The 115,343-nt window shown below is 73.3% G+C and carries 104 protein-coding genes (1 of these 104 running past the window's edge); 80 read left to right on the top strand and 24 right to left on the bottom strand.

The genetic code is table 11. The features are described from left to right. Together NHG27_RS00520 and NHG27_RS00515 are read left to right on the top strand one after the other, a co-directional pair. Nucleotides 1-495, top strand: the 3' portion of a protein-coding gene (locus tag NHG27_RS00520; RefSeq protein WP_497014398.1) for a hypothetical protein. The gene continues 18 nt to the left of window position 1, outside the view; only the last 495 of its 513 coding nucleotides appear in the window; its start codon lies beyond the left edge, outside the window; the stop codon is at nt 493-495. 206 nt (nt 496-701) lie between these two features. Beyond that, nucleotides 702-1,091, top strand: coding sequence for a hypothetical protein (locus tag NHG27_RS00515; protein WP_497014397.1), 390 nt, complete (start codon nt 702-704; stop codon nt 1,089-1,091). 121 nt (nt 1,092-1,212) lie between these two features. Here NHG27_RS00515 and NHG27_RS00510 read toward each other — a convergent pair whose 3' ends face one another. From NHG27_RS00510 to NHG27_RS00500, 3 genes are all read right to left on the bottom strand, one after another. Continuing rightward, entirely contained in the window at nt 1,213-1,368 is a 156-nt protein-coding gene (locus tag NHG27_RS00510; protein WP_193720979.1) for a hypothetical protein, read from the bottom strand. Between the two features lie 212 nt (nt 1,369-1,580). After that, nucleotides 1,581-1,946: a VOC family protein gene (locus NHG27_RS00505; protein ID WP_497014396.1), complete on the bottom strand. Its 366-nt coding sequence runs from the start codon at nt 1,944-1,946 to the stop codon at nt 1,581-1,583. A gap of 143 nt (nt 1,947-2,089) precedes the next feature. After that, nucleotides 2,090-2,695: an HhH-GPD-type base excision DNA repair protein gene (locus tag NHG27_RS00500; protein ID WP_193720977.1), complete on the bottom strand. Its 606-nt coding sequence runs from the start codon at nt 2,693-2,695 to the stop codon at nt 2,090-2,092. A gap of 116 nt (nt 2,696-2,811) precedes the next feature. Here NHG27_RS00500 and NHG27_RS00495 point away from each other — a divergent pair, with 116 nt between their 5' ends. Further along, the gene (locus tag NHG27_RS00495; protein WP_497014395.1) at nt 2,812-3,447 is read left to right on the top strand and encodes a TetR/AcrR family transcriptional regulator; all 636 of its coding nucleotides are present in this window, start codon (nt 2,812-2,814) and stop codon (nt 3,445-3,447) included. Beyond that, complete coding sequence (locus NHG27_RS00490; protein WP_497014394.1) at nt 3,444-4,097, top strand: NAD(P)-dependent oxidoreductase; 654 nt, start codon at nt 3,444-3,446, stop codon at nt 4,095-4,097. The genes NHG27_RS00495 and NHG27_RS00490 overlap by 4 nt, the downstream gene beginning before the upstream one ends. A gap of 57 nt (nt 4,098-4,154) precedes the next feature. Here the strand turns inward: NHG27_RS00490 and NHG27_RS00485 are convergent, their stop codons facing one another. Continuing rightward, a complete protein-coding gene (locus NHG27_RS00485; RefSeq protein WP_497014393.1) occupies nt 4,155-4,568 on the bottom strand; it encodes a PNPOx family protein in 414 nt (137 codons plus the stop codon). Between the two features lie 189 nt (nt 4,569-4,757). Further along, complete coding sequence (locus NHG27_RS00480; RefSeq protein WP_497014392.1) at nt 4,758-5,711, bottom strand: AraC family transcriptional regulator; 954 nt, start codon at nt 5,709-5,711, stop codon at nt 4,758-4,760. 136 nt (nt 5,712-5,847) lie between these two features. Between NHG27_RS00480 and NHG27_RS00475 the strand changes: the two genes are divergently transcribed. From NHG27_RS00475 to NHG27_RS00465, 3 genes are all read left to right on the top strand, one after another. Next, nucleotides 5,848-6,774 carry an NAD(P)H-binding protein gene (locus tag NHG27_RS00475; RefSeq protein WP_497014391.1) on the top strand — a complete coding sequence of 309 codons (927 nt, stop codon included), beginning with the start codon at nt 5,848-5,850 and terminating at the stop codon, nt 6,772-6,774. After that, complete coding sequence (locus tag NHG27_RS00470; RefSeq protein WP_497014390.1) at nt 6,774-7,349, top strand: anthrone oxygenase family protein; 576 nt, start codon at nt 6,774-6,776, stop codon at nt 7,347-7,349. Before NHG27_RS00475 ends, NHG27_RS00470 begins: the two co-directional genes overlap by 1 nt. A gap of 81 nt (nt 7,350-7,430) precedes the next feature. Then, nucleotides 7,431-7,856, top strand: coding sequence for a CoA-binding protein (locus NHG27_RS00465; RefSeq protein WP_193720973.1), 426 nt, complete (start codon nt 7,431-7,433; stop codon nt 7,854-7,856). Between the two features lie 100 nt (nt 7,857-7,956). On the opposite strand, the gene NHG27_RS00460 is transcribed toward NHG27_RS00465, so the two are convergent. Genes NHG27_RS00460 through NHG27_RS00450 form a run of 3 tightly spaced genes read right to left on the bottom strand, consistent with a single transcriptional unit; the run spans nt 7,957 to nt 10,951 of the window. Then, nucleotides 7,957-8,769, bottom strand: coding sequence for a putative F420-0 ABC transporter ATP-binding protein (locus NHG27_RS00460; protein ID WP_497014389.1), 813 nt, complete (start codon nt 8,767-8,769; stop codon nt 7,957-7,959). Continuing rightward, entirely contained in the window at nt 8,766-9,845 is a 1,080-nt protein-coding gene (locus tag NHG27_RS00455; RefSeq protein ID WP_497014388.1) for a putative F420-0 ABC transporter permease subunit, read from the bottom strand. The genes NHG27_RS00460 and NHG27_RS00455 overlap by 4 nt, the downstream gene beginning before the upstream one ends. Nucleotides 9,846-9,871: 26 nt before the next feature. Then, the gene (locus NHG27_RS00450; protein WP_497014387.1) at nt 9,872-10,951 is read right to left on the bottom strand and encodes a putative F420-0 ABC transporter substrate-binding protein; all 1,080 of its coding nucleotides are present in this window, start codon (nt 10,949-10,951) and stop codon (nt 9,872-9,874) included. 235 nt (nt 10,952-11,186) lie between these two features. On the opposite strand from NHG27_RS00450, the gene NHG27_RS00445 reads away from it, so the two are divergent. From NHG27_RS00445 to NHG27_RS00435, 3 genes are all read left to right on the top strand, one after another. Next, entirely contained in the window at nt 11,187-12,860 is a 1,674-nt protein-coding gene (locus NHG27_RS00445) for a molybdopterin-dependent oxidoreductase (RefSeq protein ID WP_497014386.1), read from the top strand. Between the two features lie 70 nt (nt 12,861-12,930). Further along, a complete protein-coding gene (locus NHG27_RS00440) occupies nt 12,931-13,752 on the top strand; it encodes an SDR family oxidoreductase (RefSeq protein ID WP_497014385.1) in 822 nt (273 codons plus the stop codon). A 314-nt stretch (nt 13,753-14,066) separates the two neighbouring features. Further along, a complete protein-coding gene (locus tag NHG27_RS00435) occupies nt 14,067-14,303 on the top strand; it encodes a hypothetical protein (protein ID WP_193720969.1) in 237 nt (78 codons plus the stop codon). Between the two features lie 6 nt (nt 14,304-14,309). Here NHG27_RS00435 and NHG27_RS00430 read toward each other — a convergent pair whose 3' ends face one another. Continuing rightward, complete coding sequence (locus NHG27_RS00430) at nt 14,310-15,095, bottom strand: DUF2306 domain-containing protein (protein ID WP_497014384.1); 786 nt, start codon at nt 15,093-15,095, stop codon at nt 14,310-14,312. Between the two features lie 469 nt (nt 15,096-15,564). Between NHG27_RS00430 and ileS the strand changes: the two genes are divergently transcribed. The 29 genes from ileS to NHG27_RS00285 all read left to right on the top strand — a co-directional run bounded on the left by ileS (nt 15,565) and on the right by NHG27_RS00285 (nt 48,584). Continuing rightward, on the top strand, nt 15,565-18,945 hold the full coding sequence (gene ileS / locus NHG27_RS00425) for an isoleucine--tRNA ligase (RefSeq protein WP_497014383.1): 3,381 nt from the start codon (nt 15,565-15,567) through the stop codon (nt 18,943-18,945). Next, entirely contained in the window at nt 18,942-20,390 is a 1,449-nt protein-coding gene (locus NHG27_RS00420; RefSeq protein WP_193720966.1) for a bifunctional folylpolyglutamate synthase/dihydrofolate synthase, read from the top strand. The genes ileS and NHG27_RS00420 overlap by 4 nt, the downstream gene beginning before the upstream one ends. Nucleotides 20,391-20,603: 213 nt before the next feature. Beyond that, the gene (gene dhaK, locus NHG27_RS00415) at nt 20,604-21,599 is read left to right on the top strand and encodes a dihydroxyacetone kinase subunit DhaK (RefSeq protein WP_497014382.1); all 996 of its coding nucleotides are present in this window, start codon (nt 20,604-20,606) and stop codon (nt 21,597-21,599) included. Between the two features lie 85 nt (nt 21,600-21,684). Continuing rightward, the gene (gene dhaL / locus NHG27_RS00410; protein WP_193720964.1) at nt 21,685-22,329 is read left to right on the top strand and encodes a dihydroxyacetone kinase subunit DhaL; all 645 of its coding nucleotides are present in this window, start codon (nt 21,685-21,687) and stop codon (nt 22,327-22,329) included. Nucleotides 22,330-22,336: 7 nt separating this feature from the next. Beyond that, nucleotides 22,337-23,104 (top strand): dihydroxyacetone kinase phosphoryl donor subunit DhaM, encoded by a 768-nt coding sequence (gene dhaM, locus NHG27_RS00405; RefSeq protein WP_193720963.1) that lies wholly within the window; start codon nt 22,337-22,339, stop codon nt 23,102-23,104. A gap of 149 nt (nt 23,105-23,253) precedes the next feature. Next, nucleotides 23,254-23,886, top strand: coding sequence for a TetR/AcrR family transcriptional regulator (locus NHG27_RS00400; protein WP_497014381.1), 633 nt, complete (start codon nt 23,254-23,256; stop codon nt 23,884-23,886). A 79-nt stretch (nt 23,887-23,965) separates the two neighbouring features. After that, nucleotides 23,966-25,735 (top strand): MDR family MFS transporter, encoded by a 1,770-nt coding sequence (locus NHG27_RS00395; protein ID WP_497014380.1) that lies wholly within the window; start codon nt 23,966-23,968, stop codon nt 25,733-25,735. A gap of 5 nt (nt 25,736-25,740) precedes the next feature. Next, complete coding sequence (locus tag NHG27_RS00390; protein WP_321575482.1) at nt 25,741-26,247, top strand: DUF4233 domain-containing protein; 507 nt, start codon at nt 25,741-25,743, stop codon at nt 26,245-26,247. 23 nt (nt 26,248-26,270) lie between these two features. Continuing rightward, on the top strand, nt 26,271-26,735 hold the full coding sequence (gene ndk, locus NHG27_RS00385) for a nucleoside-diphosphate kinase (RefSeq protein ID WP_193720960.1): 465 nt from the start codon (nt 26,271-26,273) through the stop codon (nt 26,733-26,735). A 152-nt stretch (nt 26,736-26,887) separates the two neighbouring features. Beyond that, on the top strand, nt 26,888-30,478 hold the full coding sequence (smc, locus tag NHG27_RS00380) for a chromosome segregation protein SMC (RefSeq protein ID WP_193720959.1): 3,591 nt from the start codon (nt 26,888-26,890) through the stop codon (nt 30,476-30,478). 170 nt (nt 30,479-30,648) lie between these two features. Next, complete coding sequence (locus tag NHG27_RS00375) at nt 30,649-31,071, top strand: hypothetical protein (RefSeq protein WP_193720958.1); 423 nt, start codon at nt 30,649-30,651, stop codon at nt 31,069-31,071. 91 nt (nt 31,072-31,162) lie between these two features. Next, nucleotides 31,163-32,332, top strand: a complete 1,170-nt coding sequence (gene ftsY, locus NHG27_RS00370; RefSeq protein ID WP_193720957.1) for a signal recognition particle-docking protein FtsY — start codon at nt 31,163-31,165, stop codon at nt 32,330-32,332. Nucleotides 32,333-32,558: 226 nt separating this feature from the next. Beyond that, the gene (locus NHG27_RS00365) at nt 32,559-33,866 is read left to right on the top strand and encodes an ammonium transporter (RefSeq protein WP_497014379.1); all 1,308 of its coding nucleotides are present in this window, start codon (nt 32,559-32,561) and stop codon (nt 33,864-33,866) included. Next, nucleotides 33,863-34,201 carry a P-II family nitrogen regulator gene (locus NHG27_RS00360; RefSeq protein ID WP_193720955.1) on the top strand — a complete coding sequence of 113 codons (339 nt, stop codon included), beginning with the start codon at nt 33,863-33,865 and terminating at the stop codon, nt 34,199-34,201. Before NHG27_RS00365 ends, NHG27_RS00360 begins: the two co-directional genes overlap by 4 nt. Before the next feature lie 72 nt (nt 34,202-34,273). After that, on the top strand, nt 34,274-36,106 hold the full coding sequence (locus NHG27_RS00355; RefSeq protein ID WP_497014378.1) for a [protein-PII] uridylyltransferase: 1,833 nt from the start codon (nt 34,274-34,276) through the stop codon (nt 36,104-36,106). A 10-nt stretch (nt 36,107-36,116) separates the two neighbouring features. Then, nucleotides 36,117-37,748 (top strand): signal recognition particle protein, encoded by a 1,632-nt coding sequence (gene ffh / locus NHG27_RS00350; protein WP_497014377.1) that lies wholly within the window; start codon nt 36,117-36,119, stop codon nt 37,746-37,748. A gap of 126 nt (nt 37,749-37,874) precedes the next feature. Next, the gene (locus NHG27_RS00345) at nt 37,875-38,993 is read left to right on the top strand and encodes an amidohydrolase family protein (RefSeq protein ID WP_497014376.1); all 1,119 of its coding nucleotides are present in this window, start codon (nt 37,875-37,877) and stop codon (nt 38,991-38,993) included. Nucleotides 38,994-39,169: 176 nt separating this feature from the next. Next, nucleotides 39,170-39,604: a 30S ribosomal protein S16 gene (gene rpsP, locus NHG27_RS00340; protein WP_193720951.1), complete on the top strand. Its 435-nt coding sequence runs from the start codon at nt 39,170-39,172 to the stop codon at nt 39,602-39,604. Next, on the top strand, nt 39,604-39,843 hold the full coding sequence (locus NHG27_RS00335; RefSeq protein ID WP_030150613.1) for an RNA-binding protein: 240 nt from the start codon (nt 39,604-39,606) through the stop codon (nt 39,841-39,843). Before rpsP ends, NHG27_RS00335 begins: the two co-directional genes overlap by 1 nt. A 240-nt stretch (nt 39,844-40,083) precedes the next feature. Further along, nucleotides 40,084-40,710, top strand: a complete 627-nt coding sequence (gene rimM, locus NHG27_RS00330; protein WP_497014375.1) for a ribosome maturation factor RimM — start codon at nt 40,084-40,086, stop codon at nt 40,708-40,710. Nucleotide 40,711: 1 nt separating this feature from the next. Next, a complete protein-coding gene (trmD, locus tag NHG27_RS00325) occupies nt 40,712-41,539 on the top strand; it encodes a tRNA (guanosine(37)-N1)-methyltransferase TrmD (RefSeq protein ID WP_497014374.1) in 828 nt (275 codons plus the stop codon). Nucleotides 41,540-41,701: 162 nt separating this feature from the next. After that, complete coding sequence (rplS, locus tag NHG27_RS00320; protein ID WP_193720948.1) at nt 41,702-42,061, top strand: 50S ribosomal protein L19; 360 nt, start codon at nt 41,702-41,704, stop codon at nt 42,059-42,061. Nucleotides 42,062-42,312: 251 nt separating this feature from the next. Beyond that, entirely contained in the window at nt 42,313-43,005 is a 693-nt protein-coding gene (lepB, locus tag NHG27_RS00315; protein WP_497014373.1) for a signal peptidase I, read from the top strand. Then, the gene (gene rnhB / locus NHG27_RS00310; protein ID WP_407671942.1) at nt 43,002-43,790 is read left to right on the top strand and encodes a ribonuclease HII; all 789 of its coding nucleotides are present in this window, start codon (nt 43,002-43,004) and stop codon (nt 43,788-43,790) included. The genes lepB and rnhB overlap by 4 nt, the downstream gene beginning before the upstream one ends. Before the next feature lie 118 nt (nt 43,791-43,908). Then, the gene (locus NHG27_RS00305) at nt 43,909-44,208 is read left to right on the top strand and encodes a DUF2469 domain-containing protein (protein ID WP_024840525.1); all 300 of its coding nucleotides are present in this window, start codon (nt 43,909-43,911) and stop codon (nt 44,206-44,208) included. 163 nt (nt 44,209-44,371) lie between these two features. Next, a complete protein-coding gene (locus tag NHG27_RS00300) occupies nt 44,372-44,728 on the top strand; it encodes a YraN family protein (protein ID WP_497014372.1) in 357 nt (118 codons plus the stop codon). Next, nucleotides 44,728-46,266: a YifB family Mg chelatase-like AAA ATPase gene (locus NHG27_RS00295; protein WP_497014371.1), complete on the top strand. Its 1,539-nt coding sequence runs from the start codon at nt 44,728-44,730 to the stop codon at nt 46,264-46,266. Before NHG27_RS00300 ends, NHG27_RS00295 begins: the two co-directional genes overlap by 1 nt. After that, entirely contained in the window at nt 46,259-47,497 is a 1,239-nt protein-coding gene (gene dprA / locus NHG27_RS00290; RefSeq protein WP_497014370.1) for a DNA-processing protein DprA, read from the top strand. Before NHG27_RS00295 ends, dprA begins: the two co-directional genes overlap by 8 nt. Nucleotides 47,498-47,531: 34 nt before the next feature. After that, nucleotides 47,532-48,584: a tyrosine recombinase XerC gene (locus tag NHG27_RS00285; RefSeq protein ID WP_497014369.1), complete on the top strand. Its 1,053-nt coding sequence runs from the start codon at nt 47,532-47,534 to the stop codon at nt 48,582-48,584. A gap of 85 nt (nt 48,585-48,669) precedes the next feature. On the opposite strand, the gene NHG27_RS00280 is transcribed toward NHG27_RS00285, so the two are convergent. After that, entirely contained in the window at nt 48,670-49,218 is a 549-nt protein-coding gene (locus tag NHG27_RS00280) for a M23 family metallopeptidase (RefSeq protein ID WP_497014368.1), read from the bottom strand. A 696-nt stretch (nt 49,219-49,914) separates the two neighbouring features. On the opposite strand from NHG27_RS00280, the gene rpsB reads away from it, so the two are divergent. From rpsB to NHG27_RS00230, 10 genes are all read left to right on the top strand, one after another. Beyond that, nucleotides 49,915-51,618 (top strand): 30S ribosomal protein S2, encoded by a 1,704-nt coding sequence (gene rpsB / locus NHG27_RS00275; RefSeq protein ID WP_497014367.1) that lies wholly within the window; start codon nt 49,915-49,917, stop codon nt 51,616-51,618. A gap of 174 nt (nt 51,619-51,792) precedes the next feature. After that, nucleotides 51,793-52,527, top strand: coding sequence for a UMP kinase (pyrH, locus tag NHG27_RS00270; protein ID WP_193718191.1), 735 nt, complete (start codon nt 51,793-51,795; stop codon nt 52,525-52,527). A gap of 100 nt (nt 52,528-52,627) precedes the next feature. After that, on the top strand, nt 52,628-53,185 hold the full coding sequence (gene frr / locus NHG27_RS00265; protein WP_193718192.1) for a ribosome recycling factor: 558 nt from the start codon (nt 52,628-52,630) through the stop codon (nt 53,183-53,185). 21 nt (nt 53,186-53,206) lie between these two features. Further along, nucleotides 53,207-54,052, top strand: a complete 846-nt coding sequence (locus tag NHG27_RS00260; protein WP_497014366.1) for a phosphatidate cytidylyltransferase — start codon at nt 53,207-53,209, stop codon at nt 54,050-54,052. 147 nt (nt 54,053-54,199) lie between these two features. Then, nucleotides 54,200-55,336 (top strand): dual-specificity RNA methyltransferase RlmN, encoded by a 1,137-nt coding sequence (gene rlmN / locus NHG27_RS00255; RefSeq protein ID WP_193718194.1) that lies wholly within the window; start codon nt 54,200-54,202, stop codon nt 55,334-55,336. Continuing rightward, on the top strand, nt 55,333-55,884 hold the full coding sequence (locus tag NHG27_RS00250; RefSeq protein WP_193718195.1) for a DivIVA domain-containing protein: 552 nt from the start codon (nt 55,333-55,335) through the stop codon (nt 55,882-55,884). Before rlmN ends, NHG27_RS00250 begins: the two co-directional genes overlap by 4 nt. A gap of 69 nt (nt 55,885-55,953) precedes the next feature. Then, on the top strand, nt 55,954-57,135 hold the full coding sequence (dxr, locus tag NHG27_RS00245; protein WP_497014365.1) for a 1-deoxy-D-xylulose-5-phosphate reductoisomerase: 1,182 nt from the start codon (nt 55,954-55,956) through the stop codon (nt 57,133-57,135). Between the two features lie 145 nt (nt 57,136-57,280). After that, entirely contained in the window at nt 57,281-58,591 is a 1,311-nt protein-coding gene (locus NHG27_RS00240; protein WP_497014364.1) for a M50 family metallopeptidase, read from the top strand. 203 nt (nt 58,592-58,794) lie between these two features. Next, nucleotides 58,795-59,934 carry a flavodoxin-dependent (E)-4-hydroxy-3-methylbut-2-enyl-diphosphate synthase gene (gene ispG / locus NHG27_RS00235; protein ID WP_193718332.1) on the top strand — a complete coding sequence of 380 codons (1,140 nt, stop codon included), beginning with the start codon at nt 58,795-58,797 and terminating at the stop codon, nt 59,932-59,934. A 10-nt stretch (nt 59,935-59,944) separates the two neighbouring features. Next, nucleotides 59,945-60,883, top strand: coding sequence for a GNAT family N-acetyltransferase (locus NHG27_RS00230; RefSeq protein ID WP_497014363.1), 939 nt, complete (start codon nt 59,945-59,947; stop codon nt 60,881-60,883). Between the two features lie 3 nt (nt 60,884-60,886). Here NHG27_RS00230 and NHG27_RS00225 read toward each other — a convergent pair whose 3' ends face one another. After that, the gene (locus NHG27_RS00225; RefSeq protein ID WP_497014362.1) at nt 60,887-61,840 is read right to left on the bottom strand and encodes an Fpg/Nei family DNA glycosylase; all 954 of its coding nucleotides are present in this window, start codon (nt 61,838-61,840) and stop codon (nt 60,887-60,889) included. 112 nt (nt 61,841-61,952) lie between these two features. Between NHG27_RS00225 and NHG27_RS00220 the strand changes: the two genes are divergently transcribed. Then, entirely contained in the window at nt 61,953-63,806 is a 1,854-nt protein-coding gene (locus NHG27_RS00220; RefSeq protein ID WP_497014361.1) for a proline--tRNA ligase, read from the top strand. Between the two features lie 97 nt (nt 63,807-63,903). Here NHG27_RS00220 and NHG27_RS00215 read toward each other — a convergent pair whose 3' ends face one another. After that, entirely contained in the window at nt 63,904-64,887 is a 984-nt protein-coding gene (locus tag NHG27_RS00215; protein WP_497014360.1) for a DUF4439 domain-containing protein, read from the bottom strand. A gap of 237 nt (nt 64,888-65,124) precedes the next feature. On the opposite strand from NHG27_RS00215, the gene rimP reads away from it, so the two are divergent. The 10 genes from rimP (at nt 65,125) to NHG27_RS00165 (ending at nt 77,640) form a co-directional block, all read left to right on the top strand. Then, nucleotides 65,125-65,673, top strand: a complete 549-nt coding sequence (gene rimP / locus NHG27_RS00210) for a ribosome maturation factor RimP (RefSeq protein ID WP_497014359.1) — start codon at nt 65,125-65,127, stop codon at nt 65,671-65,673. Nucleotides 65,674-65,676: 3 nt separating this feature from the next. Next, nucleotides 65,677-66,783, top strand: coding sequence for a transcription termination factor NusA (gene nusA, locus NHG27_RS00205; RefSeq protein WP_497014358.1), 1,107 nt, complete (start codon nt 65,677-65,679; stop codon nt 66,781-66,783). 6 nt (nt 66,784-66,789) lie between these two features. Continuing rightward, nucleotides 66,790-67,128 (top strand): YlxR family protein, encoded by a 339-nt coding sequence (locus NHG27_RS00200; protein WP_193718202.1) that lies wholly within the window; start codon nt 66,790-66,792, stop codon nt 67,126-67,128. Nucleotides 67,129-67,349: 221 nt separating this feature from the next. Next, on the top strand, nt 67,350-70,292 hold the full coding sequence (gene infB, locus NHG27_RS00195) for a translation initiation factor IF-2 (protein ID WP_193718203.1): 2,943 nt from the start codon (nt 67,350-67,352) through the stop codon (nt 70,290-70,292). Between the two features lie 193 nt (nt 70,293-70,485). Continuing rightward, nucleotides 70,486-70,941, top strand: a complete 456-nt coding sequence (gene rbfA / locus NHG27_RS00190; protein ID WP_497014357.1) for a 30S ribosome-binding factor RbfA — start codon at nt 70,486-70,488, stop codon at nt 70,939-70,941. Nucleotides 70,942-71,118: 177 nt separating this feature from the next. Beyond that, nucleotides 71,119-72,081: a tRNA pseudouridine(55) synthase TruB gene (gene truB, locus NHG27_RS00185; RefSeq protein WP_497014356.1), complete on the top strand. Its 963-nt coding sequence runs from the start codon at nt 71,119-71,121 to the stop codon at nt 72,079-72,081. 149 nt (nt 72,082-72,230) lie between these two features. Beyond that, nucleotides 72,231-73,283 carry a bifunctional riboflavin kinase/FAD synthetase gene (locus tag NHG27_RS00180; RefSeq protein ID WP_497014355.1) on the top strand — a complete coding sequence of 351 codons (1,053 nt, stop codon included), beginning with the start codon at nt 72,231-72,233 and terminating at the stop codon, nt 73,281-73,283. Nucleotides 73,284-73,285: 2 nt separating this feature from the next. Beyond that, complete coding sequence (locus NHG27_RS00175) at nt 73,286-73,981, top strand: ABC transporter ATP-binding protein (RefSeq protein WP_193718207.1); 696 nt, start codon at nt 73,286-73,288, stop codon at nt 73,979-73,981. 10 nt (nt 73,982-73,991) lie between these two features. Further along, a complete protein-coding gene (locus tag NHG27_RS00170) occupies nt 73,992-75,710 on the top strand; it encodes a DUF6297 family protein (protein ID WP_497014354.1) in 1,719 nt (572 codons plus the stop codon). A gap of 1,507 nt (nt 75,711-77,217) precedes the next feature. After that, nucleotides 77,218-77,640 (top strand): hypothetical protein, encoded by a 423-nt coding sequence (locus NHG27_RS00165; protein ID WP_497014353.1) that lies wholly within the window; start codon nt 77,218-77,220, stop codon nt 77,638-77,640. 110 nt (nt 77,641-77,750) lie between these two features. Here the strand turns inward: NHG27_RS00165 and NHG27_RS00160 are convergent, their stop codons facing one another. Further along, on the bottom strand, nt 77,751-78,476 hold the full coding sequence (locus tag NHG27_RS00160) for an ABC transporter ATP-binding protein (protein ID WP_497014352.1): 726 nt from the start codon (nt 78,474-78,476) through the stop codon (nt 77,751-77,753). Nucleotides 78,477-78,559: 83 nt separating this feature from the next. Then, complete coding sequence (locus NHG27_RS00155) at nt 78,560-79,669, bottom strand: ABC transporter permease (protein ID WP_497014351.1); 1,110 nt, start codon at nt 79,667-79,669, stop codon at nt 78,560-78,562. A gap of 174 nt (nt 79,670-79,843) precedes the next feature. On the opposite strand from NHG27_RS00155, the gene NHG27_RS00150 reads away from it, so the two are divergent. From NHG27_RS00150 to NHG27_RS00120, 7 genes are all read left to right on the top strand, one after another. Beyond that, on the top strand, nt 79,844-81,199 hold the full coding sequence (locus tag NHG27_RS00150; RefSeq protein ID WP_497014350.1) for a sensor histidine kinase: 1,356 nt from the start codon (nt 79,844-79,846) through the stop codon (nt 81,197-81,199). Next, entirely contained in the window at nt 81,196-81,825 is a 630-nt protein-coding gene (locus NHG27_RS00145) for a response regulator transcription factor (RefSeq protein ID WP_497014349.1), read from the top strand. The genes NHG27_RS00150 and NHG27_RS00145 overlap by 4 nt, the downstream gene beginning before the upstream one ends. Before the next feature lie 198 nt (nt 81,826-82,023). Next, nucleotides 82,024-82,293, top strand: a complete 270-nt coding sequence (gene rpsO, locus NHG27_RS00140; RefSeq protein WP_030150575.1) for a 30S ribosomal protein S15 — start codon at nt 82,024-82,026, stop codon at nt 82,291-82,293. A 223-nt stretch (nt 82,294-82,516) separates the two neighbouring features. After that, nucleotides 82,517-84,748 (top strand): polyribonucleotide nucleotidyltransferase, encoded by a 2,232-nt coding sequence (locus NHG27_RS00135; protein ID WP_193718214.1) that lies wholly within the window; start codon nt 82,517-82,519, stop codon nt 84,746-84,748. Nucleotide 84,749: 1 nt separating this feature from the next. Further along, nucleotides 84,750-86,075: a M16 family metallopeptidase gene (locus NHG27_RS00130; RefSeq protein WP_193718215.1), complete on the top strand. Its 1,326-nt coding sequence runs from the start codon at nt 84,750-84,752 to the stop codon at nt 86,073-86,075. Nucleotides 86,076-86,257: 182 nt separating this feature from the next. Continuing rightward, a complete protein-coding gene (gene dapB / locus NHG27_RS00125; RefSeq protein WP_497014476.1) occupies nt 86,258-86,977 on the top strand; it encodes a 4-hydroxy-tetrahydrodipicolinate reductase in 720 nt (239 codons plus the stop codon). Beyond that, entirely contained in the window at nt 86,974-87,438 is a 465-nt protein-coding gene (locus NHG27_RS00120; RefSeq protein ID WP_497014348.1) for a hypothetical protein, read from the top strand. The genes dapB and NHG27_RS00120 overlap by 4 nt, the downstream gene beginning before the upstream one ends. 349 nt (nt 87,439-87,787) lie before the next feature. On the opposite strand, the gene NHG27_RS00115 is transcribed toward NHG27_RS00120, so the two are convergent. From NHG27_RS00115 to NHG27_RS00090, 6 genes are all read right to left on the bottom strand, one after another. Then, complete coding sequence (locus NHG27_RS00115; RefSeq protein WP_497014347.1) at nt 87,788-88,132, bottom strand: Imm10 family immunity protein; 345 nt, start codon at nt 88,130-88,132, stop codon at nt 87,788-87,790. Nucleotides 88,133-88,211: 79 nt separating this feature from the next. Further along, on the bottom strand, nt 88,212-88,721 hold the full coding sequence (locus NHG27_RS00110) for a GNAT family N-acetyltransferase (RefSeq protein WP_191803901.1): 510 nt from the start codon (nt 88,719-88,721) through the stop codon (nt 88,212-88,214). A gap of 95 nt (nt 88,722-88,816) precedes the next feature. Next, nucleotides 88,817-89,137 (bottom strand): AzlD domain-containing protein, encoded by a 321-nt coding sequence (locus NHG27_RS00105; RefSeq protein WP_056648748.1) that lies wholly within the window; start codon nt 89,135-89,137, stop codon nt 88,817-88,819. Beyond that, the gene (locus NHG27_RS00100; RefSeq protein WP_497014346.1) at nt 89,137-90,057 is read right to left on the bottom strand and encodes an AzlC family ABC transporter permease; all 921 of its coding nucleotides are present in this window, start codon (nt 90,055-90,057) and stop codon (nt 89,137-89,139) included. The genes NHG27_RS00105 and NHG27_RS00100 overlap by 1 nt, the downstream gene beginning before the upstream one ends. Nucleotides 90,058-90,088: 31 nt before the next feature. Further along, a complete protein-coding gene (locus NHG27_RS00095) occupies nt 90,089-90,709 on the bottom strand; it encodes a TIGR00645 family protein (protein WP_497014345.1) in 621 nt (206 codons plus the stop codon). Between the two features lie 110 nt (nt 90,710-90,819). After that, complete coding sequence (locus tag NHG27_RS00090) at nt 90,820-92,298, bottom strand: NAD-dependent succinate-semialdehyde dehydrogenase (RefSeq protein ID WP_497014344.1); 1,479 nt, start codon at nt 92,296-92,298, stop codon at nt 90,820-90,822. 198 nt (nt 92,299-92,496) lie between these two features. Between NHG27_RS00090 and dapA the strand changes: the two genes are divergently transcribed. The 4 genes from dapA (at nt 92,497) to NHG27_RS00070 (ending at nt 96,429) form a co-directional block, all read left to right on the top strand. Further along, entirely contained in the window at nt 92,497-93,423 is a 927-nt protein-coding gene (gene dapA / locus NHG27_RS00085; RefSeq protein ID WP_193718223.1) for a 4-hydroxy-tetrahydrodipicolinate synthase, read from the top strand. A gap of 37 nt (nt 93,424-93,460) precedes the next feature. After that, nucleotides 93,461-95,146: a ribonuclease J gene (locus NHG27_RS00080; protein WP_193718224.1), complete on the top strand. Its 1,686-nt coding sequence runs from the start codon at nt 93,461-93,463 to the stop codon at nt 95,144-95,146. A 109-nt stretch (nt 95,147-95,255) separates the two neighbouring features. Then, on the top strand, nt 95,256-95,999 hold the full coding sequence (locus tag NHG27_RS00075; protein ID WP_497014343.1) for a DUF4328 domain-containing protein: 744 nt from the start codon (nt 95,256-95,258) through the stop codon (nt 95,997-95,999). 64 nt (nt 96,000-96,063) lie between these two features. Continuing rightward, entirely contained in the window at nt 96,064-96,429 is a 366-nt protein-coding gene (locus tag NHG27_RS00070; protein WP_497014342.1) for an Imm51 family immunity protein, read from the top strand. Here the strand turns inward: NHG27_RS00070 and NHG27_RS00065 are convergent. Next, nucleotides 96,426-97,361, bottom strand: a complete 936-nt coding sequence (locus NHG27_RS00065) for an MBL fold metallo-hydrolase (protein ID WP_497014341.1) — start codon at nt 97,359-97,361, stop codon at nt 96,426-96,428. The two genes, NHG27_RS00070 and NHG27_RS00065, sit on opposite strands and share 4 nt — an antisense overlap. 140 nt (nt 97,362-97,501) lie before the next feature. On the opposite strand from NHG27_RS00065, the gene NHG27_RS00060 reads away from it, so the two are divergent. After that, nucleotides 97,502-100,297 carry an FtsK/SpoIIIE family DNA translocase gene (locus tag NHG27_RS00060; protein ID WP_497014340.1) on the top strand — a complete coding sequence of 932 codons (2,796 nt, stop codon included), beginning with the start codon at nt 97,502-97,504 and terminating at the stop codon, nt 100,295-100,297. 30 nt (nt 100,298-100,327) lie between these two features. On the opposite strand, the gene NHG27_RS00055 is transcribed toward NHG27_RS00060, so the two are convergent. Continuing rightward, nucleotides 100,328-101,614 carry a CapA family protein gene (locus NHG27_RS00055; RefSeq protein WP_497014339.1) on the bottom strand — a complete coding sequence of 429 codons (1,287 nt, stop codon included), beginning with the start codon at nt 101,612-101,614 and terminating at the stop codon, nt 100,328-100,330. A gap of 145 nt (nt 101,615-101,759) precedes the next feature. Between NHG27_RS00055 and pgsA the strand changes: the two genes are divergently transcribed. The 3 genes from pgsA (at nt 101,760) to NHG27_RS00040 (ending at nt 103,518) form a co-directional block, all read left to right on the top strand. Beyond that, nucleotides 101,760-102,359 (top strand): CDP-diacylglycerol--glycerol-3-phosphate 3-phosphatidyltransferase, encoded by a 600-nt coding sequence (gene pgsA / locus NHG27_RS00050; protein WP_193718229.1) that lies wholly within the window; start codon nt 101,760-101,762, stop codon nt 102,357-102,359. A gap of 7 nt (nt 102,360-102,366) precedes the next feature. Beyond that, nucleotides 102,367-102,849, top strand: a complete 483-nt coding sequence (locus NHG27_RS00045; RefSeq protein ID WP_497014338.1) for a CinA family protein — start codon at nt 102,367-102,369, stop codon at nt 102,847-102,849. Between the two features lie 321 nt (nt 102,850-103,170). Continuing rightward, nucleotides 103,171-103,518: a helix-turn-helix domain-containing protein gene (locus NHG27_RS00040; protein WP_030150559.1), complete on the top strand. Its 348-nt coding sequence runs from the start codon at nt 103,171-103,173 to the stop codon at nt 103,516-103,518. Between the two features lie 23 nt (nt 103,519-103,541). Here NHG27_RS00040 and NHG27_RS00035 read toward each other — a convergent pair whose 3' ends face one another. Together NHG27_RS00035 and NHG27_RS00030 are read right to left on the bottom strand one after the other, a co-directional pair. Then, nucleotides 103,542-104,393: a DNA-formamidopyrimidine glycosylase family protein gene (locus NHG27_RS00035; RefSeq protein ID WP_193718231.1), complete on the bottom strand. Its 852-nt coding sequence runs from the start codon at nt 104,391-104,393 to the stop codon at nt 103,542-103,544. A 42-nt stretch (nt 104,394-104,435) separates the two neighbouring features. After that, nucleotides 104,436-109,490 (bottom strand): Lhr family helicase, encoded by a 5,055-nt coding sequence (locus NHG27_RS00030; RefSeq protein WP_497014337.1) that lies wholly within the window; start codon nt 109,488-109,490, stop codon nt 104,436-104,438. Nucleotides 109,491-109,581: 91 nt separating this feature from the next. On the opposite strand from NHG27_RS00030, the gene NHG27_RS00025 reads away from it, so the two are divergent. The 5 genes from NHG27_RS00025 to NHG27_RS00005 all read left to right on the top strand — a co-directional run bounded on the left by NHG27_RS00025 (nt 109,582) and on the right by NHG27_RS00005 (nt 115,211). Continuing rightward, nucleotides 109,582-109,815: a DUF3046 domain-containing protein gene (locus tag NHG27_RS00025; RefSeq protein WP_193718233.1), complete on the top strand. Its 234-nt coding sequence runs from the start codon at nt 109,582-109,584 to the stop codon at nt 109,813-109,815. Nucleotides 109,816-109,891: 76 nt separating this feature from the next. Then, nucleotides 109,892-112,024 (top strand): phage holin family protein, encoded by a 2,133-nt coding sequence (locus tag NHG27_RS00020; protein ID WP_497014336.1) that lies wholly within the window; start codon nt 109,892-109,894, stop codon nt 112,022-112,024. Further along, entirely contained in the window at nt 112,021-112,884 is an 864-nt protein-coding gene (locus NHG27_RS00015; protein WP_497014335.1) for an MBL fold metallo-hydrolase, read from the top strand. Before NHG27_RS00020 ends, NHG27_RS00015 begins: the two co-directional genes overlap by 4 nt. A 282-nt stretch (nt 112,885-113,166) precedes the next feature. Continuing rightward, on the top strand, nt 113,167-114,255 hold the full coding sequence (gene recA, locus NHG27_RS00010) for a recombinase RecA (RefSeq protein WP_193718235.1): 1,089 nt from the start codon (nt 113,167-113,169) through the stop codon (nt 114,253-114,255). Between the two features lie 23 nt (nt 114,256-114,278). Then, on the top strand, nt 114,279-115,211 hold the full coding sequence (locus NHG27_RS00005) for a regulatory protein RecX (protein ID WP_497014334.1): 933 nt from the start codon (nt 114,279-114,281) through the stop codon (nt 115,209-115,211). Nucleotides 115,212-115,343 lie beyond the last annotated feature (132 nt).

Raw genomic sequence — 115,343 nt, 5'->3', positions numbered from 1 at the left:
GCGGAGCTCCGTCGGCTCGCGCGGGACCTTGCGTTCTCCGGCGACCTGGCCGACGAGCACGCACGATGGGCGCTGTACCAGAAGGCGCTGCAGCATGGCGCGCTCGAGCCTCTCTTCCGGGCGGTGGCCGACGACAGCGACCACGTGATGGCGGGCGGAGCCGTCGTCGTGGCCCTCGAGCTCGTCCCGCCCGCCGAGCGGGCGCGTTGGGTGGGGCTCACGAGCGACTGGACAGTGGCCAACTTCGTCGCCCGGCGGGCCGCGGAGCTGGCGATCCTCGAGTCCGTGTCGGGCGCCGTCGCCGCATCGGGCGGCGAGCTCCGATCGCTGGGCGACGGGCTCGACGTCGAGTGCTGGTCCGACTGGCTCCAGCTGCGCGCGGCGAGCTCCGCGACCCGTGCCGACGGCCCGGACGCCCTCGCCGGGGGCGGTCGGACCCGCCGGATCCGGCATGCTGCGGCGGCGAACCGCGGTCGTTCGGGCGGTGCTGGCTGAGCTTGTTCCGCCCTTCCGGTCCGACGGCCCGCGATCGCTCAGGGAACGAGGTGCCGAGAACGAGGTTGTGGTCGTTCTGAGGTGTCTGGCGACCGCAAGGTCGTGTTCGACTGAACGGAAGGTCGTGCTCGGCAGGGGCACCGGAGCCGAACGCCCAGCACAGAATCTGCTGGGCGGATCGGCCGGCCGCTCGGTATCGTTCCCTGATGCTTCCCGCCGACTGGATCCCGCACCGCCGTCCCGACGACCGTGAGCACATCGGCTGGATCCGTCCCGACGGTGACGGGTGGGTCGCCGTCTCCCTGCTGGGGCACGCGCTCACCGACCCGGTCGACTGGCTCGACGCCGAGGAAGCCCTCGACGCCACCGGACTCTCGTGGCTCGGCGACGTGTGGATGCTCGAAGGGGACGACGTCGAGCCGATCCGCGTCCGGCTCGTCGAGGTCACACCCGAGCGCGTCGTCGTCCAGACCGACGACTTCGGGGCGATCGACGCGCCCGTCGTCCGGTTCGAGCTGCCGTGGCCGGCCCCCGCCCGGCTCAGGCCCCGGCGCAGCGACGACCCGGACGGAGGGGTCGTGTTCGGACCGGCGTGAGGCGCGTTCCGAACCGCAGGTGTCGCGAACGGCGCACGAGGCGAGGGTGTCGCACGGCCCGCCTCCTCGGGACGAGTGGCTGTGCGCCCACCGGGGGTCGGCGCACAGCCCTCCTCAGGGACTACTCGTCGTCGACGTCGTGACGGTTCCAGCGACGGACGCGTCCGATCTTGCGCAGGTCGCGGAAGGGCAGGCGCGCGGCGTCGCCGATCCCGCGGATCTTGTGCGGGCTGCACAACCGGCAGCCCTTCCACCGGCGGTGGGGTGAATGTGCCACGAGGCACCTCGTCTCAGGACAACACCCGCCTGAGAGGGCGGGGTTGGTTCCCGCGCGGACGCACCCGTGGAGTCATGCGAGCACCGTACAGCGCGCCGCCGACGTGCCTCCCGGGCACGGCGGCCGAACGGCCCCTGACGGACCGCCGGCCACGGCACCCGCCGCGCCCCGAGACCACCCCCGGTTCCGCCGTGCGTCCACGAAGACCCTCGTCATTCGGTCGACGTGACGCCCTCGTAGAGGCCGAGCTGGTTCCCGTCGAGGTCCTCGAAGATCGCCCACCAGCTCGTCGGGCTGATCTGCGACTTGCCCATGAGCACCTTCCCGCCGAGGGAGGACACCTGCGCGAGGGTGTCGTCGATCGAGTCGACCTCGACGTAGCTGCGCGGGGTCGTGAAGCTCGCGTCCCGTGGTGCGAGCCCGCCGCCGCTGATCTGGTTGGGTGCCCGCCACATGGGGTACCCCTCGAAGCCGGGGACCTCCGCGATGTCCCAGCCGAACAGCCCGCTGTAGAACGTGCGGGCGGCCTGGGTGTCGCCGACCGGGATGTCGATGTGCGTGATGTCGCCGTGAGCCATGGGGTCCTCCTCGACCGGGGTGCTGGGCGGTGCGGCCGGGCGCCGGGCGGCGTCCCCGCTTCTCCACGCTACGTCCGTCGAGCGCGACGGGCACCCGTCCGCCGGGGTGAGCGACGTCGTCGGGCAGGAGCGCTCCCGGGCGGTCAGCCCTTCGCCGCGCGCTCCGCCTTCGCCGCGGCCTTGGCCGCCTTCTTGGTCTCGCGGACCTGGTCGAGCGAGTGCTGGTCGACGACGTCGGCGATCGAGCGGCGCGCACCCTCCTCGCCGTACGCCCCCGCTGCCTCGCGCCACCCCTCGGGCTGGACGCCGTACTGCTTGCCGAGGAGCGCGAGGAAGATCTTCGCCTTCTGCTCGCCGAAACCCGGCAGGGCCTTGAGCCGCTTGAGGACGAGCGGGCCGTCGGGGGCGCTGCCGTCGGGTCCGGGGTCGGTCCACAGGCGCGTGACGTCGCCGTCGTACTGCTCGTCGACGACCTGGGCGACGGCCTGCACGCGACCCGCCATGGAGCCGGGGTAGCGGTGGATCGCCGGGGGAGTGGCGGCCATCGCGGCGAACGACTCGGGCTCGGCCGCGGCGATGCGGTGCACGTCGAACCCGCCCATGCGCTGGGAGATCTTGAGCGGCCCGGCGAACGCCGACTCCATGGTGACCTGCTGGTCGAGGAGCATCCCGACGAGCAGCGCGAACGGGTCGGTGGACAGCAGCGTGTCGGCTTCCGGGTCGCCGGTGAACCACAGGTCGTTGGCCATGCCCCCATCATGGCAGCCGCGCTCGGCGGGCGCCTCGCCCGGACCCGGCCGGGTCGTGCCGGGCAAGGCCCCAGAGCCTGTTGGACCAATGTCAAACAGAGGCTACAGTTTGACATGTGTCAAACAACAGCGAGGCGAGCCGCCTCAGCCCCGACGAGCGCCGCGAGCAGATCCTGCGCGTCGCGTCCGAGCGCTTCGCGGACCAGGGGTTCGACGCGGTCTCGGTGCGCGACATCGCGCAGGAGGCCGGGGTGACCCGGGCGCTCGTCTACCACTACTTCCCGGGCAAGGACTCGCTGCTCGACGCCGTCCTGCGTCGTGAGGCCGAGGCCATCCTGGCGGCCACCGCGCCGCTTCCCGGTCTCAGCGCCCGCGAGAACCTCGAACGTGCGCTGGGCGCGTACCTCGACCACTTCTCGGCGAGCAGCGGCCAGCTGCGCGACCTGTACGCCCCGCACGCCTCCGCACCCGCGCTGGTGCACGAGCTCGCTGCTGCCAACCACGTCGTCCAGGTGGACCGGATCCTGGAGTACCTCGACCTGACGGACACCACCCTGTCGCGCCTCGCGGTCGGCGGATGGCTGGGGTTCGTCGAGGAGGTCGCGCGAGAGAGCGGCGGTGGGGCGTCGGTCCCGCGCGAGCAGGTCCTCCGGCTGTGCCTGCGCGCGCTGGGCGTCGTGACCGGCTCGCCGCTCGCCCGCGGGGACCAGGAAGACACCACCGAACCATCGACCAGGGAGAACAACTCATGAAGATCGTCGTGCTGGGTGCCACCGGGAACATCGGGTCGCAGGTCGTCGAGCACGCCCTCGCGGCGGGCCACGAGGTGGTCGCGTACGCGCGTCGCCCGGAGGCCGTGCCGCCGCGTCCGGGCGTGAGCGTCGTCGCGGGCTCCCTCGACGACGCGTCCACGCTGGCCGACGCCGTGCGCGGCGCGGACGTCGTCGTGTCGGCGGTGGGTGGGCCTGCCAAGGACAAGACCTTCATGCAGCGCACGCTGCCCACGATCGTCGCAGGGCTCGAGCAGGCCGGCGTCGACCGGTTCGTGCTCGTCTCGGCGTTCGGCGTGGGGGACACCGCCGCCAAGGCCTCCTGGTTCGCGCGCCTGATCTACCGCACGGTCATCTCGTCGATGTTCGCGGACAAGGCCGCGTCCGAGGCGATCCTGCCTGGGTCGGCCCTCCGGTGGACGATCGCCTACCCGGTGAACCTCAAGAACGCGCCCGCGCTGGCGTCCGAGACCGTCGAGCCGCTCGACGAGGTGGGCTCGGTCCCCGGCCTGCCCACCCTGCCGTTCGCGAACGCGGGCAGGGCGCTCGTGGAGATCGCCACGAACCCCGAGTACGTGGGCAAGCGGGTCCTGGTCACCACGCCGACCGGCTGGCGTCCGGCGTCGCGCTGAGCCGCCCGGAGCGGCACCGCGGGCGGCCGGTGCGGCCCGGCGAGTGGGGGCGCTGCCTCAGCGGGGCGGACCCACCCGCCCGTCGAGGAACTCGTCCACGCGCAGCACCCGCAGCGCGACCCGGATCACGCCCGGGACGAGCCGGAGCCCGGCGTCGCCGTGCAGGCGGCGCAGGTCGTCGACGACGTAGCCGCGCCCACCGCGCGTGAGCCCGAACAGACCGACGGCCTCGACGTTCCTGAGCCAGTCCCCGTCGGGGCCGTAGGTCAGGGCGATCACCACGCGGACCTCGTGCGGAGCGGTCGCCGACGCCGGCTCCCGGAAGGCCATGACCGGTGTCGCGAAGGGGCGCCCGCTGCGCCGCCCGTGGTGGTGGACCGTCGCGAAGGGGGGCACGCGCGACGACATGCGGAGCACGAGGGGGTTGAGGAGACGCCTGTTGGTCCGGGCGACCGCGTGCGGGATGGGCATGACAGCCATGGTGCGCGCCGGCGCGTGCACCGGCCAGCGCACGAGCGCCCGACGTCGTGACCGGCTGTCGGCCGAGCACGACGTTGCGCGCCCTCGAGAACGAGGTTGCGGTCGTCTCGGCGGGTATGACGACCGCAACCTCGTTCTCGGCGGGCAGGGCCCGGTCCGGCCCGGCCGTGCCGTTGCCGTTCAGGCGGCCCCGGCCCGTTCCCGGTGCGCGGTCGGGCTCAGGCCGCGCACGCGTGTGAACGCTGCGCTCAGTGCGAACGGTGTCCCGTACCCGACCTGGCGGGCCACCGACCCGACCGTCGCCCCGGGTTCCAGCAGCAGGTCGGCCGCGAGGGTCAGGCGCCACCCGGTCAGGTAGCTCATGGGCGGCTCGCCCACGAGCTCGGTGAACCGGCGCGAGAACGCGGCGCGCGACAGCCCGACGGACCGCGCGAGGGACTCGACCGTCCAGGCCGTGGCCGGCTCGTGGTGCATGAGCCGCAGCGCGTGCCCGACCACGGGGTCGGCGTCGGCGCGGTACCACCCCGGCGCCTCGCCGCGGTCGAGCCAGGCGCGCAGGGCGCCGATGAGCAGGATGTCGAGCAACCGGTCGAGCACGGCCTCCTGCCCGGGCCGGTCGTGCGCCATCTCGCGGGCGAGGAGCGACACGAGGTCGGCGTCGAGGTCTCCCCGGCGCAGCACGAGCAGCGGCGGCAGGACGCTCAGCAGGCGGCCGCCGACCTCGCCGTCGAGGGGGTAGGTCCCGGTCAGCAGGACGGTCGGACCGTCGGGGTCGTTTCCCCAGGTCCGGACGCCGAGGTCGACGAGGGGCGACGGCTGGTCGCCGACCGCCCGGCAGGCCCCGACGGCGTCGCTCACCATCTGCGGTGGCGTCCCGGGGGCGTCGGCCACGGTGTAGTGGCGTGGGCCGCGCAGCAGGGCGACGTCGCCCTCGACGAGGTGGGCGTCGAGCCGCGGCTCGTCGGGTCCCGGCCCGGCGTCCATCCCGATCCACGCCGTCCCGTGCACGACGGGTACGAGCGTGAGCGGCGCCTCGTCCTCGATGCGCATCGACCACGGCGGCGCGAGGAGCGAGCGCAGCAGGAAGGCGCCCCGCGCGCGGGGCCCGTCGAGCAGTCCGGCGACAGCGTCCATGCCTCGACCGTACGCCGCCCCGCTGCCCGGTGGAAGACGGACGGACATGCAGACGAGCCTCTGGGCCATGGAACGTCTCGGACGGTACCTGTTGACTCGAATCACAGCACCGGACCATCGATCACAGGAGACCGACATGACCGCGCACCAGCCCCCCGCAGAAACCGCAGCACCCGCAGGACCCGCAGGAACCGCAGCACCGGACGGCGTCGCGCCGCTGGTCGCCGTCGTCGGCGCGACGGGCAAGTCGGGTCGTCGTGTCGCCGCCCGCCTCACCGCGGCGGGCGTCCGCGTCCGCCCCGTCTCGCGCAGCACCGAGGTGCGGCTCGACTGGGACGACCCGGCGACCTGGGCCCCGGCCGTCGCGGGAGCCGACGCCGTCTACGTGGCCGTCGCCCCGGACCTCGCAGCCCCCGGCGTCCCCGAGGTCGTCGCCGACCTCGCCGGGGTCGCCGCCCGGGAGGGGGTCCGGCGCCTGGTCCTGCTCTCCGGCCGGGGCGAGCCCGAGGCACAGCGGGCCGAGGGGCTCGTCGCCGAGGCCTTCCCTGCGTGCACGGTCGTGCGCTGCGCATGGTTCGCGCAGAACTTCAGCGAGAGCTTCCTGCTGGACCCCGTGCTCGGCGGCGTGGTCCACCTTCCGGTCGACGGCGTGGTCGAGCCGTTCGTCGACCTCGAGGACGTGGCCGAGGTCGCGGTCGCCGCGCTGACCCAGCCCGGGCACGAGGGCCTGGTCCACGAGCTCACGGGGCCGCGACTGCTGACGTTCGGCGAGGCGCTCGCGGAGATCGGTGCGGCGAGCGGGCGGGAGGTCCGCCTCCGGACCGTCACGGGCGACGAGTTCGCGGCCGGCCTGCGTGCCGCGGGGCTCCCGGCGGACGACGTCGACCTCGTGCGCTACCTCTTCGAGGAGGTTCTCGACGGTCGCAACGCGCACCTGGCCCACGGGGTCCGCGAGGCGCTCGGGCGCGAGCCCCGGGACTTCGCCGGGTTCGCGCGCCGCGAGGCCGCCGTGTGGTCCCCGACCTCCACCGCAGCCCCGGCCGCTCTCTCGGAGGTGCACTGATGGACGCGGTCGGCGCCCTCGGGTGGGCGGTCGTGGTCGCGGCCGTGGGCTGCGCCCTGGTCGGGGGAGTGCTCTTCGCGTTCTCGACCTTCGTCATGGCCGGTCTGCGGTCGGTCGCGCCGGACGTCGGCGCGGCGGCGATGGCCGCGATCAACCGTCATGCGACGAGGGTGCCGTTCGGGTCGCTCCTGCTCGTGACGACCGGACTGGTGACGGTGCTCGGCGTCGTGGCGGCTACCCGGCTGGGCGAGGCGGGCATGCCGCTCGTCCTCGCGGGTGCCGTGGTCTACCTCGTGGGCGGGATCGGGGTGACGGCGGCGGTCAACGTCCCGCTCAACGACCGCCTCGAGGCCGCGGACGCCGCGGTCTCGGCCTCCTCGCCCCGCGCTGTCCCGGCCTCGGGCGCAGGGGTGCGCGACGTGAAGGTCCGGGCCACCAGCCCGACGGCGGAGCGTGACCAGGTCTGGCGGGTCTTCCTGGGGCGCTGGGTCGCCTGGAACCATGTGCGGACCCTCGCGTGCGCGGCGGCGGCCCTGCTCCTGACCCTGGGACTGGTGACGCTCGTCGGGGGATGAGCGGCGCCGTCGGGCCCGGTCCCGGTCCGGTCGTCGAGGTGGACCTGGAATAGCCGCTCGCACGCCGGGGTTCGCCCCGGTATGAGCGAACAGAGCTGGGGCGACGACGCCACGATCCGCACGGTCCTCGCGGACACCGAGACCTGGGCCGTGGTGGGTCTGTCGAACAACTCGGCACGCGCTGCCTACGGGGTGGCGCGGCTGCTCCAGCGTCAGGGCAAGCGGATCGTGCCGGTCCACCCGTCGGGCCAGTCCGTGCACGGCGAGCAGGGGTACGCCTCGCTGGCCGACATCCCGTTCCCGGTCGACGTGGTGGACGTGTTCGTGCGGTCCGAGCTCGCCGGGGACGTCGCGGACCAGGCCGTGGCGATCGGGGCGAAGGCCGTCTGGTTCCAGCTCGGCGTGGTCGACGAGGACGCCCTCGCGCGGGTCCGCGACGCCGGTCTGGACATGGTCATGGACCGCTGCCCCGCGATCGAGTGGCCGCGCCTGGGCCCCGCCGTCTGACCGGCCAGGCCCCGCAGCGCGCCGAGAACGGGGTTGAGGTCGTTCCGACCAGCAGAACGACCTCAACCTCGTTCTCGGCACCCCGGGGGACACTGCAGGGTCAGTCGCCGAACACCAGCACCGGGCGCCCCGTCCGTGGGTGGGTCAGCACGTCGCAGCGGACCCCGTAGACCGGTTCGATCACGGCAGGCACGAGGACCTCCCTGACCGGTCCTGCCGCGACGACGCGCCCTTCCGCGAGGACCACGACGTGGTCGCACGAGGACGCCGCGAGGTTGAGGTCGTGCAGGGCTGCGAGGACCGTCACGCCGTCGGCGGCGAGCTTGCGCAGCACCGTCATGGCCGCGAGCTGGGCCGCGATGTCGAGGTGGTTGGTGGGCTCGTCGAGGAGCAGCAGGGCCGGGTCCTGGGCGAGCGCACGAGCCATGTGCACGCGCTGACGCTCACCGCCGGACAGCGTCGCGAGCGACCGCCCGGCGAGCTCCTCGACCCCGGCGCGGACCAGGGCCTCGCGGGCCACGGCGCGGTCGGCGTCGGTGTCCCCCGCGAGGAGGGGGCGGTGGGGGATGCGGCCGAGCAGCACCGCGTCGAGCACCGAGATCGGCAGGTCGGTCGACGCGTCCTGCTCGACGAGCGCGACCCGACGGGCCCGACGGCGCCGCGGCATGCCCAGGAGGTCCTCGCCGTCGAACCGGACCTCGCCCGCGTCCGGGACCTGCGTGGCCGCGATCGCGCGCAGCAGCGTCGACTTCCCCGAGCCGTTCGGTCCGAGCAGCCCGCTCACGGCGCCCGGGGGAGCGGTCGCGTCGACCCCGTCGAGGACGAGCCGTGTCCCGGCCGACCACGAGACGCGCGACGCGTCGAGCCCACGACCGCCCTCCGCGCCCGGGACCACAGCGCTCTCCCTGCTCACAGCGCCCGCCTCCCTCGCCACAGGATGAGCGCGAAGACGGGCGCACCGATCGCGGCCGTGAGGATGCCCACGGGCAGCTCGCGCGGGGCGAAGATCGTGCGGGCGAGCGTGTCCGCCCACACCAGGAACGACCCGCCGAGCAGTGCCGCGAGGGGCAGCAGCACGCGGTGCCGGGCGCCCGTCAGGAGCCGGACGGCGTGCGGCAGGATCAGGCCCACGAACCCGATCGCGCCCGAGACCGAGACCAGCGCTCCGGTGAGCAGCGCGACCCCCACGAGCAGCAGCCAGCGGGTCCGGTTCACGGCGATGCCGAGGCCCGCGGCCGCGGTGTCGCCGAACGTGAAGGCGTCGAGCACCGAGCCCGTCGAGGCGAGGAGCGTGCCCAGGACCAGCACGGCCCCGCCCGCGATCGCCACGGACGTCCAGGTGGCCCCCGCGACCGACCCCATGAGCCACGACAGGATCTCGCGGTAGGAGTCCCCTGTCGCGGACCAGAAGATGATGAACGACGTCGCCGCGGCCGCGAGCTGGCTCACCGCGAGACCCGCGAGGACCGTCCGTGTGGGGGTGACCGCCCCGAGCGAACCGGCGAGCGCGAGCGCCGCGACCAGGGCCAGGACGGCGCCGCCGAACGCCGCGACGGGCAGCAGGACGCTCACGCCGAGGACCAGGACGAGGACCGCGCCGAGCGAGGCGCCCGACGAGAGCCCGAGCAGGTACGGGTCGGCGAGCGGGTTGCGCGTGAGGGACTGCATGACGGCTCCGCAGATCGCGAGCCCTGACCCGACGGCCGCGGCCGTGAGGACCCGCGGCAGGCGGAGCTGCCACACCATGCCGTCCTGCAGGAGCGGCAGCGGTTCGAGCCCGAGCGGCCCGCCGAGCCCGACGTGCGTCGCGATCGAGCGCCACACGTCGCTCCACGTGAGGTCCGCGGGGCCGATCGTCACGGCGACCACGACGCTCAGGACGAGCGCGAGCGACGCCCCGGCGAGCCACCACGGGGCCGCGCGCCGGTTCCCCGGGGAGCGGCGCGCGGGGGCGCGCTCTCCCGACGGGGCGGTGCTCGTCTCGGCCACGAGGCTTCTCACGGGTGCCGGACCTCTCAGGAGACGGTCAGCGCGGCGAGCTGCGCGCCGAGGTCCTCGACGGCGTCGACGTTGCGGACGCCCGCCTCGGTCGCGGGGAAGGGGACGGTCAGGAAGCGGTCCTCCCGCACGGCCGTGAGGTTGGCCGTGGCCGGGTTGGCCTGCAGGGCGTCGATCTTGGACTGCGCCGTGTTCCAGGCCGAGTCGACGAGCACGATCACGTCGGGGTCGGCCGCGATGATCTCCTCGAACGAGAACGGCGTCCAGGTGTCCCGGACCGAGGCCGCGATGTTCTCGAGCCCGACGGCGTCCATGATCATCTGCGGCGCACCGGTCCCGGCACCCACGTAGGGGATGTCCGACCCGGACGAGTACCACAGGGCCGTGAGCCCGCGGTCGTCGGGCTCGACGGCGTCGAGCCCTGCGCGCTGGGCCGCCACGAGGTCCTCCGCCGTCCCGGCGACGTCGAAGACCTGGCCTGCCTCGGTGATCTCGGCGAACACGTCGTCGAACGTGAGCGGGTCCGGCTTGTACGCCTCGTCCTTGCAGGCCGAGGGCGAGACGTAGGTCTGGACGCCGAGCTGCTGGAGGGTCGAGCGGTCGCCCGCGCCCTCGGCGGTGAGGTTGGACTCCCACCCCGCGTACACGAGGTCGGGCTCGAGCGTGAGGACCGCCTCCGCGCCGGGGACCTTGTCCGCGAGCGGGGTCGCGACGGCCGGGAGGTCGGCGGCGACGTCGGCCCACCGCTCGGCCACGGGCCCGTCGGGGAACGCGGTCCCGACGATCCGGTCGCCCAGTCCGAGCGCGAGCATCATCTCGGTCGTGCTCGACTTGATCGTCACGACCTTCTCCGGCACGGCGTCGAACGTGACGTCGAACCCGCAGTTGTCGAGCGTCAGGGGGTACGTCGTCGCCGCGACGTCGGTCCCGGCGGGCGCGGACGACTCGTCCGACCCACCGGCCGACGGGGCCCCGGCGGCCGAGCACCCCGCGAGGGCGAGGGACGAGGCCAGGGCGAGCGCCGCCGTCGGGCCGACGCCCGGTGCGCGACGGGACGGGCGGACGGACGGTCGGACACGGCGCAGCGTGGACAGCACAGCACTCCAGGTCGGGAGGTCGCCTGCTCGACCGGTGCAGGGCACGGCGGCGCGGCGAGATGCGAGAGGGATAGGGCGCCACAATCCGCGACGAGGATCCGCGGCCCAAGCACGGGCCGCTGCGGCGAGCCAAGCACGGCCCGCGATCCGCACCCCAGCCTAGTAGGTCGTGGCGGCCGGGGGCCACGGTCGGTGAGACCGCCGTCCGCGCGGCGCACGGACCTACAGTGGGCACATGAGCCCGACGGCGGAGCCCACCCCTCCCGGCACGCCCGGCACGCCCGGCACGCCCGGCCGCGGGTCCGGCGCGGCGCGCACCGGTCCGTCACGGCTGTGGGCGCCGCTGCTCGGGATCGTGTCGGCCCTCGGGGCGTTCGCCGTGGCCGAGCTCGTCGCGCTCGTCGTGGGTGCCGGGTCGAGCCCCGTCCTCGTCGTGGGCGCCGGGGTCGTGGACCGGGTGCCGCCGTGGCTCAAGGACTTCGCGGTCGAGACGTTCGGGACCGCGGACAAGACCGTGCTGATCCTCGGGATCGTCGTGGTGCTGGCGCTCGCGGCCGTCGCCGCCGGGACCCTCGAGACGCGACGGCCGCCGTGGGGCGCCGTCCTGCTCGTCGCGGTCGGCCTCGTGGGGGTGGCCGCCGCCGTCACGCGACCCGACGCGACGCCCCTGTGGGCGCTGCCGACCGTGGTGGGGGTCGGCGTCGGCGTGATGCTGCTGCGGACGGGCGCGGCGCGGCTGCGGACGTGGCGCAGCGCGGCGCTCGCGGCCACGACGGGTCCGGCCGACCCCGAGACCCCGCTCACCGCGGCCCGTCGGCGCGAGGCGGTCGACCGCCGGTCGTTCCTCGTCTTCGCGGGCCTCACGACCGCGACCGCGGTCGTGGTCGGCGGGGTGTCGCGCGCGCTGTCCGCCTCTGCCCGGGCAGTGACCGCGGCGCGCGACGCGATCCGCCTCCCGGCCCCGACCGGGCCCGCCGTCGTGGTCCCGGCCGGGGCAGACCTCGCCGTGCCCGGCATCACGCCCTACGTGACGCCCAACGACGACTTCTACCGCATCGACACGGCCCTGCGCGTGCCCGAGGTCAACCCGGACGACTGGCGGCTGCGCGTCGTCGGGCTCGTCGAGGAGGAGGTCGAGCTCACGTTCGCGGAGCTGCTCGCGCTGCCCCTCGTCGAGCACGCCACGACCCTGACGTGCGTGTCGAACGAGGTCGGCGGGAACCTGGTCGGCAACGCGGTGTGGCTCGGGTACCCGCTGCGCGACCTGCTCGCCCGCGCCCGTCCGCGCGCGGACGCCGACATGGTGCTCTCGCGCAGCGCCGACGGCTGGACCGCGAGCACGCCGCTCGACGTGCTCACGGACCCGGGCCGCGAGTCCCTGCTCGCGGTCGGCATGAACGGTGAGCCGCTGCCGCTCGCGCACGGCTTCCCGGTGCGCATGGTCGTGCCGGGGCTGTACGGGTACGTCTCGGCGACCAAGTGGGTCGTCGAGCTCAAGGTCACGCGCTTCGCCGACGACGTCGCCTACTGGTCCACGCGCGGCTGGTCCGAGCGCGGGCCGATCAAGACGTCGTCACGCATCGACGTGCCCCGGGCGGGTGCGACGGTGTCGCCCGGCGCCGCCGGGGACGTGGTCGTCGCGGGCGTCGCGTGGTCCCAGCACACGGGCGTCGCGGGCGTCGAGGTGCGGGTCGACGAGGGGGAGTGGGAGCAGGCCGAGCTCGCGGAGACCGTCTCGGCCGACACCTGGCGCCAGTGGACCTGGACCTGGGCGTCGCCCGCGGCGGGCAGCCACCGCCTCGCGGTCCGGGCGACCGACGCCGACGGCACGGTCCAGACCTCGACCGAGGCACCGCCCGCCCCCGACGGGTCGAGCGGCTGGGACGCGATCGAGGTCCGCGTGGGGTGAACCCGTCCAGCATGCGAGCACCTCGCGCAGCGGCGTGGACGACGCCGCGCGGCGTGGCAGGGTAGGGAGCGTGACGACCTCGCAGCCCCAGCCCCCGTCCACCGAGCAGGCCGCCGTGCCCGCGACCCTGCGTGCCGTCGTGACCGGCGCCTCGTCCGGCATCGGCGCCGCGACCGTGCGCCGGCTGCGCGCGCAGGGGTGGGACGTCGTCGCGTTCGCGCGCCGCGCCGACCTGCTCGACGCGCTCGCGGCCGAGACGGGCGCCAATCCCGTGGTCGGCGACGTCACGGACGAGGCCGACGTCGCGCGCCTCGTGCGCGAGGCCGAGGCCCGCGGACCTGTCCACGCGGTGCTCAACATCGCGGGCTTCGCGAGCGGCACGGACCCGATCGACGCGAGCGACCTGGACCGCTGGCGCGCGATGTTCGAGACCAACGTGCTGGGGACGGTGCGCGTGACCAAGGCGTTCCTGCCCGCGATCCGCCGCGCGGGGTTCGGGACGGTCCTGGTCCTGACGTCGACCGCGGGGCACGACGCGTACAGCGGCGGCTCGGGCTACGTCGCGACCAAGCACGCGCAGGCCGCGGTCGCGGACACGCTGCGCCTCGAGCTCAACGGCGAGCCCGTCCGGGTCCTGGAGATCGCGCCCGGCATGGTCCGCACGGAGGGGTTCTCCCTGACGCGGTTCGACGGCGACCAGGCCAGGGCCGACGCGGTCTACGAGGGCGTCGAGAACCCGCTCACCGCGGACGACGTGGCCGACGTCGTGACGTTCGCCGTGACCCGGCCCCAGCACGTCGCGATCGACACCCTGGTGCTGCGCCCCGTCGCGCAGTCCTCGACCACGCTCCTGGCCCGCGGGCCGCTCGTGACGCGGACGGACAGGGGCTGAGCGCCGGTCCGGGCTGAGGTGCGGGCACCCTGGGCCGAGACGCGCTTGTCGGTCTGCGGCCCGGCTGGCATGATGACGCCCGTGACCCCCTCCGCGCACCCCCTGAGCACGCCGGTGCTCCCGGTGCGCCCGTGGGCGGTCCGCGCGTCGAGCTGTTGTTGAGGGCTCGCTGACGCTCCAGCAGCGTGCGACCTGGTGTCAGCGAGCAGTGCCGCGCCCCTCCCTCCTGGGAGAGGGCGTGATGGTCACCGATCAGTTCTCCGGACCTGGTCGGTCTGCCCTCGTGAGCACCCGCCTCGACCTCAGGACCTCCCATGAACATCGCTCTGAACGCCTACCCGTTCGCCGTCTCCGCGGACGTCGACCCGCTCGGCCGCCTGGTCGCCCACGACCCGTGGTTCGCCGCGGCCTCGCGGGGCGGCGTGCCGTCGGCCGCCCACGGCCCGACGGCGCAGCCCGCCCCGGCCGGGGCGCTCACCATCGAGTGGCTCGTCGCGCGCGACATCGACACCTACCGGGCGCGGCGCGGGCAGTCCTCGCGAGGCAGGTAGGCGGGCTCAGGCCGCTGCGCGGTCGCCGACCGTGCCGGCGCTCATGCGCAGCCCGGGCAGGCCCCGCCGGGCGACCAGCCACTCGGCGAGCACGATGTTGGGGAGCCAGCACAGGAACGCGACGGGGGCGTACGCGGTCTCGAAGAGCACCCCGGGGTCGGCGTCGGGTCCGGCGAACGGCGTCTGGACCGCCACGAGGACGCCGACCCACAGGCGCAGCGTCACGGCCGCGTACGTCAGGGCGAAGCAGCGGATCATCCAGGCCTGGTGCTCGGCGACGCGACCCGTCCGGACGGCGCGGTACGCCTTCCAGCCCGTCCAGGCCCACAGCACCGCGAGCGTGCCGAACCCGAAGAAGCCGAGGAAGGCGACCGAGCTCGCGGTCGAGACGACGAGCCCCGTGAGCGCGCCGACCCCGACCCCGACCAGGTAGACCCGGCCCAGCACGCGGTGCAGGCGTGGGAAGCGGCGGCGCCAGCGGGACACGAACTGCAGCGGTCCCACCAGGAGTGCGACGCCCGCGAACGCGATGTGCAGGTAGAACGCGAGCTGGATCGCGGGCGGGCGGTCCGCGGACGTCGACGCGAGGCCCGTGCCGTCCTGGGCCAGCTCGTCGAGCGTCGCGCCCGTGTAGGAGGTGAGCAGGACCGCGGCCATGGCGATCGAGCTGAGCGCGACCCACACGAGCCCGGGCCGGAAGCGGCGGGACGGGCGGGCCGGGTGCGAGGGGCTCGTCCGCCCGGGGGCGCGCGGGGCGCCGGTCGTGGACGTGGCCTCGGAGGGAGTGGGCATCGTCGCCTCGTTCTCGGGTCGGGGTGCGGGACGGGGGCGCCGTCCGGGCGCCGTCGGGCGTTCCCAGCGTCCCGCCCCGGGGAGGCCCTCCGACAGGAGGGTGACCCCCCGGAAACGTGGTGGCCCGCCCCCGGCACGCGCTCGACCGTTCCGGTACGCCGGTTCGACGATCGGCTCGGTGCCCGCGCCGACGGCGCGTTACCATGGGGCCACAGGCATCGACCCGGCCATCACCGGTGAGCCTCCGGAAGAACAGGTCCCACGCCGTGGCGCCCCAGTAGAACCGGACGGGTAGGCCCGTCACAGCCGTGTCGAGCGGTCGCCGCTCGGGCTCCGTGAGGTGCCCGACGACGGCAAGCGGGGTGGTACCGCGGCTCGCCCGCTCCCTCGGTCACCAGGGAGGGGTGGTCGTCCTCGCACGAGCACGTCCCGGACCACCGCCTGCCACTCACGATGGAGCCACTGAGCCATGGCCTACCCTCTGCACCGCACCGACGACACCGCCCCTGACGGTCAGGGCCACCAGATCCCCGCCAGCCCGAACCTGCCCGCGCTCGAGCGCGGCGTGCTGTCGTACTGGTCCAAGGACGACACGTTCCGTGCGTCGATCGAGCGCCGCGAGGCCGGCCAGGACGGCGACAACGAGTTCGTCTTCTACGACGGCCCCCCGTTCGCGAACGGCCTCCCGCACTACGGGCACCTCCTGACGGGGTACGCCAAGGACGTGGTGCCGCGGTACATGACCATGCGCGGCAAGCGCGTCGAGCGCCGCTTCGGCTGGGACACGCACGGCCTGCCCGCCGAGCTCGAGGCCGAGCGCGTGCTGGGCATCACCGACAAGTCGCAGATCGAGGCCATGGGCATCGCCGCGTTCAACGACGCCTGCCGTGAGTCCGTGCTCAGGTACACGGACGAGTGGAAGGACTACGTCACGCGCCAGGCGCGCTGGGTCGACTTCGCCAACGACTACAAGACGCTCGACATCACGTTCATGGAGTCGGTCATCTGGGCGTTCAAGCGCCTGTACGACAAGGGCCTCGCCTACGAGGGCTACCGCGTGCTGCCCTACTGCTGGCGCGACGAGACGCCGCTGTCGAACCACGAGCTGCGCATGGACGACGACGTCTACCAGTCGCGTCAGGACCCGGCGCTCACGGTCGGGCTGCGCCTCTCGGGTGACGTCGTGGACGGCGCCGCATCCCCGGCGGCGGGCGCGCTCGTGCTCGTGTGGACCACGACCCCCTGGACGCTCCCCTCCAACCTGGCGGTCGCCGTCGGGCCGGACGTCGACTACGTGGTCGTGCGCCCCGGGGCCGACTCCGCGGTGGCGGGGGACAAGGTCGTTCTCGCGGCCGCGCGCCTGGGCGCCTACGTCAAGGAGCTCGGGGAGGACGCCGAGGTCCTGGCGACCGTCAAGGGAGCCGACCTCGCGGGGCTGCGCTACACCCCGGCCTTCGACTACTTCACCGACCGCTCGGCGGCCGGCTGGCCCAACGCCCACCAGGTGCTCGTCGCGGACTTCGTGACGACCGAGGACGGTACCGGTGTGGTCCACCTGGCCCCGGCCTTCGGCGAGGACGACATGGCGGTCTGCGACGCGGCGGGGATCGTGCCCGTCGTGCCGGTCGACGCGCGCGGTCGCTTCACCAACGAGGTGCCGGACTACGCGGGCGAGCAGGTCTTCGACGCCAACCCGAAGGTCATCAAGGACCTCAAGGAGGGCACGGGCCCTCTCGCGCGCGTCGAGCCCGGGGCACGCGCCGTCGTGCTGCGCCACGAGACCTACCAGCACTCCTACCCGCACTGCTGGCGCTGCCGGAACCCCCTGATCTACAAGGCGGTCTCGAGCTGGTTCGTGCGCGTGACCGAGTTCCGCGACCGCATGGTCGAGCTCAACCAGGACATCACCTGGACCCCGGAGCACATCCGCGACGGGCAGTTCGGCAAGTGGCTCGCCGGTGCGCGCGACTGGTCGATCTCCCGCAACCGCTACTGGGGCACGCCCATCCCCGTGTGGGTCTCGGACGACGCCAACCATCCGCGCATCGACGTCTACGGCTCGATCGCCGAGCTCGAGGCGGACTTCGGGGTGCCCGTGACGGACCTGCACCGCCCGTTCATCGACGACCTGACGCGCCCCAACCCGGACGACCCGACCGGGAAGTCCACCATGCGCCGCATCCCCGACGTCCTGGACGTCTGGTTCGACTCGGGGTCCATGCCGTTCGCGCAGGTGCACTACCCGTTCGAGAACGCCGACTGGTTCGAGCACCACTACCCGGGCGACTTCATCGTCGAGTACATCGGCCAGACGCGTGGCTGGTTCTACACGCTGCACGTGCTGGCCACGGCGCTCTTCGACCGGCCGGCGTTCCGCTCGGCCGTCTCGCACGGGATCGTGCTGGGCTCCGACGGGCGCAAGATGAGCAAGTCGCTGCGCAACTACCCGGACGTCAACGAGGTCTTCGACCGCGACGGGTCCGACGCGATGCGCTGGTTCCTCATGAGCTCGCCCATCCTGCGCGGTGGCAACCTCATCGTGACCGAGGACGGCATCCGCGACTCGGTGCGCCAGGTCCTGCTGCCGCTGTGGAGCACGTACTACTTCTTCACGCTCTACTCCAACAACGCCCAGGACGGCGCGGGGTACACCGCCCGGCGCGTGGCCCCCGAGCGCGTCGCCGGCCTCCCGGCCCTCGACCGCTACCTGCTGGCCCGCACGCACGACCTGGTCGAGACCGTCACGGCCCAGCTCGACGCGTTCGACATCGCCGGGGCGTGCGAGACCGTGCGCGAGCACCTGGACCTGCTCACCAACTGGTACGTCCGCACGCAGCGCGACCGGTTCTGGGACGAGGACGCCGACGCGTTCGACACCCTGTGGACGGCGCTCGAGGTCCTCACGCGCGTCATGGCGCCGCTCGCGCCCCTGCTCTCGGAAGAGGTCTGGCGCGGGCTCACGGGCGGGCGCAGCGTGCACCTGACCGACTGGCCCAGCGTCGCCGCCGGTGGGGCGGACGGCGCGGGGGAGTCCCTCGCGGACGTCCTGGTCGCCGACGACGCCCTGGTCGCCTCGATGGACCTGGTCCGCTCGGTCGCCTCGCTCTCGCTCGGGCTGCGCAAGGCGCACTCGCTGCGCGTGCGCCAGCCGCTGAGCACCCTGACCGTCGTGACCGAGGACCCGGCAGCGCTCGAGCCCTACGCCGACCTGCTCGCCCGCGAGCTCAACGTCAAGGCCGTGCGCTTCCTCGACCTCGAGTCGGGCGCGGCCGACGAGTTCGGCGTGTCGCAGAAGCTCACGGTCAACGCCCGGGCCGCCGGCCCGCGCCTGGGCCGTGGTGTCCAGGCCGTGATCAAGGCGGCCAAGGCCGGGGCGTGGCGCGTGGGTGACGACGGGTTCGTCGTCGTCGAGACGCCCGACGGCGACGTGCCGCTGCTCGGCTCGGAGTACGAGCTGACGACCGTGGTGCTCGCCGAGCAGGGCCACGACGAGGCCGACCCGGCGGCGCCGTCGATCGCCGCAGCCGTGCTGCCCACGGGCGGTTTCGTGGTCCTCGACCTCGAGCTGAACGACGCGCTCCTGGCCGAGGGGTACGCGCGCGACATCGTGCGCGAGGTGCAGGACGCCCGCAAGGCCGCCGGCCTCGAGGTGTCGGACCGCATCGACCTGTCCCTCTCGGTGCCCGGCCCCTGGCAGGGCGCGGTCGAGGACCACCGCGAGCTCATCGCGGGCGAGACCCTCGCAGTCAGCGTCACGATCGACCTGTCGCCGACCGACGAGCGCCAGGTCCTCGTGACCAAGGCGACCACGGGCGCCGACGTGTCCGGCTCGACCGGAGCACAAGCATGAGCGGCATCCGCGTCGGCCGTGGCGCCGGCGAGCGCCCGGGCGACAAGGACGCGCGGCGTCCCGGAGGTGCTGCGCACCAGCGCACGGCCGAGGAGGCCGCCGCGCTCGAGGACCTGACCACGGTGTACGCGCACATCATGGACCGGGCCCCCGAGCACGACATCGACCCGACGCTCGCGCGGGTCGAGCGGGTCCTCGAGCTCCTCGGCGACCCGCAGAAGGCCTACCGCACGGTCCACATCACCGGGACCAACGGCAAGACGTCGACGTCCCGGATGGTCGAGCGCCTCGTGCGCGAGCACGGCCTGCGCACCGGACGCTTCACGAGCCCGCACCTGACGTCGGTCACCGAGCGCATCGCGATCGACGGGGAGCCCGTGAGCCCCGCGCGCTTCGTCGAGATCTGGGAGGACGTCGCGCCGTACATCGGCGTCGCCGACCGCGAGTCCGAGGAGGCCGGCGGTCCCCGCCTGAGCTTCTTCGAGGTGCTCACCGTCATGGCCTTCGCCGCGTTCGCCGACGCCCCCGTGGACGTCGCGATCGTCGAGGTCGGCATGGGCGGCGGCTGGGACTCGACCAACGTCGTCGACGGCGACGTCGCGATCGTGACGCCCATCTCGATCGACCACACGCGCTGGCTCGGGCACACGATCGAGGAGATCGCGACCGAGAAGGCCGGCATCGTCAAGCAGGACGCCGTCGTGGTGCTCGCCGAGCAGAGCGACGTGGCCGAGGCGATCGTGATCGAGGCGGCGGCCGCCAAGGACGCCCGCGTCCTGCGCGAGGGCCAGGACATCGCGGTCGCCGGGCGGACGCCGGCGGTCGGGGGACAGGTCGTCGACCTGCGCACCCCCGCAGGCCTGTACACGCAGATCTTCCTGCCCATGATCGGCGAGCACCAGGCGCACAACGCCCTGCTCGCGCTGTCGGCGACCGAGGCCCTGCTGTCCGGCGGGCGCGCGCTCGACGGCGGGGTCGTCGAGGCCGCGTTCGGCGACGTGTCCTCGCCGGGGCGCCTCGAGGTCCTGCGGTCCAGCCCGACCGTGATCGTCGACGCGGCCCACAACCCGGCGGGTGCCGAGGCCCTCGTCGCGGCGCTCGACGAGGCGTTCGAGTTCGAGCACCTCATCGGGGTCGTCGCGATCATGGGCGACAAGGACTCCGAGCAGATCCTCTCGGTGCTTGAGCCCGTCCTTGCCGAGGTCGTCATCACGCGCAACAGCGCCGAGCGCTCGGCCGACGTGACGGACCTCGCGGAGGTCGCGACGGAGGTCTTCGGGGAGGACCGGGTCCACACGGCCGAGCGGCTCGACGAGGCGCTCGCCATCGCGGTCGACCTGGCCGAGCGCGACGACAGCGTGGGCGTCGGCGTCGGGACGGGCGTCCTGGTGACCGGGTCGGTCATCACGGCGGCCGACGTGCGGATCCTGCTCGGACGCGGCTGACGCGTCGGGCGACCACGGCGCGGGGCGCCTCCTCCGGGAGGTGCCCCGCGCCGTCGGCGTCCGGTGCCGCGCGCCCGGACCGGGCGCTCCCTGCGTGCCGGGGGGCGCGCGCGGGTGTTTGATGGGGGGACGGGCGCCGGGGCACGAGCCACCGGCGCGCGTGCAGTGCACGCGGCCGCCCGGTGCCGCAGCAGTCCGACGGAGGGATGCGCCATGAAGAAGCTGCTCAACGACCCGCAGGACGCGGTCACGGAGTCGCTCGACGGGTTCGAGCTGGCTCACGCGGACCTGGTCGAGGTCCACCGCGCGCCGCTGTACGTCTCGCGCGTGGGCGGGGCCGTCCCCGGGAAGGTCGGGCTCGTCAGCGGGGGCGGCGCCGGGCACGAGCCGCTGCACGCGGGATTCGTCGGGGCTGGCATGCTCGACGCCGCGGTGCCCGGGGCGGTGTTCACCTCGCCCACGCCGGACCAGATCGTGCCCGCGATCCTCGGCGCCGACTCGGGCGCGGGCGTGCTCGCGATCGTCAAGAACTACACGGGGGACGTGCTCAACTTCGAGACCGCGCTCGAGCTCGTCGAGGCCGAGGGCACGCAGGCCGCGAGCATCCTCGTCAACGACGACGTCGCGGTCGAGGACTCGCTCTACACCGCGGGCCGCCGCGGCGTGGCCGGGACCGTCGCGGTCGAGAAGATCGCCGGGGCCGCCGCAGACCGGGGGGACGACCTCGGCAAGGTCACCGAGATCGCCGGCCGGGTGGTCGCCAACGTCCGGTCCATGGGCGTCGCGCTCAGCGCGTGCACCGTGCCGCACGTCGGCAAGCCCAGCTTCGACCTCGGCGACGACGAGATCGAGATCGGGATCGGGATCCACGGCGAACCGGGACGGCACCGCATCCCGCTCGCGGCCGCGGACGAGATCACGGGCATGCTCGTCGACGCCGTGGCCGAGGACCTGAGGCTCGAGGGCGGGGAGCGAGTGTTGCTGTTCGTTAACGGTATGGGCGGTACGCCCCAGTCCGAGCTCTACGTCGTCTATCGTCAGGCACGGAGGCTGCTCGAGGCGCGCGGCGTGGCGGTCACCCGCTCGCTCGTGGGCAACTACGTCACCTCGTTGGAGATGCAGGGGGCCTCGGTCACCGTGCTCCGGCTGGACGACGAGCTGACCGCGCTCTGGGACGCGCCCGTGCACACCGCCGCTCTGAGGTGGTGACTCCGGCCGCTCCCGAGAGCCGGGGGACGGCGCCCCGTCGGCGGTTCTCGCGAGCCGCCCCGGGACAGTAGTGAAAGGGCGATTGATGACGCTGGACGTTGCGTGGGCTGTGCGCTGGATGCGGGACACCGCGGAGATGGTCGTGTCGTCGAGGGACGAGCTCACCGAGCTGGACCGCCAGATCGGCGACGGCGACCACGGCGAGAACCTGAACCGTGGCTTCCAGGCGGTCGTCGCGAAGCTCGACGGGCTGGAGCAGCAGCCCGCACAGATCGGTGACGTGCTCAAGCTCGTCGCCACGACGCTCATGTCCTCGGTGGGGGGCGCGTCCGGCCCCCTCTACGGCACCGCGTTCCTGCGGGCGGCCAAGGTGACGGGTCTCGCCGAGCTCGACTCGTCGGCCGTCGTCGCGCTGCTCGAGGGCGCGCTCGAGGGGATCACCGCGCGGGGCAAGGCCGTGCCCGGCGAGAAGACCATGGTCGACGCCTGGCAGCCGGCCGTCGACGCGGCCGTCGCGGCGGCCGACGCCGGGGCCTCGCCGGAGGGGGTCCTCGAAGCGGCCCTCGCCGCCGCCGAGGAGGGGGCCCGCGCGACGATCCCCATGCTCGCGACCAAGGGGCGCGCGAGCTACCTGGGCGAGCGCAGCATCGGTCACCAGGACCCTGGTGCGACGTCGACGGTCGTGGTCCTGCGGGCCGCGGTCGCGGCGGCCACCGCTCCCGGTGAATGATGGCTCGATGACTACCCCACAGGTCGGCGACCGCGCGCGGATCGCCCTGGTGCTCGTGTCCCACTCGGCCCGCCTCGCGCAAGGGGTCGCCGAGCTCGCCGCCCAGATGGCGCCCGGGGTCCTCCTCCTGCCCGCGGGCGGGACGGACGACGGCAGCCTGGGCACGAGCTACGACGTGGTGTCCGCCGCGGTCGAGGAAGGGCTCGTCGGCACCGACGGGGTCGTCGTGCTCGCCGACCTGGGGTCGGCGGTCATGACGATCGAGTCCGTCATCGAGCTGGACGACTCGCTCGACGGCCGGGTGGTCCTCGCGGACGCCCCGTTCGTCGAGGGGGCCGTCGCCGCCGCGGTCACGGCCCACGGCGGCGGTTCCCTCGCGGAGGTGCTCGCGTCGGCCGAGGCCGCGGGCGGCACGTTCGCGCAGAGCGCGGGGGCGCCGGGGGGAGGGGGCGAGTTCGTCCCCGCCCCGGGACCGGCCGACCAGCTCGCCGGTGCCGCGGGGATCGAGGACGACTCGCCCGGGGCCCCGCGCGCGGTCACGCTGCGCAACCCGCTCGGCCTGCACGCCCGCCCTGCGGCGATCCTCGCGCGCCTCGTCGCGGGGTACGACGCGAAGGTCACGGTCAACGGGGTCAACGCGGCGAGCGTGCTCGAGCTGATGAAGCTCGGTGCGACCGGAGGCCGCGAGCTCGTGGTCGCGGCCGAGGGGCCGCAGGCGGACGAGGCCAGGGACGCGGCGGTCGCCGCGGTCGAGGAGGGCTTCGGAGAGGTCTGAGGGGCCGCGGCCCGGACGGCGCTGCCGGACCCCGCCGCCGGCCCCCGCCGTCGGCGCGTGCCGCACCGAGTGCCGCGCCGAGTGCGTGACACGTGTCACGCGAAGACTGCATTGCCTGCAAAGTTGCACGACGCGTAAAGTTGCGTGCTGTGCAGAACGTCGTCGAACCGTCAGCGGCCCCCACGGGGCTGCGTGAGCGCAAGAAGCGCGAACGCCGCGAGGCGCTCATCGACGCCGCCCAGACCCTCGTGCTCGAACGAGGGCTGGACGGTGTCACGGTCGAGGACATCTGCACCTCGGTGGGCGTCTCGACGCGCACCTTCTTCAACTACTTCGCGTCGAAGGACGACGCCGTGCTCGGGGTCGAGGAGTTCTCCCCGTCCCCCGAGGCGGTCCGGACCTTCGTCGCGGGCGGCCCCACGGGCGACCTGCTCGCGGACGTCCAGGCGCTGGTCGCCGACCTCCTGTCCCACCAGGCGATGTCCCTCGACCGCGTGCACCGCGCGCTCGCGCTCGTCGAGCGCGAGCACCGGCTCCTCGCCCGCCACATGTGGTGGGTCGAGAACCTGCGCACGGGGCTCCTCGACGTCTTCGGTCGTCGCCGGGCGGACCACCCGTTCGTACCCGAGCCCGAGCTCCTCGTGATGGTCGTGATGAGCCTCCTGCGCACCACGACGCTCGAATGGGAACGGCTCGGCCGTGCGGGCGAGCCCGTCGACCACCTGGGCTCCGTCGTCGACCAGCTCCGTGCGCTCGCGGGACCCGACCCCTCGCCGCACTGACCGACGAGACGCACCCTCCGGCCCGGCGGCTCGCGTCCGCCGGGTGCCTCACGACCCGACCGACCTGAACGGAATCCTCATGTCCTCCTCCCGCTCCACGACGCCGGCCGCGCCGGCCGGGGCCGGCGCGTCGCCCGCCGAGAGCGGCAAGCCGCTCATCGTGCTGACGCAGCGCACCGTCTGGCTGATCTTCGGCGCGCTCATGGCCTCGATGTTCCTGTCGTCGCTCGACCAGTCGATCGTCGGCACCGCGATGCCGACCATCGTGGGCGAGCTGCACGGCGTCGAGCACCAGGGCTGGGTCATCACGGCCTACATCCTGGCGATCGCGATCGTCATGCCCCTCTACGGCAAGTTCGGCGACCTCTGGGGTCGGCGCTGGCCGTTCCTCGTCGCGATCGGCCTGTTCACGATCGCGTCCGCGGGCGCCGGGTTCGCCCAGACCTTCCCCGAGCTCGTCGCGTGGCGAGCCGTCCAGGGCCTCGGCGGCGGTGGTCTCATGATCCTGTCGCAGGCGATCATCGCGGACATCGTCCCCGCCAAGGACCGCGGCAAGTACATGGGCCCCATGGGCGCCCTGTTCGGGATCGCGGCCGTGATCGGTCCGCTCCTCGGCGGCTGGTTCACCGAGGGCCCGGGCTGGCGCTGGGCCTTCTGGATCAACGTGCCGATCGGCATCGCGGCGTTCCTCGTCGCCTGGGTCACGCTCAAGCTCCCGAGCCACCGCTCGGGTCGCAAGATCGACGTCGCCGGCATCTTCTTCATGGTCGTCGGGACCTCGGGGATCGTCCTGCTCACGAGCTGGGAGTCCCTGACCACGAGCGCGGGCTACGACTGGTCCGACCCCATGCTGCTGGGCCTCGTGGCCGCGACCCTCGCCTCGATCGCCCTGTTCGTCGTGGTCGAGAACCGTGCCGAGGAGCCGCTGCTGCCGCTGCACCTGTTCAAGAACCGCACCTTCACGATCGCGACGCTCATCGGCCTGGTCCTGGGCATGGGCATGTTCTCCGCGCTCGCGTTCCTGCCGACCTTCCTGCAGATGTCGACCGGTGCGGGCGTGACCGAGTCCGGCTTCCTCATGCTGCCCATGATGGTCGGTGTCATGATCACCGCGATCGGCTCGGGCTTCGCGATCACCAAGACGGGCCGGTACAAGGTCTACCCGGTCGTCGGCCTCGCGATCACGACCGCGGGCATCGTCTGGCTGACCAACATCACGGGCGACATGTCGATGGTGCTGTTCGGCGCCATGATCTTCGTCATGGGTGCCGGCATGGGGCTCGTCATGCAGACGATCGTGCTGGCCGTCCAGAACTCGGTGGACCCCCACGAGATCGGCACCGCGACGAGCGCGAACAACTTCTTCCGCGAGATCGGCGCCGCCGTGGGCACCGCCCTGTTCAGCACGATCTTCACCACGCGGCTCACCGCGAACCTCGCCGAGGTCATCCCGGGCGGGGCGGCGACAGGAGGCGGCGACGCGGCGAGCCTGACCCCTGCCGCCGTCCAGGCGCTGCCCGAACCCATCAAGACCGGCGTGATCGAGGGCTTCACGGACGCTCTCGCCCCGGCGTTCTGGTACCTCGTGCCGCTCGTCGTGGTCGGCTTCGTGCTGTCGCTCTTCCTCAAGGAGGTCGCGCTCTCGAACGAGGCGGGCATGGTCGCGCGCGGTGAGGCCCTCGCCGACCCGCGGGGAGCGCTGGTCGAGGGCGTCGAGGACGCTGCCGGTGGTCCGGAGGGCGACCCGGACGCCCGGGTGCGTGACGCCGTCGGGCCGGACGGGGCGCGCGTCCCGGGCGACGGCGACGCGCCGGGCGCCCCTGCCCGGCAGGACGCGCCGGTAAACTGACCGGCGTGAGCTCCACCATCGAACCGGCCGACGAGCCGGCAGAGCAGGCCCGGTCCGCCGCGTCCTCCGCCCCCGCGGGCGAGGACGCGGCGGGCCCGCCCCGCATCAAGGCCAAGAAGTCCGCGAAGATCCAGTTCACGTCCACGACGCTGCTGCTGGAGGCCTTCCTGGTCCTGTTCGCGACCCTCGTCGCATACGGGCTGCGGACCGTGCCGTACGCGTGGCCGGACCGGCTGCAGGTCCCCTCGGGGCCCGCGATCTGGATCGTGGGCGGCACGCTCATGGTCGTGCTGATCCTCCTGAGCCGCATGGTCGGGGGCCCGGGCGGGTACGTCGCGGGCTCGGTCGTGCAGCTCCCCGTCATCGCGTGCGGCTTCGCCGTACCGCTGATGTTCCTGGTGGGAGGCATCTTCGTGGTGCTGTGGGTCGTGTCGTTGCGCCTCGGCGGGCGGATCGACCGTGAGCGCGCGGAGTACGACGCCGCGCACCCGGAGACCGCGCCGAACATGTGAGCGCGCCCGGTAGGGTCGTGCGCATGACTGATGTTGCAGCCCCCGCAGTGGCAGACGCGCTCTCCGAGACCATCGAGCGCACCCTTGTCCTCGTCAAGCCCGACGGCGTCCGTCGCGGCCTGTCGGGAGAGATCCTCCGCCGCGTCGAGGCCAAGGGGTACACCCTGGCCGCCGTCCAGCTCCTGGACGCCACCCCCGAGCTCCTCGCGGAGCACTACGCCGAGCACGAGGGCAAGCCGTTCTTCCAGCCCCTGGTCGACTTCATGCTCTCGGGCCCGATCCTCGCGGTCGTCGCCGAGGGGCAGGGCGTCATCCCGGGCTTCCGGTCGCTCGCCGGCACGACCGACCCCACCGCGGCCGCCCCGGGCACAATCCGCGGCGACCTGGGTCGCGACTGGGGCCTGAAGGTCCAGCAGAACCTGGTCCACGGCTCGGACTCCCCGGAGTCTGCGGCACGGGAGATCGCGCTCTGGTTCCCGGGCCTCTGAGCGGCCCCCGCACGACCCGCTGACGCCTCACCCGGCGCGGCACGCAGGCACCCCCCGTCCAAGGGACCGGGGGTGCCTGTCGTCGTCCGTGCCTGCGTCCCTGCGCCACCACCTCCCCGGTTCACCCGCAAAACCGCACTAGGCTCTGACCCGTGCACCTCAAGACCCTGACCCTTCGCGGGTTCAAGTCGTTCGCGTCGGCGACGACCCTGCGCTTCGAGCCCGGGGTGACGTGCGTCGTCGGGCCGAACGGCTCGGGCAAGTCGAACGTGGTCGACGCCCTGTCCTGGGTCATGGGCGAGCAGGGGGCCAAGTCCCTGCGCGGCGGCAAGATGGAGGACGTCATCTTCGCGGGTACCGCGGGGCGTCCGCCGCTGGGCCGCGCCGAGGTGTCGCTGACGATCGACAACACGGACGGCGCCCTGCCGATCGACTACTCCGAGGTGACGATCTCCCGCACCCTGTTCCGCAACGGCGGGTCGGAGTACGCGATCAACGGGTCGTCGTGCCGCCTCCTGGACATCCAGGAGCTGCTGTCGGACTCGGGCATCGGGCGCGAGATGCACGTGATCGTGGGGCAGGGACAGCTCGACGCGGTGCTGCGGGCGACGCCCGAGGAGCGGCGCGGCTTCATCGAGGAGGCCGCGGGCGTCCTCAAGCACCGCAAGCGCAAGGAGAAGGCGCTGCGCAAGCTGGACGCGATGCAGGCGAACCTGACGCGGCTCGGGGACCTGACGGCCGAGATCCGGCGCCAGCTCGGCCCGCTCGGACGGCAGGCGCAGATCGCGCGCAAGGCACAGGTGGTCCAGCGTGACCTGCGCGACGCGCGGGCGCGCCTGCTCGCGGACGACCTGGCCCAGCTCACGGCGACGCTCGAGCAGGAGATCGCGGACGAGTCGGCGCTGCGCGCGCGGCAGGCCGAGGTCGAGCGCTCGCTCGCGGCGGCGCGCGAGGCGCTGGGGTCGTTGGAGGCGCAGGCCGCCGAGGCCGCCCCGGCGCTGGCCCAGGCGAGCGACGTCTGGTACCGGTTGTCGTCGCTCCAGGAGCGCCTGACCGGGACCCGGACGCTCGCGGCCGAGCGGCTGCGCCTGCTGGGCCGTCCGGAGACGGTGCAGCGCGGGCAGGACCCGAACGACCTCGACGCGCAGGCGGCGCGGGCGCGCGCCGCCGAGCAGGAGCTCGAGTCGGAGGTGGCGGTCGCGCGCGCGACGCTCGAGGGCGCCGTGTCGGAGCGGACCGCGGTCGAGGGCCAGGCCCAGGCCGCGGAGCGCGCGCTCGCGACGTTGCTGCGCGGGGCGGCGGACCGCCGCGAGGGGCTCGCACGGCTGGCGGGCCAGGTCGCGGCCCGGCGCTCGCGCGTCGAGGCGACCGAGGCCGAGATCGGGCGCCTGCGGGAGTCGCTCGCGGAGACCGAGCGGCGCGGGAACCAGGCCAACGTGGAGTTCGCGAGCCTCGAGACCCAGGTCGTGGGCGTCGAGGAGGGCGAGGAGGGCCTCGACGCCGAGCACGAGGAGGCGGCCGACGCCGTCGAGCGGACCGCGGCCGTGGTGTCCCGGCTGCGTGCCGACGAGCAGACCGCCGACCGCGAGCGGGCGACGTGGAGCGCACGCGTCGAGGCCCTCGAGATGAGCCTGGTCCGCAAGGACGGCGCGGGAACCCTGCTGGCCGCGGACCAGGTGGGGACGCTGGGCTCGCTCGCGGCGCTGCTCGGCATCGACACGGGGTACGAGGACGCGATCGCCGCAGCCCTGGGCCCCGCTGCCGACGCGGTCGCGGTCGAGAGCCTCGAGGCCGCGGTCGACGCGGTGCGCCACCTGCGTCAGGAGGACGCGGGACGGGCGAGCCTCGTGGTCGGCGGGGGAGCGCCCGTCGAGGACAGGGCGAGCGCCGCGCGTGCGGCCCGGCCCGCCGTCCTGCCCGACGGCGCAGCGTGGGCCACGTCGGTCGTCACGCCCGCGCGGTCCGTCGCCTCGGCGGTCGAGCTCCTGCTCGACGGCGTGGTCGTGGTCGAGGACCTCGCGCAGGCGCGTGCCCTGGTCACGGCGTCTCCCGAGGTCACGGCCGTGACCCGGGGTGGCGACCTGCTCTCGGCCCACGGTGCGTGGGGCGGGTCGGCGACCGCGCCGAGCGTCCTGCACCTGCAGTCGGCGCTCGAGGAGGCCCAGACGGCGCGGGACGACGCGGTCGCCCGGGGGGAGCGCACGCGCTTCGCCCTGGTCGGGGCGCTCGAGGAGGCAGACGAGGCGCAGCAGCGCTACGACGCGACGCTGGATCGGCTCAACGAGTCCGACGCCGCGCTCGCGGCCGTCGCGGAGCAGCTCGGGCACCTGGGCGCCACTGCCCGCGCGGCCGCGGCCGAGTCCGCCCGGGTCCGCGCGAACCTCGAGAAGGCGCAGGCCACGCTCGTGGCCGAGCAGGCCGAGCTCGAGGCCCTGGTCGCGCGGCACGACGAGGCCGAGGCGGCGCCCGAGCAGACCGAGGAGTCCGTCGCGGCCGCCACGGCAGCGCGCGACGAGGCGAACGCCCTGGCGACCGGGGCCCGGGCCGCCGAGACCGAGGCGCGCCTCGCGCTGCGCACGAGCGAGGAACGGGCGCGCGCCCTGACGGGGCGGGCGCAGTCCCTCGCCCGCGCTGCCGCGACCGAGCGGGCGGCTCGCGAGCGTGCCGCCGCCCGGGAGGCCGCACGGGTTCGACAGGCCGCGCGGGCCGAGGCCGTGCGCGACGGGGCGCAGGTGGCCCTGACGGCGATCGACCGCTCCCTCGCGCGGGCCCGGGACGAGCGGGAGGCCGCGGAGGCGGCCCGGGGCGAGCTCGACGCCGCCGTGACGGCCCGACGCGCCGAGGTCGACGCGCTCGCCGGACAGCTCCGCGAGCTGACCGACGTCGCGCACCGCGACGAGGTCGCCCGGACCCAGCAGCAGCTGCGGATCGAGCAGCTCCAGGAGCGCAGCGTCACCGAGCTCGGCCTGGACCCCGAGGTGCTGCTCGACGAGTTCGGCCCCGACCGCCCGGTGCCCGTGCTCGCGGAGGACGGCTCGGTCCGCCAGGACGAGGACGGCGATCCCGTGACCGAGCCCTACGTGCGCTCCGCGCAGGAGAAGCGGCTGCGGTCCGCCGAGCGCGCCCTGGGGCAGCTCGGGAAGGTCAACCCGCTCGCGCTCGAGGAGTTCGCCGCGCTCGAGGAGCGGCACACGTTCCTCACGACCCAGCTCGCCGACCTCAAGAAGTCCCGCGCCGACCTGCTGGAGATCGTCCGGGAGATCGACGAGCGCGTCGAGCAGGTCTTCACCGAGGCGTACCACGACACGGCCGAGCAGTTCGTGCACGTGTTCGAGCGCATGTTCCCCGGTGGTGAGGGGCGCCTGGTCCTGACGAACCCCGAGGACATGCTCACGACCGGCATCGAGGTCGAGGCGCGCCCCGCGGGCAAGAAGGTCAAGCGGCTGTCGCTGCTGTCCGGGGGGGAGCGGTCGCTGACCGCGGTCGCGCTCCTGGTCGCGATCTTCAAGGCTCGCCCCAGCCCGTTCTACGTCATGGACGAGGTCGAGGCGGCGCTCGACGACGTCAACCTGGGTCGCCTGCTCGAGATCTTCCGCGAGCTCCAGGAGGACTCCCAGCTCATCGTCATCACGCACCAGAAGCGGACCATGGAGATCGCGGACGCCCTGTACGGCGTGACCATGCGCGGCGACGGCGTGACGACCGTCATCAGCCAGCGGCTGCGCGACGAGGTCGGGGTGTGACGACCGTCTCGAGGAGGCGCCGGCCCCCGGTCCGGTGACCGAGGGGCCGCGTGCCGGAGCGTGCGACCCGCACGATCGTGCGGCTCGCGCGGTGTGAAGATGCTGTATCGATCAGCGGACTCGCCGCGTTCGGTAGGCGGTCGGCCGCGAGCCCCGGTGATACTTGACGAATGCTCTGGATGTTCGTGTTCCTCGGGATCGCGCTCGTGGCGGCCGTCGTGGTCTTCCTGTTCGCGAGCGTCGTCACGCGCATCGACGACCGCAACGAGCGCCAGGGTCCGCCCGTCGGGATCAAGGGGTTCTGGCGCGACTTCCGGTCGGGCCTCTCGGGCTGGCGTCGCCGCAAGGACGAGGACCGGGCCGCGGCGAGGGCCGCCCGACCGATCGACACGGGCATGGAGGAGTTCTTCGCCGCGACCGAGGTCGACGAGCCTGCCTACATGGACGCCGACGAGATCACCGACGTCCTGCACCGGGCCCGGGAGCGGGCCACCCACACGCTCCAGGGGGCCACGGTGCGCCGCCCGCACACCGGGTCCGTGCGCTCGGTCCCGGCGACACCGCCCCAGGGCCCGGTCGCCCCGCAGGGCTGACCCCCTCCGAGCCCCTCGCCGGACCCCGCCGCGAGCCCCTCGCCGGACCCCCGCCGCCGCACGGCACTCTCGTATTTGAGAGACTGCGACGGTGAACGATCTCCTCTGGCTCTGGATCACCCTCGCCGTCCTCGTCGTCGTCTCGGTCGGCTTCGTCGGCTACCGCCGCCGACCCGGGACGCGCGCCCCACTTCCTCCGCCGACGCCGGGCACGACCCCCGACGCCGTCGAGCCCCCGACCGCGACGCAGGAACCGGGGGCCGTCGCGACGACCGAAGCCCCGACCGACCTCGAGGCACCGCCCGCGGTCGAGGTCCCCGAGGCCGTCGGCGGCCGTCTCGCCCGGCTCCGCGGCAGGCTCGCACGGTCCGGCTCCCCGCTCGGTTCCCGGCTGCTCGCGGTGCTCTCGCGCGACCACCTGACCGAGGACGACTGGGACGAGCTCGAGGAGACGCTGCTGCTCGCCGACGTCGGGGCCGGGCCCGCGGGCGAGCTCATCGAGTCCCTGCGGACCCGCGTCCGGGTCCTCGGCGTCCGCGACCCCGCGAGCGTGCGCGCCCTGCTCCGTGAGGAGCTGATCGCCCTGGTCGACCCGACCCTCGACCGCTCGCTGGCGACCGAGCCCCGGACGGCCGAGGACGGGTCGCGCGTGCCCGCCGTCGTGCTGGTCGTGGGGGTCAACGGCACGGGCAAGACGACGACCGTGGGCAAGCTCGCGCGCGTCCTGGTCGCCGAGGACCGCACGGTCGTGCTCGGCGCGGCCGACACCTTCCGCGCGGCCGCCGCGGACCAGCTCGAGACGTGGGGCGCACGCGTGGGCGTGCGCACCGTGCGCTCGGAGCGTGACGGCGCGGACCCGGCCGCGGTCGCGTTCGATGCTGTCCGCACCGGTCGTACGGAGGGCGTCGACGTCGTGCTCGTGGACACCGCCGGCCGCCTCCAGAACAAGGCGGGCCTCATGGACGAGCTGGGCAAGATCCGGCGCGTCATCACCAAGGAGGCGCCGCTCTCCGAGGTCCTCCTGGTCCTGGACGCGACCACGGGCCAGAACGGCCTCAACCAGGCGCGCGTCTTCGGCGAGATCGCCGGTGTCACGGGCATCGTGCTGACCAAGCTCGACGGCACGGCCAAGGGGGGCATCGTCGTCGCGGTCCAGCGCGAGCTGGGCGTGCCCGTCAAGCTCGTGGGCCTGGGCGAGGGGCCCGACGACCTGGCCCCGTTCGACCCGCAGGAGTTCGTCGACGGACTGCTCGGCGACTGACGCCGCGCCACCCCGAGCCCGCAGGTCGTCGACCCGCGGGGCGTCCCGGAGGCTCCACGGCCACCGGGGCGCCCCGCGCGGCCGACGGACGACCGGGTAACGCAACGTTTACACGCAGGGTCCGCGCGTTACACCTCCGTCACCGCGCGAGCGTCGGCGGGAAACGCCGCTGGACGACTCTTGACCTGTCCGGCCGCCCGGCTGGCGAGGTGAGAGGCGACAGCGCATGCCCTTCGAACTTGACACTGGAAACACGGCCTGGCTCCTGACGTCGGCCGCCCTGGTGCTGCTGATGACCCCGGCCCTGGCGTTCTTCTACGGCGGCATGGTCCGCGGCAAGAGCGTCCTGAACATGATGATGATGAGCTTCGGCGCGATCGCCGTGGTGGGCATCATCTGGGTGCTGTGGGGCTACTCGATGACCTTCGGGTCCGACGTGGCGGGAGTCTTCGGCAACCCGACCGAGTTCTTCGGTCTGGCCCCCCTGACCGACGACTCGAACAGCCTCCTGGCGGCCAGCGGCGTCCCGGCGCTCGTGGCGGCAGGGTTCCAGGCCACCTTCGCGATCATCACGGTCGCGCTGATCAGCGGCGCGATCGCCGACCGGGCGCGGTTCGGCGCCTGGCTCGTCTTCGCGGGCGTCTGGGTCACCCTGGTCTACTTCCCGCTCGCCCACATGGTGTGGGGCGGCGGCCTGCTCGGCGCAGGCGAGAACGGCATCGCGGCTGCGATCTACGGCGTGACGGACGGGATCGCGAACGTCGCTCCCATCGACTTCGCGGGCGGCACGGTCGTGCACATCAACGCGGGGATCGCCGGCCTGGTGCTCGCCCTGATCATCGGCAAGCGCAAGGGGTTCGGCAAGGAGCCCATGCGTCCCCACAACCTCCCGTTCGTGATGCTCGGCGCAGCACTCCTGTGGTTCGGCTGGTTCGGGTTCAACGCCGGTTCCGCCGGCGCGGCCAACGAGGTCGCGGGTCTGGCCTGGGTCAACACCACGGTCGCGACCTGCGCCGCCATGGCGGCCTGGCTGCTCACCGAGCGTCTGCGCGACGGGCACGCAACGAGCCTCGGTGCGGCGTCCGGCATCGTCGCGGGCCTCGTCGCGATCACCCCGGCTGCCGCGGCGGTCAACCCGATCGGCGCGATCGCGCTCGGTGCCGTCGCCGGCGTCCTGTGCGCCCTCGCGGTGGGTCTCAAGTACCGCTTCGGGTACGACGACTCGCTCGACGTCGTCGGCGTCCACCTGGTCGGTGGCCTGGTCGGCACCGTCCTGATCGGCCTGCTCGGCACCGACACGGGCCTGCTGTACGGCGGAGGGATCGACCAGCTGGTGATCCAGGTCGTCATCGCCCTCGCGGCCGTGATCTTCTCCGGTGTCCTCACGTTCGTCATCGGCACCGTCATCAAGGTGACGATGGGCTGGCGGATCAGCGAGGAGGCCGAGGTCGGCGGGATCGACCTCGCAGAGCACGGTGAGACCGCATACGAGACCATCGCACAGGGTCGTGTCATCCAGGAGGTCAGGGCATGAAGCTCGTCACAGGAATCATCCAGCCGCACCGTCTCGACGACGTGAAGTCCGCGCTCGAGGCCGCAGGGGTCCGCGGCATGACGGTCAGCGAGGCCAGCGGCTACGGCCGGCAGAAGGGCCACACCGAGGTCTACCGCGGTGCGGAGTACACCGTGGACCTGGTCCCGAAGGTTCGGGTGGAGGTCCTCGTCGACGACGAGGACGCCACGACGGTCACCGAGGTCATCGTCAAGGCGGCCCAGACCGGGCGGATCGGGGACGGGAAGGTGTGGACGGTCACGCTCGACGACGTCGCGCGGGTCCGGACCGGCGAGCACGGCTCGGGCGCCCTCTAGGACCTGGGGGCCCGGTCGGGCGGCACGAGCGGTGGCAGCAGGCACGGCGGGGGCGACGGAGGCGGAGCCGAGATGAGTGGACCGGCAGGGGCAGGAGCCTCCCGCGACGTCGACCGGCCGCCGGAGGCCCCGCACCCGTCAGGGGTGCGGGGCCTCCGGGCCGAGATGCTCGCGGTGGCTCGCGGGCTCAGCGGCCCGGGGAGCTCGGGGGTGGCGCGTCGGTCGGCGGTCTGCACCGTGGTGACGGACCGGCTGCGGGCGCTGTGGGACGAGGCGACGGCGGGGGAGAGCACCGAGGGCATCGCGCTCGCGGCGGTCGGGAGCCTCGGCCGGGGGGACATGGGGCCCGTGAGCGACCTCGACCTGGTGCTCGTGCACGACGGTCGCCACCACTCGGCCGAGCAGGTCGCGGTGGTCGCGGAGCGGCTCTGGTACCCGTTGTGGGATGCCGGGATCGACCTGGACCATGCGGTGCGCTCGTTGTCCCAGTGCCGTCAGGTCGCGTCCCGGGACGTGCCCGCGGCCGTGGGCTGGCTCGACGTGCGGGCGGTCGCGGGGGACGCGCTCGTGGTCCACCGGGCGGCGTCGGCGGTCCTCACGGACTGGCGGTCGGCGTCGCGTCGCCGGCTGCCGGAGCTGCTGTCGTCCGTCAAGGAGCGGGCCGAGCGGTCGGGCGAGCTCGCGTACCTGATCGAGCCGGACCTCAAGGACGCGCGGGGTGGGATCCGGGACGCGGTCGTGCTGTCGGCGCTGGCCGCGACGTGGCTCACCGACCGCCCGCACGGGACGGTCGACCGCGCGTACGCGCACCTGCTGGACGTGCGTGACGCGGTCCAGGTCGTCACGGGGCGGCACACGAACAGGCTGCTCCTGGCGGACCTCGACGAGGTCGCGCAGGTGAGCGGGTACGACGATCCCGACGAGCTCCTGGCGAGCCTCGCGGCGGCGGGCCGGGAGATCTCCTACGCGCTCGACACCACGGTCCGACGGGCCCGCCAGGCGCTCCAGCGCCCGAGCGTCGCGCGTCGCCCGGTCCTCGTGCGGGGCCGGCGTGCGGCGCCCCGGCTGCGGTCGGTCGGTGACGGCCTCGTCGAGCACGACGGCGAGCTGGTCCTCGCGATCGACGCGCACCCCGAGACGGACCCGTTGCTCGCGCTGCGGGCAGCAGCGACCGCGGCGCGCACGGGCCTGACGCTGTCGCCGGTCTCGGTCAGCAGCCTCGCGCACTGCCCGCCCCTGCCCGAGCCGTGGCCCGCGCTGGCACGGTCGGCCTTCCTGTCCCTCCTGGGGAGCGGACCGGCGCAGGTCGCGGTGTGGGAGGCCCTCGACCTCGTGGGCGTCGTCACGACCTGGATCCCGGAGTGGTCCGGGGTCCGCAACCGGCCGCAGCGTGCCGCGATCCACCGGCACACGGTCGACCGCCACCTCGTCGAGACGGTCGCCCGTGCGGCGCGCGACCGCAGGGCGGTCGAGCGCGGCGACCTGCTGCTGCTCTCGGCCCTGTTCCACGACATCGGCAAGCGGCGCGGTGCGGGCGACCACTCGGAGGAGGGGGCGCGCCTCGTGCCGGGCATCCTGCGGCGCATGGGCTTCGAGGACGGCGTGCCCGACGACGTCGCGCGCCTCGTGCGTCACCACCTCACCCTGTCGCGGCTCGCCGTCGCGGCGGACCCGGACGACCCGGCGACCGTCGCCGAGCTCGCCGCCGCCGTCGGGCACCGCCGGGACCTCCTCGACGTGCTGCGCGCACTGACCGAGGCCGACTCGTCGTCGCTCGGACCGGCGGGCTGGACGGCGTGGCGGGCGCGCCTGGTGGACGACCTCACGGCCGCGACCCGGGCGACCCTGCCCGAACCGCCGCCCCCGACCGGTAGGCTGGGTACTTCCCTGATTCACGAGCGGTAAGGATGACGCGGTGTTCGCCACGCTGTCAGATCGATTGACGTCGACCTTCAAGAACCTGCGGAGCAAGGGCCGTCTCTCCGAGGCGGACATCGACGCCACGATCCGTGAGATCCGGCGCGCGCTCCTCGACGCGGACGTCGCTGTGCCCGTCGTCAAGGACTTCACCGGCGCGATCCGGGAACGGGCCCTGTCGGCCGAGGTCTCCGGCGCGCTCAACCCTGCCCAGCAGGTCGTCAAGATCGTCAACGAGGAGCTCGTCGCGATCCTCGGCGGCGAGACCCGCGGGCTGCGCCTGGCGAAGAACCCGCCGACCGTCATCATGCTCGCGGGCCTCCAGGGCGCCGGCAAGACGACCCTCGCCGGCAAGCTGGCCCTGCACCTGCGCGAGCAGGGGCACACGCCGCTGCTGGTCGCGGCAGACCTCCAGCGCCCCAACGCGGTCAACCAGCTGTCCGTGGTGGGCGAGCGCGCCGGCGTGCCGGTCTACGCGCCGCTGCCCGGCAACCAGGGGTCCGAGGGGCAGTCCGGCACGAGCGTCGGCGACCCGGTGCAGGTCGCGCGCGACGGCGTCGAGACCGCTCGCCAGCGCCAGCACGACGTCGTGATCGTCGACACCGCGGGCCGCCTCGGCGTCGACGCCGAGCTCATGCGCCAGGCCGCGGACATCCGCGACGCCGTGAACCCCGACGAGATCCTGTTCGTCATCGACGCGATGATCGGTCAGGACGCGGTCGCGACGGCCAAGGCCTTCGAGGAGGGCGTCGACTTCACGGGCGTCGTCCTGTCGAAGCTCGACGGCGACGCGCGCGGTGGTGCGGCCCTGTCGGTCGCACGCGTCACGGGTCGCCCGATCCTCTTCGCGTCGACCGGTGAGAAGCTCACCGACTTCGAGGCCTTCCACCCGGACCGCATGGCGTCGCGCATCCTCGACATGGGCGACGTGCTGACGCTCATCGAGCAGGCCGAGAAGGCGTTCGACGCCGACGAGGCCGCGAAGATGGCCGAGAAGGTCGCCAGCGGGCAGGACTTCACGCTCGCGGACTTCCTCGTCCAGATGCAGCAGATGAAGAACATGGGCTCCATGAAGAAGATGCTCGGCATGCTGCCGGGCATGGGGCAGATGCGTGAGGCGCTCGACAACTTCGACGAGCGCGAGGTCGACCGCATCGAGGCCATCATCCGCTCGATGACCCCCGCCGAGCGGGAGAACCCCAAGATCATCAACGGGTCGCGCCGTGCGCGCATCGCCCGCGGCTCGGGCGTCACGACGAGCGACGTCAACCAGCTCCTCGACCGGTTCGCGGGGGCGCAGAAGATGATGCGCCAGATGAGCCGCGGCGGCGGCATGCCCGGCATGCCCGGCATGCCGGGCATGGGCAACCTGCCGGGCATGGGGGGCAAGAAGGCCCGCGGCCGCGTCGCGCCTCCCGCCAAGGGACGCAAGGCGAAGTCGGGCAACCCGGCCAAGCGTGCGGCCGAGGAGGCGGCACGCCAGGCGCGCGCCCTCGGCGGCCCGGCGGCACCCAAGGCCGCTCCCGGCGCGGCGTTCGGCGCCCTGGGCGGTGCCAAGAGCGCCCAGAAGTCGCCGGATCCCGCCGATCTCCAGCTCCCGCCCGACCTGGAGAAGTTCCTGGGGCGCTAGCGCGCTAGGTTATGTCCTGCAGGTCACGGTGGCCCTCACCGTGACCTCCGTCCGTCGCGTCCGACCTGTCCGTCCTCAGTCGCCCAGGAGTCGGACGAGCCCGACCGCCCGAGAACTGGGAGACCGATGTCCGCGCTCGAAGGCCCCTCGCTGCACCTCCGGGGGCACATCCTCCTGGGAGACGACCGTGAGGTGTCCGACCTCTGGGTCAAGGACGGTCACGTCACGCTGACCCGTCCCTCCGCGCAGGGGACCAACATGGTCGCGCTCGAGGGATGGGTCCTCCCGGGCCTCGTGGACGTCCACTGCCACGTGGGCCTCGGCAAGGACGGGGCGGTCGACAACGCGACCGCCCAGGCCCAGGCGATCGCCGACCGGGACAGCGGCGCGCTCCTCCTGCGCGACGCCGGCTCCCCGCTCGACACGCGGTGGGTCCGCTCGCGCAAGGACCTGCCGCGCCTCGTGCGGGCCGGTCGGCACATCGCGCGCCCCAAGCGCTACCTGCGGGGCTACGGCCTCGAGCTCGACGACGTCGCGCAGCTCCCCGACGCCGTCCGTCAGGAGGCGCGCGCCGGGGACGGGTGGGTCAAGCTCGTGGGCGACTGGATCGACCGCGACCTGGGTGCCGACGGCGACCTGCGGCCCCTGTGGCCCCAGGACGTGCTGACCGAGGCCGTGGCCGTCGCGCACGCGGAGGCCGCCCGGGTCACGGTGCACGCGTTCTCGAGCGAGGTCGTCCCCTCGCTGCTCGCGGCCGGCGTGGACTGCATCGAGCACGGCACCGGGATCCACCCCGACGACATGTACACGCTGTCCGAGCGGGGCGTCGCCGTGACGCCCACCCTGCTGCAGATCGACGAGTTCGAGAGCATCGCCCGCCAGGCCGACGACCGGTACCCCGTCTTCGCCGCGCGCCTCCGGGCCCTGCACGCGCGTCGCCACGAGCAGGTGCGCCTGCTGCACGAGGCCGGCATCCAGCTCCTCGTCGGCACCGACGCGGGCGGGACCATCGGTCACGGCCGCATCGCCGACGAGTGCGCCGCGATGGTCGCCGCCGGGGTCCCGACCGCCGACGTGGTGGCGGCCGCGAGCTGGCAGGGACGCGAGTTCCTGGGGTACGGCGGTCTCGTCGAGGGCTCGAGCGCCGACCTGGTCGTGTACCCGGCGGACCCGCGCGAGAACATCGAGGTCCTGCGGCACCCGACGGCGGTGATCCTGCGCGGGGAGATCGTCGCGCCGGTGTGACCCGGATCCCGACGAGGGGTGTTGGTCGCACCGGGCCGGATCTGGCACAATAGCCGGGTACTCGGCGTGCCCGGCCCCTCTCTCCGCGCAACGCCGTGTCCCGACACCGTGCTCACCTGGTCCCCACCGGGAGGACGCACGGGTCACCTCACCCAGAACCAGGAGAGACCACCACAGTGGCCACCAAGATTCGTTTGAAGCGTCTCGGCAAGATCCGTGCGCCGTACTACCGTGTCGTCGTCGCGGACTCGCGCACCAAGCGTGACGGTCGCGTCATCGAGGAGATCGGCAAGTACCACCCGACCGAGGAGCCGTCGCTCATCGACATCTCCTCCGAGCGTGCGCAGTACTGGCTGAGCGTCGGCGCGCAGCCGACCGAGCAGGTTCTCGTGCTCCTCAAGATCACGGGTGACTGGCAGAAGTTCAAGGGCCTCCCGGGCGCCGAGGGCACCCTGCGCGTCAAGGGCGAGAAGGTCGACCCGGCCGCCGCCATCGAGGCCGCCGCCAAGGACGCCGAGAAGGTCAAGGCCAAGGCTGCCGAGAAGAAGGCCGCCGCTCCTGCCGAGACCGAGTCCGCTGACGCGGCTGAGGCAGCCGAAGAGCAGGCCTGATGCTCGGCGAGGCGCTCGAGCACCTGGTGCGCGGGATCGTGGACAACCCGGACGCCGTCCGGGTCAACGCGAAGCCGCTGCGCCGGGGCGAGCTGCTCGAGGTCCGGGTTCACCCCGAGGACCTCGGCCGCGTCATCGGCCGTGGTGGGCGTACCGCCCGTGCCTTGCGCACGGTGATCGGTGCCCTGTCGGTCGACGGTCCGGTGCGGGTCGACGTCGTCGACGTCGACCGCCGCTGACGACGGCTGAGCGCAAGCCGATACACAGCACGACGTGACGGTTCCGACCGTCGCGCTGACGAGGCCCGGTCCCCCTCAGGGTGGACCGGGCCTCGTCGTCTGCCCGGCACCTGCCCGCCCCCTGCCGCCCGACGGACGTGCGACCGCGTCGTGCGGGTGCCACGGTGGGAACGCCAGGTCGCCGGCCCCCGGCACGATCCGCTGCACGACGAGCACGAACACGACGAGAAGGAGCACAGGATGCAGCTCACGGTGGCCCGTATCGGCCGCGCCCACGGACTGCGCGGCGAGGTCGCGCTGGACATGCGCACCGACAACCCCGAGGCGCGTCTCGTCGTCGGGTCCACGATCGACACCGAGCCCGCCGAGGCCGGCCCGCTGACGATCGAGCGTGCACGCCTGCACCAGGGCAAGTGGCTCGTGACGTTCGCGGGCGTGACCGACCGGTCCGCAGCCGAGCGCATGCGGGGCATCACGCTCGTCGTGGAGGCCGACGTGTCCGACGAGGAGGACGCCTGGTACCCGCACGAGCTCGTGGGGCTGCGCGTCGAGCTCGAGGACGGGACCGTCGTAGGTGAGGTGCAGGGCCTCGAGCACCTGCCCGCGCACGACCTGCTCGTGATCAGGGAGACCGACGGCGCGCGCACGCTCGTGCCGTTCGTGCACGCGATCGTGCCCGTGGTCGACGTGCCGGGTGGGCGCGTCGTGCTCGACCCCCCGGGCGGCCTCCTGGCGCGGGACGCCGACCGGCTCGAGGTCGCGGAGCCCACGCCGGGCTCGGGCGGCGACCTCGACGACGACGCGGCGGGCACCGACGGCACCGACGACGCGGCGGGCACCGACGGCACGGACGGGACGAACGACTGACGTGCGCATCGACATCGTCTCGATCTTCCCCGAGTACCTCGCGGCCCTCGACCTCTCGCTCGTCGGCAAGGCGCGCGTCGCCGGCCTGCTCGACCTGCGCGTCCACGACCTGCGCGACTGGACGACCGACCGGCACCGCACGGTCGACGACACGCCGTTCGGCGGGGGAGCGGGCATGGTCATGCGGCCCGACGTGTGGGGCCAGGCCCTCGACGAGCTGACCGCGACCGGACCCGCGCACCTGGTGGTCCCGACGCCGTCGGGCACGACGTTCACCCAGCGCACCGCGGAAACCCTCGCGACCGAGGAGCAGCTGGTGTTCGCGTGCGGGCGCTACGAGGGGATCGACGCGCGCGTCGCCGAGCACTACCGTGCTGCGGGCCACCGCGTGAGCGAGCTCTCGATCGGCGACTACGTGCTCAACGGCGGCGAGGTCGCCTCGCTCGTCATGGTCGAGGCCGTCGCACGCCTCCTGCCGGGCGTGATCGGCAACCCCGAGTCGCTCGTCGAGGAGTCGCACGGCGCGGCCGGCCTGCTCGAGTACCCCGTCTACACCAAGCCGCCCGTCTGGTCCGACCTCGAGGTGCCCGAGGTGCTGCTCTCGGGTCACCACGCGAAGATCCGCCGGTGGCGCCGCGACCGGGCGCTCGAGAAGACCTCCGCGCGCCGCCCCGACCTGATCGAGGCGCTCGACCCGGGCCACCTGGACAAGCACGACAGAGCGTTCCTCGCGACGCTCGGCTGGGAGGTCCGCGGCGGAGCGCTGCGCCGGGAGGGCGGACGGGACGAGCCGCGTCCCGAGGCCACCGTCGGCGGTGTGGCAGAATAGACCCTTGGTGTGCGCCGGTCGGGCCTCTGCCACAGGGGAAGCCCACCGCACGTCCGCGTGCGCGACCGATCACATGCGCCCACCACCCTTGTACTGAACCGGACCCACCTCGCGGTGGGCCACGAGAACGCGTCTGACCTGTGGCAGGGCGGGGAGAGATCAATGCACACGCTGGACAGCGTCGACGCAGCATCGCTGCGTAGCGACATCCCGGAGTTCCGGGCCGGAGACACCGTCAAGGTCAACGTCAAGGTCGTCGAGGGCAACCGCTCTCGTGTCCAGGCGTTCCAGGGCGTCGTCATCGGCCGCCAGGGTGGCGGCATCCGCGAGACCTTCACGGTCCGCAAGATCAGCTTCAGCGTCGGCGTGGAGCGTACCTTCCCGGTGCACTCCCCGACCCTCGAGTCGATCGAGCTCGTCACGCGCGGTGACGTCCGTCGCGCCAAGCTGTACTACCTGCGCAAGCTGCGCGGCAAGAAGGCGAAGATCAAGGAGAAGCGCGACGCGCTCCCCTCGAAGTGATCTGCGCCTGACGTCACGTCAGGCTCGTCACACGTCCACGGGCGGCCACCTCTCGAAGGTGGCCGCCCGTCGGCGTCCCAGGGGTGGTCGGCCGCCGCAGGGCGGGTGCACGGCGGGTCGCTCCCGGTTTCGCCCGACGGCCCGCGCAATGGCACAGTGAGCGCGTGACAGACAGCGCCGCACCGGCCCCCATCCGACCCGAACCCGCCGTGGGCGGGTCACCGGCCGCGGAGCCGGACACGAGGAGCCCCATGGAACAGCCCGCGGGCCCGACCCCCCGGCGGGGGTCGATGCTGCGCGAGACCGTCATCATCCTGGTCAGCGCGCTCGTCCTGTCCTGGCTGATCAAGACGTTCCTGGTGCAGGCCTTCTTCATCCCGAGCGCGTCCATGGAGGACACCCTGGTCGAGGGGGACCGCGTCATGGTCTCGCGCCTGGTCCCCGACGCGTTCGACGTGCACCGCGGCGACGTGGTGGTGTTCAAGGACCCCGGTGGCTGGCTGCCGCCCTACGTCGCCCCCGACCGCGGACCGGTCGGCAACACCGTGACGTCGGCCATGACGTTCGTCGGCCTCCTGCCCCAGGACACGGGCGAGCACCTCATCAAGCGCGTCATCGGCACGCCGGGTGACCACGTCGTGTGCTGCGACGCGCAGGGCCACGTGAGCGTCAACGGCCAGCCCGTCGACGAGACGTACATCAAGCCGGGGTCGGTCCCGAGCCAGGACCCTTTCGACGTGGTGGTCCCGGAGGGCATGCTGTTCGTCATGGGCGACAACCGTCAGCACTCGGCCGACTCCCGGTACAACACCGGCAAGCCGGGCGGCGGTTTCGTGCCGGTGAGCAACGTCGTGGGGACCGCGTTCGTCAAGGTGTGGCCGCTCACCGACCTCACGCTCATGCGCAACCCGGGCGACGTCTTCGCGGAGGTGCCGGAGCCGTGACGACCGACCTGGGTTCCCCGCTCGGCGTCGGTGCCCCGGCCCCCGCCGCGCGCCGCACCGCCCGCACGACGCCCACCAAGCGATCGACCGGTCCCAAGCCCCCGACGCTGCGGCACGAGCGCGCGATCCTCGACTCGGGCGCACGCTTCGTCGCGGGCATGGACGAGGTCGGACGCGGTGCCCTGGCCGGTCCGGTCAGCGTGGGGGTCGTCGTCGTCGACCTGGGCACGGGAGCCTTCCCCCAGGGGCTGACCGACTCCAAGATGCTCACGCCCGCGGCCCGGGAAGCCCTGCTGCCCGCCGTGCGGGGGTGGGGGCTCGCCTGGGCCGTGGGGCACGCGGGCCCCGCCGAGATCGACGCGCACGGCATCGTCGCGGCGCTGCGCCTGGCCGGGCGCCGCGCGCTGGCCCAGGTGCGCCGGTCCCTCGGTCCGGTCGACGCGGTCCTGCTCGACGGCAAGCACGACTGGCTGACCCGTCCCAGCGTGGACCTCTTCGAGGCCTTCGACCTCGACCCCGACGGGGACCTCGGCGCGCTCCCGGACCCGGCCGTGCGCACGCTCGTCAAGGCGGACCTCCAGTGCGCGTCGGTCGCCGCCGCGAGCGTGCTCGCCAAGTGCGAGCGCGACGGACTCATGACCGGGCTGGCCCGCCAGTACCCGGCCTACGGGTGGGACGGCAACAAGGGGTACGGCTCGGCCGTGCACGTCGAGGCGCTCAAGGCTCACGGCCCGACGCCGCAGCACCGGCGCAGCTGGCGGCTCCCGGAGCGCGACGAGGGCTGAGGGCAGGGGACGGGTCGGTGCGGTCCGGCGAGACGCGGGCACCCGGACCACGGGCGCGCGCCGCGCGCACCCGGCCGACGATCCGGGGTTGTGGCACCCGATGGTCCATGATGGTGCAGTGAGCGCCGAAGACCTCGAGAACTATGAGACCGAGATGGAGCTGGCCCTCTACCGCGAGTATCGCGATGTGGTGGGCCTGTTCTCCTACGTGGTCGAGACAGAACGACGTTTCTACCTGGCGAACCAGGTGGACCTTCAGGTCAGGTCGGCTGCCGGCGAGGTGTACTTCGAGCTGCGGCTCGCGGACGCCTGGGTGTGGGACGTGTACCGCTCCGCGCGGTTCGTGAAGTCGGTGCGCGTGGTGACGTTCAAGGACGTCAACGTCGAGGAGCTGGCCAAGGCCGAGCTCCAGCTCTAGGAGCACGTCGGCGGCCGCTCGGGCGCGGCGGAACGTACGACCCGCCGTCGCCCGTGCCCCGAGCCGTGCACAGGGCCTCGGCCCTCACGGTTCTCCACAACCGACGCATCATCCCCTCCCGATCGCACCCCGTACCGGTCAGGGTGGGCGCCGGAGGTGGGACATGAGAGCGAAGGACGCTGTCGGCCGGTACGGGGAGAAGGTCGCCGCGGCGCACCTGGTCGAGGTCGGCTGGGTGGTGCTGGACCGCAACTGGCGCGGCACACGGGGTGAGCTGGACCTGGTCGCCCGCGACGGCGACGTCCTGGTCGTCGTCGAGGTCAAGACCCGTCGCGGTACGGCCTACGGCCACCCGGCGGAGGCGGTGACGGTCGACAAGCTGGCCCGCTTGCGCCGACTGACGGGCGAGTGGATCACGACCCACCAGGTGCGGCCCGCGTCCGTGCGCATCGACGTGGTGGCGGTCACGCTGCCCGCCGCGGGTGCCGCGCACGTCGAGCACCTCGTCGGGGTCAGCTGATGTCCCTCGGCACGACGTTCGCGGTCTCCCTCGTGGGGCTCTCGGGGCACCTGGTCGAGGTGCAGGCGCACCTCGCGGCCTCGGTCCCGGGGTTCACCCTGGTCGGGCTGCCCGACACCGCGCTGTCGGAGTCGCGCGACCGCGTCCGCGCAGCGATCGCCTCCTCGGGCATCGAGTGGCCCCAGCGGAAGATCACGGTCAACCTGTCGCCCGCCTCGCTGCCCAAGGCCGGGTCGGGGTTCGACGTCGCCATCGCGGTCGCCATGCTCGCCGGAGCCCGCAGGATCTCGGTCGCGGACCCCGAGCGCGTGGTCCACATCGGCGAGCTCGGGCTCGACGGCAGGCTCCAGTCCGTCCGCGGGGTGCTTCCCGCCGTCGCCGCCGCGGTCGCGGCCGGGCTGCGCGACGTCGTCGTGCCCGCGCAGGACGCCGACGAGGCACGCCTCGTCCCGGGGGCCCGGGTCGTCGGGGTCGGGAGCCTCGCCGAGATCGCGGCGCTCTACGGCGCCGAGGTCCCCGGCATCGTGCTGCCGTCCGCGACCGCGCGTCCCGCCCAGAGCGGCGTCGCACGACGGGTCGAGGGAGACCTGCGCGACGTCCTGGGGCAGGAGCAGGCGCGGCGAGCACTCGAGGTCTCGGCCGCGGGCGGTCACCACCTGCTCCTCGTCGGGCCGCCCGGGGCGGGCAAGACCATGCTCGCGTCCCGGATCACGGGCATCCTGCCCGACCTCGACGAGTCGGAGGCCGTCGAGGTCACGGCCGTGCACTCCGTGGCAGGGGTCTTCGACCCGGGACAGGGCCTCATCCGTCGGCCGCCCTACGAGGACCCGCACCACACCGCGACCGCGGCCGCGATCGTGGGAGGGGGCAGCGGGCTGCCGCGCCCCGGGGCCGCGTCGAGGGCGCACCGCGGCGTCCTGTTCCTCGACGAGGCCCCCGAGTTCGGGTCCCGCGTCCTGCAGACCCTGCGCCAGCCGCTCGAGCACGGGGAGCTCGTGATCCACCGCGCGGCCGGGTCGGCACGCTACCCGGCGCGCTTCCAGCTGGTCCTGGCCGCCAACCCGTGCCCGTGCGGCCTGGGCATCGGCAAGGGGCTCGAGTGCTCGTGCAGCCCGCTGGTCCGACGCCGGTACTTCGCCCGCCTGTCGGGCCCGCTGCTCGACCGCGTCGACGTGCAGGTCGAGGTGCGCCCCGTCTCCCGGGTCGACCGTGCGGGCGGGACCGACGTCGAGTCGAGCGCGACCGTCGCGGCCCGGGTCGCAGCGGCCCGGGCCGCCGCCAGGGCGCGGCTCGCAGGAACCCCGTGGGTCACGAACGCCGAGGTGCCCGGCACCTGGCTGCGTGAACGGCTGGGACCCGACCCGGGCCTGCTCGCGGGTATCGACGCGGCCCTGGACCGGGGCACGCTCTCGCTCCGCGGCGCCGACCGGGTCCTGCGGCTGGCCTGGACCGTGGCGGACCTCGCGGGCCGCGGCGCACCGAGCAGGGGAGACGTCGGCCAGGGGCTCGCGCTGCGGACCCGAGGACACCATGGCTGACCGGGGCAAGGTCGCGGCCGCCCCGTCGTTCGACGTGAGCGACCCGCTGCTCGCCCGGGCGGCCTGGAGCCGGGTGGCCGAGCCCGGGGACCCGGTCGCGGGGGCGCTCGTCACGCACCTGGGAGCGCCGGACGCCCTGGCCTGGCTCTACGAGGCGGCTGCCGACGCGAGCCCGTTCGTGCCCGGGGCGCTCGCGCGCGGGCAGGACCGCCCGGCGGTCGAGCGCGTGCTGCGGGCCGTGGAGCGGTGGCGGGGCAGGCTGGCGGTGCTCGACCCGGTCCGGGAGATGCGGGCCCTCGATCAGCTCGGGGGTGCGCTCCTCGTGCCCGGCGACCCCCGGTGGCCGACGTCGGTCGACGCGCTGGGCGACGTCGCGCCCCTCGCGCTGTGGGTCCGGGGGGAGACGGACCTCGCCGGGCTCTCGCGGCGCTCCGTCGCGCTCGTGGGAGCCCGCGCGTGCACCGAGTACGGGAGGCACGTCGCAGCCGACCTGGCTTCCGGCCTGGTCGACCGACGCTTCACGGTCGTCTCCGGCGGGGCGTACGGGATCGACGCCAGCGCCCACCGTGGCGCGATCGTCGCGCAGGGGCGCACGGTCGCGTTCCTCGCGGGCGGCGTCGACCGCCTCTACCCCGCGGGGAACACCGACCTCCTGCGGGCGGTCCTGGACACGGGGAGCCTCGTCAGCGAGGTGCCACCTGGATCGGTCCCGAGCCGCGTCCGCTTCCTGCAGCGCAACCGGCTCATCGCAGCGTTCTCGCGGGCGACCGTCGTCGTGGAGGCGGCCTGGCGCTCCGGCGCGCTCAGCACCGCGACGCACGCCTCCGCACTGCTCCGTCCCGTGGGGGCGGTGCCCGGGCCGGTCACCTCGATGGCCTCCGGTGGCTGCCACCAGCTCCTGCGGGACGCGAAGGCCGTGTGCGTGACCGACGTGGACGAGGTGGCCGAGCTCGCCGGGCACGTCGGGGCGGACGCGCCGCCCCCGCGGGAGGGAGCGTCCGCCCCGCAGGACGGCCTCGACGAGCTCGGCACGAGGCTCTGGGACGCCCTCCCGCTGCGCGCCTACGCCGCCGTGGACTCCGTGGCGCGGGCAGCGGGCCTCGGGGTCGACGAGACGTTGGGCGGTCTCGGCCACCTGGAGCTCGTCGGGCTCGCCGACCAGTCCGGCGGTCGGTGGCGGCGGGCAGCCCGGCCGTCGCAGGGCGTGGGGTCCACGGCCCGAGGTGGCTGACCAGGGACACTGGGGTCATGAGGACACCGGGGACATGAGCCGCGACACCGAGCAGCGCCGGAGCGTCTCCCGCACCGCGCCACGCCCCGCGCCCCGCCCCGCGCCGGGGAGCGGCCCGACGCCGGAGGCCGAGCCCGCTCAGGGTGCCGAGCCTGCACAGGCACCCGACGCGCGGCACCTCCCGCCTGCGCTCGCCACCGCTGTGGCCGAGTTCGAGCAGCATCTCGACGTCCAGCGCGGCCTCTCGACCCACACGGTGCGCGCCTACACGGGCGACGTCCGGTCGTTGCTGTCCCGCGCCGTCGAGACCGGGGTGCGGGGCCTCGACGACGTCGACATCGCGGTCCTGCGCGACTGGCTCGCGGACCTCGGCGCTCGCGACCTCGCCCGCACCACGATGGCCCGCAGGGGAGCGGCCGCCCGCGCCTTCTTCGCCTGGACGACGAGCACCGGACGCACCGCGCACAACCCGGCCCTCCGGCTCGCGAGCCCCAAGGTCGCGCGACACCTGCCGACCGTCCTCGCGGTCGACGCCGCCACCCACCTCATGGAGACCGCCCGAGACGCAGCGGCCGACGGTGACCCGGCGCGCCTGCGCGAGTGGGTCGCCGTCGAGGTCCTCTACGCGTCGGGGCTCCGCGTGGCCGAGCTCGTGGGCATCGACGTCGACGACGTCGACCTCGGTGAGCGGACCCTGCGCGTCGTGGGCAAGGGCGACAAGGAGCGCGTCGTGCCGTTCGGCGTCCCGGCGGGTCGCGCGCTCCGCCGCTGGCTCGACGTGGGGCGCCCAGCGCTCGCCGTCCCGGGCTCCGGTCCTGCCCTCCTCCTGGGGGAGCGGGGGCGCCGCTGGGGGCAGCGGCAGGCGCGCGAGACGGTGCACCGTCTCGCGGCGCTCGCGGGCGTCGACGACGTCGCCCCCCACGACCTGCGGCACAGCGCCGCGACACACCTGCTCCAGGGAGGGTCCGACCTGCGCAGCGTCCAGGAGGTGCTCGGCCATGCCACGCTCTCCACGACGCAGCGCTACACGCACGTGAGCGCGGACCGGCTGCGCGCCTCGTTCGAGCAGGCCTTCCCGCGGGCGTGACGGGGCGCTGAACGGCCGGCCCGGGCTGGGGGCCGTCGTCGGGGCGACGGACGCGTGGTGAGCGCCCGACCGGACCCGACCCCGCTCAGCGCAGGGGGAGCAGCACGATCGGCTCTCGTGGCCCGAGCAGTGCGAGCGGGTCGAGGTACGTCTCGCCGCGCCGCACGCCCCAGTGCACGCACGACGCGGGCAGGCAGTGGCCGGCCCCCGCCGGACCAGCCCCGTCCGCAGGTGCCGTGGCGTCGGGCCCGTCCGAACCCTGGACCGTCCCGACGGCCTGCCCACGGTGCACCCTGGTCCCCGCCGCGACGGTCCCGTCGACGGGCTCGAGGGAGGTCCGCAGGCCGTCGTCGTGCAGGACGACCACGACCCCACGGTCCACGACCGTCCCGGCGAACGTCACGACCCCGGACGTGGGTGCCACCACGGCAGCCCCCTGCGGGGCGGCGAGGTCGACGCCACGGTGCCCGGCGAGCCAGTCCTGGTCCGGAGGGAGGAACGCGCGGAGCACGACGGGCTCTCCCTCGACGGGCGACGTCCACCCGGCCTGTGCCGGGCCGGGGTCGCCGGCCGCCCGTGCCGGCAGGACGGCCAGAGGCGGGAGCAGCGAGAGCGCGACGGCGAGCGCGGCCACCCGTGCCCTCAGCCGACCGGTTCGCTGTCCCCGGCCGCGCCGTGCTGCGACGCCCGCGGCGGCCGAGGCGGGAACCTCGGCGCGTCCGCCCCGCCCGCGCGACGCCCGCCCGCGCGACGCCCGCCCGTGCGACGCCCCTCCCGGGGCCTCGCGGGGCGGGCCGGCAGCACGACGGGTGCGGCGCCGTCGGGCAGGGGAGGACGGCCGTGCGGACGGCCTGGGAGACTGGTGGGAGGGCGTCATCGCCCGAGCCTCGCGCACGAGCGTGCGCGCCGGTCGAGCGCCCGCCCGGCCTGTGGAGGGGGCGCCGGTCGGCGGAGCTGTGCACGGGTCGGGCCGTCGCCCGCGATCAGGTAGACTTAACGCCGCGATCGGCACGTTCATTCGGACGGCCTCCCAGCACCTCCGACGGACCCCGGCGGAGAGGCGACGGGCCCCCGTTGCGCGCCGTCGACTTCGCGCGTCACTTCCCCGCCACCCCGCCCGACAGGGCAAGGGGCCGGGGGCTGCCACGACATCGGTCCGGACCCTCGTTCGCCAGGGTCCGGCGTCCAACGGCGGTGTGGCGCCAGGGGTGCAGGGCCAATCCCGGCCGGCACCGACAACCGGAAAGCACCGACCGGACGCACCGCGACCGGTCGGACGAATGAGCGTGAGCAGCGGGAGGATCCCGCGTCACGCCTGAAAGGAAGTGCCATGGCCGTCGTGACCATGCGCCAGCTCCTCGACAGCGGAGTCCACTTCGGACACCAGACCCGCCGCTGGAACCCGAAGATGAAGCGCTTCATCTTCACGGAGCGCAACGGCATCTACATCGTCGACCTGCAGCAGTCGCTGTCGTACATCGACCGCGCCTACGAGTTCGTCAAGGAGACCGTCGCCCACGGTGGCACGATCCTCTTCGTCGGCACCAAGAAGCAGGCGCAGGAGCCCGTCGCCGAGCAGGCCGCTCGTGTCGGCATGCCCTACGTGAACCACCGCTGGCTCGGTGGCATGCTCACCAACTTCACCACGGTGCACAAGCGTCTGCAGCGTATGAAGGAGCTCGAGGAGATCGACTTCGACGACGTCGCAGGCTCCGGGCTCACCAAGAAGGAGCTGCTCGTCCTCCGTCGCGAGAAGGACAAGCTGACCCGCACCCTGGGCGGCATCCGCGACATGGCGAAGGTCCCCTCCGCCGTCTGGATCGTCGACACCAACAAGGAGCACCTGGCCGTCGACGAGGCGCGCAAGCTGCGCATCCCGATCGTCGCGATCCTGGACACCAACTGCGACCCCGACGTCGTCGACTACAAGATCCCGGGCAACGACGACGCGATCCGCGCCGTCACGCTGCTGACCCGCGTGATCGCCGACGCCGCGGCCGAGGGCCTGCTCCAGCGCCACTCGGGCAACCGCACGGGCGCCGAGGCCGGGTCGGCCACCGAGGCAGAGCCTCTCGCCGAGTGGGAGCGCGAGCTCCTCGCCGGTGCCGAGGCGGAGACCGCCGTGGAGACCGCAGCCGCCGCTGAGGTCGTCGCCGAGGCAGCAGCCGAGACGGCCGTCGAGGCCGAGGTCGTCGCCGAGGCAGCCGCTGAGGTCGCCGTCGAGGCCGAGGTCGAGGCAGAGGCAGCCGTCGAGGCAGCTGCCGAGGCCCCCGCCGAAGAGGCCGACGGCGACTCCGAGAAGGCGCTCGAGATCATCCGTGTCAAGGGGCTGAAGGGCGTCGCCAAGCGCGAGGGCCGTTCGACCTCCGAGGGCCTCGTCGCCGTCGACATCGCGGAGACCGAGGGTGGCCAGGTCGCCACGCTCATCGAGCTCAACTCCGAGACCGACTTCGTCGCGAAGAACGAGAACTTCCTCAACCTCGCGGCTCGCGTGCTCAAGGCCGTCGCCGACTCGGGTGCTGCCGACACGGACGCGGCTCTCGCTGCGGACGCCGACGGTGAGTCCGTCCAGCTCGTGATCGACAACACCGCCGCGTCGCTGGGCGAGAAGGTCGTGCTGCGTCGTGCGACGCGGATCGCCGGGGAGCGCGTCACCGCGTACCTGCACCGCACCGCCAAGGACCTGCCGCCGTCGATCGGTGTCGTCGTCGCGACGAACGCCGCGGGCGAGGCCGTCGCCAAGGACATCGCGCAGCACATCGCCGCGCTGTCCCCGACGTACCTGTCGCGCGAGGACGTCCCCGAGGACGTCGTCGCCAACGAGCGTCGTATCGCCGAGGAGACCTCGCGCAACGAGGGCAAGCCCGAGGCCGCGCTGCCGAAGATCATCGAGGGTCGCCTGAACGGGTTCTTCAAGGACGTCGTGCTGCTCGACCAGCCGCTCGCGAAGGACCCCAAGAAGACCGTCGGCCAGGTCCTCGCCGAGGTCGGTGGCACGGTCACCGAGTTCGTGCGGTACCGCGTCGGCGCCTGACGCACTCCACCGGTGGCCCGGTCCGCGCGCGCGCGGGCCCGGGCCCCGCGCACCGGGACCCGGGGGGTCCACGGCGCACATGCACCACCCGGGGACGACGAGCAGGACCGCCCCCGGTACGTCCTGGGGCAGACCCCGGGAGATCGGAACGACGAAGGACAGGTGGCTCGGCACATGGGCGACAAGATCGAGACCAAGACCCCCGCACGTCGGGTACTGCTGAAGCTCTCGGGGGAGACCTTCGGGGGCGGACAGATCGGCCTGGCGCCGGACGTCGTGCAGCGGGTGGCCGGTGAGATCGCCGAGGCCGTCCGCGAGGGCGTCCAGGTCGCCATCGTCGTCGGCGGTGGCAACTTCTTCCGCGGTGCCGAGCTCTCGCAGCGTGGCCTCGACCGCGCCCGCGCCGACTACATGGGCATGCTGGGCACGGTCATGAACTGCCTCGCGCTCCAGGACTTCCTCGAGCAGGCCGGCGTCGACACGCGCGTGCAGACCGCCATCACCATGGGGCAGGTCGCCGAGCCCTACATCCCGCTGCGCGCCATCCGCCACATGGAGAAGGGGCGCGTCGTGATCTTCGGCGCGGGCGCCGGCATGCCGTACTTCTCGACCGACACGGTCTCCGTCCAGCGCGCCCTCGAGACGCACTGCCAGGAGGTCCTCATGGGCAAGAACGGCGTCGACGGCGTCTACTCGGCGGACCCGCGCACCGACCCGGACGCGGTCAAGCTCGAGCACCTGACGTACACCGACGCGCTCGTCAACGACCTGGCCGTGATGGACGCCACGGCGCTGAGCCTGTGCCGCGACAACGACGTGACCATGCGGGTCTTCGGGATGGGCGAGCCGGGCAACGTGACCCGCGCGCTGCTGGGGGACAATATCGGGACACTGGTCACGACGAGCTGACCGGACGACGACGAACGACCCGGGTCGCGCCGCGTCCCGGGTGCGCCGCCCCGTGCGGCGCAGGACGGCTAGCCCAGCTACGCACGACGAAGGAGCACTGGTGATCGACGAGACCCTCCTCGAGGCCGAAGAGAAGATGGACAAGGCGATCGAGGTCGCCAAGGAGGACTTCGCGAACATTCGCACGGGACGTGCGAGCGGCGCGATGTTCAACAAGATCACGGTCGAGTACTACGGCGCTCCGACGCCCCTGCAGCAGCTCGCCTCGTTCAACACCCCTGAGGCACGCACGATCGTCATCTCGCCCTTCGACAAGACCGCGCTGAGCGCGATCGAGAAGGCCATCCGTGACTCGGACCTCGGGGTCAACCCCAGCAACGACGGCAACATCATCCGCGTCGTGCTCCCCGTCCTGACGGAGGAGCGTCGTCGCGACTACGTGAAGCTGGCGAAGGGCAAGGCGGAGGACGCCCGCGTCTCGGTGCGGAACATCCGTCGTCGTGCCAAGGAGCAGCTCGACCGCATCGTCAAGGACGGCGAGGCCGGCGAGGACGAGGGCACGCGCGCCGAGAAGGAGCTCGAGGTGCTCACCAAGAGCCACGTCGACACGATCGACGCTCTGCTCGCCGGCAAGGAGAGCGAGCTCCTCGAGGTCTGATGCAGAAGTCTGAACGCACCGATGACAAGTGATGCGGTCGCGTCCAGGCCCCGGCGGACGCCGAAGGCCGGACGCGACCTGCCCAAGGCGATCTCCGTCGGGGTCGGTCTGCTCGTCCTGGTGGGGGCCTCGCTGGCCTTCCGGCCGGAGCCTTTCGTGCTGCTCGCGACCGCCGCGGTCGGCGCGGCGCTGTGGGAGCTGAAGCAGGCCTTCCTGCGCCGCGACATCCACCTGCCGCTCCTGCCGCTCCTCGTGGGGGCGGTCGGGATCCTGGTCTCGTCGTACTACTCGGGCCCCGAGGCCCTGATGGTCTCGTTCGTCCTGACCGTGGCAGGAGTCGTGGTCTGGCGGGTCATCGACGGCTCGGGGACGGCGGCGGTGCGCGACGCCGCGGCGGGCACGTTCGCGACGGCGTACCTGCCGTTCATGGCGGGCTTCGTGATGATGATGCTCGCGAACCCGGTCAACGGCAGGATCCAGGTCCTCCTGTTCATCCTGCTGGCGGTCTCCAACGACGTCGGCGGGTACGTGGCCGGGGTTCTGTTCGGCCGCCATCCGCTGGCTCCGTCGATCAGTCCCAAGAAGAGCTGGGAGGGGCTGGCGGGCTCGTTCGTGCTGGCGACGGCCATCGGTGTCGTGGGGGCCGTCTACGGGCTCGGCGTGAGTCCCGTGATCGGTGTCCTGCTCGGCGTCATGGTGCCGCTCACGGCCACCGTGGGCGACCTGGCGGAGTCGATGATCAAGCGCGACCTAGAATTGAAGGACATGGGGTCGCTCCTGCCGGGGCACGGCGGGGTCCTCGACCGCCTGGACTCCATGCTCCTGACCGCTCCGTTCGTGTACCTGCTGCTCTCCGTCTCGCTCTGAGACGTCCCCAGGAGGGCAGGCGCGGACGCACGCACGCGTGCCGGGCTGCGTGAGAACGCACCGGCACGCTCGCACGAGCGCACCTGACGCGTCGTCCGACGACGTGGTGCGCTGACCTGTTCCACCCGCTCAACCTCTGGATCCTCCATGTCTGTTCGTCCGTCCGTCGAATCGAAGCCGCTGCCGCTCGTCATGTCGGCGCCCCGTCGTGGGAAGCCCCCGCGCCACTTCGCCGACCTCTCCCCGGAGGAGCGCAAGGCGGCGGTCGTCGAGCTGGGTGAGAAGCCCTTCCGGGCCAAGCAGCTCGCGACGCACTACTACTCGCACTTCACCAACGTCGCGGAGGACATGACCGACCTCCCGCAGGCGACGCGTGACCTGCTGGTGGAGAACCTCATGCCGACGCTGCTCACCCCGGCGCGCGTGATGCAGGCCGACGGCGGGACCACCGTCAAGACGCTGTGGAAGCTGTTCGACGCGGCCAAGGTCGAGTCGGTGCTCATGCGCTACCCGAACCGGTCGACGCTGTGCGTGTCGAGCCAGGCCGGCTGCGGCATGGCGTGCCCGTTCTGCGCGACCGGCCAGCTCGGCCTGACGCGGAACCTGTCGACTGCGGAGATCGTGGAGCAGGTGCGCTCGGCGGCGAAGTCGCTCGCGGACGGCGACATCCCCGGCGGCCCGGCGCGGCTGAACAACCTCGTCTTCATGGGGATGGGCGAGCCGATGGCCAACTACAAGGCGGTCATGGGCACGATCCGCCAGCTCGTCGCCCCGGCCCCCGAGGGTCTGGGCATGTCGGCCCGCAACATCACGGTCTCGACCGTGGGCCTGGTCCCGGCGATGAACAAGCTGGCGGCCGAGGGCATCCCGGTGACGCTCGCGCTCTCGCTGCACGCGCCCGACGACGACCTGCGCAGCGAGCTCGTCCCGATCAACACGCGCTGGTCGGTCGACGAGACCCTGGACGCGGCGCGCAACTACTTCGAGGTCACGGGCCGCCGGGTCAGCATCGAGTACGCGCTCATCAAGGACATGAACGACCACGCGTGGCGTGCCGACCTGCTGGGCGAGAAGCTCACGGCTCGGGGCTCGGGCTGGGTGCACGTCAACCCCATCCCGCTCAACCCGACGCCGGGCTCGATCTGGACCGCGAGCGAGCGCGAGGTGGAGGACGAGTTCGTCGCTCGCTTGCGCGGGCACGGGATTCCGACCACTATTCGTGACACACGCGGCAGTGACATCGATGGTGCGTGCGGACAGCTGGCAGCCGAGGAGGAAGAGTGAGTGCGTTGTTCAGCACCGTCTCGAAGGTGCGCAACGGGTACGACCCGGAAGAGGTGGACGAGTTCTTCGACCACGCACGTCAGGTCTACGAGGGCAAGAAGCCGGAGCGTCTGACGAGCACCGACATCCAGGTCTCGATGTTCGACCTGGTCCGTGGCGGGTACGACACCCACGAGGTCGACGCGGCCCTGGACCGCCTGGAGGGGGCCTTCATCGCCCGCCAGCGCGCCGAGTACGTCGCGGTCAACGGCCAGCAGGCCTGGATGAACGCGCTGGCCGAGCGGGCACGCAGCCTGTACGGGCGCCTGGGGCGTCCGGACGGGGAGCGTTTCGCCCCTGCGGGCCGCGGCGAGTGGGGCTACGACATGGACGACGTCGACGACCTGTGCGACCGCCTCGTGGCCTACTTCGACCGTCAGGAGCCCATCACTGCTGCCGAGATCCGGGCCTCGACGTTCGCGCGGCGCCGTGGCAAGGACGGCTATGCGGAGGGACCCGTGGACGCGTTCTTCGCGCGTGCCATCGAGGTGCTGCTCGGCGTCGAGTGACGCGCAGGTGAGGCCCGCCCGACGGCGCCGCGCGCCTCGGGCGGTCCTCGCACCTGGGAGGATGTCCTCATGAGTCTGCGCAGCGTGACCCTGCTCGGGTCGACCGGTTCCATCGGCACCCAGGCGATCGACGTGATCTCGCGCCATCCCGACCGGTTCCGCGTGGACGCGATCTCTGCCGGCGGGGCGAACGCGGACCTGCTCGCACGCCAGGCGCTGGAGCTGGGAGTCGCACGGGTCGGCGTCGCGGACCCTGCACGGGCCGTCGAGGTCGAGGCGGCCCTTGCTCGCCACGGTGCGGGCACGGCGAGCCCGGTCGAGGTCCTGGTCGGCCCGGACGCCGCGACAGAGCTCGCGGGGGCGGGCTCCGACGTCGTGCTGAACGGCATCACGGGGTCCGTGGGTCTGGGACCGACCCTGGCCGCCCTCGGGGCGGGGTCGACGCTCGCGCTGGCCAACAAGGAGTCCCTCGTCGTGGGCGGCGTGCTGGTCCAGGACGCGAGGCGGCGTCCGGACCAGATCGTGCCGGTCGACTCGGAGCACTCGGCGATCGCGCAGGCCCTGCGGTCGGGGCGTCGCGAGGAGGTCCGTCGGCTCGTGCTGACGGCCTCCGGTGGACCGTTCCGCGGCTGGGCCCGGGACGACGTCAAGGTGGTCTCGCCGGAGCAGGCGCTCGCCCACCCGACCTGGGCCATGGGGCCGGTCGTGACGATCAACTCGGCGACGCTCATGAACAAGGGCCTCGAGCTCATCGAGGCGCACCTGCTGTTCGACGTGCCGACCGAGGAGATCGCGGTCGTGGTGCACCCGCAGTCGGTCGTCCACTCGATGGTCGAGTTCGTGGACGGGTCGACCATCGCCCAGGCCTCGCCGCCGGACATGCGTCTGCCCATCGCGCTCGGCCTGAGCTGGCCGGACCGTCTGGGCGAGGTCGCCGCGGGGTGCGACTGGTCGGCCGCGACGGCCTGGACGTTCGAGCCCCTCGACGAGGCACTCTTCCCTGCGGTCGGGCTCGCACGCGCGGCGGCCTCCGCCTCGGCGACGCACCCGGCGGTGTACAACGCGGCGAACGAGGAGTGCGTCGCGGCGTTCCTCGCGGGGCGCATCGGGTTCCTGGACATCGTCGAGACCGTGGAGCGCGTCCTGGGCGAGCACGAGGGAACCTCGCGGGCCGCGGTCACGTTGGAGGACGTGACGGGCGCGGAGGCGTGGGCCCGGGCCAGGGCTCACGAGATCCTGGCACGGCACTGAGCCCTGCCGTGTCCTGGCCGCTCGCAGGATCCGCCGGGCGCCCGGGGACCTCCGCGGGTCTCAGGCGTTCCGCAGGAATCGGCGATAGGTTCGCCCCTTCCGCACAGTCACCCTCTCTCTCGCAGCATCCTCGAACGGAGTTCTCATGGCCGCGGTGATCGGCATCCTGGTCGTGCTGGTCGGCATCCTCGTGTCGATCGCGCTGCACGAGGTCGGACACATGGTCCCGGCGAAGAAGTTCGGCGTCCGGGTCAGCCACTACTTCGTGGGCTTCGGCCCGACCCTGTGGTCGCGGACCAAGGGCGAGACCGAGTACGGCCTCAAGGCGATCCCGCTGGGCGGCTACGTGCGCCTCGTGGGCATGTACCCGCCGGCGCCCCCGGGGGCGAAGCAGTCGAACGGGTTCTTCGGCCGCATGGTGCAGGACGCGCGGGAGATGAGCGCCGAGGAGATCCTGCCCGGCCAGGAGCCGCGGGCCTTCTACAACCTGTCGGTGCCCAAGAAGATCGTCGTGATGTTCGGCGGACCGTTCATGAACCTCGTGATCGCGTTCGTGCTCATGACGGTGGTGCTGGTCGGGATCGGTTCGCCGCAGGCGACCACGACGGTCGCGACGGTGCCTGCGTGCGTGGCGCCGGCCACTGCCCCGGCGGACTACGAGTGCGCCGCGGGCGACCCGGCGACCCCTGCCGCGGAGGCGGGGGTCGAGCCCGGGGACACGATCGTGTCGTTCGACGGCGAGCCGGTCGCCTCGTGGGAGTCGCTGGTCGGCAAGATCACGGGGGCCGCGGGCGAGACGGTCCCGCTCGTGGTCGAGCGTGACGGAGAGCGCGTCACGCTCGAGATCACCCCGACGGAGGTCGAGCGCCCGATCGTCGGGGACGACGGGCAGTACGTGACCGACGACGCGGGCGAGCTCGTGCTCAGGCCGGCCGGGTACGTGGGGATCGCCCCGACCCAGGAGCGGGTCTCCGAGCCGCTCAGCGCGGTGCCCGCGGCCATCTGGGCCCAGGTCAGCGGGACGGCCGAGGTCATCGTCGCGCTGCCGGCCAAGCTGGTCGACGTGGTGCAGTCGACGTTCGGCGGCGAGGAGCGCGACCCCGCCTCGGTCATGGGTCCGGTCGGCGTGGGGCGGATCGCGGTCGACGTCGTGGGGGCGGACTCGGTCGACGTGGTCGACCGCGTCGCGGTCATGCTGAGCCTGCTGGCCTCGCTCAACATCGCGCTGTTCGCGTTCAACCTCATCCCTCTGCCGCCGCTCGACGGCGGGCACATCGCGGGCGCGCTGTACGAGGGCGCCAAGCGCCAGGTCGCCAAGGTCCGCGGGCGCCCGCGCCCCCCGCACGCCGACGTGGCCAAGCTCGTGCCGCTGGGGCTCGCGATGTGGGTCGTCCTGCTCGGCATGGGCGTGCTGCTGATCTACGCGGACATCGTCAACCCGATCCGTATCACCTGACCCACGCCCGACCCGCCGTCGAGCCGCGCCCGACCCGCCGTCGGCCCGCCCGCCCGCCCGGGCCGACCGCGGTCCGGGGCGCCGGGAACCCGTGAAGATCTCGCGAACGTTCGTGTGCGGAGCGGGGCGAGGGGCGTCGTCGGGCGCGGGGCGGGTGCCGCGCGGGGGATACTGGGTCCGTGAGCGTACCCATCAGCCTTGGCATGCCAGCAGCACCCCCGCCGGTCCTCGCGCCGCGCCGCAAGACGCGCAAGATCAAGGTCGGCAAGGTCGACGTCGGCGGTGACGCCCCCGTGAGCGTCCAGTCGATGACCACGACCCCGACCACGGACATCAACGCGACCCTCCAGCAGATCGCCGAGCTGACCGCGGCGGGCTGCGACATCGTGCGCGTCGCGGTGCCGAGCCAGGACGACGCGCTCGCGCTGCCGGCCATCGCGAAGAAGTCGCAGATCCCCGTGATCGCGGACATCCACTTCCAGCCCAAGTACGTCTTCGCGGCGATCGACGCAGGCTGTGCCGCGGTGCGCGTGAACCCGGGGAACATCCGCAAGTTCGACGACCAGGTCAAGGAGATCGCCCGCGCCGCCGCGGACGCGGGCACCTCGATCCGGATCGGCGTGAACGCCGGGTCCCTCGACCCGCGCCTGCTCGCGAAGTACGGCAAGGCGACCCCGGAGGCCCTCGTCGAGTCGGCCGTCTGGGAGGCGTCGCTGTTCGAGGAGCACGGCTTCCACGACTTCAAGATCTCGGTCAAGCACAACGACCCCGTGGTCATGGTGCGCGCCTACGAGCTGCTGTCCGAGCGCGGCGACTGGCCCCTGCACCTCGGCGTGACCGAGGCTGGCCCGGCGTTCCAGGGGACCATCAAGTCGGCCACGGCGTTCGGTGCGCTGCTGAGCAAGGGCATCGGCGACACGATCCGTGTCTCGTTGTCGGCCCCGCCGGTCGAGGAGGTCAAGGTCGGCATCCAGATCCTGCAGTCGCTCAACCTGCGCCCGCGCAAGCTGGAGATCGTCTCGTGCCCGTCGTGCGGCCGCGCCCAGGTGGACGTGTACACGCTCGCGGAGAAGGTCACGGCCGGGCTCGAGGGCATGGAGGTGCCGCTGCGCGTCGCGGTCATGGGCTGCGTCGTGAACGGTCCGGGGGAGGCGCGCGAGGCGGACCTCGGTGTCGCGTCCGGCAACGGCAAGGGTCAGATCTTCGTCAAGGGCGAGGTCGTCAAGACGGTGCCCGAGTCGATGATCGTCGAGACGCTCATCGAAGAAGCGATGCGGATCGCCGAGACCATGACGCCGGAGAACGACGCGCAGGCCGGTCCGCCGGTCGTCACCGTCGGCTGAGCCCGCGGCGATGGCGCGCTGGCACCCCCCGGGGCCGTGGTCCCGGCCGGAGGCCGCCCGGGTCCTGACGGACGCGGACGTCCCGGACGCGCTGGCGGTGTGCGCCGTGGACCCCGTGGCGTCGGTGCTCGCGGCCTCGCGGATCGTCGAGGCGACCAGGCTCTCCCAGAGCGGGGGACAGGTGTGGGGCTTCCCCGCGCAGGGGCCCCTGGTCGCGATCTGCTGGGCCGGGGCCAACCTGGTGCCGGTCGTCCCGGCGCAGGGCGCCGAGCGCGAGGAGGCGCTCGACGCCTTCGCGGCGCTCGCCCGCCGCTTCGGTCGGCGGGCGTCGTCGATCGTGGGCGATCGTGCTGCGGCGCTGGGCCTCTGGGAGCGTCTGGCGGAGCACTGGCCCGCCGCGCGCGACGTCCGTGACGACCAGCCCTCGCTCATGATCGACCGGGCCCCGAGCGTCGAGGCGGACCCGCTGGTCCGTCGTTCGGTCCCCGCGGAGCTCCCGCTGGTGCTGCCGGCGTGCGTGCGCATGTTCGTCGAGGAGGTCGGCTACTCGCCCGTGGCGGCGGGGGGCAACGCGTACACGGAGCGGGTGCGCGGGCTCATCACCTCGGGCCGCTCGTTCGTGCGGCTCGCCGGTGGCGCACCTGCGCAGACGTCAGGGCCGGGCGACCCGCTCGCGGGCGTCGCGCCGTCCGAGCGGGTCGTGGCGTTCAAGGCCGAGCTCGGTGCCGTGACGCCCGCCGTCGCGCAGGTGCAGGGCGTGTGGGTCGATCCTCGCCTCCGGGGCCGACGCCTCTCCGAGTCGGGCATGGCCGCGGTCGTGGAGATCACGCGCCGCGAGGTCGCGCCGGTCGTCTCGCTCTACGTCAACGCCTACAACGAGCGGGCGCTCGCGACGTACCGCCGGGTCGGGTTCGAGCAGGTGGGGACGTTCGCGACGGTCCTGTTCTGAGCCCTACTTCAGGAGCTTCGACATGCGCCGGTCCGCGAGGACCTGCCCGCCGGTCTGGCACGTCGCGCAGTACTGCAGGCTGCGGTCCGCGAACGAGACCTCGCGCACGACGTCCCCGCACACGGGGCAGGCCTCTCCCGTGCGCCCGTGGACGCGCATCCCGCGCCGCTTGGCGTCCTTGAGCTCGGCGGCCGGCCTGCCCGACGACGTCGCGACGGCCTCGGAGAGCACGTCCCGGATCGCGTCGTGCAGGTGGGCCACGTCGTCGGCGTCGAGGCTGCGGGTCAGGCGGAACGGGCTGGTCCGGGCTGCGTGCAGGATCTCGTCCGAGTAGGCGTTGCCGATCCCGGCGATGAGCCGTTGGTCACGCAGCAGACCCTTGATCTGCTGGTTGCGTGCTGCGAGCAGCTCGGCCAGCCGTTCGCGCGTGAGCTCTGGCCCCAGGGGCTCGACGCCCAGGGTCGCGATCGCGGGCACCTCGGCGGGGTCGTGGACCAGGTGGATCGCGAGCCGCTTGCGCGTTCCGGCCTCGGTGAGGTCGAACCCGGAGCCGTCGTCGAAGCGGATCCGCAGCGCGAGGACCGCCCGCACCCCACCCCGGCTCGAGGTCGGGCGCACGGGCGTGGTCGGCGCATCCTCCGACCAGCGCAACCACCCGGCCCGGGCGAGGTGGAAGACCAGGTGGAGGTCGCCGTCGGGCGCTGTGCCCGTGGCGCCCGCGCCGCCCCCGACCGTCCCGCCTGCCCCGGCGCCCGCGGTCGCTGGACGCACCGCGAGGTCGAGCCACTTGCCGTGCCGCGACGCACCCGTGACCGTGCCGCCCACCAGGGCGGACAGGGGCGGGGAGAAGGTCTTGAGGGCGACGATCGACGCGAGGTCGGCCGCGACGACGACGCGACCGGTCGCGCGCTCGTCGAGGAACCGGACGAGCGCCTCGACCTCGGGGAGCTCGGGCACGCTTCCATGGTGCCCGTTCGTCGCACCCTGCGCACCGCCGCGAGCGGGGACGGGGCGTGCGGCGCCCGGAACCCTGCGGGGGACCGGGCGCCACGACGGTAGGATCGGGCCCATGTCTTCAGCCTCCAGCCGGGTGGTCGGTCCCCCCGTCAAGCCCCTCAAGATGACCTCCCTGTTCCTGCGGACGCTGCGCGAGGACCCGGTCGACGCCGAGGTCGCGAGCCACAAGCTCCTCGTGCGCGCCGGCTACATCCGCCGTGCCGCCCCCGGCATCTACACCTGGCTCCCGCTGGGCCTGCGCGTGCTCGCCAAGGTCGAGGCGATCGTGCGCGAGGAGATGGAGGACGCGGGCGGCCAGGAGGTCCACTTCCCGGCGCTGCTGCCGCGCGAGCCCTACGAGGCCACGGGCCGCTGGGAGGAGTACGGCGCGAACCTGTTCCGCCTCACGGACCGCAAGGACGGCGACTACCTGCTCGCCCCCACGCACGAGGAGATGTTCACGCTCCTCGTCAAGGACATGTACTCGTCGTACAAGGAGCTGCCGCTCACGCTGTTCCAGATCCAGACGAAGTACCGCGACGAGGCGCGCCCGCGCGCGGGCCTGATCCGTGGCCGCGAGTTCATCATGAAGGACGCGTACTCGTTCGACGTGACCGAGGAGGGGCTCGAGGCCTCGTACCAGAACCAGCGCGCCGCCTACCAGCGGATCTTCACGCGCCTGGGCCTCGAGTACGTGATCGTGGCCGCGACGTCCGGGGCCATGGGCGGCTCGCGCAGCGAGGAGTTCCTCAACCCGACCGGGATCGGTGAGGACACGTTCGTGCGCTCGCCCGGCGGCTACGCGGCCAACGTCGAGGCCGTCGTCACGCCCGTTCCCGAGGCCCTGCCCTACGACGACGCCCCCGCGGCGCACGTCGAGGACACGCCCGACACCCCGACGATCGACTCGCTCGTCGCGCTCGCCAACGAGCGCTTCCCGCGTCCTGACCGCGAGTGGACCGCGGCTGACACGCTCAAGAACGTCGTGCTCGCGCTCACGCACCCTGACGGTCGCCGCGAGGTGCTCGTCGTGGGCCTGCCCGGCGACCGCGAGGTCGACCTCAAGCGTCTCGAGGCGGCGGTCGAGCCCGCCGAGGTCGAGCCCGCGGGCGAGGCGGACTTCGCCGCGCACCCCGAGCTCGTCAAGGGCTACATCGGCCCCGAGGTGCTCGGTCCGCAGGGCCCGCAGGTGACCGTGCCTGCGGAGGGCAAGACCCCCGCGTCGTCGCACTCGGCCGTGCGCTACCTCCTGGACCCGCGCGTCGTCGAGGGCACCCGCTGGATCACGGGCGCCAACCAGCACGGCAAGCACGTGTTCGACCTGGTCGCCGGGCGTGACTTCACGGCCGACGGCACGATCGAGGCCGCCGAGGTCCGTGCGGGCGACCCCGCGCCCGACGGCTCGGGCCCGCTCGAGCTCGCGCGCGGCATCGAGATCGGCCACATCTTCGCCCTGGGACGCAAGTACGCGCAGGCCCTGGGCCTGACGGTCCTCGACGAGAACGGCAAGCAGGTCGTCGTGACCATGGGTTCGTACGGGATCGGCGTGACGCGTGCGCTCGCCGCCCTGGCCGAGGCCAACCACGACGAGGCCGGCCTCGCGTGGCCCGCGCACGTGGCCCCGATGCACGTCCAGGTCGTGGCCACGGGCAAGGACCAGGCGGTCTTCGAGGCTGCCGCGTCGCTCACCGCGGAGCTCTCCGCGCGCGGCGTCGAGGTCCTGTACGACGACCGCCCCAAGGTCTCGCCCGGGGTCAAGTTCAAGGACGCCGAGCTCCTGGGTGCGCCGCTCGTCGTGGTCGTGGGCCGTGGGCTCGCGGACGGCGTCGTCGAGGTGCGCCCGCGCCAGGGCGGCGAGGCCGTGCAGGTGCCCGTCGCCGAGGTCGCCGACCTCGTCACCGAGAAGGTCGCCGCGCTGCTCGCCTGAGCAGCCGCCCGGCGGCGACGCCGGGACCGATGGACGCGGGCCGGGCCCGGGCGCGCGGGGGGCTCCCGGGCCCGGCCCGGCGCGGTCCCCGGCGGGGTCAGCCGGCGGTGGGCGCGTCCTGCGACTGCTCGGGCAGGCCGGGGAAGGCGCTGACGGGCGCACCCCAGGCGACCGCCGCGAGGCTCGCCTCGATCGCCAGGTCCGCGAGCGGGAGCCGCGTCCCCGCGCCCGCGTCGGCGGTCAGCGCGGCGTACGACTCGGTGAGCGAGGACTCGAGCTCGATCGCGAGCTCCGCCGTCGGGACGTCGGTCGGGACCGTGTACGCGACCCGGCGCGGGTCCTGGGCGCCGCCTGCCGTGCCCGCGGCCTGCGCCCAGGCCTCGGCTCGCGCGCGGTGCAGCACGGCACGCTCGAGCGCCGCGGCCCGTACGTCGCCGTCGGCGAGCGCGGCCCGGAGCTCGAACGCGTACCCGGCGGCGTCCTCGGCCTCGATGATGGTCGACAGGTCGGTCGCGCTCAGGCCCGTCGGCGACTCCTCGGGGACCAGCAGCCCCGTCGGGGTGACGAGCGACTCGGGCAGCGGTGTCCCGCTCGCCGCGGCGACGCGCCGGGCAGAGGCGTCCTGCGACGCCGCGATCGAGGCGACCAGGCGGGCGAACGCCCCGTCCTCGGTCTGGTCGACGACGTCGCGGAGCGCCGCGCTCGACGACGCGAGCGCCTCGACGACCTCGGCGGGCGTGGCCGAGCCGGGGGTCGAGGGCTCGTCGGTCGGGGTCGGGTCGGGGTCGTCGGGGTCCGGCTCGGGCTCGGGGAGCCCGGAGTCGTAGACCCCGCCGAGCTGGGTCACGTGCTGGTCGGCGTGGTCGCCGGTCTGCGTCAGGGCGTCGAGCGCGGCCGGGTCCAGGCCCGACGACGTCGCGACCGCCGCGTCGGCGAGCCCGCCCACGAGGAGCGCCCCCTCGACCGCGACCCGGCGGAGCGTCTCCTGGGCGTCCGGGACGGGCTCGGTCGGGGGAGGGGTCTCGAGCCGGACGCCGCAACCGGCCGCGGCGAGCAGCGCGAGGGACGTGACGATCGCCACCACGCCACGTCGCGCCGAAGGGCGTCCCGGGCCGCTGCGCCGCGAAAAACGTGACGAAGCGGACGCCCAGGAGGCGTCCGGGTGGGTCGGGAGGGGCTGGTGCAGGGTCGGTTCGGGAGTCATCGAGGCTGATGATGTCACGTTCCTGGCGGGCGAGTCGTTAGGCTGATCCCGTACAACAACACACCGGTCGAATCCTTGCCCGGTGGGCAGTGGGAGCCGACGGGAGACCGAGAGATGAACAAGGCGAAGCAGGCCGGGGCGGACAGGGTCCGCCAGGCCGTGGAACCGGTGGTGCGGGACGCCGACCTGTACCTCGAGGACGTGACCGTCACCCTGGCCGGGAGCCGCTCCGTCGTCCGCATCACGCTGGACCTCCCCGAGGACGCCCTGGGCAACCTCGACCTGGACCGTGTCGCCGAGGTGTCGCGCGACATCAACACCGCGCTGGACACGTCGAACGCCTTCCCGGGCGCATACACGCTCGAGATCTCGACCCCCGGCACCTCCCGCCCGCTGACCGAGCTGCGCCACTTCAAGCGCGCCCGTGGACGCATCGTGCGTCTCGCCCTGCAGGACGGTGGGACCGTCGAAGGACGTCTGCGCGACGTCGAGGACGGGAACCTGCTGCTCACGGACGCCGCGGTGGAGTCCGTCGCGCTCGAGGACGTGGTCCGCGGAGCGATCCAGGTCGAGCTCAAGCGCGCCCTCGAGGTGGACCTCGGCCCGGAGATGGCTGTTGACGCGAACCCCGGGGCCGACGCCCCGAACGACGAGGAGGTCTGATCCATGGACATCGACATGAGTGCGCTGCGACTGCTGGAGCGCGAGAAGGACATCAGCCTCGACATCCTGGTGGCGGCGATCGAGCAGGCCCTGCTCTCTGCGTACCACCGGACCCCCGACGCCTACGCACGCGCCCGGGTCGAGCTCGAGCGTCGCACGGGCCACGTCACGGTCTGGGCGCGCGAGGAGCTCCCGGCCGAGGAGGACGAGGAGCCCGAGCTCGACGAGGACGGCGAGCCGGTCCGTCGCTACCGGGCCCCGGTGTTCGGGCCCGAGTTCGACCACACGCCCAAGGACTTCGGCCGCATCGCGACCGCGACCGCGCGACAGGTCATCGTGCAGCGACTGCGAGACGCGGAGGACGACCAGATCCTGGGCACCTTCCGCGGCAAGGAGGGCGAGGTCCTGGCGGGCGTCATCCAGCAGGGCAACGACCCTCGCATGGTCCTGGTCGACGTGGGCGGCACCGAGGCGCTCCTGCCTCCGCACGAGCAGGTGCCGACCGAGGACTACGTCCACGGCGAGCGTCTGCGCGCCTACGTCCTGGACGTGGCCCGCGGCATGAAGGGCCCCCAGATCACGCTGAGCCGCACGCACCCCAACCTGGTGCGCAAGCTCTTCGAGCTCGAGGTTCCGGAGGTCGCCGACGGCTCGGTCGAGATCATGGCGATCGCCCGTGAGGCGGGCCACCGGTCCAAGGTCGCGGTGCGCTCGCGCGTCGCGGGGCTCAACGCCAAGGGTGCGTGCATCGGCCCCATGGGCGCTCGCGTCCGCGCCGTCATGGCCGAGCTGCACGGCGAGAAGATCGACATCGTCGACTACAGCGAGGACCCGGCGGAGTTCGTGGCCAGCGCGCTGTCCCCGGCGCGTGTGACGTCGGTCACCGTCGTCGACGCGGAGGCGCGGGCTGCTCGGGTCGTCGTGCCGGACTTCCAGCTGTCCCTCGCGATCGGCAAGGAAGGGCAGAACGCCCGGCTCGCCGCGAAGCTCACGGGGTGGCGCATCGACATCCGCTCGGACGAGGTCGAGCAGTCGGAGGCGTCCGCGCCCCGGACCGCGGACGCCTCGAACCGGGGGGACGATGCGGGCGTCGGCGACGGAAACGGGTAACACCAGGTGAGCGGGCGCGCTAGACTGTCCCTGACTGGGCCACGGGTCCGGCAACCGTCACACGACCCTTCAGGCGCTCACGCGCCTGTTCGAACGTGCGTCGGCTGCCGGGAGCGTGACCTACGGTCTGTTCTTCTCCGCCTCGTGGTGGACCAGCCCGACGTCCCGGAGCCTCGGCTCGTCGTCGACGTCGGCCGGTCGCTCCCGGGGCGCGGCGCCTGGCTCCACGATGCTCGGCGTTGCCTCGAGCTGGCCGAGCGTCGACGAGCCTTCCCCCGGGCCCTGCGTCTCGCAGGTCCTGTGGACCTCGCCGAAGCCCGAGCCCATCTCGACAGGGAAGTCTGACCTGTCGTCAGTCATCGCCAGTCATCGTCAGTCGGCGGTCCCGGCCGGCGGCGCTCCATGCGCCGTGCGGGCCGAACCGCGCCAGTACCGCACGAACACCGCACGAATCGTCGACAAGGAAGCGGGTTAGAAGCCGATGGGCACCCGATGAGTACCCAGCGATGAGCACCCAGCACTAAAGACGGTCCTCCCTGTTTCGGGTGGGCCGAGACAGGAGAGTTGTGGCAAAGGTCCGCGTCTACGAGCTCGCAAAGGAGCTCGGGGTGGAAAGCAAGACCATCATGACCAAGCTGACGGAACTCGGTGAGTTCGTCCGCTCGGCATCCTCGACCATCGAACCGCCGGTCGTCCGCAAGCTGCGGGACACCTTCCCGGCCGGTGGCACGGAGAGCGCAAGCGCTCCGGCCAAGCCCGCGCCGGCACGTCCGGCTGCCCCCAAGCCTGCCGCTGAGGCCGCTCCGGCGCCCTCTGCCCCGGCACCGGCAGCGCCGGCCCCCGCTGCACCGGCAGCGCCCAAGGCGCCTGCGCCTGCGCCGGCCCCCGCCAAGGAGGCCCCGGCGAGCCCCGCGTTCGTCGAGCCCGCCGCCGAGGCCAAGAAGCCCGAGGCCAAGAAGCCTGCCGCGCCGGCACCGGCTCCCGCCGCCGAGCGCAAGCCGTCCGCATCGCCCAAGCCGGCCGGTGGCGGCAACGCCCCCGCGCCCGGACCTCGCCCCGCTGCTGCGCGCCCCGGCGCCTCCGGCGGTGGACGTCCCGGCGCTCCGCGCCCAGGCAACAACCCGTTCGCCTCGAGCCAGGGCATGCCGCGTTCCGGCGGCGCCCCGCGCCCGGGCAACAACCCGTTCGCCTCGAGCCAGGGCATGCCCCGGCCGGGTGCGCGCCCCGAGCGGGCCGCGGACCCCGCAGCGAACGCGAACCCCGCAGCAGGCAGCACGGAGCGTTCGGGCGGCCCCCGTCCGGGTGGCCCCCGTCCCGCACCGCGTCCTGGTGCGCCTCGCCCCAACCCCGGCATGATGCCGGGCCGCACCTCGATCGGTCGCCCCGGTGACCGTCCTGCTCCCGGCGGTCGTCCGGGTGGTGGCGCCGGAGGCGCCGGCGGCGGTCGCGGTGGCTACGCCGGTCGTCCCGGCGGCGCCGGTGGCGGCCCCGGTGGCGGTGGCGCTCCTGGTGGTGGCGGCGGCTTCGCCGGTCGCCCCGGCGGCGGTGGCCGCGGTGGCGCCGGGCGTGGCAGCACGCAGGGTGCGTTCGGTCGCGCAGGAGGGCGCCCCGTCCGTGGGCGCAAGTCCAAGCGGGCGAAGCGCCAAGAGTTCGAGCAGATGCAGGCCCCCTCGCTGGGTGGCGTGCAGGTTCCCCGCGGGAACGGCTCGACCGTCGTGCGTCTGCGTCACGGCTCCTCGCTCAACGACTTCGCCGACAAGATCGACGCGAACCCCGCGAGCCTCGTGACGGTGCTGTTCCACCTCGGTGAGATGGCGACCGCCACGCAGTCCCTCGACGAGGACACGTTCGGCTCGCTCGCGGCGGAGCTCGGCTACGTCATCGAGATGGTCTCGGCCGAGGAGGAGGACCGCGAGCTGCTCGGGGCCTTCGACATCGACCTGGACGCCGAGCTCGAGGGCGAGAGCGACGACGAGCTCCAGGCTCGTCCGCCCGTCGTCACCGTCATGGGTCACGTCGACCACGGTAAGACGCGACTGCTCGACGCGATCCGTCAGACCGACGTCATCTCCGGCGAGGCCGGCGGCATCACGCAGCACATCGGTGCCTACCAGGTGCGTCACGAGCACGAGGGCGTCGAGCGTCCCATCACGTTCATCGACACCCCGGGTCACGAGGCGTTCACCGCCATGCGTGCCCGTGGTGCCCAGGTGACCGACATCGCGATCCTCGTGGTCGCGGCCGACGACGGCGTCATGCCCCAGACGGTCGAGGCCCTCAACCACGCGCAGTCGGCCGGCGTGCCGATCGTCGTCGCGGTGAACAAGGTGGACAAGGAGTCGGCGAACCCGGCCAAGATCCGCCAGCAGCTCACCGAGTACAACCTGGTGGCCGAGGAGTACGGCGGCGACACCATGTTCGTCGACGTCTCCGCGAAGCAGAACATGGGCATCGACGCGCTGCTCGAGGCCGTCCTCCTCACGGCGGACGCCTCGCTCGACCTGCGCGCCAACCCGGACAAGGACGCACGAGGCGTCGCCATCGAGGCGAACCTCGACAAGGGCCGCGGCGCCGTCGCGACCGTCCTGGTCCAGTCCGGCACGCTCCACGTCGGGGACGCGATCGTCGCGGGCACCGCCCACGGCCGTGTCCGTGCCATGTTCGACGAGCACGGCAACAACGTCACCGAGGCCGGGCCCGCCCGCCCTGTCATGGTGCTCGGACTCGCGTCCGTGCCCAGCGCCGGTGACACGTTCCTCGTGGCTCCTGACGAGCGCACCGCTCGTCAGATCGCCGAGAAGCGCGAGGCCGCCGAGCGCGCAGCCCTCCTGGCCAAGCGCCGCAAGCGCGTCAGCCTCGAGGACTTCGCCCAGGCGCTCGAGCAGGGCAAGGTCGAGACCCTCAACCTGGTCCTCAAGGGCGACGTCTCCGGTGCCGTCGAGGCACTCGAGGACGCGCTGCTGCAGATCGACGTCGGCGACGAGGTCCAGCTGCGCATCATCCACCGCGGCGTCGGTGCGATCACCCAGAACGACGTCAACCTGGCGACCGTGGACAACGCGATCATCATCGGGTTCAACGTCAAGTACGGCGAGCGCGTCGAGGCACTGGCGGAGCGCGAAGGCGTCGACGTCCGGTTCTACTCGATCATCTACCAGGCGATCGACGACGTCGAGGCTGCTCTCAAGGGCATGCTCAAGCCCGAGTACGAAGAGGCGCAGCTCGGCACCGCCGAGATCCGCGAGGTCTTCCGTTCCTCGAAGTTCGGGAACATCGCGGGTTCGATCGTCCGCTCCGGCGAGATCCGACGGAACTCCAAGGCGCGCGTCCTGCGTGGGGGAGCCGTCGTCGGCGACAACCTCACGGTCGAGTCGCTCAAGCGGTTCAAGGACGACGCCACGGAGGTCCGCGAGGGCTTCGAGTGCGGTATCGGCCTCGGGTCGTTCAACGACCTGCAGATCGGTGACACGATCGAGACGTTCGAGATGCGGGAGAAGCCGCGTAGCTGACGTACCTCTCCGCTGACGCCTACCCGTGAGGGGTGGCGGGTCTACCGCGGGCCTGGTGGCCCGTGCCAGACCCACCACGACCCGCCACCCCTCACGGTCGGGCGTCGGCGGAGCTGTTCGTCGGTGCACGTCGCCCGAAGGGGCCCGCCGGGGCTGACACCCCGGGGGCTCACCCTGATGAAAGGACTGGACCATGGTCGACAAGCCCAGGGCTCGGAAGCTCGCTGACCGCATCAAGGTCATCGTGGCCCAGATGCTCGACACCCGGATCAAGGACCCCCGGCTCGGGTTCGTGACCATCACCGACGTGCGCGTCACCGGTGACCTGCAGAGCGCCTCGGTGTTCTACACGGTCTACGGCGACGACGAGGAGCGGGCCGGGACCGCCGCGGCGCTCGAGAGCGCTAAGGGGATCATCCGGTCGGAGGTCGGGAAGCAGACCGGTATCCGCCTCACGCCGACGATCGACTTCCACCTGGACTCCGTGCCGGAGACCGCGGCGCACCTCGACGTCGCCCTCCACGAGGCCGCGCGTCGCGACGCCGAGCTCGCCGCGCTGCGCGAGAAGGCCACGTACGCCGGCGACGCCGACCCGTACAAGAAGCCCGCGGCCGACGACACGGACTCCGACGAGGTCGCACCCGCCTGACGTCGGCGGTGCACCGCGCCACGAGCGATCGGGCAGGTGCCGCACGACGAGAACCGCGCAACGGCCGGTCCCCGCTCGGGGACCGGGGGGGGCCGGGGCGGGCGCCCCGTCCGACCCGAGCACGCCGCGTGCCCGGCAGACAACGCCGGACGCAGCGCCCGACCCCCGAGGACCCCGATGACGCACGACCAGAAGCCGGTGCGCGAGCGCCGACCCACCGCCCCCGACGGCCTCGTGATCGTCGACAAGCCTCAGGGCCTCACGAGCCACGACGTGGTGAGCCGCCTGCGGCGCCTCGCCGGGACCCGCAAGGTGGGCCACGCCGGCACGCTCGACCCCATGGCGACGGGTGTCCTGGTCCTGGGGATCGGGCGCGCCACCAAGCTGCTCACCTACGTGGTGGGCGCGGACAAGGAGTACACCGCGACCATCCGGCTGGGCGCGGCCACGACCACGGACGACGCCGAGGGCGAGACCACCTCGCGCGCGGACGCCTCGGCCGTGACGCGCGAGGCGATCGACGCGGGAGTCGCGCTGCTGACCGGACCCATCGAGCAGGTGCCGAGCTCGGTGTCCGCGATCAAGGTCGACGGCAAGCGCGCGTACGCGCTCGTCCGCTCGGGGGAGCAGGTCGAGCTCAAGGCACGCCCCGTGACGATCTCGCGCTTCGACGTCCACGACGTGCGGCCCGTCCCTGCGGCCGGGCCCGACGACGCTCCCGCGCTCGACGTCGACGTCACGGTCGTGTGCTCGTCGGGCACGTACATCCGTGCCCTCGCGCGCGACCTGGGCGAGGACCTCGGCGTCGGGGGACACCTCACGGCCCTGCGCCGCACGCGCGTGGGCGGGTACGGGATCGACGGCGCCGCGACGCTCGAGGAGCTCGAGGCGCAGGTCGAGCGTGACGGCGTGCTCGCGACGCTCCCGCTCGCGGACGCCGCCCGCGCCACGTTCCCGGTGCGCGACCTGACCGCCGAGGAGCGCGACGCGCTGTCGTACGGCAAGTGGGTCGACCCGTCGCCGCAGGACGCGACGACGGCCGCGATCGGCGACGACGGGTCCCTCGTCGCGCTGCTCGAGAACGTCGTGCGCGAGGGCAAGCACAAGGCCAGACCCGTGATCGTGTTCGCCCCGGCGTGAGCCCGAGCCCGTCCGACGGGTGACCGCCCCCCGGTTCGATGGGGAACACCCGGGCGAGACGTGGCAACCTTGACCAGGCGCGCCGTGGGTGCGCGCCGTCGTCGGGCCTGGTGAGCGGGCCCGCCTCACACACATCTCGAGGAGTACGCGTGCACCTGTGGACGGACCTGGACCAGGTTCCGCCGGGATTCGGACCGTCGGTCGTGACGATCGGCAACTTCGACGGCGTCCACCGCGGCCATGCCGAGGTGCTCGGCCGCATCGTGTCGCTCGCCCGCGAGTCGGGTTCGCAGGCCGTCGCGGTCACGTTCCACCCGCACCCCGCGATGGTCCACCGGCCCGAGCAGGCGCCCGAGCTCCTGACCGGGATCGCGGACCGCATGGAGCTGCTGGAGGGCACGGGCCTCGACGCCGTGCTGCTCGTCGAGTACACGCTCGACTTCGCACGGCAGACGCCCGAGGAGTTCGTGCGGACCTACCTCGTCGACGGGCTCGGCGCGCAGACCGTCGTCGTGGGCCACGACGTGCGGTTCGGGCGCGACAACTCGGGCAACCTGGCGACCATGGTCGAGCTCGGCGGCACGTACGGCTTCGCGGTTCGGGCGATCGACGACGTCGGGACGGTCACGTCGGGCGACGGGGAGCCGGCGGTGCCCAGCGGGCGCTGGTCATCGACCGAGATCCGCGGCCTGCTCGAGGACGGCAAGGTCCGCGAGGCCGCCGCGCTGCTCGGCCGGCACCACCGCGTGCGCGGCGTCGTGATCCACGGCGACGCACGCGGGCGCGAGCTCGGGTTCCCCACGGCCAACCTGGGCGACATCACGGGCATGATCCCGGCCGACGGCGTGTACGCGGGCTGGCTGCGTCGTCCGCAGCTCCTCGCGGCGGACCCGGGCAACTGCGACGGCGTCCTGCCTGCGGCCATCTCGATCGGGACCAACCCGACGTTCGACGGCGTCGAGCGCCGCGTCGAGGCCTACGTCCTGGACCGCACCGACCTCGACCTGTACGACGAGGAGGTCGTCCTGGAGTTCGTCGAGCACCTGCGCCCCACGCTGCGCTTCGACGGCATCGACGCGCTCGTGAAGACCATGCACGACGACGTGGCGCGCGCACGTACGATCCTCGCGCCGGGCGTGGGCCCGGGGGCGTCCGACCCCGGGAGCGGTGCTGCTGGGTCCTCGTCGGACGCGGGGGAGTAGTCGTGTCGGTCAAGAGGCAGCCCGTCCTGGAGACCCGAGCCTTGCGCGTCGGGTACGCCGAGGCGCCCGTGTGCGCGCCCGTCGACCTGGCGGTCCGCCCGGGCGAGCTGTGGGCGATCATCGGGCCCAACGGCAGCGGCAAGTCGACGCTCCTGCGCGCGCTCCTGGGGGTGCTGGCGCCGCTCTCGGGCAAGGTGCTGGCGTTCGGCCGGGACGTGGACGAGCGCGAGCGCGACTTCCGCGCAAAGGTCGTCGGGATCCTCGACGACGACGCCTACTTCCCGGGACTCACGGCGCGCGAGCACCTGGTCCTGACCGCGCGCGGCCACGGGGTGGCGGGTGCGGGCGAGGTCGTCGACGAGCTGCTCGACCGCTTCGGTCTCGGCGAGCAGTCGGGCGCCATGCCGACCGAGCTGTCCTCGGGGCAGCGTCGACGCCTCCTGCTCGCAGCCGGGTTCGCCCGCCCGCGCGAAGTCCTGGTCCTCGACGAGCCCGAGCAGCGGCTCGACCCCGGCATGCGCGCCGACCTGGCCCGCATCCTCGTCGAGGAGGCCGGTCGCGGGGCCGCGGTGGTCTTCGCGACGCACGACCCCGACCTGGTCGAGCGCACCGGAGCCCGCGGGCTCCTGGTCGGCGACGACGAGTGTGTGCGCCTGGGGCACCAGGCGGCGCTCGAAGCGCTCGCCCAGGTCCGTTGAGGATCCGGCGATGAACGCGGCGCGCGGCAAGGGCAGGAAGCACCCGAGCGGGAAGCCGACGTCGGGCCACCGGGACGCGAAGCCCGCGTCGCACGACGGTGCGCACGGCGCTGCCCCGGGCGAGCCCTCGGGAGGCACGTCGCCCGAGCCCGCGCCGCCTACCCCGCCCCGGGCGCCCCTGCCGCTCCTGACGACCGACCCCGACGAGGAGTTCTCCGGCCGGGAGATCCGGCGCCTGACCGCGCGCGTCACGGCGTCGCGTGCAGACGCCGGTCCGGGCGAGCTGTTCGGCGACGTCGCGTACGTCGTGGTGTCGGTCGCGATCTCGGCGTTGTTCGTCGTGGGGGCCGCGAACGTGCTGCGCGAGACGCTCTTCGTCGAGCCCGCGGGCGGTCGGCCCCCGGTGCTGACCCCGGCCACGATCCAGGCCCTCGCCTCGGTCGCGCTCCTGGCCCTCATGACCGGCATGGCCGTGCGCCTCGGCCCCCTGGGGACGGGGAGCGCGGGGGTGCGGTGGTGGGTCCCGATGCCCGTCGACCGTCGAGGGCTGCTGACCCCGTCCTACTGGCGCGGGGTCGCGGTGGCGGTCCTTCTCGGAGCAGGCGGGTTCGCGATGATCGCGCTCGCGTCGGGCGGTGATCCCGGGGTGGCCGGTCGCAGCGCGGCCCTCGGCGCCGCAGCGGGCCTGCTGCTCGTGGGTGTCGCCGGGCTCATCCAGCCCCGGACCCGGGTCGCGGCTGCGGTCGCCCGGGCGAGCGACGTCCTGATCGCTGCGGTCCCGGTCGCCGGCGTCGTGCTCGTCGCCGCGGGCTGGTCCGACCTGCGCGAGCTGTCCGTCCCGGCGTGGGCGATCGGGGCGCTCGGCGTCGGCGCCCTGGCCCTCGCGGTCGTGTGGTGGCGGCGTCTCGAGGCGCTGGGGGCCCAGGTCCTGCGTGCGCAGAGTGCGGTCGCCGACCAGGCGGGCGGCGCGATCCTGTCGCTCGACACGCGCGAGTTCGGTCGGGCGCTGAGCCGGGCGGGGTCGACGCGCGGCGGCAGGAACCGCACGCTCGCACGCTTCGCGACCGTGCGCGGGCCGGTCACCGCGCTCGTCGCGGCAGACCTCACGCTCCTGCGCCGCAGCCCCTCGGCGCTCGCACAGCTCGTGGGCCTGACCGCGCTGGTGATCGTCGCCCAGCAGGTGCCTGCGTTCGAGGGCGGGTTCGGGCTGTTCGTGCTGCTCGTCGTCGCGGGCTTCCGCGGCGCCCAGCTCGGCGCGGAGGGCGCGCGCACCGCCGAGATGGTGCCCGCGCTCGACGCGATGATGCCGCTCTCCGCGCGCGACGCCCGGCTGGCGCGCACGGTCGTGCCCGCGCTGACCGCGCTCCTCGCCCTCGTCGTCGGGATCGTCCCGCTCGTGCTGAGCACGGGCGACCCGCTGTGGGTGGCGCTCATCGCGGTCGTCGCGGTGGGCATGGGGGCCGCAGCGGTCCGCTCCGCCTACCGCAAGCCGCCCAACTGGTCCGGCCCGCTCATGGCGACCCCCGCCGGCGCGCTGCCGACCGGAGCCATGTCGATGGTCTCGCAGGGGCCCGACGTCGCTGTGCTCGGCGCCATCCCGCTGGGCATCTGTCTCCTCGTGGGCGCGCCCACGCCGGCGCTCATCGTGTTCCAGGGGATCACGGTCTGGATCGCGCTCGCCGTGGCCTCGCACGTGCGGGCCACGGGGGCCAAGCCGCTGCTCGGCTGAGCGCGCCCGGATGCGCGCCAGGCGCGCTTGCCGGGGAATTGCAGAAGAGTCCTGGTTGGTTCTCGTGTCCTGCCACCACCGCTGACTGGATCTTCGCTGAGAGCCGGCTTGGGCCCGCCCGCAGGGGGTGTGGGTTTCGGTCTGTGCCGGTCATCGATGATGGGTGCGTGGCTTACGGAGCGGCGGCCAGTGGTCTCGTCGTCCTTCTCGCATATAGGTTCATGGGGCGCGCTTCAGGACTCGGCGTCGATGACCGGCGGTGGCAACTTCGACCGAATTGACCTCGAGCGGCCTCTCGTTCGTAGATGGCTATGCAAACGGAAGGCTAGGAAATGAACAGACGACGTGGGCCTCCTATGGTGCTGGCGGAGTAGGGATCGCAACCCTTGGAGTCGGTGCCGACGCAACGACGTCGCTTCGGTCAGTTGGCTCGGGACTGCCATATCCGAATTATGCAATGATCGAAGTTTCGGGGTGGGCGATTGGCAATGGGGTGGGTTCTGGATAGAGCTGTAACGATGGCCAAATAGCACACAGGGAATATTGGAAGGTGGTTAGATGAGGGGCCGTGATCACTACGCTGTGGCGCACTTGCGTGCGGCAAGGACGCGCAGGGTCGGTGCTGTAGTCGCGTTTGCGATGTCGATTATTGTGGCCGCAATGGGGGCCCTCTCTGGAGAGTGGGGAGTTGTTGTTCTCGCCCTGTGGGGCGGAGTGCCGGGAGGGCTCGTGACTTTCCATGGCGCGGTTCGACGCTGGCCAAAGCTGCGGGGGGAGAGCGGGGGTAGGGGAGTCGCGCGCCTCCGCTATGGAGCACTCCTTTGTGGTTCGCTGATCCTTGCTACCGCTGGTGGGATGATCTGGGGGCATCTCTTCGCGGCGGCTCTTGGTGTTTGCGTGTGGGGGATGGAGTTTCTCCTGGGGAGAGAACTGGCCTCTAATGCTGGAGGCGTGGATCGTGATTGACCTGCCTGTACCAGCCCCACGTGGAGCTGCCCCAGCGGAGCGCCATGGCCTTGCCAGTGTTGTCGGTCCAGGACGCCATCACACGGTACGGATCGTTCACCCCACGGACGGCGTTGCTCGCGCGGCAGAGCACTTCCTGAGAGATCCGCGGCAGCGACTCCTTCGGGCGGGTAGAACGCGATCGGGGTGCGACGGGCGCTCCCGCCGGCCGGACGACCGGTCAGCGCCGTCGGTACCGAGATCGAGATCGCTGCAGACGACCTCGAGTGCCATCCGACCGGCATCTAGAAGAGCCGCGAGCGTCGACGCGAACTGAGTAGAGTTCCGCGTGCACGCGTGGTGCGTCGGTGGGTTGAGACCGCCGGGCATCCGTCTTGCCGGGCAGGCTCGACAGCACGATCCGAGTCGACGTCCCGGATGCGGCGTGACGGGTACCGGGTTCATCCAGGTGATCGTGGCTGACGTGGACTCGATCTCTGGGCAGCAGAGACCGGACGGTGGCATCAGGTGAGGGGACGATGAGGTTGCGCGGTATCGAGCGGTGAATATCGACGAGCTAGGGCAGAGAGCCATTCGTCAGGCGGAGAAGACTCGCAAGGTCGCCATAGTGGGTAACTTTGTGCTCTCGTTGACGATGGTGACCATAGGGTTCGCGAGCGGCGAGTGGGGGGTTGCCGCGATGGGACTGTGGGGAGGTGCTCCGGTGGGGGTGGCATCACTCAGGCTCGCGGTCTTGCGCTGGCCGAAGCTCGGAGCGGAAAGCAAGGGTCGGAGAGTCGGTCTGTATGTGTTGGCGTTGCTCTCTTCCTTGGCTCTCGTCACGCTCGTCGGCGCGCAGCTGAGCTACGCAGCCATGGCGGTTCTCAGCCCGTTCGTCTGGGGGTTCGAGTTCCTGCTCGGGCGTGACCTGGCAGTGAGGGAACTCGGCAGGGTCAAGGAGCCGGCAATCAGCAGGATCGCCTAGGGGCGCGCGCAACGGGTTGACGGAACGCGGGCGGCAGGGGCCTCGCTCTGCACCCTTGTTTCGTGTTCCGGCTGCACGCCCAACGATCGTGCGGCGCGGGGCTGCCCTCCTCAGGCCCGCGCCACCGCAGCCTCGCCCGCCCCCACGAGCCGCCCGTCCGCCAGGTGCACGCGTGCGTCGACCGAGTCGAGGGTCGCCTCGTCGTGGGTCACGACGATGGTCGCGGCGCCGGTCTCGCGGGTCAGGCGCGTGACGAGCTCGATGATCTGGACGCCGCGCGCGTGGTCGAGTGCCGACGTGGGCTCGTCGACGAGCAGGACCTCGGGGTGGTTCATGAGGGCCCGGGCGATCGCGACGCGCTGACGCTGACCGCCCGAGAGCTGGCCGGGCCGCTTGGCGGCCACGTCGCGGAGCCCGACGGCGTCGAGCAGCTCGAGCGCCCGGTCGCGGTGCGTCGAGGGCCGCTCGCCGCGCAGGTGGCTCATGAGCTCGAGGTTCTCGAGCGCCGTGAGCGACGCGATGAGCTGCGGCTGCTGGAACACGATCCCGATCCGGTCGCGCCGCAGGCGCGCCGCGTCCGCGGACACGGCCGAACCTGCCGTCGGACCGCCGTCGGCGGGGGCGTTGACGACGTCGTCGCCGATACGCACCTCTCCGGACGTCGGGGTCGTGAGGGTCGCCGCGACCGCGAGGAGCGAGGACTTGCCCGAGCCCGACGGGCCGAGCACCGCGGTCGTGGTCCCGGCGGGGACGGTCAGGGAGACGTCGTCCACAGCGGTGACGGTCGACTCGCCGTCGGGGTAGACGAGCGTGACGTGGTCGAGGGTGAGGTCCATGGTGTGCCTTTCAGGAGTGAGAGCGATGGGGGCGTGGGCCGCGACCGGTCGGCGCGACGCAACGGCCAGGAGCGGGGAGCGCCTCAGCGGGCCGCGAGCGCCGCGTGCGGGTCGATGCGCGTGATCCGGATGATCGCCGCGACGGCGCCGACCGTCCCGAGGACCACGAGGATGAGCGCGGGCAGGAGCGTCGTGGCGGGGGAGACGACGACGGGCATGACCTGGGCGGCGAGCGCCCCGGCCCCGGCGGCGAGCGCGGTCCCGACACCGACGCCGAGCACGAGCAGGACGAGCGCCTGGCCGATCGCGTCGCGCAGCAGGTAGGAGGTCGAGGCGCCGAGCGCCTTGAGCACCGCGATGTCGCCGGCCCGGTTGATGGTCCAGACCGTGAAGAACGCGCCCACGACGAGGGCCGAGATCGCGAGCAGGAAGCCCTGCATCATGGTGAGCGACATGTTCTCGGCCGAGAACGAGCTGACGGCGGCGCGCGCCCCCATGGGCGTGAGGGTCGCGGTGCCGGTCTCGTCCGCCGCCGCGGCGAGCGCGGAGTCGCTCGGGTCCCCGGTGATCGCGACGACGGTCGCGACCTCGTCACCGGACGCTCCGCCGCCTCGTGCGCCGACGGTCTGCCAGTCCGACAGGTCCATCCAGACGACCGGCGTGTGCGAGAAGTCGGCCTGGGCGTCGAGCACGCCCGCGACGGTCAGGGTCAGGGAGCCCAGCGCGACCTCGTCGCCCTCCTGCGCGCCCAGGTCGTCGGCCGCGCCGCTCGACAGCAGCACGGTCCCGGGGGCGGCCTCGGCGTCGTCTGGCACGAGCCCTGAGCCCGTGCGCGAGCCGAACGCGGTGACGGCCGCGGTGGTGCCGGCCTCGCCGTCCGCACCCGCGGTGACCGACGCGCGCGTCGTGGCGATGCCCAGGGGCTCGGCCGCGTCGACGCCGTCGACCGCGGCGAACGCGTCCCACTGCGTGGCGTCGACCTGGGACTCGGTGAACGACGGCTTGGCGTCACCGGTCACGGTGAACGCGAGGCTGTCGACCGGGAGGTCGGTGACGCCCGACGTGCTCGCGCGGGCCAGGCCCGCGGTCAGCGACGCGAGGAACCCGACGAGGAACGTGATGAGGACGATGACGGTGGACATGAGGACGAAGCGTCCCCGGGCGAAGCGCAGGTCGCGCAGCGCGACGAACATCAAGAGCCTCCGGTGGTTGGCGTGGAATCGTTCTGCGTCCAGCCTCCCGCCAGAGCGCGCTGCGCGGATCGGGCCCATGGATGCTCCTGCCGGGCCGGGAGGCGGGGCCTAGGATCAACCTTTCGATGGATCGCCCGCGGCACGTCGCGCCCGCCGCGTGGCTAGGGTGGCGATGTGAAGCCTCGCGCCGTGATCTCCGCAGCCCTCGGGCTCCAGATCGCGCTCGACGTGCTCCTGGTGGCCCTCGTGGGCCTCGCCGTCGGCTCCCGCTGGGCCGAGGCCCTGAGCACCGGGGGACTGGACGCCGGGGCGTGGGGCGCGCTCGCGTGCGGCCTGGTGCTCCTGGCCGTCTACGGCGTGGGGCGCTCGCGGATCAACGTGCGCGACACCGCGGTCGACGCCCCGCGCGGCGCCTGGTGGCCCGTGGGGGCGTGGGTCGCGGCCCTCGTCGTGGGGTGGGCGCTCCTTCTCCTCCTGACGCCGGTCGCGCTGTGGATCGCGTTCCCGCTCATGTTCCTCGAGATGCACGTGCTCGGGCCGCGCCGGGGGACCGTGGCCGTGGCCGCGACGACCGCGTGCGCGATCGGCGGCGCGATCCTGGGCGGGCAGCAGCTCGTGGGCTCGATCCTCGGCCCGACGTTCGGCGGCCTCGTCGCGATCGCCGTCGTCCTGGGGTTCGAGACGATCGTGCGCGAGTCGCAGGGGCGCCAGGAGCTCATCGACGACCTGGTCCGCACGCGCGCAGACCTCGCGGCCTCCGAGCGCGAGGCCGCGGTCGCGACCGAGCGCGAGCGCCTCGCGCGCGAGATCCACGACACGCTCGCGCAGGGCTTCTCGTCGATCGAGCTGCTGCTGCGAGCGGCGGACACCGCGCTCGAGGAGGTCGAGGCACCGGGCGCGTTCGCCGAGGGCGCCCCCGGCCCGACGGCGGCACGCACCGCGCGCGCCTACGTCACCCGGTCGCGGCTCGCCGCGCAGCAGAACCTCGCCGAGGCGCGGCGCTTCGTCCGCGACCTGGCACCGGCCGACCTGGAGTCGGCCACGCTCGTCGGCGCGCTCGAACGCGTCGCCGAGCGCACGGCCCTGGCCGCCGCCGACGACCTGCGCGTGACGGTCGACGTCTCCGGGCAGCCCCGTCCGCTGCCCGTGCCGGTGGAGACCGCACTGCTGCGGATCGCGCAGTCGGCGCTCGCCAACGTCGTGCAGCACGCGGGAGCCTCGCGCGCCGCCGTCACGCTCAGCTTCCTCGGGGACGCCGTCGCGCTCGACGTCGTGGACGACGGGCGAGGGTTCGACCCGCTCGCGCTCCCCGCACCGCACCCGGCCGCCGACGGCGGCTCCGCCGTCGGGCCGCAGGACGGCCCCGGGGGGACGGACGTCCCCGCGCGCGGCGAGCGCCGCGGCTTCGGTCTCACCGCGATGCGCTCGCGCGTCGCCGAGCTCGGGGGGACGTTCTCGATCGAGTCCTCGCCGGGTGAGGGGACCGCCCTCGCGGTCCATCTCCCGCTCGACCCCCAGGAGGCCTGGTGACCATCCGCGTCGTGCTGACCGACGACCACCCCGTGGTCCGTGCGGGGCTGCGTGCCGTCGTCGACGCCGAGGACGACATGGAGGTCGTCGACGAGCTGGCCACGGCCGAGGAGCTCGTGCGCCGGGTCGGGGCCGGGCTCGAGGCCGACGTCGTGCTGCTCGACCTGCGCTTCGGCGAGGGCCGCATGGGCGGCGCCGAGGCCGCGCGCGAGGTCGTGCGCCTGGGCGGGCCGCCCGTCCTGATCCTCACGACCTACGACTCCGACCAGGAGATCCTCGCCGCGATCGAGGCCGGCGCGACGGGCTACCTGCTCAAGGACGCCCCGACCGACGAGCTGACCGCCGCGATCCGCGCCGCGGCGGGCGGGCAGGTCGCGCTCGGGCCCAGCGTCCAGCGGCGCCTGCTCGGCCGCATGCGGGCACCGGGCGTCTCGCTCACGCTGCGCGAGCTCGAGGTCCTGGGGCTCGTGGCGCAGGGCTGCTCGAACGACGACGTCGCGCGCCGGCTGTTCCTGTCGAAGGCGACCGTGAAGTCGCACCTGGTCCACGTGTACGAGAAGCTCGGCGTGGACTCGCGCACGGCCGCGGTCGCCGAGGCCAGGCGGCAGGGGCTGCTGGGGGAGTGAGGTCGCACGCCCAGGCAGCGTCGTCGTACGCTCGTCGAGGGGACCGGGCTCGCCGTCCCGCGAGGTCAGGCCGGGGGTCCGGGCAACCCTGCTAGACTATGGGCGCCGTCAGAACGGCCGCGGAGGCTGGTCAAGCCTGCCGAAGAGCCCAGGGATGAAGCCCTGGAGCGCCGCGCAACGAACACCACAAGGAGAGCCGTGCCCCTCGACACTGCCACCAAGCAGCGCATCATGACCGAGTACGCCACGAGCGAGGGCGACACCGGTTCGCCCGAGGTCCAGATCGCGATGCTGACGCAGCGCATCAAGGACCTCACCGAGCACCTCAAGGAGCACAAGCACGACCACCACAGCCGTCGTGGCCTGCTGCTCCTCGTCGGCCAGCGTCGCCGTCTCCTCGGCTACCTGCAGAAGGTCGACATCAACCGCTACCGCAGCCTCATCGAGCGCCTCGGCCTGCGTCGCTGACACCCCCTGACTCAGCCCGGTCCCGGACGGGACCGGGCTGGTCCGGTGTGAAGTACCCGTAAGAAACCCACGCCGCCAGCCTTTCGTTCGGTCCTCGGTAGTGGCTCCCGGAACCCGCCTCGAGCGGGAAGACCGTGGGCCTCGATCGAAGACCGCCGAGCGTCGAGTGGATGCACCCTCGACAGGCACCGAAGGCGGCACTTCGAGAGTGAGGAGGGCACCCGTGGAGGGTCCCGAGATCGAATTCACCGAAGCAACGATCGACAACGGTCGCTTCGGAACCCGTACCGTCCGGTTCGAGACCGGACGCCTCGCACGTCAGGCCGGTGGCGCAGCCGCCGCCTACCTGGACGGCGAGACCATGCTGCTGTCGACCACGACGGCCGGCAAGCACCCCAAGGACCACTTCGACTTCTTCCCCCTGACGGTGGACGTCGAGGAGCGGCAGTACGCCGCCGGCAAGATCCCCGGTTCGTTCTTCCGTCGTGAGGGCCGCCCCTCGACCGAGGCGATCCTGGCCTGCCGTCTGATCGACCGCCCGCTGCGCCCCCTGTTCGTCAAGGGCCTGCGCAACGAGGTCCAGGTCGTCATCACCGTGCTCGCGATCCACCCGGACGACGCGTACGACACCCTGGCCATCAACGCCGCGTCGATCTCGACGCAGCTGTCCGGCCTGCCGTTCTCCGGCCCGATCGGCGCCGTCCGCGTCGCACTGATCGACGGCCAGTGGGTCGCGTTCCCCAAGTACTCCGACAAGGAGCGCGCCGTCTTCGACATGGTCGTGGCGGGGCGTGTCGTGGGTGACGACGTCGCGATCACCATGGTCGAGGCAGAGGCCACCGAGGGTTCCTGGAACCTCATCAAGAACGAGGGCGTCGGCGCCCCGACCGAAGAGGTCGTCGCCGAGGGCCTCGAGGCCGCCAAGCCCTTCATCCGCGTGCTCGTCGAGGCCCAGCAGGAGCTCGCGGCCAAGGCCGCCAAGCCCGTGCAGGACTTCCCGACGTTCCCGGACTACCAGGACGACGTCTACGCCGCGGTCGAGGCCGCAGCGACGGCCCGCCTGGGCGAGGCCCTGAGCATCGCCGACAAGCAGGACCGCGAGAACCGTCTCGACGAGATCAAGGCCGAGATCCAGGCCGAGCTCGCCGAGGACTTCGCGGGCCGCGAGAAGGAGATCTCCGCCGCGTACCGCTCGGTGCAGAAGAAGCTCATCCGTGCGCGCATCCTCACGGACGGCTTCCGCATCGACGGCCGCGGGCTCGCGGACATCCGCACCCTGTCGGCCGAGGTCGAGGTCCTGCCCCGCGTCCACGGCTCGGCGATCTTCGAGCGCGGCGAGACCCAGATCCTGGGTGTCACCACGCTCAACATGCTCCGCATGGAGCAGCAGCTCGACACGCTCTCCCCGGAGACGCGCAAGCGCTACATGCACAACTACAACTTCCCGCCCTACTCGACCGGCGAGACCGGCCGCGTGGGCAGCCCCAAGCGTCGCGAGATCGGGCACGGCGCCCTCGCCGAGCGCGCGATCGTGCCGGTGCTGCCGAGCCGCGAGGAGTTCCCCTACGCGATCCGTCAGGTCTCCGAGGCCCTCGGGTCCAACGGCTCGACCTCGATGGGCTCCGTGTGCGCCTCGACGCTCTCGCTCCTCAACGCCGGTGTGCCGCTGCGCGCAGCGGTCGCGGGCATCGCGATGGGCCTCGTCTCCGACACCGTCGATGGTGAGACGCGCTACGCAGCGCTGACCGACATCCTGGGTGCCGAGGACGCGTTCGGCGACATGGACTTCAAGGTCGCCGGTACGCGCGAGTTCATCACGGCCATCCAGCTCGACACCAAGCTCGACGGCATCCCCGCGTCGGTCCTGGCCGGTGCGCTGACCCAGGCCCGCGACGCGCGCCTGACCATCCTCGACGTCCTCAACGAGGCCATCGACGTGCCCGACGAGATGAGCCCCAACGCTCCTCGCGTCATCGCCGTCAAGGTCCCCGTGGACAAGATCGGCGAGGTCATCGGCCCCAAGGGCAAGATGATCAACCAGATCCAGGAGGAGACGGGCGCGGACATCTCCATCGAGGACGACGGCACCGTGTACATCGGTGCCACCGACGGCCCCTCCGCAGAGGCCGCCCGCGCGGCGATCAACGCGATCGCCAACCCGCACGTCCCCGAGATCGGCGAGCGCTTCGTCGGCACGGTCGTCAAGACCACGTCGTTCGGCGCCTTCGTCTCGCTGTCCCCGGGCAAGGACGGTCTGCTGCACATCAGCCAGATCCGCAAGCTCGTCGGTGGCAAGCGTGTCGAGAACGTCGAGGACGTCCTGTCGATCGGCCAGAAGGTCCAGGTCGAGATCGGCGAGATCGACCCGCGCGGCAAGCTGTCGCTGCACGCGGTCGTCGAGGGCTCGGACGACGCCCCCGCGGATGCCGAGGCACCTGCCGGGGACGACGCCTGACGTGCCCTGGAACCTTCCGCTCGTCCCCTCGGGTTCGCCCGAGGGTGAGCTGACCGCCGGGCAGGACGGTGCGACGATCCGTCGCTCCGTCCTGCCCGGCGGGGTTCGGGTCCTCACCGAGTCGATGCCGGGCCTGCGCTCGGCGACCGTCGGAGCGTGGGTCGGCGTCGGCTCGCGCGACGAGACCGACGGCCACTTCGGCTCCACGCACTTCCTGGAGCACCTGCTCTTCAAGGGAACTGCCCGCCGGTCCGCGATGGACATCGCCGAGGCGTTCGACGCCGTCGGCGGTGAGGCCAACGCCGCGACCGGCAAGGAGCACACCTGCTACTACGCACGCGTGCTCGACTCCGACCTGCCCATGGCGGTCGACGTCATCACCGACATGGTGACGTCTGCGCGCCTCGACGAGGACGAGCTCGAGACCGAGCGCGGCGTGATCCTCGAAGAGCTCGCGATGAACGACGACGACCCGTCGGACGTCGTGCACGAGGAGTTCGCGCAGGCCGTCCTGGCCGGGCACCCCCTGGGGCGCCCGATCGGCGGCACGCCCGACACCATCAACGCCGTGCCGCGCAGCGCCGTCTGGGAGCACTACCAGTGGCACTACCGTCCGGAGACGCTCGTCGTCGCCGCGGCCGGTGGGGTCGACCACGACACGCTGTGCGAGCAGGTCGCGACCGCGCTCACCACCGGCGGCTGGGACCTCGACCCTGCGGGGACCCCGCGCGCCCGCCGCGACAGCGCGGACGTGCAGGGCGTCGGGATCGAGGGCGTCGAGCTCACGATCCGCCGCACCGTCGAGCAGGCCAACGTCATCATCGGTGGCACGGGCCTGTCCGCGACGGACGACCGCCGGTTCGTGCTCTCGGTGCTCAGCGCCGCCCTCGGCGGTGGCATGAGCTCGCGGCTCTTCCAGGAGATCCGGGAGAAGCGCGGGCTGGCGTACTCGACGTACTCGTTCGCGTCGGGCCACGGCGGGATCGGGACGTTCGGCCTGTACGCGGGCTGCGCGCCCTCGAAGGTCGACCAGGTCACCGAGCTCATGACGTCCGAGCTCGAGAAGCTCGCCGAGTCGGGCATCACGCAGGCCGAGCTCGACCGGAGCATCGGTCAGCTCTCCGGCGGACTGGTGCTGGGCCTGGAGGACTCGGGCTCGCGCATGAGCCGCCTGGGCAAGTCCGAGCTCGTGTTCGGGGAGCTGCTGAGCGTCGCGGAGTCGCTCGAGCGGATCCGTTCGGTGACGTCCGACGACGTGCGCAAGCTCGCGGAGGAGCTCGCCTCGCGTCCGCGCTCGACCGTGCGCGTGGGCCCTTTCGGGGACTGAGTCTCACAGCGTGAACGAGGAGGGCCGGTGCGCATCACGCGCACCGGCCCTCCTCGCGTTGCGGCTAGGGTTGTCGGGTGACCTCGAACGACGTGACCCCTGCCCAGAACGCCCCCCAGCCGTCCCACGAGCCCGCCGCCGCGACACCGATCAAGGTCGCCGTCCTGGGGGCCGCCGGGCGCATGGGCGCCACGGTGTGCGCTGCGGTCGAGGCCGCCCCGGACATGGAGCTGGTCGCTCGGATCGACGCGGGGGACGACCTGGCGCAGGTCGCCGCCGCGGGCGCCCAGGTCGCGGTCGACTTCACGGTGCCTGCGGTCACCGAGGACAACGTGCACGCGCTGATCGACCTCGGCGTCCACGCGGTCGTGGGCACCACGGGCTGGACGGACGTGAGCCGCGGGCGCCTCGTCGCACACCTGGGCCGCAAGGCGGCCGAGGGCACGAGCGTGGGGGTGCTGATCGCCCCCAACTTCGGCCTGTCCGCCGTCCTGGCCATGACGTTCGCGGCCAAGGCCGCGCGCTACTTCGAGTCGGCCGAGGTCATCGAGCTCCACCACCCGAACAAGGTCGACGCGCCCAGCGGCACGGCCACGCACACGGCCCACGCGATCGCCCGTTCGCGCGCGGAGGCCGGGCTCGGTGCTAGCCCCGACTCGACCGAGTCGGGCTGGGAGGCGCGCGGCGCCGACGTCGACGGGGTCCGTGTGCACGCGGTGCGCCTGCGCGGTCTGGTCGCGCACGAGGAGATCCTCTTCGGCAACGAGGGCGAGCAGCTGATCATCCGCCAGGACTCGTTCGACCGCGTCTCGTTCATGCCCGGCGTCCTGCTCGGCATCCGCGAGGTCGTCTCGCGCCCGGGCCTGACCGTGGGCCTCGAGAACGTCCTGGACCTCTCGTGAGGAACCGCAAGGGCCTGATCGGGGCAGTGGTCGTCACGGCCCTGCTCGCGATCTACGTGTGGGCGATCCTGGGCCGCGCCGGGGGGCTCGTGGGCACGGGCGAGCCCATCGGAATCGCGATCGGGATCGGCGTCCTGCTCATCCCGCTGCTCGTGATCGGTCTGATCGCCTGGGAGTTCCGGCTCGCGTTCACCGTCCAGAAGATGGCCGACACGCTGGCCGCGGCCGACGAGCTGCCCGTCGACGACCTGCCGCGGTCTCCGGGCGGACGCATCGACCGCGCCGCGGCGGACGCCGCGTTCGGGGAGCACCGCGCCCGCGCCGAGGAGCACCCCGACGACTGGCGCTCGTGGTACCACGTGGCGTTCGCGTACGACGCGTCGGGGGACCGCAAGCGTGCCCGCGCCATGCTGCGCAAGGCGGCGGGCCTGTACCGCGCCGAGCGCAAGGCGTCCCGCTAGCGCGTGTCTCCCAAGTGGCGAGCGCCCAGCAGAGGGGCTAGGAGTCTGCCCCACCCTGGACACGTGGGTAGCGATTCAGCCAAGGGGCCGTGGGTTGCGGCGCTCCCGAAAGGCGAACCCAGCAAGGTCTCCTTGGGTCGCCTGGTCCAAGCGGACGGCGGGCGCGACGACGCAGAGAACGAGTACTACGAGCGGGCGGCAGATCCGTCGGCAGACCGCATCGAAACCGCTCAACGGCGATTCAGAGCGCAGTTCCGGCGCCGTCAACGCCACCGAGAGGCACGAGCGCGGAGAGACGAGATCCAGAGCTACGTCTAGGCGTGTCTCTAGCCGCTGAGCCGCTGAGCGATCATGCGGTCGGCGCCACGATCCGGGGCAGGTGCTGCTCGATGATGCTGGCTGCTGCATCGTCCACGGCGAGCTCGACCAGTCTGGGCAGTTCGAGCACCGCTGCTGCGTCAGGTGTCAACTCGAGCGCGAGGACGTCGTCCTGCATGGTGAACCGAACGAGGCCGCCGTAGCGCACGGCGGCGCCACCACGCACGATGGCGTAGGTGTCCTGGCCAAGGGCCACGTCCTGCGGGTTGTGGGACAACGAGCGTTGAAACTCGATCGTGTCTCCCGACTCGATGTCCAGCAGCACGATCGCCTCGTAGCTGTCCTCGATGCTGCGCGAAGAGCTCGCCGTGATCACAGCCGAAGTCTGCCCCACCGAGAGACCATGGATGCGCGGTCACCTGACCTGAGAGACACGCCCTAGCACGAGGCGCTCCTCAGATCGAGGCGCTCCACCGGTGCTCGACGACGTCGCGCACCCCCGTGGCCAGCGTGCGGGTGCGGTGGTCGGGTCCCAGGCCCGCTCCTCCGAGGAACTGCTCGCGCGCGGAGTCGCCGTCGAGGATCCACGCCACGACCTCTTCCGAACCGTCCTGACGCAACCGGTCGACGGCTGCGGACAGGAGCCGCGACCCGTGCCCGGACCGCTGGTGGGACGGCTGTACCTCGAGCGCGACGAGCTGGCCCGGGGACACGGCCGCGAAGCCGACGATCCGGTCCGCGGCGAGGGCCACGAGCACCGCGAAGCCCGGCCCGGGCGGGGAAGAGACCGCCCCGGCCCACTGCTCCTGCATCCGGGGGACGTCGAGCGCGTCGATCACCGCCGCGCCCAGCACGTCGCCGTGCGCGGACCTCCAGGACTCGATCTGGATCGCGGTGACCGCGACCTCGTCGCCGGGGACCGCCGGTCGGACCGAGACGTCTGCCGCCTCGCTGAAGAGAGCCATTCGCCAGACCCTACCGGAGCGGCGTGCCCGGCCGTCGCGAGCGGCCGGGCGGGCACCCCGGTGGGCCGCCGGCGCGTCGACCGAGGACCTTGCCGTCAGGGGAACCCGAGAGCCCGCAGCCCCGCCGCGGTCGCGGCCGCGAGCACGACGACGAGCAGGAACGGGGCACGCAGCGCGAGCGCGACGGCTGCGACGCCGAGCGCCGGCAGCCGGGCGTCGATCGCGATGCCCTGCCCGTCCCCGACGGTCTGGACCGCGACGAGCGCTGCGAGCAGGGACGCCGTGACCAGTGCCGCGGTGCGCGAGACGCGGTCGGACGCGAGCCAGTGCTCGGGGATGAGGTGCCCGGCGAGCTTGAGGCCCAGGCACACGAGGGACGCAGCGACCACGGTGGCCCACAGGGCGGCGTCGGACATCAGGGCTCCTCGGGACGGTCGGTCGCTGCGGGCAGGTCGCCTGGGCCGCCCGGCTCATCCGGATCACCGGGGTCGGGCGAGCCGGGCGACGCCTCGCCGGCACGGTCCTGCGGGGCGCTCGCTGCGCCGTCGGGCACGTACTCCGTGACCGTGACGGGCTGCCTGGGCTGCCGGGCGACCTGGCCGACCACGATCGCGACGGCCCCCGCCGCCAGGACGGGGACGCCCGGCGGGACGAACGGGAGCAGCACGACCGCGACGACCACGGCCAGGGCCGCGGTGAGCTGCATGACGCGGCTCGCGAGCCGCGGCCACACGAGCGCGAGGAACGCGGCCCCGGCGGCGGCGTCGAGGCCCCATGCCTTGGGGTCGCCCATGGCGTCGCCTGCGAGCGCCCCGATCAGCGTGAGCAGGTTCCAGACGACGAAGATGCCGATCCCTGTCCACCAGAACCCTGCACGGAACGCGGCGCGGCTCTTCTGGGCCGTGGCGACCGCGGTCGACTCGTCGATCGTCAGGTGGGCCGCGAGCACGCGCCGCCAGCCGTGGAGCGCGAGCAGCGGCGAGAGCTGGGCGCCGTAGAGGGTGTTGCGCAGGCCGAGCAGCCCGGCCGTCGTGATCGCCGCTGCGGACGTGCCGCCCGAGGCGACGACGCCGATGAGCGCGAACTGCGAGCCGCCCGAGAACAGGAGCAGGCTGAGCACCATGGTCTGCGCGAGGTTCAGCCCCGCGACGACCGCGAGCGCCCCGAACGAGACGCCGTAGAGCCCGGTGGCGATCGAGACGGACACGGCCTGCCGGACAGCGGCGCGAACCTCGAGGCGGTCCTCGTCCCCGACGGGGCGCGCAGCCCACGACGACCGACCGGAGCCGTCGCCGGACGAGGCAGCGTCCGGGGAGGGCTCCGGGGTGGTCGTCATCGTCCGCTCCAGGTCAGGGGTCGGGTCGGGGTCAGTGCGCGGGCGCGAGCTGGCGGTCGGGTTCGGCCTCGCCGGCTGAGACCGCGTTGGCAGCCCGCTGGTGCGCCGTGAGCGACATCCGGTCGATGAGCGCCAGCGCCAGGGCGCTCACGACGAACGCGAGGTGGATGACGACCTGCCAGAGCATCTGCTGCTCGGGGATACGGGCGCTGTCGATGAACGTGCGCAGCAGGTGGATCGACGAGATCCCGATGATCGACATCGCGAGCTTGGTCTTGAGCACGTTCGCGTTGACGTGGCTCAACCACTCCGGCTGGTCGGGGTGCTCGTCGAGGTGGATGCGTGAGACGAACGTCTCGTAGCCGCCGACGATCACCATGATGAGGAGGTTGGAGATCATGACGACGTCGACGAGCCCCAGGACGTAGAGCATGGTGTCGGCCTCGGTGAGGCCGTGGCCGGAGAAGGCGCCCTCCGTGAGGTGCCAGAGCTCCTTCATGAACTGCCAGACGTAGACGACCTGGGCGACGATGAGACCCAGGTACAGAGGGACCTGGAGCCAGCGGGACGCGAAGATGAAGTAGCCGAGCGAGATGGTGGCGGGGTGCTGCTTGCCGGTCAGTGCGGGGTGGTTCGGGGTGGTCGAGGCCACGTGCGGTACTCCGGTGGGGGTGCGAGGTCGGCCCGGGCGCGAGCCCGGTCGGTCTGTCGCGTTTTACGGTACCAATTCCTCACCCGCCCGATGACCGGGGAACGAGGGGCTCAGAGCGCGACGTACACGGTCTCGAGGTACTCCTCGAGCCCGGCCTCGCCGCCCTCGCGGCCGAGTCCGGACTGCTTCATGCCGCCGAACGGTGCGCTCGCGTCGGACACGAGCCCCCGGTTGATGCCGATCATCCCGGCGTCGACCTCCTCCCCGACGCGCATCGCGCGCGCCAGGTCGCGCGTGTACGCGTAGGCCGCGAGGCCGTACTCGGTGTCGTTCGCGAGCGCGATGCCCTCGTCGTCGTCGGCGAACGCGACGATCGGTGCGACCGGGCCGAAGATCTCCTCGGTCACCGCACGCGAGCCGGCGTCGACCCCGGTCAGGACCGTGGGGGAGTAGAAGTACCCGGGTGAGCGGGGCCGGTCCCCGCCCGTGAGCACCTGTGCGCCCTCGTCGGACGCGACCGACACCAGCTCGTCGACCTTGTCGACCGCCTTGGCCTCGATGAGCGGGCCCACCTGCACGCCCTCCTCGCTGCCCGGCCCCACGCGCAGCTCCGCGAAGGCCCGGGCGAGGCGCTGACCGAAGTCGCGCGCGACGGCGTCGTGCACCAGGAAGCGGTTGGCCGCCACACAGCTCTGGCCCGTGTTGCGGAGCTTGGCGACCAGCGCGCCCTCGACCGCGGCGTCGAGGTCGGCGTCCGCGAAGACGAGGAACGGCGCGTTGCCGCCGAGCTCCATCGAGGTCCGCAGGACCTGGTCCGCCGCGCCCTTGAGGAGGGTGCGGCCCACGCCCGTGGACCCCGTGAAGGACAGCTTGCGCAGGCGGGGGTCCGCGAGCAGCGGAGTGGTCACCTCCGAGGCCGACGACGTCGGGACGACGTTGACCGCACCCGTCGGCAGGCCGCGGTCCTCGAGGTGCCCGCGGATGATCTCCGCGACCAGGGACGTCGTGAGCGGCGTCAGGTGCGCGGGCTTGATCACGACCGTGCAGCCCGCGGCGAGCGCCGGACCGATCTTGCGCGTCGCCATGGCGATGGGGAAGTTCCACGGCGTGATGAGCAGCGCCGGGCCCACCGGGCGACGTGAGACGAGCTGCCTGTTCGCCCCGCTCGGGGCGGTGCGGACCAGGCCGTCGGTGCGCACCGCCTGCTCGGCGTACCACCGCAGGAACTCGGCGCCGTAGACCACCTCTGCGCGGGCCTCGGCGAGGGGCTTGCCGCACTCGGCGGTGATGAGCGCCGCGATGTCGTCGGCGCGGGCCGTGAGCGTCGCGAAGACCGCGCGCAGCAGCTCGGAACGTTCGCGCGGCGGTGTCGCCCGCCAGGCCGGGGCCGCGGCGTGCGCGGCCTCGAGCGCGCGCAGACCGTCCGCGGGGCTCGCGTCCGAGACGTCGAACAGGACCTCCTCGGTCGCGGGGTCGGCGACCTCGAACGTGCGGCCGCCCTCGGCGGGACCCCAGTGGCCGCCGATCAGCAGCCCCGTCGGCAGGTGCGAGACCAGGGCGGGGGACAGGGCGTTGGTGGCAGGCGACATGCTTCGAGTATCACGCGAGCGGCCCGGGTTCGCATCGACGTCGGCCCGACCCGGGTCGCGCGGGCGGCTGACAGCGCTGGCTCGCCGGAGCAGCTCCCGGTGTGACCTCGGCCTCCAACCACCCCGGACGCGGCACCGGGGCTCGCGGACGCGTGGACCGACACGCCGGATCCACCGCGCGCGCGGTAGTTTGTGCACATGGCACTTCCCCCCACGCAGACCCGACCGTTCGGCGCCGTCCTGACCGCGATGGTCACGCCGATGACCCCCGCCGGAGAGATCGACTTCGACGCTGCGGTCAAGGTCGCGAAGCACCTCGTGGACAACGGGAACGACGGGATCGTCCTCAACGGGACCACGGGGGAGTCGCCCACGACGCACGCGCCGGAGAAGGCGGAGCTGGTCCGCGCGGTGGTCGACGCCGTCGGGGACCGCGCGCACGTGATCGCCGGCGCCGGGTCGAACGACACGCAGCACGCCGTCCGCATGGCCGAGCAGGCCGCGGAGGCGGGCGCCCACGGGCTCCTCGTCGTGAGCCCCTACTACTCGCGCCCCTCCCAGGAGGGGCTGTACCGGCACATCGTGGCCGTCACCGACGCCACGCCGCTGCCCGTCATGATCTACGACGTGCCGGGCCGCACCGGTGTCCGCATCGCCCCCGCGACCATCGAGCGCCTCGCCGCGCACGAGCAGATCGTCGCGAACAAGGACGCGTCGGGCGACGTGTACACCGCGGCCAAGCTCATCGAGTCGACCGGGCTCGCCTGGTACAGCGGGGACGACGCCCTGCTGCTGCCGCTCCTCGCGCACGGCGGGGCCGGCATCGTCTCCGTCGCCGCGCACGTCGTCGGACCGCGCTTCGCGCAGGTCGTCGCGGCGTTCGACGCCGGTGACAACGCGGCCGCCCTCGCGGCGTTCCGCTCCGTCACCCCGACGATCGACGCCATCAACGGAGCGGGCTTCCAGGCCGTCATGGCCAAGGCCGCGCTCCAGATCCTCGGAGTCACCGAGAACCGATACCTCAGGCTGCCGTACGTCGCAGCCACGGACGACGAGGTCGCCGTCGTCCGCGCCGGTCTGGAGGCCTCCGGCCTGCTGGACCCGGCGACCCCGCGCCCACGCTGAACATGCAGAACAGCTGAACTACAGGCCAGGAGGCCCCGTGAGCCACCCTCACCCCGAACTGTCCCTTCCCCCCGCGCTGCCGGCCGGTGCCCTGCGCATCGTCGCCCTCGGCGGCCTGGGCGAGGTCGGACGCAACATGGCCGTCCTCGAGTACGACGGACGCCTGCTCGTCATCGACTGCGGCGTCCTCTTCCCCGAGGACAACCAGCCCGGCGTGGACCTGATCCTGCCGGACTTCGACTACATCAAGGACCGTCTCGACGACATCGAGGCGATCATCCTGACGCACGGCCACGAGGACCACATCGGTGCCGTGCCGTACCTGCTGCGCCTGCGCCGCGACATCCCCCTGGTGGGCTCGCAGCTCACGCTCGCGTTCATCTCGGCCAAGCTCAAGGAGCACCGCATCGCCCCCGTGACCCGCGTGGTCAAGGAGGACGAGACGGTCGCCTTCGGTCCGTTCAGCTGCGAGTTCGTCGCGGTCAACCACTCCATCCCCGACGCGCTCGCGGTCGCGGTCACCACGGGGGCCGGCACGGTCCTGCACACGGGTGACTTCAAGATGGACCAGCTGCCGCTCGACGGCCGCGTCACGGACCTGCGCGCGTTCGCACGCCTGGGCGAGAAGGGCGTCGACCTGTTCATGGTCGACTCGACCAACGCCGAGGTCCCGGGCTTCGTGACCCCGGAGGTCGAGATCGGCCCCGTCCTGGACTCGGTCTTCGCCGCGTCGGACAAGCGGATCATCGTCGCGTCGTTCTCCTCGCACGTGCACCGCGTCCAGCAGGTCCTCAACGCCGCGCACAACCACGGGCGCCGCGTCGCGCTCGTCGGGCGCTCGATGGTCCGCAACATGGGCATCGCCGCCGAGCTCGGCTACCTCAAGGTGCCGGACGGCGTCCTGATCGACCTCAAGAAGGTCGACTCGCTGCGCGACGACGAGATCGTGCTCATGTGCACGGGCTCGCAGGGCGAGCCCATGGCCGCGCTGTCGCGCATGGCCAACGGTGACCACAAGGTCTCGGTCAGCCACGGCGACACCGTGATCCTCGCCTCCTCGCTCATCCCGGGCAACGAGAACGCCGTCTTCCGCATCATCAACGGCCTCACGCGCCTCGGCGCGCGCGTCGTGCACGGCGGCAACGCCAAGGTGCACGTCTCGGGTCACGCGAGCGCGGGCGAGCTCATCTACTGCTACAACATCCTGCGGCCCAAGAACGTCATGCCGGTGCACGGCGAGGTCCGTCACCTCGTGGCCAACGGTGCGCTCGCGGTCAAGACCGGTGTGCCCGCGGACCGCGTGATCCTCGCCGAGGACGGCGTGGTCGTGGACCTCGTCGACGGCAAGGCCTCGGTCGTGGGCGCCGTCCCGTGCGGCTACGTCTACGTCGACGGGTCGAGCGTCGGCGAGCTCACGGACGCCGAGCTCAAGGACCGTCAGATCCTCGGCGAGGAGGGCTTCATCTCCCTGTTCGCCGTGGTCGACTCCGCGACGGGCAAGGTCATCGCGGGCCCGCACATCCTGGCGCGCGGCTTCGCCGAGGACGACGCGGTGTTCGAGGACGTCCGTCCCCAGGTCGTCCAGGCCCTCGAGGACTCGATCGCGGGAGGTGCCACGGACGTGCACCAGCTCCAGCAGGTCATGCGTCGCGTGGTCGGGCGCTGGGTCTCCAACCGCCTGCGTCGCCGCCCGATGATCGTCCCGGTCGTCGTCGAGGCGTAACGAGGTCGTCGAGGCACGAACCGTCGGGCGCACCGTCCTCCTGGACCGTGCGCCCGACGGGCGTCCGGGGCCGCTATCCTGGCGCCCCGCTCGCGCCCAGGAGGCCGCCTTGTCCGACCAGTCACCCGTCGACGTCCCGTCCTCGCAGCCCGTCCCGGCAGCCCTGCCGGCGATGCGCCCCTACGGTGGCCACCTGCCGCCTCCCGCGTACTGGGGCCCGCCGCCCCGGCCCGTGGCCCCCGGTCTGGGGACGGCGTCCGTCGTGCTCGCCGCGACCGTCGCGCTGGTCGTCGTGGTGCAGTTCCTGGTGTCGTTCCCGGCCGTCGCGACGCTCGATGCGATCGTCGCAGGGGAGCAGGTGCCGACCGGCGTCCTCGACGCCTACGACGCACTGTCCTCCGTCGCGCTCCTCGTCGAGCTCGCCGCGGGGGTCGTGACGATCGTCTGGCTCTGGAAGAGCCGGACGTTCGCCGAGGCCGCCTCGCCCGGCTGGCCGCACACGCGCTCGCGCGTGTGGGTGTGGCTCGGCTGGTTCGTGCCCGTCGTCGCCCTCTGGTTCCCCTACCAGGTGGTGCGCGACGTCCGAGCGGCGACGCTGCGCGAGAAGCGCCCCGGCCTGGGAGGCTGGTGGGCGGCGTGGCTCGTCCTCGGGTTCGCGACCAACGCCAGTGCCCGGCTCCTGGGGTCGGACGACCCGGACGTCTGGCGCGCCCTGTCGGTCTTCGACGGTCTCGCCGCGCTCGCGGTCGTCGTGGCGGCGGCGCTGTGGGCCAGGGTCGTCCGCGAGGTGTCGGCCGGGCAGCGCGCCGCGGACGCCCCGGCGCAGGGCCAGGCGCAGGCCGAACGGTTCTGAGCCGACACGTCGCCGCCCGGGCCAGGGCGGCGACGTGTCGGTGTGCCTCGCTAGTCTCGCGGCCATGGCAACCTCGGCAGACTTCGCAGACCTCGCTCCCGTCCTTCTCGTGACCCACGACGCGAGCTCGAGCATCATCTACTCGCCCGGTGGTCCCGAGTACCTCCAGCACAAGGACGCGCTCGAGCGTCACGGGGTCGAGGGGTCGGGGTACGACTTCGCGGGTGCTCTCCAGGCCGTGCTCACCGACGAGTCGCCCGCGACGCTCGACGCGGTCGGGTTCGACCCCGAGGGCGGCATGTTGAGCGTCTACGGCACGGACCTCGACGCCCTCCTGGCCGCAGCCCGGCACCTGTCGCGGATCATCGCCGACGACACGGCCCTGGACGCGGCCCTCGCCCGGTCGGTCGAGCTCGGCCTCGACGACTAGGAGCGGGTGCGCCGCAGGTGGCCGAGCTGCGTGCGGTGCTCGCCCAGGACCCACTCACCGACGAGCCGGGGGTCCAGGGCGTCGCCGCCCGCACTCGCGTCCGTGCCGTCGCGCGCCGCCGCCTCGAGGGCGTCCAGGTAGGCCCTGTCGGCCCCGAACCGCTCCCAGACCGCGTCGCTGCCCGTGCAGACGTGCCCGTGCCCGGGGACCAGGGTGTGGACGCCGTGCTCCGACACCGCGTCCTCGAGGGCGTCGAGCCCCGCACGGTAGTCGCCCAGGGGGTCGGTCGAGCCCAGGTCCAGGAGAGGCACCTCGACGTCCGAGAGCATGTCGCCCACCACGATCACGCCCGCCTCCGGCAGGACGAGCGCGCCGTGCCCCGGGGCGTGCGCCCGGTGCTCGACCACGAGCACGAGCGGGTCTCCCGCTCCCGTGAGCTCACCGCCGGCGACCCGCCCCCGGCCCGACGGCGTCGCTCGCCCGGGCCCGTCGGGCCACGGCAGGTGCACCGCGCCCGTCCGCGAACCGGTCGCCGCGGTCGGGGGGATCGGCGTGAGCCGGCCGACCAGCGACAGGTCGTGGCCAGGCGCCGCGCGCTCGACCTTCGCGAGGTCCTCGGCGAGGCTCCGCTCCTGGGCGAGCACCGCCGTCGGGCAGGCCCAGCGCGGGACGTCCCCGAGCGAGGACGACCACAGGACGTGGTCCCAGTGCGGGTGCGTCGAGAAGCCGGCGGTGACCCGCCAGCCGCGCCGGGACAGGGTCGCCGCGAGCGACTCGACCTCGTCGACCGTGATGCCCGGGTCCACGACCAGCGCCCGGCCGTCGGGAGCGACGACGACCGTCGTGACGCTCGTCCAGATCTCGGCCGTCGCGACATGGACGCCGTCGGCGACCTCGTGCAGCTCGCGCGGGGGCGGGGGAGTGGTCCTCATGCCCCGATCCTGCCCCTCGCCAGGTCCGCGACGCGACCGCGAGGGGCGCGTCGGCGGTGACCCGTGCCGGATTCGTCACAGGACACGCGCCCTCCGGGTGCGGGGACGGCCTGGCGTGCACCGGTACCGTGGTGCGTACTATGGCGACCCGGACGTCTTCGACGAAACGGCCCGCGACCACCCGCAAAGCCACCCCGCGTGGCACGACGGGCGGCTCGCGGGGATCATCGAGCGCGTCCCGCGCCCCGCGGAGCTCGTCGGCACGCAGACCGGCAGCCCGGCCCGCGCCCTGGCCCGTCCGCGCTGTGCGTGGCCTCTGGCTGGGGTGCGCGCACGCGATCGGCGCGGTCACCCGCAGTATCGGCAAGGGAGCAAGAGAGCTGGACCCCTCACATCGGCGCGACGGCGTCGCGTTCCTCCTCCTCGCGCTCGCCGTGATCGTCGCGGCCCGCGAGTGGTGGGGGATCGCGGGCGCCTTCGGCACGGCCGTGCACGCCGTCGCGGCGGGCGTCTTCGGCGTCGCCGCGGTCGCCCTGCCCGTCCTGCTCGTCTGGCTCGCCGTCCGGATCATGCGGCACCCGGAACGCACGCAGGCGAACTCGCGCGTCACGATCGGGCTCTCGTTCATCGTGGTGTCCGTCTGCTCGCTCGTGCACGTCGCGGAGGACCTGCCCGCGCCGCGCAACGGTTTCGAGGCCGTCCAGGACGCGGGCGGGATCATCGGCTACCTGTTCGCGACCCCGGTCCACACCGGGCTCACCGAGTGGTTCGCCGTCCCCCTGTTCCTGCTGCTGGGATTCTTCGGGATCCTCGTCGTCACGGCCACGCCGGTGCACGCCATCCCGAGCCGCCTGCAGGGCATCTACGACCGGCTCACGGGCAACCACCGCGACGGCGAGGACGGCCGCGCGCCGCGCGACGACGACGGGCTCCAGCTCGCCGACGGCGTCTCGCGCCACGACGGCACCGACGAGGCGCCGCGCAAGCGCCGCGTGGGTCGCGGCCGCAAGTCCAAGGCCGACCGCGAGGCCGAGGCCGCAGAGCGCGAGCGGCTCGAGGGCGGCTACGTCGGCGACGAGGCGTTCGAGCGCGCCGCGATGCTCGAGGCCGAGGAGGAGGCGGCACGCAAGAGCGCCCGTGGTCGCCGGGGCGCGGCCGCCGGACCGCCGCCCCCGCCGCCCGAGGCGCACGAGGACGCCGCCGACCTGGCCACCCAGGTCATCCCGTCCGTCGGGCGCACCACGCCCTCGCCGAGCGCGCCCCCGCCGCCGCCCAACAACCCCGTGCCCCGCGGCGTCCAGCCCATGCTCGAAGGGGACACGGTCTACGTGCTGCCTTCCGAGGACGACCTGGTGAAGGGGGCCCCCCACAAGGTGCGCTCCGCGGCGAACGACCGCGTCGTCGAGTCGCTCACCCGGGTGTTCGAGCAGTTCGAGATCGACGCCAAGGTCACGGGCTTCACGCGCGGCCCGACCGTGACCCGCTACGAGGTCGAGGTCGGCCCCGCCGTCAAGGTCGAGCGCATCACGAACCTCTCCAAGAACATCGCCTACGCCGTGGCCTCGGCCGACGTGCGCATCCTCTCGCCCATCCCCGGCAAGTCCGCGATCGGCATCGAGATCCCCAACACCGACCGCGAGACCGTGGTCCTGGGCGACGTCCTGCGGTCCTCCGTCGCGCGGCGCACCGAGCACCCCATGGTCATGGGCGTCGGCAAGGACGTCGAGGGCGGCTACGTCGTCGCGAACCTCGCGAAGATGCCGCACATCCTCGTCGCGGGAGCGACGGGCGCGGGCAAGTCGAGCTTCATCAACTCCATGATCGTCTCGATCCTCATGCGGGCGACGCCCGAGGAGGTGCGCATGGTCCTCGTGGACCCCAAGCGCGTCGAGCTCACGATCTACGAGGGCATCCCGCACCTCATCACGCCCATCATCACGAGCCCCAAGAAGGCCGCCGAGGCCCTCGAGTGGGTCGTGCGGGAGATGGACGCGCGCTACGACGACCTCGCGATGTTCGGGTACAAGCACATCGACGACTTCAACACCGCGGTCCGGGCCGGCAAGGTCAAGCCCCTGCCCGGCTCCGAGCGCAAGATCGCGACGTACCCCTACCTGCTCGTGGTCGTGGACGAGCTCGCCGACCTCATGATGGTCGCCCCGCGCGACGTCGAGGCCTCGATCCAGCGCATCACGCAGCTCGCCCGCGCCGCGGGCATCCACCTGGTGCTCGCGACCCAGCGGCCCTCGGTCGACGTCGTCACCGGACTCATCAAGGCCAACGTGCCCTCACGCCTCGCGTTCGCGACGTCGTCGCTCGCGGACTCGCGCGTCGTGCTCGACCAGCCCGGCGCCGAGAAGCTCATCGGCCAGGGTGACGCGCTCTTCCTGCCCATGGGGGCGGCCAAGCCCATGCGCGTCCAGGGGGCCTGGGTCGCCGAGAGCGAGGTCCACGCGGTCGTCGAGCACGTCAAGGCACAGCTCAAGCCGTCCTACCGGACCGACGTCGCGGCCTCGGCAGCGACCAAGAAGCAGGTCGACGAGGACATCGGCGACGACCTCGACCTGCTCCTGCAGGCCGCCGAGCTCGTCATCACGACGCAGTTCGGGTCGACCTCGATGCTCCAGCGCAAGCTGCGCGTCGGGTTCGCCAAGGCCGGCCGGCTCATGGACCTGCTCGAGTCGCGGGAGATCGTCGGCCCCTCCGAGGGGTCCAAGGCGCGCGAGGTCATGCTCACGGCAGAGGACCTGCCCGCGACGCTCGCCATGCTGCGCGGCGAGCCGGGGGAGCAGGCGTACGACGGCGAGGCCGACGCCGGTGCGCCCCCCGCGGGCAACGGTCGCGACTACTCCGACGGCGCGGACGGGCACATGCCTCCTGTGGCCCAGGAGTACCACGACGACGCCGACGACGAGGCGGACTGGCGCGAGCGCTGAGCTGCCGCCCCTGACCGGTCTCCTGGCCCGTCAGGGCCGGGGACGGGGTTCCACGGTGGGTGGACCTCCGGTCGCGACCGGAGGGGTCAGCCGTTCGGGAGCCGCACCACCCACCGCGGACCTGACCCGGTCGTAGCGGGCAGCGAGGTCGGCCGGCGTCAGGCTCGGGGTGCCCGTCGCGGTCACGTCCGGGAGCACCTCGACGGCGTGCCCGCTCAGGCGGTCGACGGTGATCGCCGTCCACTCGAACCGTGTCACGCGGGCCGGCCCGCCCGCGGGCTGGGTCACGGTCGCCGTGACGAGCAGTCCCGAGTCGGTCCGCGCGTCGCAGCAGTGGTCGCTCTGGTTCGACACGTAGTTCCCGAGCCCGTAGGCCACCCACATGCCCATGCCTCCCGGCCCGCCGGGCAGGAGCGCGGTCGGCTGCGGGACGTGGGCATGGTGCCCGAGCAGGAGGTCGACCTGGCCAGAGGCGGCGAGCAGTGCCGCCGTCCCGACCTGCTGGTCGGTCGGAGGCGTCGAGTACTCGTCGCCTGCGTGCATGCTCACGACCACGACGTCTGCTCCTGCGCTGCGGGCCGATCGCGCGCGCTCGACGAGGTCGGCGCCGTCGAGCAGGGAGACCGACCACGGGGCCGACGCGGGAACCCGGGCCCCGTTGGTGCCGTACGTGCCGGCGAGGTGGGCCACGCGGATCGTCCGCCCGCCCCGTTCGAGGGAGTACACCGCGGGGGTCGCGGCCTCGGCGGCGCTGCGGGCTGTGCCGACGTGCCCCAGGCCCGCGGAGTCGAGGACGTCGAGGGTCGTGGCGACACCCTGCGACCCCTGGTCCAGGGAGTGGTTCGAGGCGGTCGAGCAGCCGTCCCATCCCTGCTCGCGCAGGTCGGTCGCGAGGTGGGCGTCTGCCGCGAACACGGGGTACCCGGCCGGGCGTCCGCCGGGGGAGGCAAAGGGGACCTCGAGGTGGCACAGCGCGAGGTCGGCCCCGCCGACCCAGGCGTCGGTGCCCGCCAGCAGCTCGCTGAAGTCGTAGCCCGCGTCCGTGCGGGCGGACGCGTGGACCTGGAGGTGGGGCAGGACGTCGCCCGCGGCGACGACGGTGAAGACGACGTCGGGTTCCGGCGCCGGTTCCGGCGCGGGCACGGGCGGCTCGGGTGCCGGGGGTGCCGGTGCGTCGGACGCGGGTGGCGACCCGCTCTGCGGGGCTCCGTCGTGCCCCAGCGTCCCGGCGAGGACCAGGACGGACACGGTGAGCACCACGGCGAGCAGCGCCGCGACGACGCGGCGCGTGCGGTGGGCGCGCACAGGACGCTTCACGCCGCGAGACTAGCGCGCGAGCCGTGCGTCCGGCACGCGGACGGTCGGCGGAGCCGGGCACGCGGGAGGGATCTTCCCGGCAGGTCCGACGAGTCCGGATCTGGACGTGTCGGTCGAGGGGCCGAGCACCGCCTACGCTTGTGGTGTGGTCACAGCCGTCCCGTCCCCCTGGAACTCCGCGAACGCGGTCACTCTCGCCCGGATCGCCGTGGTCCCCTTCTTCGCGTGGGCCCTGCTCGCGGACGGCGGGCACACGGTCACCTGGCGCCTCGTCGCGACGGCGTTGTTCGTCCTCGCGGCCGCGACAGACCGGGTCGACGGGTACCTCGCCCGCAAGTACGACCTCGTCACGGACCTCGGCAAGCTCCTCGACCCGATCGCGGACAAGCTCCTCATCGGTGCTGCGCTCGTGCTGCTCTCGGCCCTCGGTGACCTGCCGTGGTGGGTCACGATCGTCATCCTCGCGCGCGAGCTGGGCATCACGCTCATGCGGTTCGCGGTCCTCAAGTACACCGTCATGCCGGCCTCGCGCGGCGGCAAGCTCAAGACCGTCCTGCAGTCCGTCGCCATCTCGATCTTCCTGCTCCCGCTCGACCAGATGCCCGGGTGGATCACGGTGCTCGGCTGGGTCGTGCTCGTGGTCGCGCTCCTCGTGACCGTGGTCACGGGCGTCGAGTACGCCTACCAGGGCTGGCGCCTGCGCCGCGACGCGTTGCGTGCGGCCAGGACGGCCGACCAGGGCTGAGGGCCCCGTGGCGGACGCGGACCCGGGCGATGCGGCCGACCTCCTGGCCGCGACGGCGTCGCACGGCTGGACGCTCGCCGTCGCCGAGTCGCTGACCGGAGGGCTCGTCGCAGCCCGCCTGGTCGCGGTCCCCGGTGCGTCGACCGTGCTGCGCGGTGGTGTCACGGCGTACGCGACGGACCTCAAGGCGACCCTGCTGGGGGTCGACGCCGCACTGCTCGACGCACGCGGCGCCGTCGACCCGGAGGTCGCCCGGCAGATGGCGCAGGGGGCCCGCCAGGCCATGGGGGCCGACGTCGGTCTCGCGACGACCGGCGTGGCCGGACCGGACCCCCAGGACGGCAAGGCGCCCGGCCTCGTCTTCGTGGCCGTCGCGACGCCCGAGCACGTCGAGGTCCGCGAGCTGCACCTCGCCGGTGACCGGACGGCGGTCCGCGAGGCCGCGGTCGCGCACGTCCTCCGACTCGCGTCGAGTGTCGTCGCCGGGTGATCTCCGCCGGGACGGCCGACCCACCCGCTTGCCGCATAGTGGTCCGGACGAGGGCGGACGCTGGGGAGTGCGTGGAGAGTTCGTGAACTCCCGGCAACGTCGTGGACGTCTCCCCGGTGCGGGAACAACCCTGGGAGGAAGCGCGTTGAACAGCACGTGATCGCCAACAGGCCATTCAACAGATCAGCGCATGAGACAACCCCGGGTGCGGGGTACGGTAGGACGATCCCCACGCGAGGGGCGCGGGGAACGACAGGTCAGCGAACCACCACCGGAGCCAGGCAGGCTCCGGTCGCACGGGACACGGAAGGGGGCCGCCAGATGATTGTTCTTCGACGAGAGATCGGGGACGTGCTGCGAGACGCTCGCCAGCGACAGGGCCGCACCCTGCGAGAGGTGTCCTCGGCTGCACGCGTCTCCCTGGGCTACCTCAGCGAGGTCGAGCGCGGCCAGAAGGAAGCGTCGTCCGAGCTGCTGGGCTCCATCTGCGAGGCGCTCGACATCCCCATGTCGGTCGTGCTGCGAGAGGTCAGCGACCGGGTCGCCGTGGCCGAGGGACTCATGATCCCCGACACGATCCCCGCCGACTTCGCGACGAGCCTCATGGGTCGCGGTGCCGCGGCCGAGAGCGCGCGACGCATGCGGGAGGACCTGCAGCCGGTCGGCTGACGGGGTCTTCGGCCTTCGCGGGCTCAGGGCTTCTGACAGCTCGGACAGTAGAAGATCGGTCGCTCGAACGGCGCCTCGTTCGCCCGGGCGACAGCGACGGGCGTGCCACACCGGTGGCACGCCCGTCGTGCTCTGCCGTGGACGTGACGGCGCACGGTGCCCACACCCTCCGCGACGGAGCGGAGCATCAGGCCCCGGGTCGTGCGCAGCAGCGCCTCGAGGTCGCGGTCGGGAACGTCGTCCACCGGGGTCCAGGGCCACAGCCCCTGGGCGAACAGGCCCTCGGCCACGTAGATCGTGCCCAGGCCGGAGACGCCGCGCTGGTCGAGCAGCGCGTCGGCGAGGGGGAGCGGCCCTGTCTCGACCCCACCCGCGGGGCGGCCGCCCACCGCGACCTGGGCAGGGAAACCGCCCTCCGCGGCAGCAGCACGCAGACGGGTCAGCGCGAGCCCGACGCCCGCCTCGGGGGCCGTGAGGAAGTCGTCGGCGAGGATGTCCGGGCCCAGGTGACCCAGCAGCTCGTGCTCGTCGCGCGTCCGGACGAGGTCGAGCATCCCGAGCCGATCCCCGACGCACGTCCAGAGCTCGTTCGCCAGGACGGCCCGTACCGTGCTTCCCCGCGCGGCGGCCGCGCTCGACCCCGTGCGGGCGACGCGCCAGCTGCCCTCCATCCGTAGGTGCGTGTGCAGGGTCGTGCCGTCGTCGAGCCGGGTCAGGAGGTGCTTCGCGTGGGCCCGGACCTCCGTCACGGCGCGACCGGTCAGGTCGACACCGCCCGCGTCGGCCCAGCGCAGCTCGGCGCGCTCCAGGACCCGCCCGCTCAGCGCGGCGTCGAGGCGTTGCGCGGTGACCCGGACGACGTCGCCCTCAGGCACGGCGGCCCCCTTCCTGGACGGCGGCTGCGGCTGCCGTGGCCCTCATGTGCGCAGCCCCCGCGGGGTCGGCCGGAACCCGGCCTCCAGGAGGGCGGCCGTGACCCCGAACGCCCGCGACGCGGTGCTGCCTGCGCCCGCGAGGGCGTCGATCCCGTCGATCCGACCGATGACCATCTTGCCGAGGAGGCCCGCGCGCGAGGCGCGGGCGAGCTCGGCGCTCGCCAGGGCGAGGCGCCGGGCGGAGGACTCGGAGTCGTCGCCGAACGAGATCAACGAGCGCCCGCCGCGCTCGACGTACAGCACCAGGTCCCCGCTCACGAGCACGACGACGGAGCCAACCTTGCGGCCCGGCCGGTGCGTCGCGCGAGGCGTGGGCCTGGAGACGTCGGCGGTCAGGACCGCGGCGGGGGCCGCGCCACCGCCGGCACCTGCCGCCTGAGCCGTGCCGGCACCACGTGCTCCGCCGGGCGGACCGAGCCCGAGCGGGGCCCCGCCGCCCGGTTCGTGCGGCACCCGGGGCTCGGGCCACGGCAGCGCCGCGCCGTACGGGTTCGCGGGGTCGGTCGCCGCGAGGAGCAGGGCCGAGAGCTCGCGTCGCCCCGGCGACTCCTCGGCGTGCTCGCGGTCCTGGGCGTCGGTGCGGAGCTGGTCGACCGCACCGGGCAGCGCGAACTGCGAGCCGCCGAGGTGCTCGACGAAGTACCCGCGCCGGACCGTGCCCGTGGCCTCGAGCTCGGACAGCACGCGGTAGACGCCCCGGAAGTAGTTGGTGACGCCCTCCGAGGGTGCTGCGCCGCGCGTCAGGACGCCGTGGCGGTCGAGCAGGACCCGCGTCAGGGCGTGCGTTCGCCGGGTGGGGTCGAGCTCGCGCGCGGGCAGCGCGGACCAGCGGCCCGACCCGCCGCGCAGGTCGGACTCGCCGCGGGCCGCGCCGAGCGACCCCGTCGTCGAACCGGCCCCGAGCGAGGCGAACCTCCCCCGGGACATCGGGCGGGCGCGCACGGGGGCCCGCGGAGCGCGGTGCGCTCCGCCCCCCGGGCCGAGCCGGCTGCGGAGGGCGCCGAGCCCGTCGTTGGTGACCCAGCCCGCCCACACGAGGTCCCACAGGACCTCGAGGGTCGCGGACTGGGAGGCGCCCGCGAGCTCGGCGATGCGCGGCAGGAAGAAGCCGCCCGAGCCCGTGAGCAGGTCCACGACGGCCCGGTGCAGGTCGCTGTCGAGCGGCCCGTCCTCCTCGAGAGGGGTCGCGTCGGGGAGCGTGAGCGGCGCGGCGTCGGCGAGGTGCAGGCTCACGAGCCCGTCCTTGCCGCCCGGCAGCGACGAGTGCCCGCACCACAGGACCTCGCCCGTCGTGGTGAGCTCGTCGAGCAGCGCGGGCGAGTAGTCGGTGACCCGGGACGGCAGCACGAGCGTCTCGAGCGCCGAGGCGGGGACCGCGGCCCCCGAGAGCTGCTCGACGACGCGCAGCAGCCCGTCCACCCCGCGCAGCGTGCCGATCCCGTGCCAGCGCGGCAGGAACACGCCCAGCGCCTCGGGGGCCACGGGCTCGACCTCGGCCCGCAGCGCCGCGAGCGAGCGACGTCGCAGGGTCCGCAGCACCTCGGCGTCGCACCACTCCTCGCCCGTCCCGCCGAGGGACTCCGGCCGCAACCTGCCGCAGACCAGCACGCGCGCAGCCTCGAGCCGGCGCAGGACCCCGGTGGCCACGGCCACGCCGATCCCGAACCTGGCCGCGACCTCGTGCGCCCCGAACGGACCGTGCGTGCGGGCGTGGCGCCGCACGAGGTCGCCCAGCGGGTCGGGGACCGGCTCGGTGAACACCTCGGGGATGCCCGTGGGCAGGGCGACCCCCAGCGCGTCCCGCAGCCGCCCGGCGTCCTCGACCACGGCCCACTGCTGCGCGACGTCGTCGGGCACCCCGGCCAGGCGCACCTGGATGACCCGGCGCGCCCCCTCGAGATCCGTGAGCCACGCGGGCACCTCCTCGCGGACCTCCTCGCGCGTGCGCCGTGCGACCTCCGCCGCGGGGAGCGGGCCGAGCCGGCGCAGCAGGTCCCACACGTCCTCCGCGTGCCGGGCCTGGCGGCTCGGCAGCAGGGCGCCGAGCTCGGCCTCGGTCCGCTCGACCGACTCCGGGTCCAGCAGGTCCGCGAGCTGCGAGGCCCCGCCCTCGGTGCCCAGCAGCTCCGCCAGGAGCGTCGGGTCGAGGGACAGCGCGGCCGCGCGGCGCTCGGCGAGGGGGGCGTCGCCGTCGTACAGGAACTGGGCCGTGTACCCGAACAGGAGCGACTGGGCGAAGGGGGACGGGGTCGGGGTCGTGACGTCGACCAGCCGGACCCGGCCCGCGGCCAGGTCCCGCATGAGGTCGGTCAGCGCCGCGACGTCGAAGTCGTCCTGGAGGCACTCGCGCGCAGCCTCCAGCACGATCGGGAACTCGGGGTACTCGCTCGCGACCGACAGGAGCTGCGCCGAGCGTTGGCGCTGCTGCCACAAGGGCTGGCGCTTGTCGGGGCGTCGCCGGGGGAGCAGCAGGGCTCGCGCTGCGGCCTCGCGGAAGCGTGCGGCGAACATGATCGAGCCGCCGAGCTCCGCGCGGACCTCGTCCAGGACCTCCTCGGGGACGAGCAGCAGGTCCTCCGCGGTCACGACGGGCGACCCCGCGGCGCCCGGACCGGTCGGGTCGCCGGGAGCGTCCCCCCAGCCGTCGCCCACGTCCGGCAGCCGCAGCACGATCCCGTCGTCCGAGTGCATGGCCGCGGCGTCCAGCCCGTAGCGGTCGCGCAGCCGAGCGCCCAGGACCAGCGCCCACGGCGCGTGGACCTTGGCCCCGTACGGCGAGTGGATGACGACGCGCCAGTCGCCCAGCTCGTCGCGGAAGCGCTCCACGACGACCGTCCGGTCGTCCGGCACACGCCCCGTGGCCTCACGCTGGTCCGCGAGGTAGGCGACGAGGTTGTCGGTCGCCCAGGCGTCGAGACCCGCGTCCCGCAGGCGCTGCGGCAGCGCGCCGTCGGTCGCGGCCAGCGACTCGAGCTCACGTACCCAGGCGCCCACGGCCCGGCCGAGCTCGGCCGGGCGGCCGGGCGAGTCACCCTTCCAGAACGGGAGCCGGCCGGGTGCCCCCGGGGCGGGAGTCACGAGCACGCGGTCCGGGGTGATGTCCTCGATGCGCCAGGTGCTCGACCCGAGCGTGAACGTGTCGCCCACGCGCGACTCGTAGACCATCTCCTCGTCGAGCTCGCCGACCCGCCGCCCGCCCCGCGCCCGCGCACCCGTCGCCGCGCCCCCGGGCGCGTCGCCGAGCACGCCGGCGGTGTCCTCGGGACCCGCCGTGGCCGAGGAGTCCGTCGCGAGGAACACCCCGTACAGGCCGCGGTCCGGGATGGTCCCGCCGCTCGTGACCGCGAGCCGCAGCGCACCGGGCCGTCCGCTGAGGACCCCCGACGTGCGGTCCCACACGATCCGCGCCCGGAGCTCGCCGAAGTCCTCGCTGGGGTAGCGGCCCGCGAGCATGTCCAGCACGGCGTGCAGCGTCGCGTCGCCCAGGGCGCCGTACGGCGCGCTGCGGCGCATCAGCGCGGCGAGGTCGGCGACGGTCCAGTCGTCGAGCGCGACCATGGCCACGACCTGCTGCGCGAGGACGTCGAGCGGGTTGGACAGCACGTGCAGGTGCTCGATCTGTCCGGTGCGCATCCTGTCCGCGATCACCGCGGAGGGCACCAGGTCGCCCCGGAACGTCGGGAACACCACACCGTGGGACACCGCGCCCACCTGGTGCCCCGCGCGCCCGATGCGCTGGAGCCCGCTCGCGACCGACGGCGGCGCCCCGACCTGGACCACGAGGTCCACGGCGCCCATGTCGATGCCCAGCTCCAAGGACGACGTCGCGACGACCGCGGGCAGACGCCCGTCCTTGAGCTCGGTCTCGGTGCGGGTGCGCTCCGCCCGGCTCATGGAGCCGTGGTGGGCCCGGGCGATCACGGGCTCGGTGCCCGCGCTCGCACCGGACTGGGCCAGGACCTGCGCGGGCTGGAGCGTCCCGACGTCCGGCACGTCCTCGCCCTGCCGCTCGGCCCAGACCTCGTTCATGCGGGCCGTGAGCCGCTCGGCACCTCGCCGCGAGTTGGTGAAGACCAGCGTCGAGCGGTGCTCCGCCACGAGGTCCACGACGCGCTCCTCGACGTGCGGCCACACCGAGGGGCGCGGAGGTCGGCCGGTGGCCGGACCCGCGAGGTCGGGCTCGCCGTCGGGCAGGGGCGGCAGGCCGTCCGCGCCCGCGCCCGCGCCGGCGCCGGCGCCGGCGCCGCCCGGTGCGGTGCGCAGGTCGGACAGGTCCGGGACGGGGACGACGATGTCGACCTCGATCCTCTTCTCCGACGGCGGCTGCACGACGACGACCTCCCGCCCCTGGTCCTCCAGGCGGCGGTGCCCGGCGAGGAACGTCGCGACGGCCTCGACCGGGCGGACCGTCGCCGACAGGCCGACGCGCTGCGCGGGCACGGGAAGCAGGGCGTCGAGGCGCTCGAGCGAGACCGCGAGGTGCGCCCCGCGCTTGGTCCCGGCCACGGCATGGATCTCGTCGATGATGACGGTCTGCACACCGGCCAGCCCGGCGCGTGCCTGCGAGGTCAGGACGAGGAAGAGCGACTCGGGGGTCGTGATGAGGATGTCCGGGGGAGCGATCCCGAAGCGGCGGCGCTCGCTCGCGGGCGTGTCTCCCGTGCGGGTGCCGACCAGAACCTCCGGGACCGTGGTGCCGAGCCGCACGGCGGCCTGCCGGATGCCCGCGAGCGGCGAGCGGAGGTTGCGCTCGACGTCCGCGGCCAGCGCCTTGAGCGGGGAGACGTAGAGGATCTTGCAGCGGTGCACGGGGTCCGCAGGCGCCTCGCCCGCGGGTGGCGAGAGCAACCTGTCGAGCGACCACAGGAACGCCGCGAGCGTCTTGCCCGAGCCCGTGGGAGCCACGACCAGCGCGTGCCGGTCGCTGCTGATCGCCTCCCACGCGCCCGCCTGCGCGGCGGTCGGGCGCTCGAAGGCGCCCTCGAACCACGCGCGGGTCGGAGCGCTGAAACCGGCGAGCGGGGCGGGGGACGTCACCTCGCCATTGTGGGCTCTGCCACCCACAACCGCTCCCCACCGGAGGAGGCGCGCGTCGGGCGACGGCCCCGGGACGTGGCAGGCTGTCCCCGTGCGGTATCGAGAGTTCTGGCAGCTGGTGGACGAGGTCTTCGGATCGGCCTATGGTCGCGCCCTGACCAGGGACCAGGTGCTTAACGCCCTGGAGGACCGCACCGCGGTCCAGGCGCTCGAGGACGGCGTCGAGCCCCGGTACGTGTGGCACGCGCTGTGCGACGCGCTGGACGTGCCCGACTCGCAGCGGTGGGGCACCGACAAGCACCGGCAGGCTCCGCCCGCGCGGTAGGTGATCGCTGCTGGGGCCCGTCCACGCCCGGGCGGCCGGGTGGGCGCCCGCCCGGCGCACGCGGCATCATGGCCGCATGAGGCACCGTCTCCCGTTCTCCGTGCACGACCTGACGGGGGCGCTCTGGTCGCTCGTGTCGACGACCGCTGGCCTCGCCCTCGCGATCTGGTGCGTCCCCGGGGTGCGGATCACGTCGTGGTGGTCGGTCTTCCTCGCGGCCTTCGTGGTCGGGGTCGGCGACGCGGTCCTGCGTCCGCTGTGGCGCCTCGTCGCGGGGCGTGCAGGGGTCCTCGGGGCGCTGGTCTCGGGCTTGGTGGGTCAGGTGCTCGTGGCGTGGCTCGCGCTGACGTACCTGCCCGGCTTCGAGACCGACGACTGGGGCAGCGTCGTGGCCGTGCTGGTGCTCGCGGCGTTCTTCATGGCGATCGGGCGGTGGGCGGTCGGTGCGAGCGACAACGAGTACGTGATCGACCACCTGCTCCGGCGGGCGCGCCGGGCGCAGCGTGCCGCGGACCGCCGCGCGCAGGCCTCGACGGCCCCCGGGGACGGGGAGGACGGTGGTGCCGCCGCGGACCGGTCCCGTGCCGGCCTCCTGGTCGTGCAGCTCGACGGGGTCGCACGCGAGACGTTCGACCACGCGGTCCAGGCGGGCCTGGCCCCGAACCTCGCGCGCTGGCTGAGCTCGGGCACGCACGAGCTCGAGTCGTGGTGGGCCCGGGTGCCGTCGACCACGCCGGCCAGCCAGGCCGGTCTGCTGCACGGCACGAGCGAGCACGTGCCCGCGTTCCGGTGGTGGGACCGCGCGCAGGGCCGGCTGGTCGTGACCAACCGGCCGGCGGACGCGGCGCAGGTGGAGGCCGCCATGAGCGACGGTCGGGGGCTGCTCGCGGGCGGCGGCGTCGCGGTGTCCACCATGTTCTCGGGCGACGCCGCGACGAACCTGCTCGTCATGAGCCGGGCGCGCGCCGGCCTGGGACCCGGGCAGCTGTTCGTCCACTTCTTCTCGAGCCCGTTCGTCCTGGTCCGGGCCCTCGTGGCGACCGTGGGGGAGTTCTTCAAGGAGCTCTACCAGGGCTGGCAGCAGGCCGTGCGCGACGTCGTGCCGCGCGTCTCGCGGCTGGGGGCCTACCCGGTGCTGCGGGCCGTGTCGAACGTCGTCCTGCGCGACCTCAACACCTCTCTCGTCGCCGAGCAGCTCGTGCGCGGTGCCCCCGTGGTGTTCGTGGACCTCGTCGACTACGACGAGATCGCGCACCACGCGGGCCCCCTGCGCCCCGAGGCGATGCGAGCGCTCGAGGGCCTCGACCGGGTCGTGGGCCTGTGGGAGCAGGTCGCCGAGGCGGCGCCGCGCCGGTACGAGGTCGTCGTGCTGTCGGACCACGGCCAGGCGCTCGGCGCGACGTTCGAGCAGGTCGTGGGCCGCTCCTTCCTCGACGAGGTGCGCCGCCTCATGGCGGCCCGGCCCGCCCCGGTCGAGCGGCGCCGTCGGGCTGCGGGGGTGCGGTCGCCCGCGTCGGCGGACTCCGAGGCGTGGGGCGCGGTCAACACCGCGCTCAACGTGCTCGGGCGCGGCGGTGCCGAGGACGTGAGGGGCGGTCGCGTGCTCGTCGGACCCGACCGCGAGCCCGCGCCGGGAGACGCGGGCGACCTGCCCGAGGTCGCGGTCGTCGGCTCGGGCAACCTGGGCCTCGTGTGGTTCCCGCGCTCCCCGGTGCGGCTCGTGGGGGACGAGATCAGGGCGCGCTGGCCCGCGCTCGTGCCGGGCCTGGTCGCGAACCCGGCCGTGGGGGTCGTGGTCGTGCAGGAGAGCGGTCCCGTCCAGGGCGAGGTGCCCGACGTCGTCGCGTACGGCCCGGCGGGCAGCCGCCACCTGGTCACGGGCGAGGTCCACGGGCAGGACCCGCTCGCGCCGTTCGGCCCCCGGGCCGCGCCCGACCTGCTGCGGGCGGCCTCGCTCGAGCACGCGGGCGACCTGCTCCTGGTCTCGAGCGTCGACGACGCGGGGCTGGTCCACGCGTTCGAGGGCCTCGTGGGCTCGCACGGCGGCCTGGGCGGTGCGCAGAACGAGGCCGTGCTGCTCTACCCGGCGAGCCTGCGCGTGGCGGACGCCGCGCGCGAGGACGTGGGCGGGCGACGCATGCTCGTGGGGGCCGAGGCCGTGCACCGTGTGCTCGTCGGCTGGCTCGAGGAGCTGGGGGTGCGGACGTGACCGGGGTGGCCCCGGGCCTGCGCGTCACGTGGCTGGGGCACGCGAGCGTCGTGCTCGACGTCGCGACGCCGGACGGTGACGTGCGGATCGTGACCGACCCCCTGCTGCGCCGCCACGCGGGCCTGCTGCGCCGTCGCGGAGCCCGGCCCGCCGAGACCTGGCGCGGAGCGGACGCCGTCCTCCTCTCGCACCTGCACCACGACCACGCCGAGCTGGGCTCGCTGCGGCTCCTGGGCGACGCCCCGATCCTCACGGCTCCCGCGAACGCGCGCTGGCTGCGGTCCAAGGGGCTCGCCGGGGTGGGGCTCGGGACAGGAACCGAGCACGACGAGCGCCCGCTCGCCGGCCCCGTCCCGGGCCGCCCGCGCACCCCGGGGGGCCCGGGTGCGGAGCACGGCACCTGGCACGACGTCGGAGCGCACGTCCGCGTCCACCTCACGCCCGCGGTGCACGGGCACCGTCCCATGCCGCACCGGCCCAACGCGGCCGTGGGGCACCTGGTGCAGACCGACCGGTGGACGCTGTGGGCCGCGGGCGACACCGAGGCCTACCCGGGCATGGCTCACCTGCCGGCGCTCGCGGGCGGCGGCATCGACGTGGCGCTCGTGCCCGTCGCGGGCTGGGGGCCGCGGCTGTCGGGGGGCCATCTGGGGCCGGTCGAGGCGGCGCACGTGTGCGCGACGGTCGGGGTCCGGGTCGCGATCCCCGTGCACTGGGGGACCCTGCACGCGCCGGGCGGGCAGAACCTGCCGCGCGGGTGGATGGACCACGCCGGGGACGCGTTCGCCGCGGCCGTGCGCCGGTGGGCTCCCGGGACGCGGGCGGTCGTGCTGGCGCCGGGGGAGTCGTGGGAGGGGTGACGCGGGGCCGGGGCGGGTGGTCCGGGGCCCGGTCGCGCACGGGCCGCCGCTCGTGTTCCGGACGAGAGCGACACGCCGCGCACCGAAGGCTCTCTCGAACAGGTGTTCGGGTAGAGTTGTGCACAGCACGAGCTGACCGCGCCCCGTCCACAGGCAGGGTGCGGGTGGCGGCGAGTGTCAGTGGCGGCACGTACCGTCGGGACACGACACAGGCTTCCTGAACACTTCGGCCTCGAACACATCTCGGCACGGTTCCGTGCCCCGCACGCAAAGGTGACCGACATGCCCGCACCCGCAGACCGCGAGAAGGCGCTCGAAGCCGCTCTCGCCCAGATCGACCGCAACTTCGGCAAGGGCTCGGTGATGCGCCTGGGCGAGGAGGGGCGTGCACCCATCGAGGTCATCCCCACGGGGTCGATCGCCCTGGACATCGCGCTCGGCATCGGAGGCCTCCCGCGCGGCCGCGTCGTGGAGATCTACGGCCCCGAGTCCAGCGGTAAGACGACCGTCGCCCTGCACGCCGTCGCGAGCGCGCAGCGCGCAGGCGGTATCGCGGCGTTCATCGACGCCGAGCACGCGCTGGACCCCGAGTACGCGAAGAAGCTGGGCGTCGACACCGACGCGCTGCTCGTCTCGCAGCCGGACACGGGTGAGCAGGCCCTCGAGATCACGGACATGCTGATCCGTTCGGGCGCCATCGACATCATCGTCATCGACTCGGTCGCGGCCCTCGTGCCCAAGGCCGAGATCGAGGGCGAGATGGGCGACAGCCACGTCGGCCTCCAGGCCCGCCTCATGTCGCAGGCGCTGCGCAAGCTCACGGGTGCCCTGAGCCAGTCCGGCACCACCGCGATCTTCATCAACCAGCTCCGCGAGAAGATCGGCGTGTTCTTCGGTACGCCCGAGACCACGACCGGTGGCAAGGCCCTCAAGTTCTACGCGTCGGTCCGCCTGGACATCCGCCGCATCGAGACGCTCAAGGAAGGTACCGACGCGGTCGGCAACCGCACGCGCGTCAAGGTCGTCAAGAACAAGATGGCGCCGCCCTTCAAGCAGGCCGAGTTCGACATCCTGTACGGCGTCGGGATCTCCCGCGAAGGCGGGCTCATCGACATGGGCGTCGAGCACGGGTTCGTGCGCAAGTCCGGTTCGTGGTTCACGTACGGCGGTGACCAGCTCGGACAGGGCAAGGAGAACGCACGCTCGTTCCTGCGCGACAACCCGGACCTCGCGAACGAGCTCGAGAAGCGCATCAAGGAGAAGCTCGGCGTCGGCGCCAAGGTCGACGCACCGGCCGACCCGGCCGCCGTCGACGCACCGGCAGCGCCCGTCGCGGCGCCTGCGGGCAAGGGCAAGAAGGCCGCCCTCTGATCGTCGACGACCCGCTCGACCGCATGCCCGAATGGGCGCGTCCCCTCCCCGGTGAGGAGGGGGACGCGCCCGTCGGTGCTTCCGGGGCGTCAGGTGCTGCCGGCTCTGCAGGGGCCGGCGGTGCAGCGGGCACACGAGCGGCCGAGGACCGTGACAGCGGGCCCGCCGCGCCCGGGCCCAGGACCGCGTCCCGCCCGAGCAGGCTCGGCGCGGGCGGGTCGTCGCGGTCGCGAGACGGGAGCGGCACCTCGTCGGGTCGCGGCGGGTTCGGGCAGCGCAGCTCGTCCGGGTTCGGCAGCAGCGGGCTGAACGGTGGGTTCGGCTCGACGTCCTCCAAGCGTGGAGCCGGCGCGTCGCGCCGCAAGGAGTACTCGGGCGAACGCAAGGAACGCAAGCCCCGTCCCACGGTCGCCGACCGCATCGAGTCAGGGGCCCTGGCCGGTCCCGAGCTCACCGAGCACGCCCGCGAGGCGATCCTGCGCACCCTCACCGCCGCCCCCAAGAGCAGACGTCAGCTCATGGACGCCATGACCCGCAAGGGGTACCCGCCCGAGGTCCTCGAACCGATCCTCGAACGCTTCGAGGAGGTGGGGCTGATCGACGACGCCGAGTACGCCGGGATGATCGTCCGCACCCGCCACGGCGAACGCGGGCTCTCACGCCGCGCCATCGCCCAGGAGCTGCGGCGCAAGGGCATCGACGACGACACCGCGACCGACGCCCTCGACCAGGTCGACGAGGACGACGAGGCGGAGGCGGCCCGAGACCTCGTCCAGCGTCGCCTGGCCCGCACGACCGGCCTCGACCGCGAGGTCCGCACCCGCCGCATCGTCGGGATGCTCGCCCGCAAGGGATACAGCCCCGGCCTCGCGCTGTCCCTCGTCCGCGAGGAGCTCGCGCGCGAGGGCGAGACGCAGGACGACGACGAGCCGTACGGCGGGTACGAGGACCTCTGAGGCGAGCGGCGCCGTCGGGCAGGCAGTGACCTGACGACCCCCGCCTCGCCGCGGCGCGGCCCGTGGTCTCGTCGCCGCGGCGTGGCGAAGACGCAGCACAGGCGGCCCGGGTCGTGACGACCCGGGACGCGT

Source organism: Oerskovia sp. 140933, assembly GCF_059651515.1.
Note: the sequence above shows the minus strand (reverse complement) of the source record. Positions and strands in the feature narration are given on the sequence as shown.

Coding starts and splice junctions, on each gene's coding strand:
- NHG27_RS00475 (WP_497014391.1), top strand. CDS start 5,848: ATGACCGCGCACCAGCCCCCCGCAGAAACCGCAGCACCCGCAGGACCC.
- NHG27_RS00420 (WP_193720966.1), top strand. CDS start 18,942: ATGAGCGGCATCCGCGTCGGCCGTGGCGCCGGCGAGCGCCCGGGCGAC.
- NHG27_RS00170 (WP_497014354.1), top strand. CDS start 73,992: ATGAACGCGGCGCGCGGCAAGGGCAGGAAGCACCCGAGCGGGAAGCCG.
- NHG27_RS00020 (WP_497014336.1), top strand. CDS start 109,892: ATGAGGCACCGTCTCCCGTTCTCCGTGCACGACCTGACGGGGGCGCTC.
- pyrH (WP_193718191.1), top strand. CDS start 51,793: ATGGGCGACAAGATCGAGACCAAGACCCCCGCACGTCGGGTACTGCTG.
- recA (WP_193718235.1), top strand. CDS start 113,167: ATGCCCGCACCCGCAGACCGCGAGAAGGCGCTCGAAGCCGCTCTCGCC.
- NHG27_RS00515 (WP_497014397.1), top strand. CDS start 702: ATGCTTCCCGCCGACTGGATCCCGCACCGCCGTCCCGACGACCGTGAG.
- NHG27_RS00155 (WP_497014351.1), bottom strand. CDS start 79,669: ATGTTCGTCGCGCTGCGCGACCTGCGCTTCGCCCGGGGACGCTTCGTC.
- ndk (WP_193720960.1), top strand. CDS start 26,271: ATGACTGATGTTGCAGCCCCCGCAGTGGCAGACGCGCTCTCCGAGACC.
- dprA (WP_497014370.1), top strand. CDS start 46,259: ATGGCTGACCGGGGCAAGGTCGCGGCCGCCCCGTCGTTCGACGTGAGC.
- NHG27_RS00505 (WP_497014396.1), bottom strand. CDS start 1,946: ATGGCTCACGGCGACATCACGCACATCGACATCCCGGTCGGCGACACC.
- NHG27_RS00375 (WP_193720958.1), top strand. CDS start 30,649: ATGCTCTGGATGTTCGTGTTCCTCGGGATCGCGCTCGTGGCGGCCGTC.
- NHG27_RS00445 (WP_497014386.1), top strand. CDS start 11,187: ATGAGCCCGACGGCGGAGCCCACCCCTCCCGGCACGCCCGGCACGCCC.
- NHG27_RS00065 (WP_497014341.1), bottom strand. CDS start 97,361: ATGAGGACCACTCCCCCGCCCCCGCGCGAGCTGCACGAGGTCGCCGAC.
- dhaL (WP_193720964.1), top strand. CDS start 21,685: ATGACGCTGGACGTTGCGTGGGCTGTGCGCTGGATGCGGGACACCGCG.
- rimP (WP_497014359.1), top strand. CDS start 65,125: ATGAACAAGGCGAAGCAGGCCGGGGCGGACAGGGTCCGCCAGGCCGTG.
- NHG27_RS00070 (WP_497014342.1), top strand. CDS start 96,064: ATGGCAACCTCGGCAGACTTCGCAGACCTCGCTCCCGTCCTTCTCGTG.
- NHG27_RS00500 (WP_193720977.1), bottom strand. CDS start 2,695: ATGGCCAACGACCTGTGGTTCACCGGCGACCCGGAAGCCGACACGCTG.
- dhaM (WP_193720963.1), top strand. CDS start 22,337: ATGACTACCCCACAGGTCGGCGACCGCGCGCGGATCGCCCTGGTGCTC.
- NHG27_RS00100 (WP_497014346.1), bottom strand. CDS start 90,057: ATGACGACCACCCCGGAGCCCTCCCCGGACGCTGCCTCGTCCGGCGAC.
- NHG27_RS00365 (WP_497014379.1), top strand. CDS start 32,559: ATGCCCTTCGAACTTGACACTGGAAACACGGCCTGGCTCCTGACGTCG.
- ileS (WP_497014383.1), top strand. CDS start 15,565: ATGGCCTACCCTCTGCACCGCACCGACGACACCGCCCCTGACGGTCAG.
- NHG27_RS00395 (WP_497014380.1), top strand. CDS start 23,966: ATGTCCTCCTCCCGCTCCACGACGCCGGCCGCGCCGGCCGGGGCCGGC.
- NHG27_RS00110 (WP_191803901.1), bottom strand. CDS start 88,721: ATGGCTCTCTTCAGCGAGGCGGCAGACGTCTCGGTCCGACCGGCGGTC.
- NHG27_RS00230 (WP_497014363.1), top strand. CDS start 59,945: ATGGCGCGCTGGCACCCCCCGGGGCCGTGGTCCCGGCCGGAGGCCGCC.
- NHG27_RS00335 (WP_030150613.1), top strand. CDS start 39,604: ATGCTCGGCGAGGCGCTCGAGCACCTGGTGCGCGGGATCGTGGACAAC.
- NHG27_RS00430 (WP_497014384.1), bottom strand. CDS start 15,095: ATGCCCACTCCCTCCGAGGCCACGTCCACGACCGGCGCCCCGCGCGCC.
- dxr (WP_497014365.1), top strand. CDS start 55,954: ATGAGTCTGCGCAGCGTGACCCTGCTCGGGTCGACCGGTTCCATCGGC.
- NHG27_RS00285 (WP_497014369.1), top strand. CDS start 47,532: ATGAGCCGCGACACCGAGCAGCGCCGGAGCGTCTCCCGCACCGCGCCA.
- nusA (WP_497014358.1), top strand. CDS start 65,677: ATGGACATCGACATGAGTGCGCTGCGACTGCTGGAGCGCGAGAAGGAC.
- lepB (WP_497014373.1), top strand. CDS start 42,313: ATGGAACAGCCCGCGGGCCCGACCCCCCGGCGGGGGTCGATGCTGCGC.
- rpsB (WP_497014367.1), top strand. CDS start 49,915: ATGGCCGTCGTGACCATGCGCCAGCTCCTCGACAGCGGAGTCCACTTC.
- NHG27_RS00470 (WP_497014390.1), top strand. CDS start 6,774: ATGGACGCGGTCGGCGCCCTCGGGTGGGCGGTCGTGGTCGCGGCCGTG.
- rlmN (WP_193718194.1), top strand. CDS start 54,200: ATGTCTGTTCGTCCGTCCGTCGAATCGAAGCCGCTGCCGCTCGTCATG.
- dapB (WP_497014476.1), top strand. CDS start 86,258: ATGGGCGCCACGGTGTGCGCTGCGGTCGAGGCCGCCCCGGACATGGAG.
- NHG27_RS00005 (WP_497014334.1), top strand. CDS start 114,279: ATGCCCGAATGGGCGCGTCCCCTCCCCGGTGAGGAGGGGGACGCGCCC.
- NHG27_RS00105 (WP_056648748.1), bottom strand. CDS start 89,137: ATGTCCGACGCCGCCCTGTGGGCCACCGTGGTCGCTGCGTCCCTCGTG.
- NHG27_RS00485 (WP_497014393.1), bottom strand. CDS start 4,568: ATGCCCATCCCGCACGCGGTCGCCCGGACCAACAGGCGTCTCCTCAAC.
- NHG27_RS00295 (WP_497014371.1), top strand. CDS start 44,728: ATGTCCCTCGGCACGACGTTCGCGGTCTCCCTCGTGGGGCTCTCGGGG.
- NHG27_RS00220 (WP_497014361.1), top strand. CDS start 61,953: ATGTCTTCAGCCTCCAGCCGGGTGGTCGGTCCCCCCGTCAAGCCCCTC.
- NHG27_RS00090 (WP_497014344.1), bottom strand. CDS start 92,298: ATGTCGCCTGCCACCAACGCCCTGTCCCCCGCCCTGGTCTCGCACCTG.
- rimM (WP_497014375.1), top strand. CDS start 40,084: ATGCAGCTCACGGTGGCCCGTATCGGCCGCGCCCACGGACTGCGCGGC.
- NHG27_RS00490 (WP_497014394.1), top strand. CDS start 3,444: ATGAAGATCGTCGTGCTGGGTGCCACCGGGAACATCGGGTCGCAGGTC.
- NHG27_RS00360 (WP_193720955.1), top strand. CDS start 33,863: ATGAAGCTCGTCACAGGAATCATCCAGCCGCACCGTCTCGACGACGTG.
- NHG27_RS00160 (WP_497014352.1), bottom strand. CDS start 78,476: ATGGACCTCACCCTCGACCACGTCACGCTCGTCTACCCCGACGGCGAG.
- NHG27_RS00355 (WP_497014378.1), top strand. CDS start 34,274: ATGAGTGGACCGGCAGGGGCAGGAGCCTCCCGCGACGTCGACCGGCCG.
- NHG27_RS00260 (WP_497014366.1), top strand. CDS start 53,207: ATGACAAGTGATGCGGTCGCGTCCAGGCCCCGGCGGACGCCGAAGGCC.
- rplS (WP_193720948.1), top strand. CDS start 41,702: ATGCACACGCTGGACAGCGTCGACGCAGCATCGCTGCGTAGCGACATC.
- dapA (WP_193718223.1), top strand. CDS start 92,497: ATGGCACTTCCCCCCACGCAGACCCGACCGTTCGGCGCCGTCCTGACC.
- NHG27_RS00465 (WP_193720973.1), top strand. CDS start 7,431: ATGAGCGAACAGAGCTGGGGCGACGACGCCACGATCCGCACGGTCCTC.
- ispG (WP_193718332.1), top strand. CDS start 58,795: ATGCCAGCAGCACCCCCGCCGGTCCTCGCGCCGCGCCGCAAGACGCGC.
- NHG27_RS00435 (WP_193720969.1), top strand. CDS start 14,067: ATGAACATCGCTCTGAACGCCTACCCGTTCGCCGTCTCCGCGGACGTC.
- NHG27_RS00240 (WP_497014364.1), top strand. CDS start 57,281: ATGGCCGCGGTGATCGGCATCCTGGTCGTGCTGGTCGGCATCCTCGTG.
- NHG27_RS00345 (WP_497014376.1), top strand. CDS start 37,875: ATGTCCGCGCTCGAAGGCCCCTCGCTGCACCTCCGGGGGCACATCCTC.
- dhaK (WP_497014382.1), top strand. CDS start 20,604: ATGAAGAAGCTGCTCAACGACCCGCAGGACGCGGTCACGGAGTCGCTC.
- NHG27_RS00300 (WP_497014372.1), top strand. CDS start 44,372: ATGAGAGCGAAGGACGCTGTCGGCCGGTACGGGGAGAAGGTCGCCGCG.
- NHG27_RS00060 (WP_497014340.1), top strand. CDS start 97,502: ATGGCGACCCGGACGTCTTCGACGAAACGGCCCGCGACCACCCGCAAA.
- NHG27_RS00040 (WP_030150559.1), top strand. CDS start 103,171: ATGATTGTTCTTCGACGAGAGATCGGGGACGTGCTGCGAGACGCTCGC.
- truB (WP_497014356.1), top strand. CDS start 71,119: ATGACGCACGACCAGAAGCCGGTGCGCGAGCGCCGACCCACCGCCCCC.
- NHG27_RS00480 (WP_497014392.1), bottom strand. CDS start 5,711: ATGGACGCTGTCGCCGGACTGCTCGACGGGCCCCGCGCGCGGGGCGCC.
- rbfA (WP_497014357.1), top strand. CDS start 70,486: ATGGTCGACAAGCCCAGGGCTCGGAAGCTCGCTGACCGCATCAAGGTC.